This window comes from Vibrio sp. 1-2 (7-a) (genome assembly GCF_013048515.1).
In the GTDB taxonomy this organism is placed as follows: domain Bacteria; phylum Pseudomonadota; class Gammaproteobacteria; order Enterobacterales; family Vibrionaceae; genus Vibrio; species Vibrio diabolicus.
Map to the genome: position 1 here is coordinate 1 of NZ_VHSQ01000012.1, position 99,948 is coordinate 99,948.

Genomic DNA, 99,948 nt, shown 5'->3' on the forward strand with positions numbered 1-99,948 from the left:
CGTTATCGTTCCCCGAAGGTTCAGATAACTCGTTTCCGCTCGACTTGCATGTGTTAGGCCTGCCGCCAGCGTTCAATCTGAGCCATGATCAAACTCTTCAATTTAAGATTTTGTTCGGCTCAATGAAAACTGAACATTACATAACGTAATGTTTGAATTGACTGTGCTGAATCCGAAGATTCAATGGTCACTTCGTATCATTGAAACCTAATTTGAAACCGCTCTTTATTAAGAGAAATTTCTAATTGGATTATCATCAACGAGTGCCCACACAGATTGATAGGTCTATATTGTTAAAGAGCTTGCTTTGCGAGAAGTTTTCTCTCAAAGCGGAGGTGCATTCTAGCGATTTGGTTGTTAGTGTCAAACACTTTTTTCAACTAATTTTTCGTAGAAGCTTTTTACCTCTCCGACCCTGCTGAAGCCTTGTGGCGTCTGCCGTGTCGATGGATGCGCATTATAGGGAGAAGATTTTCTTTGGCAAGACTAAAAATACATTTTTTCTAAAAAAGCATGCCAAGTGGATACTTTCCATCCAACCTCAAAATTACCCCGAAATAACACTCAAGATTTCTACAGCTTACCCACAAAAATCTGTGGATAACTACTCATCACTATCGAAGAAGTAAGAAATGCGTGAACGCGGATTAAGATACTCTTTGATTTTCTCCGGCAATTTAGACGGATGAATCGCGTTAACTATCTTTATATCCTTTGATGCAAGATCAATGATTGGCGCCTGCGTCCTTGGCACTGATGGGTCGTAAACCAATACATTTGGGAATAATAGATGCGATGCATTCACTGAGATAACCAAGCCCACCATATTATTGGAAAGCTGAACCACAGTGCCTGGAGGAAACACGCCCATAAACTTAATCAGGATATTCAGGTTTTCTTCTTTATATAGGTGTTTACAGTTCTTATATAAATGAGAGAGTGCGGTATAAGGAATTTTTTGCTCTGAGACTATAGGTGTATGACACAAGTTATCAAATGCGTTAGCTACAGCAATAACTTGAGCAAACTCGTTGATCTCATCTCCTTTCAGACCTTTGGGATAGCCAGACCCATCTCTTAGTTCATGGTGCTGTGCAATCACAACTCTTGCAACTTCGGGAAAACCTTCTATTTGGCTCGCAAGATCTACTCCATATTTGGTGTGCAACTTTAAGTAGTTAGTTTCTGGTTCCGTCAGCGGTGCTTGCTTTCTTAATATTGCGGTAGGAATTTTTATTTTCCCGATATCGTGGAATAGCGCTGAGAATGAAAGCTCTTTCAACTGCGCAGCTGAGTACCCCTTAGCACGGCCAATCATCATGGCGATAACAGCAACGTTCAACGAATGGAAATAAATATCTTCAAACTCATTTTTACCGTTCATCAGGTGTAGAGTGACATTATCATCACACATTAACTTCTCGACGATATCTTCAATAAGAAGCTTCGCTTCATCAACGGCAGCTGTTGGACGATTACGAATTTTCGTCATGACCGAGCGCATACGTGCCAGAGAGCGCTCAAACTCTTTTTCGCACTGGATAACGCGTCGACGATACGCACTTAACTTTTCTATGCGGTTTTGTTTTTCTTGCCAAAGTTTTTGAGTTTCATAATCTAGCGACGCTTCATTCGTTACTCTATCAGCTTGTATCTGGTCGACTGGAAGTGGTGCGGCATCACTTTGCTCTGGATTAAAGTAAACGAACTTTACACCGAGGTGACGGATCATCTCGACTTGTTCTTGATCTTTAATCTTAAAACTATTGAGTAGAAAAGGGTGATCGTTCCACTTTAGCGGAAGACGGATATGTAATCCGGGTTGAATACGATCGACCGTAAGTTTAATGGCTGCCACTTATTCACTACTGATTTACGTTGCCTAAGAGAGTTAGAATACTAGTAAATTTTGTGAATAAATTCATCAGTAAGTATCAAAACATCAGATGGTCATTTCTAATTACTCATTTAATGAGCAAAAGCAAGCTACTTTAAGGTTCGATCTGCTTTGCGTATTTTAAGCTGAGCCTCGAACGTTGGCTTATCTATTATTTCTTGACCTTTGACTAATCCCATTAATGTTTGTACCGCTACACGGGCCATATCACTGATAGGAAAGTGCACTGCCGACACTGTAGGATAAAGGCTTTCACAAAGGTCGACACTGTCAAAGCTAGTTAAAGAGATTTGCTCCGGTACTGAAATATTGTGCTCGTGTAAGTACTGCATTGCACCGACCGTCATTTCCTCACTGCAAGAAAAGACTGCAGTAACTTCAGGGTGTCGTTGTAAAATTGCAGCCATTGCATCATAACCACTTTGCCGACCATAATTCCCTTCTTCACACCAGCTTTCGTCAATATCGATACCTGCGTCCTTCATCGCGTCAACGTACCCAAGCTTTCTTAATAAACTATTATGACGTTGGGATGGACCGGTAATACAGGCGATTTTTCTATGACCACCAGCTAAAAGATGCTCGACGGCAATACGGCTTGCATAATGATGATTAAAAGTAACGCAACGCTCTTCTATTCCTTCAACATAGCGATCCAGAAGAACGAAAGGCGTAGGCTGTTTTGCTAATTCACGTAAATCATCATCTGACAAATAACGACTATGGAGGACATAGCCATCACAACGCAGATCATTAAAACGCTGAATGGCTTCCTTTTCACCTTCTGCAGAATGATGTCCTTGAGCGGTAATCAGAAACTTTTTATGAATATCCAGCTCAGTCTGAACCTGCTCCATCATCTCTCCAAAGAAGCCCCCCGTATAGTAAGTCACCAATAAGCCAACCATATTACTGGATGAGGTTGCGAGTGAACGAGCAATCGCACTCGGGCGATAATTCAGTTGCGCCATAGCTTGCTCTACTTTTTTTCGAGTTTCTTCGCGAAACTTCCCCTCTCCATTAATGATTCGAGAAACGGTAGAGCGATTTACACCGGCGAGTTCGGCGACATCTTTAATCCTTGCCATAATGCTATTGGGTCCAACTGCAATTGTTATTGAATATCCGTTTGTGTAGAACGGCTGCCAGCAATTCGTAAGGTGCTTATAGGGGGCGAAGCTGGCAGCCTTTAATCATACACCGACCATTTGATTGGTAGAAACGAGCTCAGAGTAATCCGTGACAGCTATACCATGTTGAGCTAACTGTTCTTTTAAAATGGGAGAGGTTAGAACTTGTAACTCTAGCTCTCGCTGAAGTGCATAACCACTCTTTAAAATCAGCGCTTGATCGGCCTCTGCCGGGTGGCACATCACCTCAACCAAATCATAGTCTGTCTTTAGACTCAATAAATGCGCCATCAAACCATCCAAACTTACTTTTTGATCGTAAAACTCATCAGTAAAGACATACCTTGTTGTCATCGATTCTTGACACAAGCCAGTGCCCCGCAGTGGCACTCGGTATTCACTCGCTACCTCTTTAATAACGGGCAAAATTTGAGGGTGAGTATGCGCGTGATGATGGCTATCTAAGTGGCTTAGCTCTAACCCAAGCGATAAAAAATGTTCCACCTGAGCTTTTGCTTCGTCATAAATGACCTGAGTTTCGAAGTCCTGCTTACCCCACAGTTCGTCGTATTTGATAAAATGCGCTCGACCGTTGGTCAAATTAGGGTGCCCAGTTAGAGGCACTCCCGCTGTAAACCTAAGATGAACACCAATTCTCAAGTCTGGATTATGGCGAGCCAACTCTAAAGCATGCTTCTCAGCATCCATACCGACCATCATGGTGGTTGAATGAACAACACCTTGCTGATGAGCTTTTACGATGCCGTTATTTACACCTCTCGTTAAACCAAAATCATCAGCATTAAAAATGACTTTCATTGGCGCCCTTCCTTAGTACTACAACGTCGTTAGTTTAAATTGAGGTAAATACGGAGCGTTCACCGCTAGGATATCATCCAGAATTGACTTGGCACGACCAATGTCTGGCACCAATGGGTTGTTGGTTAATGCCATGAGCGCTTTGTCATAATTACCTTCAACAGCAGCGTCTATTGTCAACTGTTCATATGCTTTGACTTGATAGAGTAATCCTTTGATATTGTTTGACAGCTCACCAACCGCAAGAGGTTTCGCGCCCCAACTACCAATCACCGCGCTACACTCAATCACAGCATCGTCGGGGAGGCCGTTAATCGCTCCGTTATTTAAGACGTTAACAACATGAATACTATTACGATTGTTATAAATTGAATCAACCAAGTTTAGTGATGCATCTGAGTAATAAGCCCCACCCCGCTCTTCTAACTCTTTCGGCTTATGATCGAGATTAGGATCTTGATAGAGCTTGAATAGCGCATTTTCTGTTTCCATTACCTGCTCAGCACGAGTGCCCTTTTCACCCGCGCTTTGTTTCTCTTCAGCGAGCATAGCATCGGTTTGATAGAAATAACGATGGTAAGGACATGGTATCGCCCCCAGCGCTTTTAAAAATGCGGGATCCCACGGTTCTTCCCAGATGTTCTTCATGCTGAAGTTAGCACCATCACCGACTTTCTCTAATACTGTTTGAGTAATATCTTCTCCATTGAGCCATGCTTTGTGCACCCAAACGAGATGGTTTAATCCGGCAAACTCAAGTTGTAGCTCTTTTGGCTCGCACTCCATCATTTCTGCGATCATCATTTCCATCGAAACCGGCACATTACATAAACCAATACTCTTTACTTTGGTGTACTTACTGACGGCTTCAGAGACCAAACCCGCAGGGTTGGTGAAGTTGAGCATCCATGCATTGGGTGCCAACTCTTCAATATCTTTACATATATCAAGAATAACCGGGATGGTTCGCAGTGCTTTAGCAAACCCACCTGGGCCTGTTGTTTCTTGACCGATGACGTCGTATTTAATTGGAATTCGCTCGTCATTAGCACGAGCAGCAAGGCCACCCACACGGAACTGCGTCATCACAAAGTCCGCATCTTTTATCGCAGCACGACGATCAAAGTCTGCTTTTATCTCAATCTTTGCACCTGCTTTATCAACCATTCGCTGCGCTAGACCTTTGATAATCTCAAGCTTCTCAGCTCCTGACTCAATGTCCACAAAATGAATCTTCTTAACGGGTAAATATTCTAAGCGCTTAATAACCCCTTCAACCAGTTCAGGGGTATAGCTACTACCACCGCCAATAATGGCAAGTTTGATCGCCTCTCTAGACATTTTTCTCCCCTTATTTGTTCGAGATTTTTTTGTTCAGTGCAACGATTTCTACAGCCATTTCTTGAGCCAAAATCGTGGTCATTAAGTGATCTTGAGCATGTACCATCACTAACGTCATCGGGACTTTCCCTTCCCCCTGATCTTCCTCAATCAACTGAGTCTGAATTAAGTGGGCTTTGTTAATGCACTCTCTTGCTTGAGAGAGCTTCTCCTCAGCCGCATCAAAATCTTGTTCTCTAGATAAACGCAACGCCTCGTAGCTCAAACTTCTGGCTTCGCCAGCATTACAGATGATCTCCATCACAACCAATTCTTGTTCCATCATTTTCTCTCCGAAAATCGGGCCGCGGTAATTGCGGCCCATTAAGCACCGTTAAGCAGTAACACCTTCACCTGAAGGTTGCGTCTCATCCTTAGTTTCTTTCGTCGTTGGTAGTTCTTGCTCCAACATTTGCTTCTCAAACATTTTGAAGAATGGGAAGTAGATAATTAGATCAAGAATCAATAAACCAATGACGAGCAATACTGGAGCAAAGGTCCAACCGCTACCCCACGAAGCACCTATCAGTGCTGGTGTTGTCCAAGGCGTTGTAGCGACCCCCATACCCACAAAGCCGACATGCACAGCAAAGTACGCTATCGTAGCGTTGATGACTGGAGCGAAGACGAACGGGATAAACAAGGTCGGGTTCATCACAACTGGGCTACCGAAGATCACAGGTTCATTGATTTGGAAGAAGCCAGGCACCGCACTCATTCGACCAATACTCTTAAGGTGAACAGAACGGCTAAATGACATCAGCATAACAAGAGCAAGTGTTGCACCAGAGCCACCGATAAAGATGTAAAAATCCCAGAAAGGCTGAGTAAATACGTTTGGAATCGGTTCACCTGCAACAAAGGCTTCGATGTTGGCACCAATGTTGGTCAAGAAAATTGGAGAAAGCAGCCCCACAACAATTGCAGCACCATGGATACCCGCAAACCAAAGTAGTTGGCAAAGCAATAGAGCGCCAATAATGGCAGGCAATGAGTTAGACGCACTAATTAAAGGCTTAAAGACTGCCATGACCGCATCTGGAATCAGCATGTCGTACTGGGTTTGCACGAAAAGGCTAAGTGGGTATAAGGTAATGAATATCGCTAAGACTGGTAACAGCACTTCAAATGATCGTGCAATCGCCGGTGGAACTTGCTCTGGCATGCGAATCGTAATGTTGTGCTTTTTCATAAAACGGTAGAGCTCTACCGAGAAGAATGCACACATCACTGCGGTGAAGATCCCGGTTCCTCCCATGTGTGACATAGACAACGCGCCATCTTTAGCAGGGGCCGCGATGAGTAAAAAAGACATCAGCGACAATACAGCACTCGTGATCCCATCCATCTTGTAAGCCTTAGCTAAGCTATAAGCAACGCCGAGCGAAACAAAAATGGTCATGATCCCCATCGACATGTTGTAGGGCATCATTATGGTATCAAAATGTGTGGTGGCGAAATCGAGCCAAATTCGACCAAAAGTAAAGGTCGTGTCTTCGGCAAATGGTGGGAATGCAAAAATCAAAATGAAACTACCGACAATAATAAACGGCATTGCAACTATAAAACCGTCTCTCATTGCTCGAACATGGGGCTGATTCCCCACTTTTGCTGCTATAGGGGCTATATGCTTTTCGACTGCGCCTATAATTGCGTCATAAAGCTTCATAGAATCCATCCTTATTTTAGGCAAAAGAATCCCACATCAAATATTTATATTTGATGTACAGTTATCTTTTTTAAATTTAAAACTATGGTTTAGTTAATTAATTCTAATGCTTGCTCTAGTACTTCTTCTCCCTTCATCATTCCATAATGCTGAGGAGAAATCGCATCAATGTTTTTACCATGCTCTTGCGCCGTTTTTCTTAGCTCTTCTAGCTGAAAACGTACTTGAGGCCCGAGAAGACAAACATCGTACTCTTTAATTGCATCTTCAAATGCATTCACTGACATCGCATCAATTTTGCACTCAATTCCTTTATTTTCAGCAGCTTGCTCCATTTTTTTAACAAGCATACTGGTTGACATCCCTGCGCTACAGCATAAAAGGATCTTTTTCATAGCCTTACTCCCGTTGTGTAAATTTCAACCTGCAAAAACTGTAGCAAAAATAACCAAGACAAAAAAGCGCAACCGGTTGCATTATTCGTGAACACAATCCCAATTTAGAAAATACGACCTGTTTTTTAGTAATTATTTAGGTCTAGGATAAAAGTCAGGAAATAAATTAAGACACTACATTAGGTTTCAAATTATCAATATATTACTACTGACAACGTCGTTATTAATTTCTAAAAAGGAATAGAGAATGAAATTTAATAAATTGGCTATTGCAACGCTTGCAAGTGCCGCACTATCACAATACTCATTTGCTCAAACCGACTCTAAAGGCACCATTTATCTAACGTTTGATGATGGACCAATCAATGCATCTATTGACGTTATTCAAGTACTTAACCAAGAAGATATCAAAGCGACGTTTTACTTTAATGCTTGGCACTTAGACGGAATTGGTGATGAGAATGAAGACCGTTCGCTAGAAGCCTTAAAGCTCGCATTAGACACTGGTCATATTGTCGCGAACCATAGTTACGATCATATGGTTCATAACTGCGTTGATGAGTTTGGACCTAATAGCGCAGCAGAATGTAATGCTACCGGCGACCACCAGCTTAACTCGTACCAAGATCCTGTTTACGATGCCTCAATGTTTACAGAAAACTTATCTGTTTTAGAAAAGTATCTGCCTAACATTACAAGCTACCCGAATTATAAGGCAACAGAGTTTGCTAGACTGCCCTACACCAACGGCTGGCGCGTGACTAAAGACTTCAAAGCAGATGGATTATGTGCAACGTCTGATGACTTTAAACCTTGGGAACCAGGCTACGTTTGTAATATCAACGACCCATCAAACAGTGTGAAAGCCTCAATTGCGGTACAAAACATTCTGGCTAATAAAGGCTATCAAACACATGGTTGGGATGTGGATTGGGCACCTGAAAACTGGGGGATAGCAATGCCAGCCAACAGTCTAACAGAGGCAGAACCTTTCCTAGGTTACGTAGATGCAGCATTGAACAACTGTGCTCCTACCACCATCAACCCTATCAATTCAAAAGCACAAGAGTTTCCATGTGGTACACCACTCCACGCAGACAAGGTCATTATTCTAACGCATGAGTTTTTGTTTGAAGACGGTAAGCGAGGAATGGGCGCAACCAAGAATTTACCTAAATTAGCGGAATTTATCCGACTAGCAAAACAAGCTGGCTATGTATTCGATACGATGGATAACTACACACCAAACTGGCAAGTTGGTCATAGCTACAACGCTGGCGACTACGTCCTACATTTAGGCACCGTTTACCAAGCAGTGACCAGCCATAACGCACAGCAGGACTGGGCACCTTCCCCAACCTCTAGCCTTTGGACCAATGCTGATCCGGCAACAAATTGGGAAGTGAATGTTTCATATAAAGAGGGAGATGCTGTGACGTACTCTGGCAAACGTTATCTCGTCAACGTGCCACACGTATCTCAAGCCGATTGGACACCTGACTCACAGAACACCTTGTTCACAGCTCTATAAGCAGTTCCCTACTATTATCATGTAGTAGCTTGCGCGAGGGATTACCTCGCGCTTTTTTACTTTTCTAAAAATAAAAATGGAAAGCAGTAAAGAGTGGACTGACTGGGCCTGGCATTCCTGACGCCACGCTGGATTTGAATTCACAAACCCTAGATACAACAAAGCCCCGACTTTCGTCGAGGCTTTATCATATGAATTATGGTACCGGTGGGCGGACTTGAACCGCCACGCCCGAAGGCAACGGATTTTGAATCCGTCGTGTATACCAATTTCACCACACCGGCATCTTTGGGCTATTGCCCTTTGATGGTTGGCATTATACGGAAGCTTTTGACCTGCGCAAGCAGAAATACCTTAAATAACTATCGTTTGCTGATAATTTCGCCACAAAGTGTGACAAAGCTGTACTGATAAGAAACGTACACTCCATTTCCTACTACTGTTCCAGGTGGAAATGAGTATACGTAACTCTTTTTAAATTCTATTCACTGTAATATCAGAAACATAACCATTCCCGATGCTCGACAAAGCCGTATGGAGCATCTCGGCAGCATCTTCCGCTTGCATGAAGTGACTCGTGTCCATCATGTTGCCGCTTGTTTTCCAGAATTCCGTATCCATTCCACCAGGATAAACCGCGATAATTTTCATTGGCTTTCCTTTTAACTCCAAACGAACCGACTCGATTAATCCTTTGACAGCCCACTTCACAGCACAATACGTAGACTCTTGCGCTTTAGGCTGTTGCGCAGCAGTAGACATAACCATGACCACTTTTATCGGTTGATCTTTGTAACGCTTTACTAACTCTCTTAATACATGAATGGCGGAATTCAGGTTATTATCAATCAGTTTTTGAATCTCTTCCGGCTCCTGCTCTTCCAGTTCGCCAAAATAACCACTTCCTGCACTATGAATGACCATTTCAGGCGGCTGTTTCATCCCATCAAATAGGTGTTTCACATCTTGATGCAGTGAGAGGTTGCAAGCTTGATAGCCAACGTTATGAGAGAGTTGTTTTGCTAGTGCGGATAGTTTTTCTGTGTTTCTTCCTATGATATACGTCTCTTTGTCTTCCGCATCATAACGCTTTGTCAGCTCTGCCCCTAAACCGCTACTTGCACCTGTAATTACAATCATGGCTACCTCTTATCAATCACATACTTTTAATGCATCTATCAATTAAGGTAACAGAATCTTGGTAATTCACACCTCAAGAACACCATTCTTTGAAGCAAGCGGCTTTCTTACTCTCATGATGCATGAAATACCAAGTAGAACGAGGAAGATTTAACCTATGCTTAAGCAAGAATAACTTTCTGAATTTTCTATCGACTTTCGAGTAAGAACTGAATAGGAGCATGCGAATGACTGGGTCAAAATGGCAATGGTTACTGAAGCAAATGACGCGCAAATTGTGGGTTCGCACATCACTTTATGCCTTACTTGCTGTCGCCACCGCCCTAATATCCATTGTTTTAAACCAGTTCATTACTCTGCCTCCTGCAATCAACGTCAGTAAGGATTTGCTTAACAACATATTAAATATCCTCGCGACTTCCATGCTTGCGGTGACCACATTCTCGCTTAATATAATGGTCTCAGCGTACAGTGCCGCTAGTGCAGGGGTAACGCCGCGAGCGACAAAACTGTTGATGGAAGACAGCACAACACAAAATGCTTTGGCGACCTTTCTTGGCTCTTTTCTATTTAGTTTGGTAGGCATTATCGCGCTAGGCATTGGCGCCTATCATCAACAAGCACAAATTTACCTATTCATCGTTACCATCGCCGTGATCGTGATGATCATACTCACCTTGCTACGTTGGATTCAGCACCTTTCCGTACTAGGGAGAGTCAGTGAAACTACCTCCTACGTGGAACAAGCTTTGTTAGATGCGATAAGAAAACGTGGTCGGGAACGCTGGCTAGGCGCTCACCCATGGAGCCATCCAGAACATAAACCCAGAGGAAGCAAGCCTATTTTCAGCCAAGAAATTGGCTACTTACAGCATGTTGATATGCATCATCTCGATAGTATTGCTGAAGCAAACCAATGCACCATCTATCTTGAACGACAACCAGGAAGTTTTGTGTATGTGAGTCAACCATTGGCTTGGGTTTGTGGAGCGTTGCCAGACGAAAACGAAATAACTGCGGCCTTCACGATTCGAACGGAGCGTTCCTATGATCAAGATCCTCGTTTTGGATTAGTCGTCATGGCGGAGATCGCCTCACGAGCTCTCTCCCCCGCCGTGAATGATAACGGTACCGCGATTGATGTTCTTGGGCGTTCTGTACGAGCGCTTTCATTATGGGGAGAGTTACTCAGCGAGCCGCCTACCAAAACTCGATACCCTAGGCTATTTGTGCCCGCATTAAGCTGCCAGGATTTGTTTGATGATGTCTTTTTGCCAATCGCGCACGATGGTGCAGCGCAACTCCAAATACAGATTCGCCTACAAAAAGCCTTGCTGGCTCTTTCTAGTATGCACCCCAAGTTGTTTTTATCACCTGCAACCAAGCTATCAGAAAAAGCTTTAGAGCTCTCCTTGAGCCAGCATTATACCGAAGATGAGAAACACCAACTCTCTCATCTGTCTAATCTAGTTACAGACCAAAAAGCTAATGGTTAGGCAAGTAAAATTCAGTTGAAATAGGTTACCGAAAGGCCTTGTACATCATGGTATATATTCATAACACACAGCAGAAAAGTCACTTCGTTTATGCATAATTAAAGACTCTGTGCGTTAGGTCTCTTTTCTCTTGGTGAGGGAATCTATATTCTGACGCACAATTTTTAAGGTAAGTGATGGAATAATGACAACGTCTACAACTCTTCCACCTGCTGGTCTCTTTCGTCGACTTGCAGCGTTGATTTACGACACATTGATTATTATCGCAATTGAAATGATGGCCGCAGGTATTGTTATGGCCGTTGTATTTGCACTAAATGCAGCAGGGCTGTTGAGCTACGGCGAGTACGCAGATGCCGCTGATATGCTCGGAAAGCACCCTGTATTAAGCCCTCTATTTACACTGTATCTTGCGGTTGTATGGATTTACTTCTTTGTCTTCTTCTGGACGCGAGCAGGGCAAACACTTGGGATGCGCGCTTGGAAACTTCGAGTTCGCAATGCCAAAGACGGTGCGCCGATTACAGTCACTCAAGCCCTGATTCGCATTGCAACATCTGGCTTTGGTTTGGCAAACCTGACTGTACCGATTGATCCAAAGAAACGTGGGTTCCACGACATTTGGGCAAAAACAGAGGTTGTTGTGTTGCCTAAGGCAAACTAACTTATCCGGGAATACAAAAAAGGAAGGCATAATGCCTTCCTTTTACATTTAGTCCGATGAAACATGGTTTATTCGGTGATACTTCAGCTACAGCTTTCTTCTCAGCAGCGCAATCGCAATCGCTAAGAACACTAGGCTCGGGGCCAATGCACCAAACACAGGGGATATGCCATACACCAAGCTTAATGGGCCAAAGAACTCACTGGATATATAAAAAGTAAACCCGGCAACCACGCCCGACAATACCCTTGCCCCCATGGTCACACTTCTGAGTGGACCGAAAACAAACGATAGCGCCATCAACATCATCACGGCAATTGAAAGCGGCTGTGTCAACTTACGCCAAAACGCCAATTCATAGCGAGACGCATCTTGCTCAGATGCTTTCAGATAGGTCACGTAATCATACAAACCGCTCAGTGATAACTCTTCAGGCTTTACCGTCACCACAGCTAGCTTATCTGGAGCCAATGACGTATGCCATTCCATCTGTTCGATGTCTTGCTTCGAAATCACGTTTTCATTTTTCATATCCGTGATTTGTACGTCGCGCATCAACCAATTGTTATCTTGTTGATAGTCGACCTCTTCAGCAAAGATAACCTTTTGTAGATTCTTATCATCATCAAAACGCCACATATTTAAAGCATAAAGCTTGTCGTCTTCGACTTTACCTATAAAGATAAAGTCGTTTGCGTCACGAGCCCAAACTCCAGAACGAACTGAGACAATACTACCTCCAGATATCGCAAAGGATCGTAGGTCACGAGCCATCTTTTGTGCTTCTGGAGCGCCCCATTGCCCTAACGTCATAACGATAAGCATAAGTGGCACCGCCGTTTTGAGCACGGATAACCCGATATCCAACTTTGAGAAACCAGCAGCTTGCATCACCACCAGCTCAGAGCTTGACGCCAACATACCCAAACCAATAAGGGCACCGAGTAGTGCTGCCATTGGGAAGAACATTTCGATATCACGCGGCACACTGAGCAATACAAAGTACAACGCATGAGTGAGGTCATACACGCCTCGCCCTACTTTACGTAGCTGTTCTACATATTTAATGATGCCCGATAAGCCAACAAACGTCGCTAAAACCAAGGCAGTGGTAGAGATGATGGTTCTACCGATGTAAAGGTCTAAGATTTTGAACACAGCTTACGCGAGCCTCTTCTTACGGAATTTGTCTTTTATTCGTCGAGCAGCAACGCTGTCCATCATATTGGCCATGATTGCGACAATCAGTAACATCGCATTAATTGGCCACATGCCGATTGCCGCCGGAATGTCACCATCTTCTAATGCAGATTTTGTTGCACTAATCGCCAGGAAATACGCTAGATAAATAAGAATCGCGGGCCCCATTTTGGCAAATCGTCCCTGACGCGGATTCACCGCCGACAAAGGAATAACCAGCATCGTTAAGAGTGGAATACACACAAATAACGAAATTCGCCATTGCAGCTCTGCTTGCGCTTCTGGGTCTGGGTGTCCGATCAAATCAACCGTTGGGTACGCTTCCCAATCTCGCCCTTTCTTTTTGACCTCACGCTGGCCGATAACGCCTTCGTATTCATCGAATTTTGTGATCATATATTCAACGCGAGTCGGCACACCTTCATAACGCGTGCCTTCTTTCATGGTGATGACCTGACGGCCGTCCGACAGTTCTTTTACTTCACCAGAGGACGAGAACATCACACTCGGCAATACTGAATCTCTCGGGCGCATCTGCGCGACAAAAACGTTGCTCAATGTATTGTCTTTAATGTCATCGATGAACACAACCGATGAACCATCTGGCGTGCCTTGGAATTGCCCTTTTTTTAGCAAGTCAACGCTGTTTTCTGCCGCCACTTGTTCATAAAGTTGCTCTACACGGTCTTGAGACCACGGCGATAACCACAATGCATTAAAAGCCGCCACAGCAGAAGTAATCAGCGCTAAGTACAAGGCCGCTTGTACCAAGAATTTGTTACCAATACCTGTCGCGTTCATCACGACAATTTCGCTCTCTGCATACAGACGACCAAATGTGATCAATATGCCGATATACAGACTTAAAGGCAGCATTAATAGACCCATTGCTGGCATATTCAAACCAACAATCGAGAAAATCAATCCAGCAGGAATATCCCCATCAGAAGCATCAGCAAGAACACTTATGAATTTCTGGCTTACAAACACCAAAAAAAGTACGAAAAAAATCGCAAATTGGCTCTTGAGTGTTTCGCGGATCAAATATCTAACAATAATCACGCTGAAATTACCTATACAAAACTTGTTTTTTTGGTCGAATCACTATAGTTTCCCGTTGAACCATTTATTTTTTTAAAAATTATAAACTAGATGTTAGTCGCTTAATCAGCTCTGCATGTAAGCCTGGAGCTAAAATTCAACAAGTAAGCGATCATTATCTAACATTTAGAGCAATTTGTCTTCAGGATGTAGGAGTACGCATGGAGTTCAGTGTAAAAAGTGGCAGTCCAGAGAAACAACGTAGCGCATGTATCGTTGTTGGTGTGTTTGAACCACGTCGCCTTTCTCCAGTAGCCGAACAACTTGATAAAATCAGTGACGGTTACATCAGTTCACTACTTCGCCGTGGTGATCTAGAGGGTAAACCTGGTCAGATGCTGCTACTGCATCAAGTACCAGGTGTTTTGTCAGAGCGCGTTTTGCTTGTCGGTTGCGGCAAAGAGCGTGAACTTGGCGAGCGCCAGTACAAGGAAATCATTCAAAAGACGATCAGCACACTTAACGAGACAGGCTCAATGGAAGCTGTATGTTTCCTAACTGAACTGCATGTTAAGGGTCGCGACACATACTGGAAAGTACGCCAGGCTGTAGAAGCTACTAAAGATGGTCTATACACATTTAATCAATTCAAGAGCGTTAAACCTGAAACTCGCCGCCCACTGCGCAAGCTTGTTTTCAATGTCCCAACGCGTCGTGAATTAAACTTGGGTGAAAAAGCAATCACTCATGGTCTAGCTATCGCATCTGGTGTCAAAGCCTCAAAAGACCTTGGCAACATGCCACCAAACGTAGCTAACCCAGCTTACCTCGCTTCTCAAGCTCGTCGTCTGGCGGACGATTACGAAACCGTAACCACCAAAATCATTGGTGAGCAAGAGATGGAAAAACTGGGTATGACCTCTTACCTAGCAGTAGGCCGTGGTTCTAAAAACGAATCTATGATGTCTATCATCGAGTACAAAGGTAACCCTGACTCAGATGCAAAACCGATTGTGCTAGTAGGTAAAGGTCTAACCTTCGATTCAGGCGGTATCTCTCTAAAACCGGGCGAAGGTATGGATGAGATGAAGTACGACATGTGTGGTGCGGCATCGGTATTCGGTACAATGAAAGCGCTAGCGAAGCTAAACCTACCAATTAACGTTATTGGTGTTCTAGCAGGCTGTGAAAACATGCCAGGCAGCAACGCTTACCGTCCAGGTGATATCCTAACGACAATGTCTGGTCAAACTGTAGAAGTTCTGAACACGGATGCGGAAGGTCGTCTTGTTCTTTGTGACGCACTGACTTACGTAGAGCGTTTCGAACCAGACTGCGTGGTTGACGTTGCAACGCTAACCGGCGCTTGTGTTATCGCACTAGGTCACCACATCAGTGGCGTTATCTCTAACCACAACCCTCTTTCTCATGAGCTAGTTAACGCTTCAGAGCAAGCAAGTGACCGTGCATGGCGTCTACCAATGGCAGATGAGTACCACGAGCAGTTGAAAAGCCCGTTTGCGGATATGGCAAACATTGGTGGCCGTCCTGCTGGTACCATCACTGCGGGTTGCTTCTTGTCTAAGTTTGCTAAAAAGTACAACTGGGCTCACGTCGATATCGCAGGTACCGCGTGGAAATCAGGCGCAGCGAAAGGCTCAACGGGCCGTCCTGTCTCAATGCTTGTCCAATTCCTTTTGAACCGCAGCGGCCAAGAGACAGAAGAGTAATTTCTGAACAACATCTAAAAGGGCCGCAAGGCCCTTTTTTATTATCCTAATTTTCTAAAATGAAAGTGGGACTTAAGATGGTCTTAGGAAGAGACCCAAGGCAAGTGAGAGAATGATGCAAACTGCAACCTTCTACATCATTAACGAAGAGAGCCCGCAAGCAACGGTGGCTGGCTTTGAAAAGTACATTGTGTTTTTGGCGCAGCACTTTGCCCGCCAAGGCGCTAAAGTGTATTTAAACTGCCAAGACAAACCACACGCCGAGCAGCTCGCTGAAGCCTTTTGGCAAGTTGATGCAGACAAGTTCATGGCACATAACCTAGTAGGCGAGGGACCGAAATACGCCACCAATATTGAGATCGGCCATAACGGTGTAAAGCCGTCTTGGAATCGTCAATTGGTAATTAATTTGGCGGAAAATGAGACAACCTTTGCGAACAAGTTTGCTCAAGTGGTAGACTTCGTGCCCTGCGAAGAAAAAGCTAAACAACTCGCAAGAGAAAGATATAAAATTTACCGTCAAGCAGGTTACCAGCTGCAAACGATCGAAATTCAATATCCTTAACGGTCAATCCTTATAGTTAAGGCGATCTTGTTAAGATCCCTCACTTATAAAGATTGACTAAGATTCAACCATCAACGTATCCATTAAAAGAGCGCTATGGAAAAGACATACAACCCAACTTCAATCGAACAAGCTCTGTATCAGACTTGGGAAGAGAAAGGCTACTTTAAGCCACACGGTGACACTACTAAAGAATCATACAGCATCATGATCCCGCCACCGAACGTCACTGGTAGCCTACACATGGGCCACGCGTTCCAAGATACGATCATGGATACGCTTATCCGTTGTGAACGTATGAAGGGTAAAAACACCCTTTGGCAAGTAGGTACTGACCACGCTGGTATCGCAACTCAGATGGTTGTTGAGCGTAAGATCGCTGCAGAAGAAGGCAAAACAAAACACGATTACGGTCGTGAAGCTTTCATCGACAAAATCTGGGAATGGAAAGGCGAATCTGGTGGCACTATCACTAAACAGCTTCGTCGTCTTGGCGCATCAGTAGACTGGGACCGTGAGCGCTTTACGATGGACGATGGTCTATCTAACGCCGTTCAAGAAGTGTTCGTACGTCTATACGAAGACGATCTAATCTACCGCGGTAAGCGTCTAGTTAACTGGGATCCAAAGCTACACACAGCGATTTCAGATCTAGAAGTAGAGAACAAAGACACTAAAGGCCACATGTGGCACTTCCGCTACCCACTAGCAGATGGTGCTAAAACAGCGGATGGCAAAGACTACATCGTTGTTGCAACGACTCGTCCAGAGACCATGCTAGGCGATACGGGTGTTGCAGTTAACCCAGAAGATCCACGTTACAAAGATCTTATCGGTAAAGAAATCATCCTTCCTATCGTTGATCGTCGCATCCCAATCGTGGGCGATGAGCACGCAGATATGGAAAAAGGTACTGGCTGTGTGAAAATCACACCTGCGCACGACTTCAACGACTACGAAGTTGGTAAGCGCCACCAGCTACCAATGATCAACATTCTGACTTTCGACGCGAACATCCGCGACGCAGCAGAAGTATTCAACACTAACGGCGAAGCAAGCGACGCTTACAGCACTGAGCTACCAGCTAAATACCACGGTATGGAACGTTTTGCCGCTCGTAAAGCTATCGTTGCTGAATTCGACGAGCTAGGTCTACTTGAAGAAGTAAAAGATCACGATCTACAAGTTCCTTACGGCGACCGTGGTGGCGTGGTTATCGAACCAATGCTAACTGACCAATGGTACGTACGTACTGCGCCTCTAGCGAAAACAGCAGTTGAAGCAGTAGAAAACGGCGACATCCAATTCGTTCCTAAGCAATACGAAAACATGTACTTCTCTTGGATGCGTGACGTTCAAGACTGGTGTATCTCTCGTCAGCTATGGTGGGGTCACCGCATCCCAGCTTGGTACGACAACCAAGGTAATGTTTACGTAGGTCGCACTGAAGAAGAAGTTCGCAAGAACAACAACCTAGAGTCAGTCATTGAGCTTCACCAAGACGAAGACGTACTGGATACATGGTTCTCTTCTGCACTATGGACGTTCGGTACTCAAGGTTGGCCAGAGCAAACTGACGATCTGAAAGTATTCCACCCTTCAGACGTTCTAGTAACTGGTTTCGACATCATTTTCTTCTGGGTTGCGCGCATGATCATGATGACCATGCACTTCGTGAAAGACGAAAATGGCAAACCACAAGTACCATTTAAGACAGTTTACGTTACCGGCCTAATCCGTGACGAAAACGGCGACAAGATGTCGAAGTCGAAAGGTAACGTACTTGACCCAATCGACATGATCGATGGTATCGACCTAGAGTCTCTAGTAGAGAAGCGTTGTGGCAACATGATGCAGCCTCAGCTAGCGAAGAAGATCGAGAAGAACACGCGTAAGACGTTTGAAAACGGTATCGAAGCATACGGTACAGACGCACTGCGTTTCACCCTTGCAGCAATGGCATCAACAGGTCGCGATATCAACTGGGATATGAAGCGTCTTGAAGGTTACCGTAACTTCTGTAACAAACTATGGAACGCAAGCCGTTACGTAATGATGAACACAGAAGAGCAAGATTGTGGTTTTGGTGAAGGTGAGATCGAGTACTCACTAGCAGACAAGTGGATCGAGTCTCAGTTTGAACTCGCAGCGAAAGCGTTCAACAACCATATCGACAACTTCCGTCTAGATATGGCTGCAAACACACTTTACGAATTCATCTGGAACCAATTCTGTGACTGGTACCTAGAGCTAACTAAACCCGTTCTATGGAAAGGTACTGAAGCGCAACAGCGTGGTACTCGCCGTACACTAATCACGGTACTTGAGAAGACGCTACGTCTAGCTCACCCTGTGATTCCTTACATCACAGAAACTATCTGGCAAAGCATCAAGCCACTAGTTGACGGTGTTGAGGGCGAGACAATCATGCTACAAACGCTGCCTCAATTCGACGAAGCAAACTTCAACCAAGAAGCGCTAGATGATATCGAATGGGTGAAGGCGTTCATCACTAGCATCCGCAACCTACGTGCTGAGTACGACATCAACCCGGGCAAGCCTCTAGACGTTATGCTGAAAGCAGCGAATGAGAAAGACGCCTCTCGTCTAGAAGCAAGCAAACAAGTATTGATGTCTCTAGCGAAGCTAGAAGCAGTACGCGTGCTTGAAGCTGGCGAAGAGACCCCTGCGTGTGCAACGGCACTGGTTGGTAAGTCTGAGCTGATGATCCCAATGGCGGGTTTGATCGACAAAGATGCAGAGCTTGCTCGTCTAGATGGCGAAATCAAAAAGACTCATGGCGAAATCAAGCGTATCGAAGGCAAACTAGGTAACGAAGGCTTCGTGGCGAAAGCACCGGAAGCGGTTGTTGCTAAAGAGCGTGAGAAACTTGAAGGCTACAAAGAGACACTAGCTAAGCTAGAAGAGCAAAAAACCACTATCGCGGCGCTGTAATCGTTTGATCAGAAGCGAAATACTTCAAGACTTAGATTTATAAAGCACTAAAAATCAAAAGGTTGGCTATCATGGTCAACCTTTTGTATATCTTTCACCAAAAACCATCATCAATAGCTTTCCCCTATCGCAACAATACTCATCATCCATTAGTATTAATGAGAATTATTATCGATAATAAACTCATCGAAACAAACACGATTGAGTAATTATCATGAAAAAGACACTAACTTTCGCAGCACTGCATTTTACTATCGCATTTAGTGTCGCTTACGTACTCACAGGCGACATTTTAATTGGTAGTTTAATTGCCATGATTGAGCCTTCAGTGAACACCGTAGCCTTCTACTTTCATGAAAAGGCATGGGCAAAAGTCCCAGCACTTAAAGCTCGTCAGTGGATGACCAAATTAAAAACCGCAAGCTTTGCGACCGTGCACTTCAGCGTCGCTTTTACCGTGGTTTACTTACTAACAGGTGATGCATTTGTCGGCGGCGTAATGGCGATGCTAGAGCCGAGTTTGAATACGGTGGCTTACTACTTCCACGAGAAAGTATGGATGCGTAAATCATCAGCAAAAACTCCAGCACCGCAGTTTTGTTTACATCACCACGCTTAAACATGGAGGCTCACTACGTCTCCTAACGAGCCAAATGACATTTATCATTGACAAAGTTGCGCACCGCAATTAATTTGATTGCGGTGCGCAACTTTATTTTTAGAGGTAAGTGATAATGAACGCTCGTCAACTCCGACACTACTCCCGTCAAGCCGTCCGATTGCTTGGTATGCTCGATAAACAATGCGGCGATGTCGCTCTTACCCCGGTACAAGCGCACGCATTAGGTGAAATCCAATTGCAGCCATTGACCATCAACCAACTGGCGCAGCAGCTTAGTGTCGACAAGTCCAATGCAAGCCGCACCATTACTGGTTTGATTAAATTAGGTTTGGTTGAGAGCATCGAAAACCCGAAAGATAAACGAAGCCAACTCGTAGTGCTCACAATTCAAGGACAGCAGGCGTTATCGCAACTAGACCAACAGCAAAACAGATTTTTTGAGCAGTTGCTTACACAACTTGATGACTGTGAGCAAGAACAACTCAAACTTGGTTTAGAGACTTACCTAAAAGGGCTGATAAAAGTATGTCAGGCAGAGGAATACGTTCTTCGACCTCTTACAAAAGCAGACAACCCGCAAGTGGCAGACGTAATTCGTAAAGTCTCTGCTGAATACGGCTTAACCGCAGACAAAGGTTATGGTGTGGCCGATCCAACGCTTGATGATATGTATTCGGTTTACAATCAATGCGGCGCCGCCTATTGGGTCATTGAACATCGCGGAGAGATCGTTGGTGGCGGTGGCTTTGCCCCTTTAGCTGGTGAGCCAAATGTGTGTGAGCTGCAAAAGATGTACTTCTTACCTCAAACACGAGGACACGGTTTAGCCAAACGCATCGTCGCATTGAGCTTACAACTGGCGAAACAGTTTGGGTATCAGCAGTGCTATTTAGAAACGACCGAATGTCTAAGAGAGGCGGTAGGCTTGTATGAAAAGCTAGGCTTTGAGCATCTCGATGCCCCGCTTGGACAAACAGGGCATGATGCATGTGAAGTCGTAATGCTTAAGGTACTGTAATAAAAAATATTATCAGACGTTAAAGCACAACATGGGTAACGCAAAGCTCCTGGCTCAATGCAACAGTGAAGTTTTGGCGTTGCCCATCCAATTCAACAGACAACTGATAGAGATCATTTGGATCAGGGTCATTAAGATCAGCATACTTTGGCGCTTCAATCTGAAAGAGTGCGCTGGCGTGATCTGCACGAACGTCAATTGGGATATGGTAAGTCATGCCATTAAACTTTACCGCTGCTGACACTAGCCCTGGTGCAAATGTCTGGTAATACAAATCGACCTTAAATTCACACCCGCCACCATGGTGCCAAATCTGCTCGGTTGCCACGCGATCTAAACGCACGTTGCGAATAAACTGCAAGTACGGTTCTTGCCACACGCCCAGTCGCTCATCACTTTTCTTATATTGATGTTCAGAAAGCGGGCACAGTTCTGGCCTATCCTCATCGAATAAAAGATCTTCTTCTTCCTCTAGGAACAATATCTCAAAGCGATTACGCCCCATTTGCATGTATGGGCGAATGTCTTTCTTATACACACTTTGCGAGCCATCACAATCAAACACAGCCACGCCGTTCAAACGTACCTCCGCATGGTAATCAACACCACCCATTACCATTTCCACTGCAGGAAATGCCATCATCGCCTCATCCACTTCAATGTCATGCATCAGGTGCCATTCTTGTTGACGGATCGCTTCCTCCGTCAATTCATCAGGCAGGACTAGACTTAAAGGGGCGGGAAAAGTGATGTCATCCTGTGGAATCGAGAGGTCCGTCAGTGGAGAGACTTGCCATAAACCGGCGAGTGAGAGTTGCATATACACCTTGCGCTAGATCAATTTTCACGCATTATAGGGAGAAATCCCCTATAAACTCAATGTGAATTATTTATCACCTCCACATTCATCTGTTGTTGGATGCTATTTTCAAGGTATAAAAAAACCAGCGTTAAACGCTGGTTTCTCTAAAAGAGGTGAGCTTTGATTACTCGTCGTCTTCATCTTCTTCAGGGTAAAGCGCATCTTCGCCTTCGTAGTACGTACCCCAACCGTCATAGATGATGTCGTATTTTTCTGCCAAGTGAATCAGTTTTTCAACTTGCGCATCAATGGCTTCTGCGTCTAATGCTGATTCCATGGTTGCGTCACAGCAAAGCAACTTGTTGCCATCTTCATCTTCAGTTTCTTCCGCTTCAAGCACTTCAAAACCCATCTTGAATGCTTCAACAACCGCTTTTTCTAGCGTGTCAAAATCTTCTGCAAACAGGTGGTGCTCGATTTCGTATAGCGAATCTGGATCGCTGCCATCTTCTAGCAATGCTGCAATGATATCGCGAGTCTCTTCCTTTTGAATCTCAATTAATTCTTCTACTGATAGATATTCATCTTCGTGAGACATGTTTTGGCTCCAGATTAGTTACTTGATAGAAACACTATACCCGATACTGAGTATGCTGATCCGGTGAAATATGGCATGGATTGCGATGAAAAGCCACAAACAAACATCATACCACCGCGATTCTTATCGGTTATTTGAATATAAATATTAAACCGACCACGCAAAGAAACAAAAAATTAACAAAAAATGGCATTTTTTAATATTCAGAACATCCTAACTGACACTTAATGCGGTTATTTTCTCTTTCTGTGCGTGTTTATGGCGCTTTCTTGAATACACTCACGTGTAAAACGAAGAAGCATAACGAATAAATTCACTTTAATAATGCATAATTTAGAATAAAAATGCACGTTTTATGCACTGTGCGTGTATTCTTTCTCAACGGGAAAATTAGAATAAAAACGCACGCACTCTAATTTTAGTAAAATAGCATTTATATCTAATAATAAATTTAATAAGAATAAAAATAAAAATAAAAAACTCACAAAACCAGAAACACCAGAATATAAACAAAGCTTGATAACTTGCATCTTTCTAGGAAGCTTGTCATAACTAATGGCTGGAAAATTTGTAAGGATACAAAATGAGCAAGCTGTACGTTGGATCAGAAGTTGGTCAACTTCGACGAGTTCTATTAAATCGCCCTGAACGCGCCCTAACCCACTTAACTCCGTCAAACTGTCATGAGTTGCTATTTGACGACGTTCTTGCTGTAGAAGCGGCAGGTGAAGAGCACGATGCATTCGCACGTACGCTGCGCGAGCAAGACGTTGAAGTGCTTCTCCTCCACGATTTACTGGTCGAAACCCTCGCCGTTCCAGAAGCAAAACAGTGGCTGCTAGATACTCAGATTTCTGACTTTCGTTACGGGCCAACCTTTGCGCGAGACCTACGCCAATATTTTTCAGAAATGGATGATGAACACCTTGCCAGCATCTTTTTAGGTGGCTTAGCTTACTCAGAGCTACCGATCTCCTCATCTTCTATGCTGCCAAAAATGAAGCGTCCTCTCGACTTTGTTATTGAGCCACTGCCTAATCACCTCTTTACTCGTGATACCTCATGTTGGGTTTATGGCGGCGTTTCTCTTAACCCGATGATGATGCCTGCACGTCAACGTGAAACAAACCACTTACGTGCGATTTATCGTTGGCACCCAATTTTTGCTGGCCAAGACTTTATCAAATACTTCGGTGATGATGATCTGCATTATGATAATGCGAATGTCGAAGGCGGTGATGTGTTGGTTATTGGTAAAGGTGCAGTTCTGATCGGTATGTCTGAGCGTACGACCGCGCAAGGCGTAGAGAACCTTGCAGCGAGCCTGTTTAAGGCAGGACAAGCGACCGAAGTGATTGCGATTGATCTGCCTAAACACCGTTCATGCATGCATTTAGACACTGTTATGACCCATATGGATGTGGACACGTTCTCTGTTTACCCAGAGATCATGCGCAAAGATCTCGACACATGGCGTTTAACACCAAAAGGCAATGGTGAAATGCATGTTGAAGCATCTCATAACTACCTACATGCGATTGAATCTGCTCTTGGCTTAGATCAGCTGAAAATCATCACCACGGGTGGTGACAGTTATGAAGCTGAGCGCGAACAATGGAATGACGCCAATAACGTTCTTACCGTAAAACCGGGCGTTGTGATTGGTTACGAACGCAATGTATACACCAACGAAAAATACGACAAAGCTGGTATCAAAGTACTGACAGTCCCAGGTAACGAGCTTGGCCGTGGCCGTGGTGGCGCCCGCTGCATGAGCTGTCCGATAGAGCGAGACGATATATAACCAATTCGTCCTTTTACATTAAATGAATAAAAACTAAGGTTGATGTGAATGCATCAACCTTTTTTAGTTTACATGAAAATAATTATTCACAAATAAAGCATTTATATGTTTTAATGCATTCTATTAATTCAATCACACGTACTAAGGGACGAGCTATGGCTTTCAATTTACGTAACCGCAACTTTTTGAAGCTATTGGATTTCTCAACCAAAGAAATCCAGTTCTTGCTCGAACTGTCTGCAGAGCTAAAAAAAGCAAAATATGCAGGAACAGAGCAGAAGACACTTCAAGGTAAAAACATTGCACTCATCTTTGAGAAATCTTCGACTCGTACCCGATGTGCGTTTGAAGTCGCAGCTTTTGATCAAGGCGCTCAAGTCTCTTACATCGGCCCTTCTGGTTCTCAGATTGGCCATAAAGAATCAATGAAAGACACCGCACGCGTACTTGGCCGCATGTATGATGGCATCGAATACCGCGGTTTTGGCCAATCCATTGTTGAAGAGCTTGGCACTTATGCTGGTGTTCCAGTGTGGAATGGTTTGACTGATGAGTTCCACCCTACCCAAATCCTTGCTGACTTCCTGACCATGCAAGAGCATGGCCGTGGTAAACAGCTGCATGAAATGACCTTCGCTTACCTAGGCGATGCACGCAACAATATGGGCAACTCGCTCATGGTGGGTGCTGCTAAAATGGGCATGGATATTCGCCTTGTCGCGCCAAAAGCGTTCTGGCCTGAAGAAGATCTGGTGGCAACTTGCCAAACTATCGCGCAGCAAACTGGTGCAAAAATCACATTAACTGAAAGCGTGGAGGAAGGTGTGAAAGGTTGTGATTTCCTATACACCGACGTTTGGGTGTCTATGGGTGAGTCTGCCGAGGCATGGGATGAACGTGTAGCGTTAATGACACCATATCAAATCAATATGGACGTGATTAAGCAAACGGGTAATCTACATGTGAAATTCATGCACTGCCTTCCTGCTTTCCACAATGATGAAACCACCGTCGGCAAAGAAGTCGCAGAAAAATACGGCATGAAAGGCCTTGAAGTAACAGAAGAGGTATTTGAATCGGAATACTCCATCGTATTCGACGAAGCTGAAAACCGTATGCACACCATCAAAGCCGTGATGGTTGCGACGCTAGGAAGCTAAACCAGCGCGCAAAAACAGCCGCTAAAAACCATGATGTAATCGCTTGCGCTCACGAAAGTTAAGCGTATAATGCACGGCAATTTGTCTGAGGATTAAGAAATGACCAAGCTAATTGCCGACATGAAAACGCGATTTGCTCTAGCTAAGCGACTACGCTTACGTGGTGTTATTTTCGTTAATTCTATTGAATTTTAAAACCTCCCCATTTGGGGAGGTTTTTTTATGTCCAAAATTCCTTTCGGCAATTTGGATGTAGTCATCAATGTTATAGGGAAGAAGATCATGGCGAACTCGCTTTACCAGAAGCACATCATCTCTATTCCAGAGCTTTCACGTGAAGAACTGGAACTTATCGTAGAAACAGCAGGCAGCCTTAAAAAAGCACCTCGACCAGAACTGATTAAAAACAAAGTCGTTGCCAGTTGTTTCTTTGAACCATCAACACGTACTCGCTTGTCGTTTGAAACGGCGATTCAACGCATTGGTGGTGACGTGATTGGCTTTGATAATGATGGTAATACCTCTCTGGCGAAAAAAGGCGAAACACTCGCAGATTCAGTACAGGTCATCTCTTCTTACGTCGATGCCTTTGTGATGCGCCATCCACAAGAAGGCGCCGCTCGCTTGGCCTCTGAATTCTCAAATGGCGTGCCAGTGATCAACGCTGGTGACGGTGCAAACCAACACCCAACTCAAACGCTACTCGACCTATACACCATCGCGGAAACACAAGGGCATCTAGACAACCTGAACGTCGCATTCGTAGGTGACCTAAAATATGGCCGCACGGTGCACTCTCTGACTCAAGCATTAGCGAAGTTTAATAACATCCGCTTCTTCTTTGTTGCACCAGAAGCATTGGCAATGCCAGATTACATCTGCGAAGAGCTAGACGAAGCTGGCATTCAATATAGCCTGCACACGGACATGGAGAGTGTGATTCCTGAACTGGATATTCTGTACATGACGCGCGTACAGAAAGAACGTTTTGACGAATCGGAGTACGCGCACATTAAATCGGCGTATATTTTGACAGCTGCATTACTCGAAGGGGCGCGCGAAAATCTAAAAGTACTCCACCCACTACCACGTGTGGATGAAATCACAACCGATGTTGATAAAACGCCTCATGCTTACTTCTTCCAGCAAGCTCAAAATGGCGTATACGCTCGCCAAGCACTGTTGGCGCTTGTTCTAAACGAAACACTGTAATCGAGGAGAAAACCCATGGCTAAAGAAACTCAATTGCAGGTAGAAGCAATCAAAAATGGCACGGTCATCGACCACATCCCTGCGCAAATCGGCATCAAAGTACTAAGACTGTTCGATATGCACAATTCATCACAGCGCGTTACTATTGGTCTGAACTTGCCATCATCAGCACTCGGTCATAAAGATCTACTGAAAATAGAAAATGTGTTTATTAATGAAGAGCAAGCGAGCAAGTTGGCGCTGTATGCTCCTCACGCGACCGTGAACCAAATCGAAAATTATGAAGTGGTGAAAAAGCTCGCGTTAGAGCTTCCAGAGCGCATCAATGATGTCTTCGAATGCCCAAATTCAAACTGTATTTCTCACAATGAGCCAGTAGAAAGCAGCTTTAGCGTATTCGAAAAGAAACAAGAAATCCGCCTAAAGTGTAAGTACTGCGAGAAAGTGTTCTCACGCGAGATCGTAACCGAACGATAAACACACCGTACGACTAGGCGTGATACGTTTAAAATACCCCGCAATGTCGGGGGTATTTTACTCTTTACCTACCACGGGTTTAGAGGCAAACTGAGAATCTTTATTCCCTACAACTGATGGAAAAATCAAATGACGAAAGTACTTCACACTGAATCTGCACCAGCAGCAATCGGTCCTTACGTTCAAGGCGTAGATCTAGGTAACATGGTTCTTACTTCAGGCCAAATCCCAGTAAACCCAGCGACAGGTGAAGTGTCTGCTGATATCGCAGAGCAAGCTCGTCAGTCTCTAGAAAACGTAAAGGCTGTGGTTGAATCTTCAGGCCTTAAAGTGTCAGATATCGTGAAGCTAACGGTTTTTGTTAAAGACCTAAACGACTTTGGCACGGTGAACGAAGTTTACGGCAAGTTCTTTGATGAGCACGGCGTAGCAAACTACCCTGCACGCTCTTGTGTAGAAGTGGCTCGCCTACCGAAAGATGTTGGTATCGAGATTGAAGCAATCGCGGTTCGAAAATAATTGCACTTGCTGACAAACATAAAAAAACGGGTAGCTCAGGCTACCCGTTTTTTATTGTCTTTTCGTGATGATATCGCAGTAAAACTTAAGCAGCATTACGCTGTTTGACTTCTTCATCTAACGATTCAAGCTTCTCTTTCATCTGTTCACGACAGATATTCGCTAGCTCGCGAATGCCCTCTTTACCATAGCCTTCTGTACTGATTGGAGGTAGCATTTCAACAATCACATGACCATTGTTCCAACGGTTCAGCTTAATTTTATTCGTCGAGCTACATACGATAGGAATGATTGGCACACCTGCACCAATTGCCGCATGAAAAGCACCTGTTTTGAATGGCAGCAAACCACGCCCACGAGAACGCGTGCCTTCTGGGAACATCCACACCGAAACATCACTTTCTTTCATGCTGCTCACTACCTGATCGATAGTACCTTTTGCTTTCGAGCGATTCGCTCTGTCAATCAGAATGTTACCCGTAAGCCAGTAAAGCTGACCAAACAGTGGCATCCAAGCCAAGCTCTTTTTACCTACTGTCACAACTTTCGGAGTCACAGCAGCAGAAACAGTAAACATGTCCCAGTTGTTCTGGTGGTTAGCAATGTAAACATGTTGTCCGCGTGAATACGCATCTTCAGGGATACGCAGCTCTAACTTAATCCCAAATACACGAGACATCTTGGCAAACAAGCGGCCAAAAGTGAAAACGTGCTTAGGGTTTCGGGGGCTTAATAGGCAGTAACCACAACCACCAATAAACATAACAATCGCAAAGATAGCGACAGCAAATACACGTAACAGTGCAATCATTCTTGTTCTCCAGGAACCGGCTTTTGCCAGATACAGCTATTAATTTCTCTCTTTCCATAAAGGATAACTATGGTCATGAGAGTGATATAAAAAAGCCGAAACTCAGGTTTCGGCTCTCTTGATATCCAAGTTACCTGCGGTGCAGTTTAACTTGCCTCGCTCACTCGCTCAATATTTGCGCCAAGTGCAGCCAGTTTATTTTCGATTTTGTCGTAACCGCGGTCGATATGGTAAATACGATCAACGATGGTTTCGCCTTTAGCAATACAGCCCGCAATTACCAAACTAGCCGAAGCTCGTAGGTCGGTTGCCATCACTTGCGCACCGCTGAGTGACTCAACATCACCACAGATAACCGTATTGCCTTCGATCTCAGCTTTAGCGCCCATACGCATGAGTTCTGGTACGTGCATAAAGCGGTTTTCAAAGATAGTCTCTGTGATCACGCCGCCGCCTTTCGCCATCATGTTCAATAGCGTAAATTGAGCTTGCATATCAGTCGGGAAGCCTGGATGCGGCGCTGTACGTACACTCACTGCTTTCAGCTCGCGATCAGTCATATCAACTGAAATCCAATCTTCACCCGTTTCGACAAGCGCGCCAGCTTCTTCTAGCTTGGCTAAAACCGCTTCAAGCAAATGAGCGTTAGTGTTACGACATACTACTTTACCGCCAGATACCGCGGCAGCGACAAGGAATGTTCCCGTCTCAATACGGTCGGCAACCACGTTGTGTTTACAACCACCTAGGCGCTCAACACCTTCAATCGTAATCGTATCTGTGCCTGCACCAGAAATTTTTGCTCCAAGCTTATTTAGGAAATCCGCTGTGTCTACAATTTCAGGTTCACGCGCCGCGTTGTCTAGCGTTGTAGTGCCTTCAGCAAGTGCTGCAGCACACATGATGGTGATCGTCGCGCCTACGCTGACTTTATCCATCACGATGTGCGCACCTTTTAGACGACCATCAACCTCAGCTTTAACGTAACCATCTTCAAGCGTAATCGTTGCGCCAAGCTGCTCTAGGCCAGAAATATGCAGATCAACAGGACGAGCACCGATAGCACAACCGCCAGGTAGAGAAACCTGACCTTGACCAAATCGCGCTACGAGCGGGCCCAAAGCCCAAATAGAAGCACGCATGGTTTTCACCAAATCATACGGTGCGCAGTATTCAGCAATGCTACTTGGATCGACGTGAACAGAACCATTACGGCTTACTTTCGCGCCTAAACGCTTAAGCAGTTCCATGGTTGTATCGATATCACGAAGGTGTGGCACGTTTGCCACTTCTACAGGCTCTTCCGCCAAGATAGACGCAAATAAAATCGGCAGTGCTGCGTTTTTTGCACCGGAAATGGTCACTTCACCAACGAGTGGTTTATCTGACCCAATAACTCGAAACTTTTCCATCAATAAACCTTAAAGCGACATCAGTTTCTTATCACGAGCCCACTCTTCTGGTGTGAACGCTTTAATTGATAATGCGTGAATGTCGTTACGCTGGATGTATTCCATCAGAGGACCATAAATTAACTGCTGCTTCTTAACGCGGCTCATTCCATCGAAACAAGCATCAACAGCAACCACCTCATAGTGGCTACCTTCACCTTTTACATGCACTTCTTGAAGGTTTAGTGCTTCTTCTAATAACTGTTGTACTTTTGCGCTATCCACAATTTACCCCTGATAATTCTGTATGTGTTTGGCCACTAAAGATTCAACATTGCTCAGTTGAAACAAAGTGCGCAGTTGCGCCGGCACGAAACTGAGCATTATATGACAGTTTTGCTTTTTTGCATGCTCTAATAAGTGGATTAACATCACCATTCCTGCAGAGTCGACGCGCTCTATCTCTTTTAACGAGCATTCCAGCTCAGCTTGAGCTGGTTGCCATTGCTGAGCATACGCCCACAATGAGGGCACTGTATCTCTATCAAGTGCCCCTGTTAGCTTAAGAATGTTTTGATCTAATTGCCACTGAGCGGGAGTCTGGGCCATTATTTCTTCGCCTCAAAGCGAATCGGTTCCGCAGCTAATTTCTCTAGATCTTTCGCGACAGATAGAATGCCTTCTTGACGAATTTTGCTATTCCATTCTGACTGTTTGCTAGAGAGTAAACTAATGCCTTCCGCAATCATATCGAATGCTTCCCACTCACCAGATTTGTTGTCTTTACGCAATTTGAACTCTAGCTTGATGTTTGGACGCGGCGTATCGATGATATCAACTTTAATACTGGTGATACGCTTAGAGTCATCAATGCTAGGCTCAGGACCAAATTCAATTTGTTGGTCACTGTATTGCGTTAGCACTTGGGCATAAGAAGCAATTAAGTACGCGCGAAATGCATCGATAAACTCAAGTACGTCTTCACGTTTCGCTCCTTTTAGGTTTGGACCTAGGAGCTTTAACCCAGCATAGCGGTAGTTGACATAAGGCATTAGCTCTTCTTCAACAATCACCTTGAGTAAATCTGGGTCTTGTTTGATTTTCGGTTGCTCGGCTTTTAATCTTTCGAACGTGACTTCAGCCACTTGCTTCATCATCTTATAAGGTTCAGTTTTATCCACTTCTGCTGCACTTGTACCAAACGCGCTAAACACAGCACAAAGTGAAAGTAATAATCTCGCTAACATAGTTATTCCTTACTTGAATCGTCTGAACCACCTACGCTGTAAAGCACTTGACCAATTAAGTCTTCAAGCACGAGCGCTGATTTGGTGTCTTCGATGGTATCGCCATCGACCAGCATGACTTCATCGTCAAAAACAAAGCCTGGTACTAAACCAATGTATTGCTCACCAATCAAGCCAGACGTCAAAATTTGTACGCTCGACGTTTCTGGGAATTGATTGTATTTGCTATTGATCGATAGAGTTACAACAGGTAATAAGTTATCTGGGTTAAGCGAAATATTGCTTACCCGGCCAATCACAACCCCACCCACTTTTACTGGCGAGCGAACTTTTAAACTACCAATATTATCGAACTCAGCTTTGAGGGTGTAAGTATCACCAGAGCCAATGCTTTTTACGTCAGCAACTTGAAAAATCATCACAAGAATCGCGCAAATTCCCGCTAATACAAAGCTGCCAACCCATAATTCAGTTTTACGTGTTTGTTGCATGATTAATTCCCAAACATCAATGCGGTCAGTACAAAGTCTAGTCCTAGTACTGCTAAAGAAGAATGCACAACAGTGCGCGTAGTTGCTCGGCTGATCCCTTCCGAAGTTGGAATAGCATCATAACCGTTAAATAGAGCGACCCAAGTAACCGTAATTGCAAACGCAAAGCACTTGATCATACTGTTACCAATATCCTGTCCTAGTTCAACTGAGGACTGCATCGCTGACCAAAAACTGCCATGGTCAACACCTTTCCAGTCAACACCAACAAGCTGGGCGCCCCAAATACCCACTGCCATGAAAATCATAGCCAGCAATGGCATTGAAATAGCACCGGCCCAAAAACGTGGCGCAATCACTCTTTTCAAAGGATCTACCGCCATCATTTCAAGGCTAGAAAGTTGCTCCGTCGCTTTCATCAAACCTATCTCTGCAGTTAACGCAGAGCCTGCACGACCAGCAAACAGAAGTGCAGTGACAACGGGCCCTAATTCTCGTAGCAATGAGAGCGCCACCATTTGACCCAAACTGCCCTCTGCGCCGTAATCCACCAGCACAACATAACCTTGTAGGCTCAAAACCATACCAATGAACAACCCAGATACGACGATAATCGCCAGAGACTGGACGCCTACGGAATAAAGTTGTTTAACGAGCAGAGGAAAGCTTTTGAGCGGTTGTGGCTTAGTAAACAGTGCCCCAATCAGCATGAAAGTCGCACGACCAAATGCTCCGCAGATGGAGAGCGTTCGTCTACCTAGTGAGGCGACAAAATGCATAAAGTTATCGACCATCAAATAAGTCCTTTTCGATACTTTGAGAAGGGAAGCGAAACGGTACAGGACCATCTGCATCACCTTGTAAGAACTGCTGAACGCGAGGGTCAGGATTCTGATTAAGCTCTTCTGGTGTGCCAAAAGCGATAATTTTGCCATCGGCCATCAGATAAACCCAATCGGCAATACTCATCACTTCAGGCACGTCGTGAGAAACGACTATAGAAGTTAAACCTAACGCTTGATTTAGATTACTAATAAGCTCAACCAAGACACCCATGGTGATTGGGTCTTGTCCGACAAATGGTTCATCGTACATGATTAAATCTGGGTCTAGGGCGATCGCACGCGCCAACGCAGCGCGTCTTGCCATGCCGCCCGATAGCTCGCTCGGCATCAGTTGTGCCGCGCCGCGTAGACCGACGGCTTCAAGCTTAAGCAATACCATGGTACGAATCAGCTCTTCAGATAAATTCGTATGCTCTCGCAATGGGAAGGCGACGTTATCAAAGACATTCAAATCAGTGAATAAAGCTCCTGATTGAAACAACATGCTCATTTTCTTTCGAGCATGGTAGAGTTTTTTACGCGAGAGAGAGGGAATATTGTCGCCATCAAACCAGATCTCTCCTTGCTCGGGATACAACTGACCACCAATTAAACGCAGCAGTGTAGTTTTACCTATTCCCGATGGTCCCATAATGGCCGTCACTTTGCCCTCAGGAACATGCAGATCAATACCATCAAAGATCTTGCGCTCTCCCCGTGAAAAAGTGAGGTTGTTCACGGTGACTAAATCGTTGTTCGACATATCATCTCTTCTACTGTCGGAGCGTTGCAACTCACGGCATCATCAACCAGACACACAACGGAGTTGAATTTCACGTTTAATAAAGTAACGTCGGTACATTTATTAGGCTGCAATCATAAGCACATTGGCTTTGAATTTAAAGCACTGTTCAATTAAATAAAGTCGAGTATATACCTGCAATTTTTTGTGGATTACGATCAAATCAGCGCAAAGTGTTTAAATCCTAGACAAGAATTGCTGATTTAAATGAACGACATTTGCATACATTTTCGTTACTAACCTTTAATTTATTCGTCGTTTATCTTCCATTTTAGGCCGCAAAAGGTCAAAATTAGCGGTTATTCATTTTACTTATTTAATACTTAGGAATTCTCATGCTCGAAGCCGTAGCGTTGCTTATAGTCGGTCTTGTTTTGCTCGTATGGAGTGCAGATAAACTTGTTTTTGGTTCTGCAGCGATAGCCCGCAACGTCGGTATTTCACCTCTTGTCATCGGCATGACAATCCTTGCGATGGGCTCTTCTGCGCCAGAGATGATGGTTTCTGCAACCGCAGCCTGGGACGGAAAAACCGATACTGCAGTGGGTAACGTTTTAGGCTCAAACATCGCGAACATCGCGTTAATCCTTGGTATTACAGCACTCATCAAGCCTCTGTCGATTAGCTCCGCGGTCATCCGCCGGGAACTGCCATTAATGATTGCAGTAACAGTACTCGCCGGTATTCTGCTTTGGAATAGCCATCTCGGTTTTTATGAAGGTGTCTTATTGTTTGTACTCTTTGGGGCATTTTTATTTGCTATGTTGCAGATCAGCCGCAAAGAACAAAAATCAGGTGATGTTTTTCTTGATGACCAAGAGTCAGAGATCCCAGAAGGCGTCAGCAACCCTAAAGCGATCATGTGGGTGGTTATTGGCCTGATACTGCTTCCTTTGGCAGCAAGCATGCTAGTGGATAACGCGGTGATTATTGCAAAGTATTTTGGCATGAGCGATCTTGTCATCGGTCTGACTATCATTGCCATCGGCACTAGTCTACCTGAGCTCGCAGCATCGCTTGCTGGTGTTTTAAAAGGTGAAGACGACATGGCCGTCGGTAACATTATTGGCTCGAATGTGTTTAATATTCTGGCCGTAATGGGCATTCCTGGCATCATTAATCCATCGGTGCTGAGTGAGTACGCGATGGGACGTGACTTCTGGGTCATGTTAGGCGTTTCACTGTTACTTGTCGCGATGTGTTTGGGTAAATCACGCAGTATTAACCGTATTGAAGGTGCAATCTTGTTTGCATGCTTCCTAGGTTATCAAGTGTACTTATTCGCAAACATGGCCGCTTAATTACCACGATAAATAAGTAGAGAACTGATATGTCCAATCAATTTGATTTTCGCGCTGCTGCTAAACAAGTTCTTGATATCGAAGTTGCTGCTCTGCAAGAGCTGGATACCTACTTTGATGATCAATTTGAGAAAGCGTGCGAACTGATCCTTTCCAACAGCGGCAAAGTAGTCGTTATGGGTATTGGCAAGTCAGGCCACATTGGTAACAAGATTGCTGCGACTCTGGCAAGCACGGGGACTTCTGCGTTTTTCGTTCACCCTGGCGAAGCTGCACATGGCGACTTGGGCATGATCAGCCCTGGAGATATTGTGCTCGCAATTTCTAACTCTGGTGAGTCAAACGAAATTCTGTCTCTATTTCCGGTATTAAAACGCCTGAACATCAAGATAATTAGCATGACAGGCAAGCCAGAATCCAATATGGCAAAACTGTCTGACTTGCACCTGCAAATCACGGTACCTCAAGAAGCTTGCCCACTAGGGTTGGCACCGACCAGCAGTACCACGGCCACATTAGTAATGGGAGACGCATTAGCCGTAGCCCTACTTCAAGCGCGTGGTTTTTCTGCCGAAGATTTTGCCCTATCTCATCCAGGTGGCGCGTTAGGGAGAAAACTGCTGCTTAAGTTGTCTGATATTATGCACTTTGGAGAAGCGTTACCTAAAGTTTCTCCAAACGCATTGATTCGCGATGCCCTGCTTGAAATTTCAGAAAAAGGGCTAGGCATGACCGCTATCGTCGATGAGCACGATGCTATGCTTGGTATATTCACCGATGGTGATTTACGTCGCACCTTAGACAAACGCATTGATATTCATACGACCGCGATTGGCGAAGTCATGACGACAAATCCAACCACAGCGCACCCTGATATGCTAGCGGTTGAAGGTTTGAACTTGATGCAGAATAAAAATATTAACGCTCTGATTTTATGTAAAGACGAAAAAATTGTGGGTGCACTGAACATGCACGATTTACTAAAAGCTGGCGTGATGTAATATCAGCACAAACATTTAAATCATTTATTACACAAATAAAGGCAATGGTCAGGGAAGTACTGAGCTAAACGATAGGCCTTCATTATATGAGTTTTACTCGCCTTATTTATTTGCTCTTGATCTTCGTTGTCGCATGGTGCGGTTATTACCTACTGACCCCAAAAGGCAACGACGCAATTCAAGTAGCACCAGATTCTGAACTGCCCATGTTCAGTGGTACTGGACTGGAAAACATCACCTATGGTGAAGATGGTGTCCGCAGTTACATCATCCGCTCCACGAACTTAGACCATTATGCTAAGAGTGGAGATACCATTTTTAATAACCCGACTTTGATGGTTTACCGTGAAGGTAGCGTCATTGAATGGAAGGTGACGGCCACAAGAGCCGTGTTAGATGAAGACCAAGTTTTGACTTTATATGACAAGGTCTTAATGCAAAATCTTCTGCCTGGTGCGAGTTTTGATACCATGGCAACAGACAAGTTAGTCATTAATCTAACCAATCGTGATTTTAAAGCTGATCAACAGGTCATGTTGGTTGGGCCACAATTTGAAACTACTGGAGGCGCAATGCAAGGCAACTTAAAGCAGCATACCGCAACTCTGACAGACGAAGTTCAAGGTCGATATGAAACCGTTACACCTTAGCCTACTGGCACTGGTATTGGCGGCGCCTCAAGCGCTGGCACTTAAGTCGGATACTCAACAACCGGTTTACATTAACTCTGACACCCAACAAGTGGATATGAAGAGTAACCAGGTTATTTTTAAAGGCGATGTATCTCTTAAGCAAGGTAGCATCAATATCGATGCTGATAGAATCGTGGTAACGCGCGATCCTAAAACCGAAGCCATCAAACAGATTCAAGCATTTGGTAAACCTGCCAAGTTTTCTCAACTGATGGACGATGGTAAAACACTGAGTGGTCAAGCTGTGGAGCTGGATTACCGTATTTCTACAGACGAATTGACCATGAAAGGTCAAGCGCAACTGGCACAAGACAACAACACCATTAAAGGTTCTTCGATTCGTTACCAAATTGGTAAACAAAAGCTAGTCGCTGATAGCTCTAAGGAAGAGCGCGTTACGACCATTTTGCAACCCAATCAGATAGAGAACTAATATGGCAGTACTGAGTGCGAAAAACTTGGCGAAAAGCTACAAAAAGCGCAAAGTCGTAACCGATGTTAGCTTGGAAGTTGAATCTGGTCAGATTGTTGGGCTGCTAGGCCCAAACGGCGCAGGTAAAACCACCTCGTTTTATATGATTGTCGGCTTGGTGCCACGAGATGAAGGCACCATCACCATTGATGATAAAGACATCAGTATTCTGCCGATGCACAGTCGTTCGCGTCTCGGGATTGGCTACCTTCCGCAAGAAGCGTCGATTTTCCGTAAGCTGTCGGTGGAAGATAACATCATGGCCGTACTCGAAACTCGTCAAGAAATGACACGTGAAGAGCGCCAAGATAAGCTGGAAGATTTGTTGGAAGAATTCCACATTCAGCACATCAGAACCAGTGCAGGTATGGCACTATCAGGGGGTGAGCGACGCAGAGTGGAGATCGCTCGCGCTTTAGCAGCCAACCCTCAATTCATTTTGTTGGATGAACCTTTCGCTGGTGTTGACCCAATCTCGGTTAATGACATCAAGAAAATCATCGAGCATCTACGCGATCGCGGCCTCGGAGTGTTAATCACTGACCATAACGTGCGTGAAACACTGGACGTATGCGAAAAAGCCTATATCGTAAGCCAAGGGCACCTAATTGCATCGGGAACTCCGGCAGAAGTTCTCAATAATGAACAGGTGAAACAAGTTTATCTCGGCGAACAATTCCGTCTATGATTATATTAGGAACGGTAAGATTCTGAGCATTACAAGGTAAGTAACACTGAATGAAACCTTCATTACAACTCAAGCTAGGTCAACAGTTAGCCATGACGCCACAGTTGCAACAAGCGATTCGCTTACTGCAACTGTCGACACTCGATCTTCAACAGGAAATCCAAGAAGCCTTGGATTCAAACCCATTATTGGAAGTTGAAGAAGGCCAAGATGAGCCTGTAGCAAACGGTGAAGATAAATCAGCGGTCGAGGCTGCTGATAGCAACAGTGCTAACGAACCAGCAGACATTGACGTTCCAGACAGTTCAGACGTAATTGAGAAGTCAGAGATCAGCTCTGAACTTGAAATCGATACCACTTGGGATGACGTCTACAGCGCGAATACCGGTAGCACTGGCTTAGCTCTTGACGATGATATGCCCGTCTACCAAGGCGAAACCACGGAATCATTGCATGACTACCTAATGTGGCAGCTTGACCTGACACCATTCAGTGAAACCGATCGTACGATTGCATTAGCGATTATTGACGCTGTTGACGACTACGGTTACCTAACCCTATCTCCTGAAGAAATTCATGAGAGCTTCGATAACGAAGAGATTGAGTTAGACGAAGTAGAAGCCGTTCGTAAACGTATTCAGCAGTTCGATCCGCTCGGTGTGGCATCACGCAACTTACAAGAGTGCCTACTGCTACAGCTGGCGACTTTCCCAGAAGACACGCCATGGCTTGCTGAAGCCAAAATGATTCTTGCGGATCATATTGATCACCTGGGGAACCGTGATTACAAGCTCGTCATCAAAGAGACGAAGCTGAAAGAAGCCGATCTCCGTGAAGTCCTCAAACTTATCCAGCAGTTAGATCCTCGTCCCGGTAGCCGTATCACACCGGATGATACCGAGTACGTAATTCCAGATGTGTCCGTTTTTAAAGACAACGGCAAATGGACTGTTTCTATCAACCCAGATAGCGTTCCAAAATTAAAAGTTAATCAACAATATGCTCAATTAGGCAAAGGCAATAGCGCGGATAGCCAGTACATCCGCAGCAATTTGCAAGAGGCAAAATGGTTAATTAAGAGCTTAGAGAGTAGAAACGAGACGCTACTCAAAGTTGCAAGATGTATTGTTGAACATCAACAAGATTTCTTCGAGTATGGTGAGGAAGCCATGAAGCCAATGGTACTAAATGATGTAGCCTTGGCAGTGGACATGCATGAATCCACGATTTCTCGTGTAACAACACAAAAATTCATGCATACACCACGTGGCATTTTTGAATTGAAGTACTTCTTCTCTAGCCATGTTAGTACTGACAACGGCGGAGAATGTTCGTCAACAGCAATTCGCGCACTCATTAAAAAACTGGTCGCAGCAGAGAATACTGCTAAGCCATTGAGTGATAGCAAGATTGCTGCTCTTCTGGCTGACCAAGGGATTCAGGTCGCAAGACGTACGATAGCCAAATATCGAGAATCCTTGGGAATTGCCCCTTCAAGTCAGCGTAAACGCCTATTATAAGGCACTAACTGAAAAGGAAAGTCTATGCAAATCAATATTCAAGGCCATCACGTTGATCTTACCGATTCAATGCAAGACTATGTAAATTCTAAGTTTCAGAAGCTCGAAAGGTTCTTCGACCATATCAATCAAGTACATGTTGTACTAAAAGTTGAAAAAATCACTCAAATCGCGGAAGCTACGCTTCATATAAATCAAGGCGAAATCCACGCATCAGCTGATGACGAAAATATGTATGCCGCGATCGATTCGCTGGTAGATAAATTGGTTCGCCAACTCAATAAGCACAAAGAAAAACTAAACAGTCATTAATCATGCAACTGAGCGAAATACTGTCATTGGACTGCACCAAGAGTGCGGTCCACTGCACGAGTAAAAAACGCGCCCTTGAAATGATCAGCCGCATCGTGGCTGATCAAACGGGCCAAGATTCTACCGAACTGTTCGAGTGCATGCTCAACAGAGAGAAAATGGGCAGTACTGGTATCGGAAACGGTATTGCGATCCCACACGCTAGAATGCAATCGAGCGACAAGGCTATTGCTGTCTTGCTGCAATGTGATGAAGCCATTGAATTCGATGCGATTGATAATCGACCTGTCGACCTTCTTTTTGCGCTCCTTGTACCAGAAGAACAGTGCAAAGAGCACCTCAAGACTCTATCCTCTATGGCAGAACGTCTGAGCGATAAGCAAGTATTGAAACTACTGCGCAATGCTCAGAGTGATGAAGAACTTTACGACATCATGATTCACCAATAAGCAGGACGGACATCATGCGACTAATCGTGGTTAGCGGGCACTCAGGTGCCGGTAAGAGTATTGCGCTGCGCGTACTGGAAGACTTAGGTTATTACTGTGTTGATAACCTCCCAGTGAATTTGCTGGACGCATTTGTTCACTCTGTTGCTGACAGCAAGCAGAATGTTGCGGTAAGCATTGATATTCGCAATATCCCTAAAAAGCTAAAAGAACTGACTGGTACACTGGAGCAGTTGAAAACAGAGCTTGATGTGACCGTGCTTTTCTTGGACGCCAATAAGGAAACGCTACTCAAACGCTACAGCGAAACACGCCGAATCCACCCTTTATCTTTAGGTGGCACCTCTCTATCTCTTGACCAAGCCATCGAGCGTGAGAAAGAAATTTTAACGCCACTTAAAGCACATGCCGATCTTGTACTGAACAGCAGCGGACAATCTTTGCATGAGTTGAGTGAAACCGTGCGTATGCGTGTTGAAGGCAGAGATCGCAAAGGGCTTGTTATGGTATTTGAGTCTTTTGGCTTCAAATATGGCCTGCCTTCCGATGCCGATTACGTATTCGACGTTCGCTTCTTGCCCAACCCACATTGGGAACCAGCGTTGCGCCCACTTACGGGTTTGGATGCCCCAATCGCCGCATTTTTGGAGCAGCACCAATCGGTGTTAAGTTTGAAATACCAAATTGAAAACTTTATAGAGAATTGGTTACCTCTGCTCGAGAAGAACAACCGCAGCTATTTGACCGTTGCAATAGGTTGTACCGGAGGTAAACATCGTTCGGTGTACTTAACTCAGCAAATCGGTGAGTACTTCGCCAATAAAGGACACCAAGTGCAAATTCGTCATACCTCACTAGAGAAAAACACTAAGGAGTAGCTGTGGAGTTAAGTCGTAAAGTATTGATTCAAAATCGCCTTGGCTTACATGCTCGCGCAGCCGTCAAACTGGTCGAACTGGCCCAGAGCTTTGAAGCGGTCATCACTATCGACAATGAAGAAGACAAAACCGCCACAGCAGACAGCGTAATGGGTTTATTAATGCTTGAGTCTGCTCAAGGACAGTACGTCACAATCCACGCTGCGGGTGAGCAAGCAGAAGAAGCACTGGATGCCGTTTGCCACTTAATCGAAGATAAATTTGATGAAGGCGAGTAATTTACTCGCTTTTTTATTACCTCTCACTCTCCTTCCCCTCACTGCTCCAAGAAATAAATTTGCTTAGTATCATAAGTTGTTATTAAAAGGCGCCTAGAATTAAGTTATTATTCAACGCATTGTAAATATCAGGAATTGGGAGGAATGAATGGCAGAGCAAATTGAATTCGACCAAGCTCACCAAGCCCTCCAAGAAGTCACAGAAGCGCTAGAAAATGGCCGCTTCGTCCATGTTCGTCGTCAGTTACAGGACATGGAACCTGAGGATATCGCTCACCTTTTAGAAGCCTCTCCACGCAAAAGCCGTGAAGTTCTCTGGCAACTCACCGACCCTGAAGACTACGGTGAAATCCTCGACGAACTGAACGAAGACGTCAAAGATAGTCTCGTATCCAAAATGGCACCAGAAGCGCTTGCAGAAGCGACAGAAGGCATGGATACCGATGACGTGGCTTATGTACTGCGTAGCTTGCCAGACAACCTGTCACGCGAAGTCCTGTCGCAAATGGACTCCTCTGACCGTCTGCGTGTCGAAACCGCCCTGTCCTACCCAGAAGACACTGCAGGTGGGCTGATGAACACCGACGTTATCACGATTCGTGGTGACGTAGATGTGGACGTGGTTTTACGTTATCTGCGTATGAAAGGTGAACTACCAGAAGCAACGGATGCACTTTATGTCATTGATGAAGAAAGCAAACTGATTGGTGAACTACCCATTACTCTGCTGATCACGACCCAGCCTGATGTCAAAATTATCGACATCATGGAAGATGCTGACGAAGCGATCACTGTCGATACCAGTGATTCAGATGTTGCTAGTCTGTTCGAACGTCGTAACTGGGTCTCTGCTCCTGTCGTAGACGAGAACCAGCATCTCGTTGGCCGTATCACTATCGATGATGTAGTTGACGTTATCCGTGAAGATGCCGAACACTCGATGATGAGTATGGCAGGTATGGATGATGATGAAGATACCTTCGCACCCGTTGTAAAATCAGCTCGCAAACGTAGTATCTGGCTTGGGGCTAACGTGTTAGCCGCACTCGCCGCCGCTTCTGTTTCTAACATGTTTGAAGCCACGCTAGACCAGATGGCTGCCATTGCCGTATTGATGACGATTGTTCCTTCCATGGGTGGTGTCGCTGGTAACCAAACCGTCGCACTAGTGATTCGTGGTCTTGCTCTTGGTCATATCGGTGACTCGAACAAACGAGAACTGTTGATGAAAGAAGCCTCGATCGGTTTACTCAACGGCATCATGTGGGCGCTGATTATTGGCGGCATTGTTGTCGCTTGGAAAGGTAACTGGATGCTAGGGGGAATCATTTCCGCAGCGATGCTGACCAACTTATTGGTCGCTGGGGTTGCCGGAGTAACGATTCCAATCCTCTTAAAGAAAATGAACATCGACCCAGCTTTAGCTGGTGGTATGGCGTTAACGACCGTAACGGATGTAATTGGTTTATCAGTATTCTTAGGGCTTGCCACAATACTGATTACCTAGCTGCAAAAACTAAAAAGCCTGATGAACACATCAGGCTTTTTTAATTCTGAATTAGGAAAGCTTACTCACCCGCCACTTTCATCGCATCTAGTAAGATTGAACCCGTTTGAATTTGCGAGCGCGTTTCAACGTCGCTACCTACGGCAACAATCTTATTGAACATGTCCTTCAGATTACCAGCGATGGTAATTTCCGATACTGGGTATTGGATTTCACCGTTCTCAACCCAGAAGCCTGCAGCACCGCGAGAGTAATCACCTGTTACCACGTTCACGCCTTGCCCCATCACTTCTGTCACTAACAAACCAGTGCCGAGCTCTTTGAGCATTTGTTCGAAGTTTTGACCAGTCGATTTTACGTACCAGTTATGGATGCCACCAGCGTGACCTGTCGGCGCCATCTTCATTTTACGTGCGGCATAACTGGTTAACAGATAAGTTGCTAGCACACCGTCAGTAATGATCTCACGGTCTTGAGTATATACGCCTTCGCTATCGAATGGGCTTGACGCCAAACCACGCAATACATGCGGACGTTCTGAGATATTGAACCATTCAGGAAGCACTTGTTTGCCTAGATGGTCAAGTAAGAAAGAAGATTTTCGGTACAGGTTACCACCGCTGATCGCCATAACGAGATGGCCAATCAAGCCAGTTGCAACATCAGCGGCAAACATGATTGGGTATTTACCTGTCTTTAAGCGCTGCGCATCTAAGCGGTTAATCGTATTCTCTGCCGCCTTACGACCCACTGTTTCTGGTGTCCATAAGTCATCGCGATGACGTGCCACAGTGTAGCTGTAATCACGCTCCATTTCGCCATTTTGACCAACGCCAATAACACAACAGCTGGTACTGTGGCGGCTAGACGCATAGCTTGCTAATAAGCCATGGCTGTTACCATACACTTTTACACCGTAGTGGCTATCATAACTCGCGCCATCACTTTGCTTGATTGCACTGTCATAACTTAACGCTTCTTTCTCAGCGGCGATCGCCACATCGGCAGCATAATCGGGATCAGGGGCGTCTGGGTGGAAAAGATCAAGCTCAGGGATCTCTTGCACCATGTATTCTTTGGCTGCGGGCCCTGCAAATGGATCTTCAGATGTGTAATGCGCAATATCCAGCGCCGCAATAACGGTTTGCTCGATAGCAGCTTCACTTAAATCAGACGTGGAAGCACTGCCTTTGCGTTGACCTCGGTAAACGGTAATGCCCAGCGCACCATCGCTGTTGAACTCGACATTTTCTACCTCGCCCATGCGAGTAGATACACTTAAACCAGTGCTTTTGGTAATTGCGACTTCGGCGGCGTCAGATTTTGCCGATGCAAGCTTTAAGGCTCTTGCGACGGCTTGCTCTAGCTCGGTACGTTGCTCAGCAACCTGCTGTTTAATATCCATTGTCTTTCACATCTTGTCTTTGATGAACAATAGGATAACAAGAATTTCGCTTTCTCCCCACGATTCTTGTTAAAATAGTCATAATATTAATCAAAACACAGGCAACTGAAATGGCACGTAAGAATCAAAAAGCGCCATGGGAACCAGAAGAAGAGATCATCTGGGTAAGCAAATCCGAGATGAAGCGAGACATGGAAGAACTGCAAAAGCTAGGTGAGGAGCTTGTCGGCCTCAAACCTGCAGTTCTCGAAAAGTTTCCATTGAGCGAAGACCTGCGAGAAGCAATTGCAGACGCACAACGCTTTAAAAACGAAGCACGTCGTCGCCAATTACAACGTATTGGTAAGTTGATGCGTTATGAAGATCCAGAGCCAATCCAAGCGGCATTGGATAAGATTCGTAACAAGCACTCTCAATTAACGGCGGTATTCCACAAGCTTGAAGCTCTGCGTGATCGCGTGGTGGAAGAAGGCGACAAAGCCATTGATGACGTAATGGAAATGTACCCAGAGGCGGATCGTCAGCGTCTACGCCAATTGGCTCGCCAAGCAGCGAAAGAGAAAAAAGCGGGGAAACCAGCAAAAGCGTACCGCGAAATCTTCCAGATCCTAAAAGGTCTGAACGAAGAAGAGTTTTAATTCGACGATTCGATACCAACGAGCATTTAATTAACGAAAAAAGCAGACATGATGTCTGCTTTTTTTTATCTTTTACTTAAATGTCAGCGTTACACCAAGCGATTAACGCGGTCTCCGCGCTCGAAAGCGTTAATGTTCTCAATCAAGATTTCCGCTAAACGTTGAATCGATGAGTCACTGCCCCATGCAACATGCGGTGTAAGTAGCAAATTGGGTAAATTCATATTGGCAATCAGCGGATTGCTCTCATCAGCTGGTTCTTGTGTAAAAACATCAAAACCAGCCGCAGCGATTTCTCCCTGTTTTAGGGCATCCACCAGCGCGTCCTCATTCACCAAGCCTCCACGCCCCGTATTAATTAGAATGGCGTTGGGCTTCATTTGTTGCAACTCTGCTTGACCAATCAAATTCTGAGTATGATCGTTGAGCGGGCAATGCAAAGTCAGCGCATCGGAGCGTTTTAACACTTCCTCAAACGGCACATAACCAGGTCGACATTCTGCCGCCCCTTTACGCTCAGAAAACAACACGGTCATTCCTAACGCTTGAGCTAGATTCGCCGTCGCTTGCCCCAGCGCCCCACTACCAACAACACCTAACGTGCTACCACCTATATCCCCGATTGGGTGCGTAAAAAAGCAGAACTGCTTATTACGCTGCCATTCGCCAGCGGCAATATCTTGATGGTAACCAAATAAATTTCGGCGTAAAGCAAACAGCATCGCAATCACGTGCTCAGGCACCGAACGCGTCGCGTAACCACGTACATTGGCAACCGCAATATCATGCTTAGCACAGTAGTCCACATCGACGTTATTAAAACCAGTCGCGGCAACCGCGATCATCCGCAATTGTGGTAGTTGCTCTAATATATTTTGGTCAAGCAGGACTTTATTGCTAATCACGATATCTGCATCTGCTAACCTTTCTATTACCTGCTCTGGCGCGGTTAAGTCGTACTCACGCCAGTGGTGCTGAAAGCTAGGTCGTGGGATCTCAATATGTTCTGGGATGGTCGCTCGGTCCAAAAATACGATGGTCGGCAAAGACATAACAACTCCTTGTTCACGGCTGAAAGACAGGATACATCAACCACAGTAACGAAATAGCGAACTAGAAAGAACCGTTGTTGAGTGCAATTGGCATTAAGGGTGTGGCAACGTTTTATAATCAGGCAATGTACGTTCTGGCGAAAAATAGTTAAAGATCGCCGCCTCGGCTCCAGGATAAAAGTCACAAGGTACAAAAATACTACTCAGCTGATCCGTGGCTGGGTGATAAAAACTTAGCTCCGCAGCGTGCAGCTCTAAACGTTCTGAAAACTGATACGCCTCTTCAGTTGCATAAAATTCATCACCCACAATTGCATGACCAATCGCCATCAAATGCACGCGCAACTGATGCGATCGACCAGTAATGGGGAGTAACCGCACAACGGTCGTATGGGTGCCATCTGGATGCACTTCACGCTTCACCACTTGGAATAAAGTTTGAGATGGCTTGCCGTCGTCGAAGCATACTTTTTGTCGCGGACGATTTGGCCAATCACAAATTAATGGAAGGTCAATATTCCCTTCTTGCGGCTCGACATGCCCCCAAACACGTGCGTAATACACCTTGTGGGTGAGACGATATTGGAACTGCTTTTTTAATGCTCGCTCCGAAGGTTTGTTTTTCGCCAGCAGCATCAAACCTGATGTCGACATATCCAAGCGATGCACTACTTGGATTTCTGGATGCACTTCCTTGAGGCGGCTCCACATGCTGTCGTAATGCTCTGCAAGTCGACCAGGAACAGACAGTAACCCAGATGGCTTATTCACTGCCAGAATGTCGTCATCCTCAAAAACGATATCGACCCAAGGATCGGTGGGAGGGGTATATTCAAGCATTGCCATGGGAGATCTCTACAAAATAAAAACGCCGCGATTATATACCCAAATAGCACCCAAATGCAGGGTGCTGAAGAAAAGTTCAAACCAATAAAACAAAGTCAATCCTTTAGCATAAAAACTAAAAATAGCACGTTGTAAATTTAGTTTGACAACAAGACGCATAACTGAATAGAGTGCTAGATGCACACAGCATGATATTCGCAAAGAATACTTAAAATAAATACATCAAAACACAGCATTTAAAAGATATTACCGTTGCGCAGTATAGGGCGAGCGCTCAGCTTGTCATGTACTGCGGTATGTATCTCTTTAGAAAGATACATAAGATAAAAAGGACAATAAGCAATGGACTCCGCCGTTATAGATAAACCCCAATCCAAACTTTCCTTATTTTTTCGTTCGCTAGGCCCCGGCATATTAATGGCATCTGCTGCGGTGGGTGGCTCTCACCTCGTCGCATCAACCAAAGCTGGTGCGATTTATGGCTGGCAACTGGCGGCGCTGATTCTGCTCGTAAACCTGTTTAAATACCCTTTTTTCCGAGCGGGCGTACAGTACACCATGGGGACAGGGCTTACCTTGGTTGAAGGCTACGCGAAATTAGGTCGGCCTTACCTATGGCTATTTCTATTTCTGAGCGTGGTCTCAGCCGTAATCAATACCGCCGCTTTGTTGATGTTTAGCGCTAGCTTGCTGGGCTACTTCATTCCGTTTTCACTATCAATGGCGTCACTAAGTATCATTGTGATTGTCACCTGCCTGATCATATTATTTGCTGGTCATTACAAAGCGCTCGATACGCTATCTAAGGTGATCATGTCGGTGTTAACCATCGCGACTTTACTTGCCGTTTCTATCGCCTTTGGTAACCCTGTTGAGCAAGTGGCCAACTTCGAGCCACCGTCACCTTGGTCGATTGCGGCAATTGGCTTTATCGTCGTAACAATGGGCTGGATGCCAGCACCGATAGAGATCTCCTGTTTAACCTCAGCATGGTTAAAACGCCAATCAAGCCAGCAAGAAGTAACGTATCGCTCTGCTCTATTTGACTTTAATGTCGGTTACATTGGCACGGCTTTTCTTGCCATTATCTTTGTATCATTAGGTTCTTTGATGCTTTATGGATCTGGCGTTGCGCTTGAAAGTTCTGGCGTTGGCTTCTCCCATCAATTGGTTGGCTTATATGCGGCGACGATTGGCGAATGGTCTCGTTACTTGATAGCGGTAATTGCGTTTTTCTGTATCTTTGGCAGCACGATTACCGTTATTGATGGCTACTCGCGCGTTATTTCTGACTCTCAACGTCTACTGCGCTCGCAACCAGACACTAACCCTAAAACCACTTCAGCGATCATGCTGGTGGTCGCCTTATTTGCATTGGGTATTGTGGTTTTCTGGGCTTCTGCGTTATTGCCTATGCTGAACTTTGCGATGATCCTCGCCTTTATGACCACGCCATTCTTTGCTCTGCTAAATTACACATTAGTGAGCAAAACCGAGTTACCTGAGCCCTTGGCTGTTGGACCTAAACTGAAGTGGTTGTCGATTGCAGGCCTGATTTACTTGTTTGGCTTCTTGGCTGTATTTATCTGGTGGAAATGGTTGATGTAAATGAGTTAGCGATGAGTGATTAGTGCATTCCGCATAAAGAAACTAAACCGCAAATAAAGAAAAAGGTCTTCAACTGAAGACCTTTTTTAATGAACAATAAATGCTTACTTAGTTGTGGCTCACCACAATCAAACGTAGCGAGTCGAGCTGCACTTGAGCTTGGTTGATGTAACCAGTGAGCTCCTTAATTTGTGCATCAATGGCTTCAATTTCTTCGTCACGAATATTTGGGTTTACCGCTTTCAGTGCTTGCAAACGCTCAAGTTCTGCATTCAAGCTATGCTGCATATCTTGATGAGCTTGCTTGCGTACTTCCTCAACCTTCGCTTCGATAAGATTGTCCCCCGCTTCGATCAAGCGGTGTACGTCTTTCTGTACCGACGTGACCAACTTGCTGCCTAAGTGACGGTTTACAGGGCTGAGCTGGCGGTTAAAGCTTTCAAATTCCACTTGAGCAGACAAATCATTACCACGCGAGTCCATCATCAAACGGATTGGCGTTTTCGGTAAGAAGCGCGCGATGCCACTGCGTTTTGGTGCTTGCGCATCTACCGCATAAATCAGCTCAAGAAGAATCGTACCTACTGGTAGCGCTTTGTTTTTCAGTAGAGATACCGCAGACGTACCCACTCCTTCACTCATCAGAAGATCGATACCACCTTGGATCATTGGGTGCTCCCAACTGATAAAGTGCATATCTTCACGAGATAAAGCCGTATCACGATCAAACGTGATCGTCGCCCCTTCGTATGGCAGGCCTGGGTAGCTTGGTACCATCATGTGCTCAGATGGGGTCACAATCAGTGCGTTTTCACCTTTGTCGTCTTGGTTCAAGCCAATCGTATCAAAAAGAGAAAGTGCGAAGGTGACCAGATTGGTATCGCCGTCGGTTGATTCAATTTTCTCAACGATTTGTTGTGCTTTTTCCCCGCCATTTGAATGCATTTCTAACAGGCGATCACGGCCTTGCTCCAATTGGGATTTCAGCTCTTTATTCATTTTTGCTGACGCTTCAATGATCTCATCTAGCGTGCTGGTGTCACCAGAAGCAAGGATTTCAATCAGATCATCAGAGTACTTATCGTAAACGGCACGGCCTGTTGGGCAAGTTTCTGCAAAAGCGTTTAAACCTTCATCAAACCAGCGAGCAAGAATGGCTTGCGAGGTACCTTTCAGGTAAGGAATATGAATGTCGATGTCGCGGTTTTGGCCGATACGGTCCAAACGACCGATACGTTGCTCAAGCAAGTCAGGGTTGAACGGCAAGTCAAACATGACTAATTGGTTGGCAAACTGGAAGTTACGACCTTCAGAGCCGATTTCACTACAGATAAGAACCTGTGCACCACCTTCTTCTTGCGCAAAGTAAGCGGCTGCTTTGTCACGCTCAAGAATCGACATACCTTCATGGAAGACGGTCGCACGAATACCTTCACGCTCACGCAGTGCTTGCTCCAATTGCAGAGCCGTACTTGCACGAGAGGCAATCACCAGAATTTTCTCGCTGCGCTTCTCTTTTACCTTTTCAAGTAACCAATTCACGCGCGAGTCAAACTGCCACCAGCTTGCATCATCGCCTTCAAATTCTTGGAAGATCTCTTCTGGGTAAAGGTTCTTCATTGCACGTGCTTCCGAACTCATCTTACCGCCGATCATCCCAGCAACACGCATTGACGTGGTGTATTGCGGTGGAATATCCATTGGCATCAGATGCACGTTACGCGCAGGGAAACCTTTGATAGCCGCACGTGTGTTACGGAACAGAACACGTCCCGTACCGTGACGATCCATCAAGTTGTCGATCAACTCTTGGCGCGCAGACGCTTTCGCTTCTTCGTCAGTCTCACTCTCGATTATGCGGAAAAGTGGTTCTACGTCTTGTTCAGACAACAATTCAGTAATCTGGTTTTTCGCTTCATCAGGCAGTTTTTCACCAGAGAAAAGTGAAGTAATCGCATCCGCTACAGGTGCGTATTGCTCTTCTTCCTCGACAAACGCTTCATAATCGTAGAAACGGTCAGGATCCAGCAAACGCAGACGAGCAAAGTGGCTCTCACGACCAAGCTGTTCTGGCGTTGCCGTCAGTAGCAGTACGCCCGGAGTGCGTTCAGCCAAGCCTTCCACTACTTGGTATTCACGGCTCGGTTTATCTTGGCTCCACTCAAGGTGATGCGCTTCATCGACAACCAGTAGGTCCCATTCGCCTTCCAGTGCTTGTTCAAAACGCTTGCGGCTCTTGCGTAGGAAGTCCAAAGAACACAGCACATATTGCTGAGTATCAAATGGGTTTTCTGCATCCGCAAAAGCTTCGATACAGCGCTCTTCATCAAAGATAGAGAAATGCAGATTGAAACGACGCATCATCTCAACCAGCCATTGATGCTGCAGTGTTTCAGGCACCACAATCAAAATGCGTTCGGCACGACCAGACAGAACTTGTTGGTGGATGATCATGCCCGCTTCGATGGTTTTACCCAAACCCACTTCATCCGCCAGTAATACGCGTGGCGCGTGGCGACGGCCAACTTCGTGCGCGATGTAAAGCTGATGAGGGATCAAACCTGCACGCATACCACATAGGCCACGCATTGGGCTCTTATGCTGCTCAAACTGGTTGGTTAGCGCACGGTAACGCAGAACAAAGTTGTCCATACGGTCGATTTGACCGGCGTACAACTTATCTTGAGGTTTGTTAAAACGAATTTGGTTGCTCAGAAAAATCTCACGCAGAACAACGGCGGTTTCTTGCGTGTCTTCACGAGTACCGAAATAGGTGTATAAGCCTTCATCTTCCAGTACTTCTTCAACTTTTAGAGACCAACCTTCTTGGCAGTCGATGACATCACCAACGTTAAAAGTGACTCGGGTAACAGGTGCATCGTTACGTGCGTAAACTCGGTTTTCCTCTGACGCTGCAAACATCAATGTCACAGTACGAGCATCCATTGCTACAACGGTACCTAAACCTAAATCGCTTTCCGTATCGCTAATCCAGCGCTGCCCCAAAGCAAATGTCATGAATTGACTACCTCGTTATTAGTTCTTGATTCGTGTTTCTTGTTGGTCTACTCATGCCCGTAGGCATGGGTAATAGTTTAGATCTGATTCTGGCTTCTGCTATGCCGATAGCATTCGTCATTCCAGTATGAACTGAGTATTTTTAAGCCAGCTCAACATGATAAATCGGACGTAGCCTATACGCAGAAAAAGGTCGCTAATCTTACTTGAAGCTGTGATTTAGGTCACGCCGAAACCGCATCAAGCGGAAACTTTTTTTCCCAAACTATAAATGCAATCAAATTGTAAAATACTCATGCCAATTATTAAGTTGTAGAACGTAAATATTACGTATACTTCTAGTGAGGGGCGTTTAAAACCATTGCATATGATTTAAGCGCGTTAGTACACGATTAGGATCAACACGGGTTTGCAGTAAGTTGTCTTGCTACTCGGTTGCACACTAACCGACATCAGCCCGACAACCTCTATTGCAAGCAATCAGAGTTAGGCCGCTTCACACCTATTTGAGAACGACCTAACCACTCGCATGCAGAGCCGTATTACGGCAAGGAGACGCTATGGGCGATACCGATCGGAAACTGTTTGTACTTGATACCAACATTCTTCTTCATGAACCCTTTGCCATCTTCTCTTTCCAAGAACACGATGTCGTTATCCCCATGACCGTGTTGGAAGAACTCGACCGAATCAAAGACAGCAAACGCGATGTCGCAAGAGACGCTCGCGTGGCTATTCGCGCTTTGGAAGATTTGTTTAAAGAAGCAACGCCCGATGAAATTTCTGAAGGTATTCCTGTTTCTAAAGACAGCCCCGACCAAGGCACCATTTCCATTTTGGCGGATTTTGAACTGCAGGAAACCGTCAAAGCCTTCGCCGACAAAGCCGGTGACAACCGCATACTCAATGCGGTGCTTTATCTGCAAAACAAACGAGCACCACGTGAAGTGGTACTGATCACGAAAGACATTAACATGCGTCTGCGCGCCAAAGGCGCTGGCGTACGTTTTGTTGAAGACTACCGAACCGATCAACTGATTGACGACATTCAATACCTCACCAAAGGCTTTCAACTGCGTGAGGGGGACTTCTGGAGTGATATTGAGGAAGTAGAAAGTTATGCGCTGGGCGGAAAAACCTATCACAAGCTAAGTCGTGAACCTTTTGAACCAACCTTTATTAACCAATATGTGATTGATGAAGACAGCGACTTTGCTGGCCGCGTGGAAACCATCAATGAAGACAAATTAACGCTACTCGACCTGAGCCGAGAACGCATGATGCACCGTAAGGCTTGGGACATCACACCAAAAAACATATACCAAGGAATGGCGTTGGATGCCTTACTTGACCCGGATATTGACCTAGTGATTTTAACTGGTGCAGCAGGTAGTGGTAAAACGCTATTAGCCATGGCAGCAGCACTGGAGCAAACCATTGAAAAAGGCATGTTCGATAAAATTATCGTGACGCGTAACACGCCAGATATCGGTGAATCCATCGGCTTCCTACCCGGCTCAGAAGAGGAGAAGATGATGCCGTGGTTAGCGGCGGTGACCGATACCTTGGAAGCGCTACATAAACACGATCACTGCACTGAAGGCTCACTGAAGTACATCTGCGATAAAGCCAATATTCAGTTTAAATCGATCAACTTTATGCGTGGCCGTTCGATTCAAAATGCGTTTGTGCTGCTTGATGAGTGTCAAAACCTCACCGCTTCACAAATCAAAACCATCATCACCCGCTGCGGCGAAGGAACCAAAATCGTCTGCTCCGGTAACTTGGCGCAGATTGACTCCCATTACCTCACCCCAGTGACCTCTGGTTTGACCTACATGGTTGAACGCTTCAAGAACTTTGAAGGCAGCGCGAATATTCACCTTAACGGCGTGGTTCGTAGCCGCTTGGCAGAGTTTGCCGAAGAGAACCTGTAGTCGACATCGACTCACAAAAACAAAAGAGCGCTCTAATGAGCGCTCTTTTTAAGTCGGTTAGATGCGGTTACTCAGTACCACCCACCGTCAGTGAATCCAATTTCAAGGTCGGCTGACCAACGCCAACTGGCACACTTTGACCAGCTTTACCACATACGCCAACGCCCTTGTCGATACTTAAGTCGTTACCAACCATCGACACTTGCTGCATAGCTTCGATACCAGAGCCAATCAACGTCGCACCTTTAACAGGGCGCGTAATTTTGCCGTTTTCAATTAAGTACGCTTCCGATGCGGAGAACACAAACTTACCCGAAGTAATGTCCACCTGACCGCCACCAAAGTTTGGCGCATACAACCCTTTCTCTACCGTCGAGATGATTTCTTCTGGCGTATGTTCACCTGGAAGCATGTAGGTGTTGGTCATACGCGGCATCGGCAAATGTGCATACGACTCACGACGACCGTTACCTGTTGGGTTCACACCCATTAACCGCGCGTTTAGCTTGTCTTGCATGTAACCTTTCAGCACACCATTTTCGATAAGCGTGTTGTACTGGCCATTCACTCCTTCATCATCCACATTGAGTGAACCACGAAGGTCTTTTAACGTGCCGTCATCGACGATGGTACACAGTGAAGACGTCACTTGTTGACCCATTTTGCCAGAGAAAACCGAAGATTCCTTACGGTTAAAGTCACCTTCTAGGCCATGACCTACCGCCTCATGTAGCAATACGCCTGGCCAACCTGAGCCCAATACCACTGGCATCATGCCTGCTGGTGCGGCTTCTGCTTCAAGGTTTACCAACGCCATGCGAATCGCTTCGTCTGCATAATGGAAAGCTTGTTTCACACCATTGCTTTCCGTTAAAAAGAAATCGTAACCAAAACGGCCACCGCCACCAGCGCTACCTCGTTCACGTCGTTCACCTTTTTGTGCAAGCACACTAATAGACAAACGCACCAAAGGACGAATATCGCCTGCATAAGTACCGTCTGTTGCCGCAACAAGCATCTGCTCATGCACACCGCTGATGCTGATCGAGACTTCTTTAATCAATGGTTCTTTAGTGCGGATGTAAGCATCTAGAGACTTAAGTAATTCTGTTTTTTGCTGCTTTTCCCACCCAGCTAATGGATTCACAGCGGCGTAGTACGCTTGGTTTTCGGTGCGTTTAAACGCTTGGACTTTACCATTCTGCCCTTGCTGAGCAATACCGCGCGCCGCCATTGCACTCTGCTTCAGGCCTTCAGGCTGGATTTGATCAGAGTAGGCAAAGCCTGTTTTTTCGCCAGTTACGGCGCGGACACCAACACCACAATCAATGTTAAAAGAGCCATCTTTGATGATGCTGTCTTCTAGAACCAGAGACTCGTGCCAGCTGGACTGAAAGTAAATGTCCGCATAATCGATCTGGCGTGTCGCAATGCTGGCAAGCGTGTCAGCAATGTCTTGCTCTGTCAGACCATTTGGGGCAAGGAGTGCCTGTTCTATTTGGTTTGTGCTCATAGTTAGCTCTTTTATTCCCGTCTCAATTCATTTTGAAAGCGACTGTGTTGAGTCAGCGGCATATTCTGCCTTACTTGTTGGCTCTGTGACAAATCTATCTCTGTCACCAATAAGCCTACTTCATCCTGAAGCTGTTTATGAATACGTCCCCAAGGGTCAACGACCATTGAGTGTCCCCATGTTTTTCGTCCACATGGATGCGTTCCAGTTTGTCCGCTCGCCAAAATCCAACATTGTGTCTCAATCGCTCTAGCTCGCAATAATACTTCCCAGTGAGCTTGCCCCGTCACAGCGGTAAACGCAGCAGGCACCACAATGATATCCGCGCCTTCTTGGCGTAATACTTTATAAAGCTCAGGGAAACGAAGATCGTAACAGATGCTCAATCCAACGCTGCCGATATCGGTTTCCGCCACGACTATTTGATTACCCGCCATAAACGTATCCGACTCACGATAACTACCATAACCATCGGCTACGTCGACATCAAACATATGCAATTTGTCATAGTGAGCAATGCATTTACCGTGCGGCGGCAATACAAGCGTTGTGGTCGTGACACCTTTTGCGGTTTGAATGGGCATGCTTCCGACAATCAGTGTTAACTGGTTCTTTCTTGCGATTTCAGAGAGCCGCTGTTGAATCATGCCACTCCCAAGTGGCTCTGCATGTTGATGGTACGCTTCGCGGTTGGCAAACAGCACCGTATTTTCAGGGGTAAGGACAAGCTTGGCACCTTGCTTACTCGCCAAAGCACACTGTTTTTCAATAAAGTCCAGATTCGCAGTGATATCTGGACCCGATGTCATTTGAATAATGCCAACACGTTCCATGTGTTTCCTCCCTATTCCATTTTAGTCGGTGAGTTATTTCGCCTGTTCACGCAGCTTTTCTGGCAGTTTGTATTCACCTTTACTTCGAGAAATTTCTTTTACCGTTGGTGAGTCTAGTGGGCCTTTCACTTCATAATTGACTTGAGTGAAGACCTCAACCACCGGAGAAATCACTGTTGAGATGGCTAAAACATACAACGCGGTTTGTGGCGCTACTGCAAACGCGGTCAGCATTGGTAGGCCTGATGTGATGTCTGGGGTGAACTTAACTTCCGCATCGACCATTCTGCTGTTCATATTGGCGATGCCGCGGATCTGCATTTCCCCTGCTAACGCATCCATCACGATATCGTTGGTGATAAATACGCCATCTTGGATTTTGCCCGTGCCTGTGATCGAGTTAAACGCCATGCCTTTGTCGAATACGTCGGTAAAGTCGAGCTGCATCTTACGGATGATAGAATCCAAACTGAACAAGCCTAACAAGCGTGCCGCACCACTGACTTCACTGATCACGCCTTTACCAAATTCCGTTGAGACATTCCCTTGCAAGGTTTGTGTCTTCATCGACCAAGGCGCGCCGTCCCATTCCATATTGGCGTTGATCTCAAATGGTGCCTGCTGAATACCCGATGTGATACCAAAGCGCTCCATAAGATCAGTGTTGTTATCACCTTTCATTTTCATGGTTAAGTTGGAATGGCTACTCTCTTTTGTCAGATCCCACCAACCGCTCATATCAATGCGGTTTTTGCCGCTGCTAAAGGTGATATTTTTCCACTCCAAACGGTTCTCGCGACGCTGCAAATCAACATTCACCTTCCCCACTTTGTAACCTTGCAACCAAAAATCATCGATGTTCAAAGTTAAGTTTGGCATCTCAGCGTGAAACTGGCGGTCAAAATTGGTAATCAAAGGCGCGTTTTGATCCTCACTGGCAAAGAGCGAACTGCGCTCTTTGGTCATCTCTTCAAACCCTGGAATATACAGGTGCAAGTGCTCCAAAGAGACCGATAAGTCATACGGCTTCAGATAGTTAGCCTTACCTTTAACCTCTTGACTGTCCACATCGAGTTGCCAGCTCAAATTCTTTTTGCTTGCGGAGATGTCCACATCATGAAACTCAATCCCACCAAGCTGCAAGTTTGGCGTTTCAACATCAATCCGTGTCGGCAATGGAATACTCGGCGTCTTCATGCTTGCCAGAACAGATGAGGATTGCTTACCTTCCGAGCCCTGAACCAGCTCTGCCCACTGGTCTAAATTAAGCTCACCGACACGCACTGATGCATCGTGTCCGACAATAGGGCTGATCCTGAAACCACCTTTGCCGACCATTAAATGAGTCGCCGTCAGAACAGGTACGTCGCCAGTTATATCTATCTCGGTTTGATACTTAGCATTTGGGATCTGTAGTCTTGCTGAAATACTTTCTTGGTTGCCGGATGCCTGCAGTTTTGCTTGCCCGGACTCGCCAACTTGTTTCGCTAGCGGATAGGGATATTGACTCGCTAAACGATTTAGCTGCGCCAACACATCAAGTTGATAGGTGAAGCCTACATCATTAAGTTGTAAGTCAATGTCCATTTGCCACGGCGCATGCCCAGAAACAAGCTTTAACCAACGCTCACCAACATAAGGTTTGAGAGGCTCAACGTCCCAATCCCCTAATGTGTTAATCGTCACATTGTAGCCCTGTTCCGCACTCTCACCACGAAAATCGAGGGAGATAGGCTGGGTAAGCAACTCTGCAGACAAACCCGATGTGGTGACCACATCATTATCGAAGTGGATACGCCCTGTGGCTTTCTCCAGCGTCATTGGCGGCGCTTCAATATCGACACGATTTTCTGTTAAATCGGCATAACCCCAAGCACGGGACTCTTTTTCAAAATCAAACGGAATGTTGAGCTGGAACTCAGAGTAAACCGGACCACTCACTTGCAGCGCCGTCAACGCTGCCCCGACCGAGTCCACCAATGGCGTCGCCATCATGTAGTCACGAACTTCATTACCCGGCGCGCTCGCTTTGGCTTCAATCTCAATGTGTCCACCTTCCGCCAACTCAGGAATTCGCCCAGTAATACGCTTGGCATGAACACCATTTAGCGTGGCGGACTTTGAATCCAAATACATGGCATCATTTTCAAACAGCAAGTCCAGCTGCAGATCAGTGATGGTTGGCCACGCCGTATCAAAGCTAAATTTCGCGTCTTTTAAACCGACCCACGCCTGAAACATGCCATTATGATCTTTGTAAGGAAAATCCCCTAACTCGCCATACCACAGCAGCTTAGCCGTATTCACTTTACCGCCTTGAATCGCAGTCGATAGGTAATCCGTTAAGTCTTGTCCGAGTGCCAGAGTCGGCAGGTAACGCCATGTTTCACCTGCGTTATAAAGATCCACCTCAGCATAAAACGATAAAAATGGGCTTTGTTCTTTTGGAAAATCAAGACGGAATGCTCCTAGTACTTGAAGATCTGGTGTCGCTGCCGTCACTTTATCAGACCACAAGCGCCAGCCGCTCTCATCTTGTTGCCAGATAATATCGACTTCACCTTGTTTGATATTCAGCGGAGCTTGAAATACATCACCGTACGGAAATACATCATCAATGACGGTTACTTTCGCTTTTGCCTGATCTAAATCACCAGATACACTGCCCTGTACATGATGGAATCCTGGTAGCAGTTCCCATTGCGTCATCGCAAGCTCATCCAGTTCCGCGGAGTAGCGTAACGTGTCTAAACCACCGTTCATGGACAAGCGAACATCTTCAACTCGGCCTTTCGGTGCTAGTTTGTTAATAAGGTCACTGGTCGACTCTGACTCTGGAGCCAGCTTGATGAGCGGAATGAGTGCTTCAATGTCGAGTTGAGAAAGGTTGAGCGTCCAACCATTCGGTTGCCAATCAAACGCTGCGTCTAATTCCGGCCAAGGGGTGTTGTCGGTTCGGATCCGAAGTGAGTGACCATTTACTTTCCAACCTTGTTTATCTGGTCGAAGATTGAAAATACCTGACTCGATAAACAGCTCATGACGACCGTTTTCATTCCACACCAGCTCAGAAGGTAATAGTTCAACATACGCATCATTCGGTTGGCTGTGTTTCAGCGTCAGCCAAGTGTTTAAGCTGACCTTACCCGACTCAGCACCCGACTCTTCTTGCATGTAAGTGGTTAACCAAGGCGTCACTGAGACATCTTGGGCACTCACGTAAAACTCACCAGACACATCACGCAGCGAACCATGGTCTTTAAAGTTAGCGCTCACTAACAATGAATTCAGACGAACATCGGCAATGTTCACGGTGCCTTCTGCTAAGTGGTGCTTGCCTTGGTTGCTCCAACGGAGCTGCTCGATATCTAAACGGCGAGTCTCACCAGATACCGATTTATACCAAATCCGTGAGTCGGTAATGGTGAAGTCTTCAAACTGACGTAAAAGAAGTGAGTCGAGTTGGTCGATGAGCTTCACTTCGCTCTTGTCCACACTCGGTTCCTGCTCTTGACGACTAGAGGTCGGCAGAATGTCTACGGTGTGAATATCCAGAGCGAGGTTATGGATGGTGAGGTCAGCGACCACCGGTTTGAGTTGCAAAAGAGATTGAATGAGATCGAATTCAATTTGGATTTCTTCAACGGCAAAGCGTGCATCCTGAATATTCGGCAGATTCGCTTCTAAACCGAGTAGCGCGATGGAGGGGTGATTATTGCGCCACGTCCCTGCGACGTTGGCGATAGAAAAGTCAAAACCTGTGTCCTGCTTGACCCAGGTTTTGATCTCATCTTGGAAGTGGTTAAGTTGTGGCAATGTGACGCGCAGTGTGGTTACTAATATGGCCAATAACACCAGTACAGTAACTAAACTCCACGCACAAAAACGCCCAAAACGGTTAACACCAGAATTCACAAATGTTCCAAATTACATCATTACGACGTCAAACTGTTCCTGAATGTACAGGGGCTCAGCCTGAACTCGCACTTGCTTGCCAATAAATACTTCGAGCTCAGCCAATGCATGAGACTCATCACCCAACAGCGCTTCAGCGACAAACGGCGATGCGTACACAACAAAATTATCGGCGTCGTAAGCACGGTTTACACGAGTAATCTCGCGTAATATCTCAAAGCACACGGTTTCAACCGTTTTCACACTGCCACGGCCCTCACAAGTAGGACAGCCAGAACACAAGATATGTTCAATACTTTCTCGTGTGCGCTTACGCGTCATCTCGACTAAGCCGAGCTGAGTAAAGCCGTTGATGTTGGTTTTTACTCGATCTTTAGCCAGTGCGGTTTCCAATGAGGTGAGCACTCGCTGACGGTGCTCTTCAGACGCCATATCGATAAAGTCGATAATGATGATGCCGCCGAGATTGCGCAAACGCAGCTGACGAGCAATAGCTTGCGTTGCCTCAATGTTGGTATTAAAGATGGTCTCTTCAAGATTACGACGACCAACAAATGCACCAGTGTTGATGTCGATAGTTGTCATAGCTTCAGTTTGATCAATGATCAAATAGCCACCCGACTTTAGCTCAACCTTGCGCTCTAAGGAGCGCTGAATTTCATTCTCGGTGTCGTACATGTCAAAGATTGGCTTGTCACCTTCGTAAAGCTCAAGCTTGTCTGTTAGCTCAGGTACATACTCAGAAGTGAATTCTTTCAGGTTTTCATATTCGAGGCGGGAGTCGACCATGATTTTATCGAGCTCTGTGCCGACAAAATCACGCAGAATGCGCTGGGCTAAACCAAGTTCACCGTAAAGCGTTGAACGCGTTTTGTATTTTGAACGACGCTCCATGACTTTTAGCCACAAGCGCTTAAGAAATGCCGCGTCTTGAGAAAGCTCTTTTTCATCTGCGCCTTCCGCGGCGGTACGAATGATAAAACCACCGTGCTCATCACAGTAATGGTTCACCACTTTTTTCAGACGCTCGCGCTCTTTCTCACTCTCAATACGCTGCGAAACACCAACATGGCTGGCACCCGGCATAAAGACAAGATAACGTGAAGGCAATGTGATATCCGTCGTTAAACGCGCGCCTTTCGTGCCGAGCGGATCTTTGACCACTTGTACAACAATGTCTTGTCCCTGACGTACCAGCTCAGAGATATCACGGACTTGAAACTGCTGTTTTTCGTTCTCTGCCACACATTCGGTATGCGGGACAATATCTGACGCATGTAAAAACGCCGCTTTATCTAAACCGATATCGACGAAAGCCGCTTGCATACCTGGCAGTACTCGGCTGACTTTGCCTTTGTATATATTGCCCACAATGCCGCGACGCGATTCGCGCTCGATATGTATTTCTTGTAGTACTCCACCTTCAATCATGGCCACACGAGTTTCACTCGGGGTCACGTTAAGCAGCAATTCTGCACTCATGTGCACACCTCAAAACAATTATAAAAATTCTTGAATTAGCTGATCGGTTTCGAACAAAGGTAAGCCTACTACAGCGTGATAACTGCCTTCGATTCGGGTGACAAATCGCCCTCCGAGTCCCTGAATACCATAACTTCCAGCTTTATCGCATGGCTCTCCTGACTGCCAATATTGTTCGATTTCTTCGTGAGTCAGTGGTTTGAACCACACGTCAGTGGTAACGACCACTGAATGTTGTTGTTCCGATGATACAACGCTCACCGCAGTCATCACTTGATGACGACGACCCGATAAGTCAGTAAGCATACGCTTTGAATCTTCAAAACTTTTGGGTTTTTCTAACACACGGTCATCGCATACTACGACCGTATCAGAGCCCAATACAACGGAATCAGGCTTAGCCAACGCTAAGCCTGCCTGAGCTTTTTCCAAAGAAAGACGCAACACGTAATCTCGTGCTTGCTCATGAGCCTGTTTGGCTTCCTCAATATCAGGCAATACGATCTCAAAATCATAACCCAGTTGAGCAAGCAGCTCTTTTCTTCTCGGAGAACCCGATGCGAGAACGAGAGATAAGCTTTTCTTCACCGCTTTACCTTACGTGCCATGCACGACGAACTCGTCGCATTAATAAAAACATCCATGGCCAAAGTATACAGTTTATTGCCGCCGTCCACAGAGATAATGGATTAAATACTACGTCCTGGTTCAAATATTCCCCACAGAATATCAAAACTTCCAATAACGCAGTAAAAAAGGCAATTAAAATCGACTGTTGCCACAATGCCATGTTACGAATCAACAGGAAATTCAACGCCACCAGATAGATGACAATCGACATCATCATGCCGCGAATTCCAAGCGTTGAGCCGATCAAGATATCCCATAATAAGCCCAGCACTAGCGCGGTTCCAACGTTCACTCGGTGCGGCAGTGCCAACACCCAATAACAAGTGACAAGAAACAACCATGATGGACGTAAAACATCCAACACACCTGGCCACGGAATGGTTTGCAATACCAGCGCAACGAAGAAACTGACACCAATCACCATTCGGCTGCTCACTACATTATTGGCCATCAGTTACCTCTTGTTCTTCTTGCTCTAGCCCTTCATCCACATTGGATCGCAGCACTTTGTGTTGACGATCTTCATTCGGCCAAATCAGCAGTAGGTAACGTAAACGATCAAACTCTACAACTGGCTCAGCCTTGATTGCCGCAAATTCTTGGCGCGTATCATGATCCACATTGGTAACCGTCGCGACTGGGTACCCTTCTGGGTAAATCCCACCTAGGCCGGATGTCACCAATAGATCGCCAACCTGAATATCAGTACTGGTTGGAATGTGCTCCAGTTGGATTTCATCCATTTCACCATTGCCCGACGCGATCACTCGAATATCGTTACGGATCACCTGGACAGGAATCGCATTTTTCGCATCCGTTAGCAACAGAACACGTGCGTTGTGCGCTGCGACAAACGTGACCTGACCAACAATGCCTTTTTCGTTGATCACTGGCTGTCCGACGTACACACCGTCTATTTGTCCTTTATCAATCACCACTTGATGACGATAAGGTGAGGTATCAACCGCCATCACTTCAGTTACGACTTTCTTTTCATCCCTGACAAATGAAGAGCCTAACAATTTGCGTAGACGTTGGTTTTCTTCTTTATATTGATCGAGCAAGATCAGCTCGCTTTTCAGGCGTAGCACTTCTCGCTTTAAGTTGCGATTGCCTTCAACTAATGCCTGACGAGTATTAAAACGTTCAAATACGCCATCGAACATGCTGCGAGGCAAATTGGCTGCGTATTGAATGGGCGCAACCATACTGTTCAATAAGTATCGGACGTTGGAAAACGTATCTAGACGACTATCAGCCAGCATTAAGCTCGCCGACACGATGACAGCAAAAAACAGACGTAATTGCAGAGACGGACCTCTGCCAAAAATCGGTTTCATCTTGTTTTTGACCTGATTGCTTCCATGATTATTGAGCCTTACTTGGCAACCTAAAAATACTTAAATAAATACTTTTAGGTATGGAGCATGTTTGAATTACAGAGAGAGCAGAAATGAAGGTGAAGCCCGACATGAGCTTCACCTAAACCTTTATTCTTCAGAGAACAGATCGCCACCGTGCATGTCGATCATTTCTAGTGCTTTACCGCCACCACGCGCAACACACGTTAGTGGATCTTCCGCGATAACCACAGGGATACCGGTTTCTTCCATTAATAGACGATCGAGATCTTTCAGTAGCGCGCCACCACCAGTCAGAACCATGCCGTTTTCAGAAATGTCTGAAGCAAGCTCTGGTGGACACTGCTCTAGTGCAACCATGACTGCTGAGACGATGCCAGATAGCGGCTCTTGAAGCGCTTCTAGGATCTCGTTTGAGTTCAAGCTAAAGCTGCGTGGCACACCCTCTGCAAGGTTACGACCGCGAACTTCAATCTCTTGAACTTCATCGCCAGGGTAAGCAGAGCCGATTTCGTGTTTGATCTTTTCAGCCGTTGCTTCACCAATTAAGCTGCCGTAGTTACGACGTACGTAGTTGATCACGGCTTCATCAAAGCGATCACCACCGATACGTACAGACGATGAGTAAACCACACCGTTTAGAGAGATAACCGCAACTTCAGTTGTACCACCACCGATATCAACCACCATTGAACCTGTCGGCTCAGACACGCGCAGACCAGCACCAATTGCTGCCGCCATTGGCTCGTCGATTAGGTAAACTTCACGCGCACCAGCACCGAGTGCTGATTCACGAATTGCGCGGCGCTCAACTTGGGTAGAACCGCAAGGAACACAAACAAGAACACGTGGGCTTGGCTTTAGGATGCTGTTGTCATGCACTTGTTTGATAAAGTGCTGAAGCATTTTTTCGGTTACGTAGAAATCAGCGATTACGCCGTCTTTCATTGGGCGGATAGCGGAAATGTTGCCAGGTGTACGACCAAGCATCTGTTTTGCTGCGTGACCGACTGCAGCAACGCTTTTTGCAGAACCTACACGATCTTGACGAATAGCAACTACAGAAGGTTCATCAAGGACAATTCCTTGCCCTTTTACGTAAATTAGAGTGTTGGCTGTACCTAAATCGATAGATAGATCGTTAGAAAACATGCCACGAAGTTTCTTAAACATACTCTTCGCTCATCCTGCAAAAATATAGAAGACAAAAATTGCTCTAAATGTACCAATGCCTCGCTGTCACAGCAAGGTATTGGTACACAAACATGAGCAGAAAGCCTCAATTTCTTGCAGTTTCCTAACTTAAGGCCAAAAACCTAAGTTGTTACTGTCCGGTTAACCCTGGCTCACCACGGTAAATCACGCGATCGTTACCACGATGAATACCAAAGGTTACTACGGATGATGGGTTTTCTTCGGAGCCATCATTGTCCCAATCATATTTGAGCCAAGGTAAGCCATTTTCAGAGTCGTCAAGATCTAACCAAACGCGCGTTTGCTGACGGTATGGTTCAGCTTGAGTTGCAGTTACAGAACGAGAAGAACCAGAAGACACTTCACCACCAGCTCCTAATGTAACCGCTTTAGGATCAGCATCAGTACCTGTTGGCCAGATATGCGTTTCAGCGGCAGTGACACCTTTCACATCGGTTTGATTGTCATCAGGGTTGGCGATAAAGCGGCTACCATTCCAATATTCAACTCGAAGTGGCACATGTAATGTCGTGCCTTGGTTACCACCTACATCATCTAGATCAACACGACCAAAACGGATGTCGGGCTGCCTAACTAAGCGGGAGTTGAAATCTTCGTCAGTAATGTACTCAACAGGGTCAACATTGTTGGTATATATCAAACCTATCTCTGATTTGGCAGTACCAGTCACAGAGTTAAATGGCCCATCAGGGTAGCTATCACCAAGAGCTTTGTTCCAACAAGCACTGCCAATACACTGGCCACTATTACCGACTGAGAAATCTCCGATACTTTTATCAGATTCGTTACTCCAGTCTCCTGCTCCAAAATCAGGCGCATCGAATCGATCTGAGTAATGGTCAATATCGTCTAGGTTGAACTCCGCTTTTGTAACAAAGTCTGCATAGTTCTTAATCGCAGATTTGTTAGCATTCAATGCCTCCACGCTAAACTCGACCCCATCAAAAGGCTGATTCATATAAGCAAAACTTTGTGAACCAGGGTAATTCCAATCGCTGGTGATGACTTGGAAGTATTTAGGATAGAAACGACCAACGGTGACGTCATATTCATCTAATTTCTCTCCCAAATACGTTGCTTTAGTTTTAAGGTTCAAAGAGCCAACTTCATCCCAAACGTATTCAACTGTTTTACCCGCTTTAGCTTCTTCAGAGCTAAAGTCTAAACTTGAACCTTTACTTGGGTCTAAGTTGGCGATATCACCACCCGATGGGTACAAGACAGAAAACTCAGCATCAAGTGGCGCAGCCGTATTTGAATCAGAGAAATAGTTTTGTGTCAGAGGGTATTCACAAACATTGGTAGCATTACCACGTGAGTCGCTATGAACGACTGGTTTGTAAGTCACATTAAAGCTTTCAGCAGAGGCAATAAAGCCATCGCCAGTAGCTTGTGTCGCAGGGTTAGTTTTTCCACCATTTTTAGCCACAATATTACATGCGGCAATTTTCCAAGGTCGCGATTGAACAGTAAATGAACCAGTGAGAACCGTTTCCAAAGATTGCGAGCTATCGTCACCTGTAGGAGCAATTGGACAATCACTAGAGTAGTTTGGATCACAAGTAAACTTAGTGTCAGTTAACGTAACAGTATAAACCCCAGATTCCATGACTTTAAACGGGCCAGAAGTGACACCTTTACTACCATCAGAAAACGTAGGCGCATAAGTAAATAAACTTTCTTCCTTACGTCTAGCAGCTGGAATCACAATATCCCACTTGACAATTGGTGTACCTTGATAGCTTTTAACGACAGTTTGACTATCTTTTTGACAAGCGAGCACCTTAGTCTCTATCTGAGAGTCTTGACCCGCAATAACAAATTGCGGTTGCACGTCAAATTTATAAGGTACAAACCTGAAAGTTGACGTTAACGTCTTTGATGAATCATTATCGAGAGTAACGGTTAACTTGTAGTCTTTATTCAACTCTATTTTGTCGTTATCAGTGACCATTACAGATAGCTTAAGCTTTCCTAAATTAGATGAGCTCTTGCTAGTAATAAAGTGCGGATAGCTACCAGACCCGACGTTGTCAACAACTTGAACAGACAAACCCCTTTCATTTGGTCCGACTCCAACAGTCACGCCCGTACTTTCCGGTTGAATGCCATTTTTCGTTTCAATGATAAAACTAGGCTGATCTTCACCACATGTCAGGGCATATTGTTTTGTTGGTGTAACGGTTAGTTCATAGCTTGTGGGAGGGTCAATACACTCCGTTGCGGCTTGAATTTTCGCAGTAGATGTCAGTTGAACAGATCTTGCAGAAACAGAGCCATAAACAGTCGCATCCCCACTCATTTCAACATGCTTTTCGCTGTATAATAGTCCGACAAACTGCGCATCGCCATTGAGGTCAACATACGTTCTATCACCAGACTTGGTAATATTATGGACATTAACTCGAAGTTCCGCGTCTGCAAGTACTGGCAACAGCGGATTTGCCCAGCTCGTAATCTCGATACCAAAGTAGCCTCGGTTATTCACTGCCAAGCTTCTTGTATCAATCGTAACTGAGTTCCCCGATTGAACGATGACGTTTCCGCCTTCCCAAACGTCAATTTTACCAATCTTATAACGACCAGATTTAATAATAACAGTCCCGCCGACAGACAAACTCTCATATGTTTGATTATCATCATCAAGGATTAATGTATCACCAGCCAAAACTGTTCGACTCTCCGCCAAGTAATTTGGGAAGTTCTCTAAGGCTTCTTGGCCAGTCATCAACCCCTCATCACTCGTACAAGTTTGTTCTGAGCATGCCAATGTACGATCATAAATATGGTCAGGTAAAAAACCTAGAACTCGCTTTCCGTCGACAATTGGAGCCCCTACGATTGACGGATTGCCATATAGGTGTAACTCACCATCCTTATCATCAACAGGAATGTATCCATCTGGTCGCTTCCATGTTTGAACTGGACTATTAAATCCATTACACATTGGGTTGGTGTTTGCTTTCTCAAACATAAACCAGCCCACATCCTCATCCAAGTGACCGCGCTCTCTGTCTTTCTGCATGTCTTCTTCAACGATAAATGCAACAGAGTCCTTCTTAATGTCACAACGGCGCAACCAACCACCGTTATTACCACGTCGGGAGTTTTTATTGGCCACTAAAACAGGTGGGCTAACAAACCCTGCAGTATCAGGGAAAGGCGTGTAAACCTTACATCCCTCATAGATTGGATCGATTACCGGATCTTGTTGATCTAACGTGTATTCAGTCTTACCTTGCCCCAACCAAAAACGTTGCCCGTTGATGTAACCAAAGCCTTCACCAGCAACAAACGCCACGGTCTCATTGTCGTTAAGAACATTGAAGGTTTCGTGACCTTGGTTATTCTTCTTATAAACTTCTGATTTTTCTAAAGCGAGTTTAAAGGAGGCTGTATTTGCATCCCTAGCCATCCCAGTAAACCAGTTATTAGTGCCGTCATTGTTTTTGGTTTGCGGCTGAACTAACACACCTGGTTTCCCATCAAACCCCGTCAAACCATAGTCGTCAAAATCAATAGTGATGCCATTATTCTGCTCATTGATACCTTTTTTATTATTTTTATATTGAGATGCAGCAACGTTGGTCTTGATAGTACCCGCGACAATTTTTGCACCATTATTGAGCTCTAAAACACCGGGCTCGATAACAAAGTAATCAACCTTCGCTAATTCCTTTTGTACCTGAGAACTATTCTTATCTAAAAAGATGACATTTCTATCTGCTTTTTGATGCGGAGGGAACTCCTGCACGATAGTTGCGGAGTTATGTGTCGTGTGAACAATAGATATACTCGATGGATACTCTGTTTTACGAGGGTTCTTGCTAGATAATGTTTTATCGATGGTCGGCATGACAAACACAAGCGGTTTAGGATGGCTTGCGTCATACGTATTTTCAAAGTCGATAGTACAAGTGTACTTACCGCCAATCATATTACAGGTGCTATTGTCAACCGTACCAAACTCAAAATCAGGTGAACGGTTAATTGGACCTCCAGGATTACTGGGATCCACAGTGTTAGAACACTGAATGTTGTCGACATCATCTCCAACATCAACAACCCAATGCTGACCATTATCCAAATTAACGGTTTGGGTTTCTATTAGCTTATAATTCGCCGCACCTTCAAATTTGCGGTAATACTTCAACGTATTTGAGCCAGCCTCATGAGTAATCTTTATGTTGTAATCAACATCATCAATCAGCTGCTGCTCATTGAACAAGTAGTCATAGTTATTGGTATTACTTCTCTTATGACCCGTGTACCAGAGCACATACCCATGACTTCCTTGCTCTAACTTTACAGCTTGGTATTCATCATCTCCCTCGACATCAAAGCTAACTGTAAAGCTATTTTGACCTTTAACTGAGCACTGTGAAGCATACACAAAACTCGGCAGCATGAGCATGAGTGCTAATAAAGCATTTAGCGTTTTCATTATTATTTACTCCCTAACCCAAATCTCTTGTTGTCGCTGTACTTGTGCAACCCCGGAACCACAAACTGCTGTGGCTTGCACTCTAAAAAGAGATTCAGCTTCAGAGGTACCTGCATTAAAGGTACCAATGTTTGAACATGTCATAGCACGTAATTGACAACTAGTGCCTTGTGTAACATTTGGTGTAGCACCACTTACCGTATTGGCACAAAAATCGGCCACATCTGGAGTAGTGTCGTTTAAAGGATAAAGCTGAGTTAGTGCCCACTCATTGGCAGATTGCGCAATAAACCAAGCTTTCATTCCTAAGAATTCTCTGGTTAACGTGCTTTGGTTTGACCAACTCACCTTCATTAAAGATGCGGCTAGATAGCCCATCACAATAATGACGAACAGTACGACGATCAGGACATTACCTTGCTGAGCTTTTTTATGGGACATTGAGCACCTGTACGTCTTGTTGGTAAACACTACGCTCCCCATTTTGAGTGAACTCTAAATTGATATGCACGATACCGCCACGTTGAAGTGTTGGCTCGAGGTAATGCATATCGCTAGCGGAAGTATCTACACTGTCCGCGACCGTAATTCCATTGCGCGTGATTTGCTTGTTCTCGAAGCAGTAACGTACTTCAGACTTATCTTGATAGATATAATGACGACTCGAAATAGAAGAGCCACCAATCGTACCGGCTGCCCCACTGACAACAAAGACATCACCAGTTTTAGCTAGACCACCAATATCTATACTTTGCGAAGAAGCAGGTTGCAGATCTTCGTAACGGCTTGGATTAATAACCATCCAAGCGTCAGCGGGCATTGGGTTTAACGTAACGTCATTGCCCAATAAGAATTCTAAATCGTTATTTGTCAGTGTGTAGAACCCTGAATACTCAATAGGTACAAACTCTAAACACTTCGTCGTGTCATCAGGCTCATGAAAACTATTCGGTACCGCATGGCGAATTTCTCGAGACATCTTCTCCAACACAAACTGGGCTTGAGTTTGCATACGTTGTCGGTCAACTGTATGTACATAACCTTTCATACCAAGCTGAACATAACCCGCAATACCCAGCATGATAAAACTCCCGATCACAATGGTGACGATCATTTCCATTAAGGTAAAACCACGAGCTTTCATCAGTAGTTCCCTCTTATGGCAGTAAGTGTTAATGGCTGAGTGTTGCTTGCAAAAATAGTAATAGTGATTTTTTTATAGTTAGTGATGCCTGTCGTTTTTGCCGAAGATAAGTTGTCGTACGCAACTCCGACCTCAACACGGAAATTGCGATATTTATCTTCACCGCTCTTCCCTAATACATCAACAATACTCCCACGCTTCGCACCTTGGCACTGACCTACCGTCGTCGGTGTACTCCAACAACCAATGTAATCATCCACGTCATTAAAAGTACTTGGATTATTGGAAATTTCGCCATATTTTGTATCAACACCCAATGTTGCCGAACAACCGTTAGAGGGATTACCTGGATGAGGGTTAAGACTAGGTTCCCCACAACGAACAACCCCACCATCAAAATCGCTCCACTGGTCAAAGCCACGCGCCAATATTTGCGACATAAAACCCTGTCCTAAGGCTGCTGCACGCATTTGATAATGAGGCATTGCTGAATCATGAATTTGAGGAACTAAAAAAGACGTAAATGCTACCATCGCAATCCCCATAAGAATGATGGCAATGATCATCTCAATAAGCGTCATACCAATGTGCTTTCTCATGAGCAGGCTCCCTCTGAAACATAACCCTGAGGGTTAATCAATACTCGGCACTGGCTTTGACCGGTTTTATCTTGAATAAGAATAGAAATACCAGCAGAAGAAACATTAAGAGGATTACCCAACAGATCAAATTCGATGGGACTAGAGGCACCATCAATAATAGAAAACTGAGCTGAGTTATCGACGACGACATCGCTTCGAGCATCTCGTACATTACTAACTAGATTGCACGCTGCACTAGAACCTATACAAGTGCTCGTAATTGATAGACAAAAGTTGGTGTAGCTAGAGTCCTCTCCAACGTTATAGCTACTGGGTAGACATCTTTCAGGATAAGACTTGTTTGGGATATTGATATTCGACTGCATACGATTCACTTGAACTTGGCGAATCACAGAAATTGCTTGTTCTTGAAGTGCAAATGCAGACACACTGCCTTTACCCATAAAACGGCTGGCAGCAAAAAGGGAAAGAATGGAAAGGAGGACGATCACTAGGATCAGCTCCATTAATGTAAACCCTAATGTAGAGCTGCGAACTTTCATAACCCAACCTTAGGCTTAGAACAAGCGAGATAAGTATACGATGAAATTATGAGAATAATGATAGATTTATAACTTTTCGATTCAAAGTGTGAACAGATGAACAAATAACCAATGTCTAGTTGTTTTGCCCCTTTGAACGACCAATTTCTTCTTCAATTCGATCGTAAGTTTCTTTATTGCTCAGCGTTTCAGAAACGTGCTCGGCGGTCTGCTTAGTTTGCTCCCACTTTGCTTCGTAAGTTTCTGGTTCAAAGCTGATAAATCTTGGTAATACCACATAACCGAACACACCCAAGATAACCAGCACAACGACAAACTCTATTGCACTAAGACCTGATGATTTACGCATATGAAACATTCCGAGATTAATCAAAGCAAAGAGATAAAGGCCAGACTAGCTGACCTTTATCTTCAAAGAATTAGTCTTTACATGAACCAACAACTTCAGCTTTAGCAGCGTCATCACCATCAGCTTGAGTGTAAGTTACGTAACACTTAGTATAGCCATCGTAACCATATGTGATTGATGTACCGTTGCCACCACTGATCACTTTCCAATCATCTGCCAATCCTTCAACAACTAAAGATAAAGCTGTAGAAGTTGCTTTAGGATAACCATATGCAATAGCTAGATCGTTCTTTGATTTAATTGTCAGCGCTGCAGAAGATAGAGCTTCTTTACCATCAATTGCCGCTTTACCGTAAGTAATGCCAGCTGCACCAGCCATCGCGCCTTTCAGACCTTCAAGAGCTGAGTTACGAGCATCGTCCTGTAGGTTAAGGAAACGTGGTGCTGCAGTGACCGCTAGAATACCTAGGATTACAATTACCACTACCAATTCGATAAGGGTGAAACCACCTTGTCTTTTCATTGTTTACTCTCTCTATGTAAGCATGCAGTACAACTGCAAAGTTTCGTTTAGGTCACGCGACCATTTTGGATATTGTCAAAACGGTTTGGGGCAGCAACGTTCACTAAAACTGACCGTGAAGTGGATACTGTATCTACCGCTTGAGCAGAATGACGATTCGCCATTATTCAGTTCACGCTGCAATGAGAAAAACACATTATTGTTTACCCTCTATTACAGCGTCTTACTTATGGTAATGATTGCATTATACCGACTTTCATTACCAATTATAGTGATTAGGTGTCAAAAAATTCACTCCGCCGACATTCCGACGTCTATTTTCAGCTGATTAGCTGTTGAAATAACTACAATCGACTGACCATTTTCATAAGTATAGTGGCAGACATAATGATCAGTTTTGATGGCTCCACTGATATCTATTAACTTATTGGTCATTATTTTACGTTGTGGATAATGCACTGCTAACCAATAACCACAATCTAAAACACCTTGTTGAGTAAAGGGAGATACTAGCCCGCCCTCAGTCATGGTGAGATTAAAACCATCCATCAGCATATGTTTTGGCTCGCCTTGTACTAACCAAGCTTGACGATAACGCTGAACACTATCTTGCATCCAAACTCTCGCCAACTTCGCTCCAGTCACCTGCGCCTGCTCGGTAACAGGACGTAATTTGGCAGCCAAGCCAACAGCAATGATGGTAGCAATTACCCCCAAAACGATTAGCGTCGCCCGACTTTGATTTTCAACCACCTATTAGCCGCCTTTGATGATGTCTAGCATTCCCCACATTGGCAGGAAGATACCCAGTGCCAGCACCATGACCATGCCTGCGACAATCACCAAAAGTAGCGGTTCTATTCTTGCAGTCAGTGTTTTTAGATCGTAATCAACTTCTCTATCGTAAAAATCCGACACTTCTAGCAGCAGCTCATCAATACGACCGGTTTCTTCCCCTACTGCAATCATCTGAATCACCAAAGGGGTAAAGATTTTACTGTTGATGGCAGTCACTGAGATGGTGCTACCCGCTTCAATCGCGGATTTCATCTCAAGAATTCGATTTTCTAAAAAGCGGTTCCCCAGGGCTTCCCCGGCTAAAGCTAAAGACTGGTTAAGTGGAACGCCTGACTTAAGCATCAACGAGAAGGTTCTGGCAAAACGGGAAAGCTGCGCGCGATTAACGATATCGCCCACAATTGGAAGCCGAAGCCGAAACTTATCGAACTTTTCCCGACCATCAGCCGTCGCCACCCAGGCTCTGAAAACCGCAAACGCGCCAATCATTGCCACAATCAACAACACCCAATAATTAACAAAGAAATTAGAAGTAGCGATCAAAATACGCGTCGGCAGTGGTAACTCAACACCAAAGCGCGTAAACATCGATGCAAACTCAGGGATCACCAAGATATTCAATATAAACATGGCGATAGTGATAAAGATAATGACAAACGTCGGATAACGCATCGCCGCTTTGATGCGTTTACGAGTCTCGAGTTCCTGCTCGTAGTAATTCGCCAGTTGCAATAGTGCTTGATCGAGTCGACCCGTATTCTCACCTACGTTGATCATAGAAACGAACAGTGGGCTGAATACTTTGCTGTGTTGCTGCATCGCAGAAGACAAACCTCGGCCATTACTCAGTTCAGAAACGACATCTTCCAGTGCCTCTTTGAGCTGTTTGTTTTCACAATTTTGCAGCAGGCCACGCATAGAACGCAGCAACGGTACGCCCGCTTTAGTTAAGCTAAACAACTGGCGAGAGAAAAGAATGATCACTTCCAATGGAATGGCTGGCACAAATAGCTTAGACAAGCTCATTTGGCTTTTTGCCGACTCTTTCTCTAACCGCACATTGAGCGGGATGATCCCTTTGTTCATCAACGCTTCCGCTGCAGCTTCTGAGTTCACTGCCTCGATTTTGCCGTTAGTGGATGAGCCGTCTAGCGTGCGGCCTTGATAACGAAAAGTTGGCATTCACTTACCTATATGAAAATGGGATCAGTCTTACCAGAAGCGTCACCTTCACCTAGGGTCATCACTTCATCCAAGCTGACGGTGCCTTGCAGCGCCAGTTCCATCGCCGAAGCAAGCAGCGGCTTATAGTTTTCTGAGCGACGCGCGGCTTGGGCAAAGCCAACCGCATCATTGGCGCGCAGTTTATCCATCATTTCTTGCTCCAGTTCGAGCATTTCAAACACACCGATTCGGCCTCGATAGCCAGTCAAGTTACAGTTTTGACAGCCTGCACCTTTATAAAAAGTGGTGCCCACTTGGTTTGGAAAACGCCCAGCTAACCACTGTTGGCGTGAATCGTCTAGATGGTCTTCTGTTTTGCAATCTGGACAAACACGGCGAACAAGACGCTGCGCCACCACAGCTCTGACCGCACTGGCAACCAAGTAACCCGGTGCGCCCATATCGATCATGCGTAACGCACTGTCGACAGCATCATTGGTGTGAAGAGTGCTCAATACTAAGTGACCCGTTAGTGCAGCTCGTAGACCAATTTCTACCGTCTCTTGGTCACGCATCTCACCAACAAGAATGATGTCTGGGTCTTGACGCAAGAAGGTTCGAAGCACACGCGAGAAAGTCAGATCGATCTTACTGTTTACCTGTACCTGAGTGATGCGAGGCAGGCGATATTCAACCGGGTCCTCTGCTGTAATGATCTTTTTCCCAGGTTCGTTGAGCTCACTTAATGCGCCGTAAAGCGTGGTGGTTTTACCTGAACCTGTCGGCCCCGTCACCAAGATCATGCCGTGCGGACGAGCCAACTGTCGACGTAAACGAGCAAGCAAATCTGGCGGCAAACCTGACTCTTCTAATGGACGCAAACCAGCAGACTGGTTAAGCAGACGCATTACCACGGACTCCCCGTATTGCGTTGGTAGCGTCGACATACGAATATCGATTGATTGACCACGCACTTTGATATTGAATCGGCCATCTTGTGGCAAGCGCTTCTCAGAGATGTCTAGGTGCGCCATCAACTTCAATCGAAGAACCAAAGCCGATGCGATATTCACTTCATTCAGGATGGTTTCATGCAGTACACCATCAATACGCTGACGTAAGCGCAATATCTGATCGTCTGGCTCAATATGAATATCCGATGCCCCGACTTGTACCGCATCTTCAAACATGGAATTAACCAGCTTTACAACGGTAACTTCCTCACTGTCGGTTCCATCAATACCGTAATCGAAGCTTTGCTCGTCTTTATGCTCTTCATGCAACTGTTCCGCGAAAGAAGCGATCTCTTTAGTGCGGCGATAATAGCGGTCAAAGCTTGAAATGAGTTGGCGCTCTGAAGCCACAATGAACTCAAGGTTGTATTCACCTAGCAAATTCATCAGTGACTCTTGGATGAACAAATCTGCAGGGTCACTCATAGCAACGCGCAACGTGTCCCCATTTCGAGCAACGACCATCGCACGTAAGCGACGTGCGTGTACCTCAGGTAGAATCTGTACCGCTTCCGCATCCACAGGTGCGCGACCAAGATCGATCAGTGGCAAACCAAGTTGTTGGGACAAGAAGTCCAACATTTGCTTCTCAGTAATAAAGCCGAGATCAATTAACGCATCACCCAGCTTCTGCCCGGTACTACGTTGTGCGTTTAGTGCTTGCTGGATTTGTTCTTCAGAGACGATGCCTTCTTCAACCAGAAGATCGCCTAAGCGTTTTCTCAACTGAATTTTCATTGTGCATTCTCCAGCTGTTTCAAGATGCTCAAACGGTCGCGGATAAACGCTTGCGATTGATTCGAAATGCCAACTTTACCCAGAGCTTGGTTGTAAGAGTTGATCGCGGCGGTAAACGTCAGCGCGCGCTCTTGTTGAATAGCTAAACCTAGCCACCAGCGCGCATTTTCCGGCTCACGCTGAGTAAGGAGTTGATAACTCTCAAGCGCAATATCATTCTGCTTGTGTTTTTGTGCCAATGCCGCACGCATCGCCAAGTAATCTCGACTTGGCATTGGAGGCAAATGCACAAGCGGACTCAGCGCGGCTTCAGGTTGATTGGCTTTCACTAGCAACTTAGACAAAGCCAAGCGAAGTACTTGGTTGTTCGTGTCAAGGTTGATGCCTTCTTGGATAATCTCATACGCTTTACGCGTGTCGCCTTTGCCAAAGTACAACGCCGATAATTTTTGACGCGTGTCTGCATTCATTGGCTCATAACGTAACGCCTCAGCATAAGCCGACAACGCCGTTTGCATATCGTTAGCATCCAGTGCTTTTTCCGCTCGGCTAACCGCTTTAAGAGATAACTGGCGGTGCGTAAGCTCAACCTGCTCAATACGCATTGAACTGCTTTCTGCTGTTGTGCGGGTTACGTGATTAGATTGCTCATCGCTTGGCATCGTTGCCACTTGCGCGAGTAGCACTGCATCTTCAGAGACCGTATTTACCTCCGCTCTTGGCGTGAACCTATCAGTCTCTGGCATATGAAGCAGTTGAGCTGCCGGTTGTGTCACTGGCTTCGTGTAAACCACATGGGCTGTCTCGGGCGTCATTTTACTCGTTGGCGAATGAGTACGCTCTGATGATGTGATTGACGAAGCATTCACTGACGACAATAGCATGGTTTCTGTTTGAGCAGATGAAAGCTCGCCTGAAGGGATAGGACCGCGAGAGACCGCCCAGCCGCCCACCGCAAGGCTTAACGAGAAACCGGCAACGAGCCAAAGCCAAGGTTTACTGCGTGAAACGTTGGGAATGTCCGCACGAGTAAGCTCTGACGGTGATGTTTTTTCAGCGAGTTCTGATAATGCTTTATTGATGGCACTCAAGGTTGACTCCATCCCCAAAATACGGGTGTTTTAAACTTAGGTTTACGGGCATCAAACGTATCGTGCATAGCTGCGTAAACGTGATGATTTTTTAATAGTGTGCAACGATCATTAAATGCCGCAAGCAACGACTTGTGGCTAATTTGGTTGATCAAACGTGGAATCCCCATGGATGAACGCCAAATCGCTTTTTTCTGCTCAATAGAAAAAATGTGCGCTCCATTGCCTGCCTTGTCTAAACGATTATTGATGTAAGCCACGCCTTCATCGATAGAAAGAGGACGCAGCTGACAACTAAACGTAATACGTTGACGAAACTGCCTTAGCTCGTGGCTGGCTAACCGCTCATCCAACTCAGGTTGTCCGAATAATACCAGTTGAATGAGTTTATCTTGTTCCGTTTCTAGGTTACCGAACAGACGCAATGTTTCTAAAGCTTGTGGAGAAAGAGCTTGCGCTTCATCGACGATCAAGACGGTTTTCTTTCCCGCAGAATGCACTTGAATCAGGTGTTCTTGAATGAGAGAAACAATACGTAGCGGGTCATCGTTCTCGATGCCTAACTCTCTGGCGACAGCAAACTGCAACTGCTCTCCATTCAAAACTGGATTGGGTAAGTAAATCAGCTCGACTTCAGATTCAATCTGCTCAATTAACTTACGACACACCATGGTTTTTCCGGTGCCAACTTCTCCCGTCACCTTAATCACTCCTTCTCCCATTTGCACAGCGGCTAAAATGGTTTGGATCGCCTCATAGTGAGGGACTAACCCCAAGAACATTTCTGTGTTTGGGGTTAACGAAAAAGGCTGAACTCGAAATCCAAAATGTGACAAGTACATACTCGAATCACAAACTCATTGAAAAACGGAACCTTTCCCCGCGCTTATTGCGCATCTGGGAACCACTCTTGCAGCAGATCACGAGAGCGCTCTAGCTCTTTCTGCCAAGAGTTCACACCAACTACGGTCGGTTTTAGCAAGATGACCAATTCTGTTTTCTCAGTCACGTTATTTACGTTGCGGAACAAATGCCCCAATGCGGGCACATCGCCCAAGAACGGGACTTTAGAAACAAGCTCACGATTTTGCTGTTTCATCAAACCGCCGATAACCACAACATCACCATCTTTAGCACGAATAACCGAGTCTGATTCACGAATAGAGCTTTTCGCCAATGGCAATTGGATGTTTTGGAACTCACCGCCCAAGTTCAATTGCTTCACTTCTTCCGAGACTTCAATAACCGCAGGGTGAACATGCAGGAACACATTGCCTTTGTTATCAATTTGCGGAGTCACATCGAGGGAAATACCGGAGAAGAATGGTGTTAATTCCACTTCTGGAACGGCATTTGAGTTTTCACCGTTGCCTGCATTGCTCGATAGCTCGGTGACAAAGTACTCATCGGTACCCACTTTGATGACTGACTTTTGGTTGTTGGCAGCGGTAATACGAGGGCTCGAAAGAACGTTCAAGTCACCTTGTGTAGACATAAAACTCAACACAGCATTGAAGTTGCCATCAGAGATAGTCACGTTGGTTTGGCCGCCCAATAGCGTGCCAATCGCATCCAACGGTGGTAATGCCGACGCAGGGCGGTTCACGACGACACTACCCGAGTTACCAATTGACGCCGATAAGTTCGACCAGTTGATGCCTTGTTGGTAGCCATCATTCAACGTCACTTCTAGAATTTTAGCTTCAAGAATGACCTGACGCTGCATGCGCTCCTGCGATACACCCAAGAACTCACGGACTTCTCGAATATCATCTGGAAACGCTCGAACCGTAATCACTCCTGCTTGAGGTGTTACGACAACGCTTTGTCCTTTGCCTGAACCAATTAGATTCGCAACGGCTTGCTGCAGCATCGGCCAGAAGTCACTTTCAGTGATGGTTTCGATGCGCGTACCGCCCGTAGAAGTCGTCGAGCTATCGCCGTTGTTACTTCCATTGTCAGAGTCGGATGAGTCAGAACTGTCTGAGCTACCGCCAGAATTAGACGTACCAGCCGAGGTCACTGAGCCCGTGACAATGCTCGTCAATGATCGACCAGAGCGTTTGAACTGGAGGTAATCAACAGGAATGGTTACCGTACGCATACCAGCAGGGTAGATTTGAATAACTTTGCCAGACTTCACCACATCATAGCCATACATGTTCTGTACAACGCTCAGGACTTCATCCAACGTAACATCTGACAAGTTGACGGTGATATTACCTTGTACCGCTGGATGAATCGCCACGCTGTACTCAGTGCCTTTGACTAGCGAGGCAAAAAAGCTTCGTGCATCGACCGCATTCGCTTGAATACGGAAACGCTTCGAGGTGCCTTGCTCTGAAGCAACATTCGAGTCTAAGTTAGGCATCAGGTCCGCTTCGACAGAAGAAGGAATTTCTTCTAACGTGCGGCTGTTCGCTTGATTGATAGATTCATTGAGCGCTTCTTTGACTTCCACTGGGTCACGATGACCCATTGAACATCCCATTAAAGAAGCAATCGTTATTCCTACAACTAATTTGCGCATATCTGATCAGGCTCTGGTTATTATTTTTTTACGTTTAAACCAAAAAGCTCTAGGTCCCACTGACGGTTACCACGCTTTAAAGTTACAAATTCACTATTAATGCTCGCGACGCGATAACCCTTAAATAGCTCGCCTTTTTCAACAAGCTTGTTATCCATAATCGCGACACAAGCAGTACTTGGCTTACACACAATACTGTTGAGCGTAGGCAGTCGGTACTGTTTTGCTTTTGGTTTCGCTGACGTTTCAACCGCAGGCTTTTCCCAGCCAAGTGGTGCCGTTGGATCTTGGTTCGCCCAAGCGGTTCCTGCAGCAGCCATGACAAGCAATGAGATGATGAGTTTTTTAACCACCAATAAACTCCTCTCGAGATCCTAGTGTGTAGACTTCCAACACAAGCTTCGCTTTCGGGTACTCTTCGACTTTGTAACTAAAGCTGCGCCAATAATAACTGGCAGGAAGACTCTCCAACTTATTTAGATAATTGGCAATAGAAAAGTAGTCGCCAGTCAGCTCCATACGTACAGGGTGCACGTAGTAACCAGAGTATTGCGATGCTTCTTTATCTTCCGTAATTGGCTCAGATGGCAAAGTTTGCAAAGACAAAAGGTGAATGCCACTTTGCTGCTCTAATACATTTTCCAGCAGCTCAGCCATTTGCGAAGGTGTAATAAGGTGTTCGATGATCTCCGCTAGCTGCATCGAAAGGTGCTGACTTTCTGTTAGCAGGTTAGATATCGCGCGATCAATCTCAGCGTTTGGATCTTTCTTCAGCTGCGCTTGAATACGTAGCGTGTCGATTTCAATCTTTTGATTGGCTTGCTTTAAATTGCTTAGTTGCCTCTCATTACTGATGATCTCGTTAAGCTTTGGTTCCAGTACCAGCGTAAAAAGCAACATGATCACGACAACTAAACCACACAGCGCGATAAGCACTTTTTCACGCGCGCTCATTTCGCCAAAGCGCTCTTCTAATGAGATCCAGAATTCGTTCATTTCTCTTTATCCTCGCGCGTTTTTAGTTCAAACGTCACAATATCCTTATCATTTCGGCCAATTTTGACGTCGTCAAATGTCCGGCCAACCAAGCTAATCTCAGTTTTAAATTGGTTAACCCAACTTGGTACTGAGCTCGGCTTTTTCGCCAGTCCCTTCAGATCTAAGGTATGGTTATTGATTCGAATTTCGGACAAAGAAATTTCTTGGTTTCCTAGCTTAGCTAATGATTGCATCACGCCAGAGTAACCCGTGCGCTGCGAGTCATCGTATTTCCCGACGGCTTTAAGCGAGTCTCGCTTCGCCTTGACTTCACGCTCTAAGCGGGCTTTAGCTGCCAGCTTATTATTGTCGGGTTGATGCTTACGTAGCTTGACTTGATAGCGTTCAAGCTCTGACTTCATGATATCGCCTTTGCTTTTTACAATAGCAATTTCATCTTCTAAACCGCTGCTCTGCCAAGTCACATAGCCGTAAGAGAGTAGAATAGCCGCAGCCGCGACCCCCCAAGATAACGCGATATTTTTTAGTGTCAGGAGCTCTTTTTTCGGCTTTAAGTAATCAGGGTATAAGTTAACGCGTCGAATATTAGAAGCCGCGCCGGCATCTGCTAAAACGTGCCCTGACAACTCATGTTCTGGTGGTAATAACGGAGAAACTTTAGTGCTTAAACGGTAGTTCAGAGACTGAACAAGCTCACTCTCATCCTCTTCATCACAACACACTTTCAATTGATGCAGCTGCACATGGCGCAACTGAGAAGAAAGATAATCAATCGAACGTTGCAGTTCTAACGAGAGGCTATCCATCTGTAACTCGCTAGAAGGAACCCCCGTTAACGGTGGCGTCACACTGCGAATCGAACGATGGAACGCGATAGTATTTTCGACAAAAGCGCTAATACGGAAGTGACCACGCACACTGCGTTGTAATAATAGGAAGTTACCTAGCTCACCTGCGGTCTCTCCCCAAATGTCGTCTTCAGGAAGAATAGCTTCTAATGGCAACTGGGCGCGACTGGCCAGTAACACGATCTTATCCAACATTTTTCGTGATAAGACGTAAGCTTGCACTTTGGTTGAATTGGGTAGCTCTACCGCATCGGCAATGATGTCAATGGCACGCTCAGAGATCAGTTCTTTCAACAAAAACGGTAATGCTGCAGGCCATTCTTGGCGCGGCATGACAGGTTTGTCGATTTGATACATCTGATAATAGTTATGAGAAAGGACAACCGTTAGAGAATCATACGCACTCGCAGCAACGCTCAATGCTTGCTCTACGGCTTTCTCCCAATTGGATTCAGAAATATCAAATTGGTATGGGCGGCCACTTTTTATTGAAGATGATAAATAAACGGCGTCTGGCTGAATAACCAAAAAGCAGGAACGACCACCACCAGATGATCGTTTGAGCTTGTCGAGTAGTACTTTGAAATCCATGATTATTATCTTTATTTTTTACGCCAGCGATTTCGTCTTCCCAATTTCACTTGGGATTCTGATTGAGAACTTGGCAATGCTTGTGGACGAGGAAGAAACTGCTGCTCTGCAGAAAAGTAGCGCCCTTGCCCACCATAAACCCCGAGCTCAATTAACGTGTTGAGCTCGTTTTGATTCTCAATTCCCACTGCTATGATTTTAGTTTTACTGTTTGCCGCCGCACCTAGCATGCTGCGGACAAATAGCTGGTTCTCATGTCGCTGGTCGATTTTGGCTACTAAACTGCGATGAAGTTTAAGGTAACGAATATCCACTTCTTTTAAATAGTGAGTGCTGACGATGGTTCGTCCAGCCTGCCCAACCATTAAGTGGCACCCTAAACCGGCCAGCACTTTAGCGACTGGTCGCATAAAGTCTAAGTGTCTTACAAATTGTGCTTCAACAAACTCAAAACTGAGACACTTTCTCTGTTCACGTGACAACTGTAAGAGCTCATCACGAAACCATTTAAAGTACTCTCGGTTAGAAAAAGGCGTTACATTCAAATTGAGCGCATACTCTTTCGAGTTATCAAAATTATCCTTAAAGTCTCTTAAGAATTTATTAATAACTGACTTATCCATTTGCGCTTCATAACCAACCTGTCTGATCGCAGAAATAAACCGAGACGCTTTAACAATGCCATTCTCAGGATCGCGAATCCGACATGTTAACTCTTCATATAATGATTTTTTATGCGTCGCGTCACTTATTGGGTGCACGGATTGTGCGTAGAGTATCACACTTTCTGGTGTAAGTGCTGTGTCAAATAACGTTCTCCACCTCACACTTCCGCGAGCTTCTTCATCGTGGTTCCATTTTTTGAAGCGACTCCAATTATTGTTATTTTGTAGTTGCGCACTACGCAAAGCTGTCTCTGCTTCATCGATGATTTGGCTGTGTCGCTCCCCCTCTTTATAAGTAGTGATGCCTATATGACACCAGTTGTCTTGGTCTAGTGGCTCTGGCGGAATTAATTTTTCTAACTGGCGAATGCATTGTGATGCCAAATTAGCCACATCTTTGGCACTTTGATGCGGCAGAAATAACGCAAAATCAGCATCGTAATAACGAGAAAATACAACATCAGGATATCGCTGAACTAAGTTGGATAATAAACTCCCAACTTCAACAATAAACTCATCCGTAATTTGCTTATCTTGCTCTTCTTCAACCAACTTCCAATCTTGAATGCGCACCAGCAACACGGCACCGCGAGCCCCACTTTCTAGCAACGCCGATTCCAGTTTGCTATCAAACAGCACTCGATTGGCGGTACCTGTTAACTTATCAAGGAAGGTTTGAGTTCGAATAAAGGTATCAAATCGGCTTCGCTCTTGACGCGCATCTTGTAACTCTTCAATTAATACATCGAGCGCTTCACTGGCAGTATAAGGCCATTCTTTTTTGTCACCTTTTGCATACTGCTCTACCCGACCAGCAAGGATCATCCTGCCTCGCTCTTCGAGCATTTCAGAGCCTTCTAATTGCTCCTTAAGCCACGCAACACCGCGCATTAAACAGAAGATGATCAGGATAACGGCAAGCGTGATCGACCAAAGCGCCTGCATTGAGTAGCTGTAACCTAAGTAAGGCGGGATCGCTTTAAAATGAATCGAGTAATCTTGATTGTGAGTCAGTTGGTATTCTGTCTCAAACAAGACTGACGCTTCCATTTGATGAGAAGTATCTTTGAAGCGATAAACAACCGCATTGTTGGTCGACAATGTCATTTCGACAATATTGGAAGCCTGCAACATTTTCGGCATCCAGCGCTGCATAGAATAAGCAGCGTCAGGATCTTCCATCTCCTTGTCGACCACCTCTACGATCCCTTCTAAATAATGGGTGAGATATTCCTGCCCAAGACGTTTAAAAGAGAGGGTGCCACCGACAAACAAGATAAACATGGCGCAGATGACGATCATGGTGACAAAAGCCACCAGCCGTGTGCTTAACTTAAGAGTTGGGGTATACCTCATGAATACCAAATTCCTTTTTTATTCATCATATACCTTATTGAAATATTTATACTTGATAAGAGTTCATCAAACAATCGGATTCGTCTGATAGTGAGAGGCTGGAGCATAAAGAACATCACACTCATTGATAAGTTTTATTGTTACGCCTAACCTTGCTGAGATAAGCCTTTGAGATCATTAGATAGCGACAATAAAAAAGACCGCGATATTCGCGGCCTTTTCGATTCAAGCATAAGCAGAATTTAGAACGGGATATCGTCGTCAAAATCCATTGGTGGCTCATTGTACTGCTGCTGTGGTTGCTGCGGAGCCTGCTGTTGTTGCTGTTGCTGTTGCTGAGGCGCATTGTACTGCTGCTGAGCTGGTTGTTGAGGCTGACCCCATCCACCTTGCTGCTGCTGTTGACCGCCCATTGGTGCGCCGCCACCTTGACCACGACCGCCAAGCATTTGCATCACGCCGTTGAAGCCTTGAACAACGACTTCAGTTGAGTAGCGATCTTGACCGCTTTGGTCTTGCCATTTACGAGTTTGCAGTTGGCCTTCAATGTATACTTGAGAACCTTTACGCAAGTACTCACCTGCTACTTCCGCAAGTTTGCCGAACAACACAACACGGTGCCATTCCGTTTTTTCGCGCTGTTCGCCAGTCGCTTTATCACGCCATGAATCAGAAGTCGCAATAGTAATGTTTGCTACTGCACCGCCGTTCGGCATGTAACGAATTTCAGGGTCGTTACCTAGATTCCCCACCAAAATAACTTTGTTAATTCCACGGCTGGCCATGATGTGCTCCGTTTCACTCTGGATATATAAAATTTTAGCGCATTAGAATAGCACGCTTTAATGTTTTGATTAAAGTCTAATACCATTGTGATCTAATGAGTCACCTACTAGAACCCAAATCGTAGAACCCAAATCGCATTTCAACTTACGCATGTAGCATTTTTGATTCGCTTTGCAGACATCGTTTCGTGAAGCTTTGAATTCGAACGCATTTATTCAGAAAAGCTATGGTTATAACCTCTCTTTAATGCCAACTTATGGCCTTTATTGAACGCTGGGAGATTTGAACACGTGAGAAAGTCGGCTTACGCAAGAAAGCTATTTCTGATCAGTATGGAAGATAATGCGGAAAAAAAGGTGGCGGCACTCGAAAAGTACATTGATATGAGCATCCCGGTAATTTCGACCGAAGCACTCATGGAAGCTAAGCCACAGCATCGTAATAAAATCCTACTGATCGACTTCAGTGAACATAAATCACTCGTTCAATCGATCAAAAACTTACCGCTGGTATGGAAGAACTTTGAAACCGTTGTGTTCAATGTCCCTAAAAGGCTGACCACGGATGAGCTTCTTTCATTTGGTCAATTAAAGGGGCTGTTCTATTCCGAAGATACGCTAGAGCAAATTGGAGAAGGATTAAAAGGCATTGTTAACGGTCAGAACTGGCTGCCGCGTAATGTAACCAGTCAACTTTTACACTATTACCGTAACGTCATTAATACTCATACTGCCCCAGCCACGGTAGACCTAACCATTCGCGAGCTGCAAGTACTGCGTTGCTTGCAAGCTGGCGCATCGAACAGCCAAATGGCCGAGGAATTATTTGTCAGTGAATTCACCATCAAATCGCACTTGTATCAGATATTCAAAAAGCTATCAGTGAAGAATCGCGTTCAAGCAATCGCTTGGGCAGATCAAAACTTAATGTCATGATGCGATGCCGCGACTCTAATGACTGAAATGACGAGTCGCTCATCTTTTTTCCGCACTGAGTCTCACACTTTTTCCTACTTTATTCATGATTCATTGACGCCTCTCGTGTTAAAGTTATGCGCAGATTCTTGATAATAACGAGATAGGATATTCCCCCAATGATTAAAAAATGTCTGTTCCCTGCCGCAGGCTATGGCACTCGCTTCTTACCGGCAACGAAATCTATGCCAAAAGAGATGATGCCAGTCGTGAATAAACCGCTTATTGAATACGGCGTTGAAGAAGCAATTCAAGCTGGTATGAACGGCATGTGTATTGTGACGGGTCGTGGCAAACACTCTATCATGGACCACTTTGATAAGAACTACGAACTGGAACACCAGATTAGCGGTACCAATAAAGAAGAGCTATTGGTAGATATCCGTGAAATCATTGAATCTGCCAACTTCACTTACATCCGTCAACGCGAGATGAAAGGCTTAGGCCACGCGATTCTGACCGGGCGTGAACTGGTGGGTGACGAACCATTTGCCGTCGTTCTTGCTGATGACCTTTGTGTCAACGAAGAAGAAGGCGTGCTAGCTCAAATGGTGGCGCTATTTAAACAGTTCCGTTGTTCTATCGTTGCCGTACAAGAAGTCCCAGAAGATGAGACTCACAAATACGGCGTTATCTCTGGTGAAATGATCAAAGATGACATCTACCGCGTAGACGACATGGTAGAAAAACCTGAGAAAGGCACGGCGCCAAGCAACCTTGCGATCATTGGTCGCTACATTCTGACCCCTGATATTTTCGAACTGATTGAAAACACAGAGCCAGGTAAAGGTGGTGAAATTCAAATCACTGACGCGCTGCTTAAACAAGCAAAAGCGGGCTGTGTCTTGGCTTACAAATTTAAAGGCAAACGCTTTGACTGTGGTAGTGTTGAAGGTTACATCGAAGCAACCAACTACTGTTTTGAAAACCTTTATCTAAAAGATGAAAAAGCCTCTGAGTTAGGTAAACACGCAACACAAAAAGCGGTATAAAGCATCGTCGTAGTACGAAATTATTGTTTCTAAAGCCCGGCATTATGTTGGGCTTTTATTTTTACTGTTTTTTTATCCAGTAATTTTCTTTGCACATTTCTCACACTATGTAATACTTGCCCCACTTGGTTATACATAGAGCAAAAACGATGGATAAAATAGAAGTTCGCGGTGCCCGAACCCATAACCTCAAAGACATTAATCTTACAATCCCTCGCGATAAACTGATTGTCATTACTGGACTAAGTGGCTCCGGTAAATCCTCTCTCGCTTTCGATACATTGTATGCAGAAGGCCAACGACGCTACGTAGAGTCTCTCTCTGCCTACGCTCGTCAGTTTTTGTCTCTGATGGAAAAACCCGATGTCGACCATATTGAAGGGTTATCACCCGCGATTTCTATTGAACAGAAGTCTACTTCTCATAACCCGCGTTCAACCGTCGGTACAATTACCGAAGTCTACGACTACTTGCGTCTGTTGTATGCTCGTGTAGGCGAACCACGCTGTCCAACGCACCATGCCCCTCTTGCCGCACAAACCATCAGTCAAATGGTGGACAAAGTTCTGGAGATGCCAGAAGGCAGCAAAATGATGCTGTTGGCCCCTATTGTCAAAGAGCGTAAAGGTGAGCATGTTAAAACGCTTGAGAACCTGGCGGCTCAGGGCTTTATTCGTGCGCGTATTGATGGAGAAACTTGCGATCTTTCAGATCCTCCAACGCTAGAGCTACATAAAAAGCACACCATTGAAGTCGTGGTAGACCGCTTTAAAGTTCGTCCCGATCTGCAACAGCGCTTAGCGGAATCTTTCGAGACCACGCTCGAGTTATCAGGCGGAATTGCGGTTGTCGCGCCAATGGATGGAGACGGTGAAGAGATTATTTTCTCCGCCAACTTCGCTTGTCCACAATGCGGTTACAGCATGCAAGAGTTGGAGCCGCGACTTTTCTCATTCAACAACCCTGCTGGTGCGTGTGGCACTTGTGATGGTTTGGGTGTGCAGCAATACTTCGATCCAAGCCGAGTAATTCAAGATGATTCATTAAGCTTGGCACAAGGTGCGATTCGCGGTTGGGATCAAAAGAACTACTACTACTTCCAAATGCTCACCTCATTGGCCGATCATTATGGTTTCGATCTCCATGCCCCTTTTAATTCTCTGCCAAAGAAAACGCAAGATGTCATTCTAAAGGGCTCTGGCCGCACTGAGATTGAGTTTAAATACATCAACGATCGTGGCGATATTCGTGTTAAACGCCATCCATTCGAAGGTATTCTGAATACCCTCGAACGTCGTTATCGTGATACAGAATCCAACTCTGTCCGTGAAGAGCTTGCGAAATACATCTCCACTAAATCTTGTTCAAGCTGTGGTGGTACTCGTCTGCGCCTTGAAGCACGTAACGTGTTTATTGCTGATACGACACTACCTGAGATTGTTGAACTCAGCATTGCTGATGCATTGGAATTCTTCCATTCCTTGAAACTGGAGGGTCAACGCGCCCAAATCGCTGAAAAAGTGATGAAGGAAATCAACGATCGCCTGCAGTTCTTGGTTAACGTTGGCCTGAACTATCTGAACCTGTCTCGCAGCGCCGAAACGCTCTCTGGTGGTGAAGCTCAACGTATTCGCTTAGCCAGCCAAATTGGTGCGGGTCTTGTTGGTGTGATGTATGTTCTGGACGAACCGTCGATTGGTCTCCACCAGCGAGATAATGAACGCTTATTAAAAACGCTCACTCATTTGCGCGATTTGGGGAATACCGTACTCGTGGTAGAACACGATGAAGATGCTATTCGCTGTGCGGATCATGTCATAGATATCGGTCCTGGCGCTGGCGTACACGGTGGTCATGTTGTCGCGGAAGGCACCATGGAAGAGATAATCGCAAATCAGAATTCTCTGACAGGTCAGTACTTAAGTGGCGTTAAAGAAATCGCAGTACCGAAAGATCGCACGCCGCGTGATCCGAAAAAAACGGTTGAGCTCTTAGGCGCAACAGGTAATAACCTTAAGAACGTTAATCTTTCAATTCCTGTTGGGTTATTCAGCTGTATTACAGGGGTATCTGGTTCAGGTAAATCAACGCTGATTAATGATACTTTCTTTAAAATTGCCCACACCCAACTCAACGGAGCAACAACGGCTCAGCCTTCACCTTATAAGTCGATTAGAGGTTTAGAGCACTTCGATAAAGTTATCGATATCGATCAAAGCCCAATTGGTCGTACACCTCGCTCCAACCCTGCTACTTATACGGGGATCTTTACCCCAATCCGTGAGCTGTTTGCAGGCACACAAGAGTCGCGTTCTCGCGGTTACAAGCCGGGCCGTTTTAGCTTTAACGTACGCGGTGGTCGTTGTGAGGCCTGTCAGGGTGATGGTGTCATTAAAGTTGAAATGCATTTCCTACCAGATGTTTATGTGCCATGTGATGTATGTAAAGGTAAGCGCTACAACCGTGAAACACTTGAAGTACGTTACAAAGGCAAAACCATTGATGAAGTGCTAGAAATGACGGTCGAAGACGCCCGAACGTTCTTTGAACCCGTACCTGCTATAGCACGTAAGCTACAGACTCTAATGGATGTTGGCTTGTCTTACATTCGCCTAGGTCAAGCCGCAACGACACTCTCCGGTGGTGAAGCACAGCGTGTGAAACTGGCGCGAGAGCTATCCAAGCGCGATACAGGAAAAACCTTGTACATTCTGGATGAACCAACAACCGGCCTGCACTTCCATGATATCCAGCAGTTGCTCACCGTGCTGCACAGACTTCGTGATCACGGAAATACTGTCGTGGTGATCGAGCATAACCTAGATGTCATTAAGACTGCGGACTGGATTATCGATCTAGGACCTGAAGGGGGACAGGGTGGCGGCGAGATAATCGCTCAAGGCACACCGGAAGATGTGTCGCAAATCGAGGGTTCGCACACAGCTCACTTCCTTAAGCCTATGTTGAAGTAGAAAAAACAGGTAAAGTACCGAGACCAGCAAGTGCTGGTCTTTTTTCATTCAAAACAACGCAATAACTATGGCTACTATACATGTAAGTGGAACAAAGCTTTCTCCCGAAAAAGTACAGGTTCCCCTCAATCGCAAGTTTCTCATTGCCTTGGCAACACTATTTGTGTTGGCAATGCACTTTTTCATGCCCAACCCCGGCGGTTCAGGGCTTTCACTTTCCTTCAATGCGACAACTTGGATTGCTTTTAGCTTTGCATTAGGCATTGGGTGCTACCAACTCGCGAGTAATCGAGCGCTACGTTACTCAAAATTAACCATCGGCTTGTTCATTAGTGCTCTTATCATGACGGTGCCCCTTCTGTACCCAAATGCGAATAGCAGTTTGGCAGCCAACAAGCTCATTGGTCTGTGGTGTGGTGTCCTGTTTTTTATTGTCTTACAACAATTTCATTTCAGTAATAAACATCGCCAACGCTTGTTATGGTTCATTGTCCTTGCGGTTGTTATCGAAGCCATTTTTGGTCTGACACAATATCTGTATCTCAAACCAGGCAATCCGTTTGGTTACGACACGGTGGCCAATCGTCCTTATGGTATTTTCCAACAGCCTAATGTAATGGCCAGTTTTCTTGCGACAGGATTGGTGATTGCCAGCTATTTACTTGCACGTCAGCCTTACAAATACGACCGTAAGTTAAGCGATGTTTATCTTCTCTATGCCGTGCCAGTTTTAACCTTACCATTGATTGTGGCGTTGGCTTCACGCACTGGTTGGTTAGCCTCGGTCATCGCCGTTTTGTTGGTCATCCCATACATGTATCGCTTTGCAACCAAAGGGCGCTTTATCCGCTGGGTTACGTCGCTTGTCACTGGGCTCGCACTCTCAATTGTTGTCATGTATCTTGCCTTTCCTGATGGAAGTGGGTTAGCCGCAGAAAAAGTAAACATGGAGTCTCCTCGAGCGTATACTTTTCCGCAAACATTAGACATGGTGATTGAAAAGCCTTTTACTGGCTATGGATATGGCAAGTTTGAGTCTGAGTACATGCTGTATACGGCTCGTCAACACGCCCTAAATGAGAATTACCCAGCTGGTTTGCCAGCCATGGATCATCCGCATAACGAGCTGCTGTACTGGGGAGTAGAAGGTGGCTTACTGCCAATACTCGGCATCTTCTTAGCGATGGCACTGGTACTGTATCGAATCTATCAAGCCAAACGCGGAACTCGTCTTGCGTTGCTGGCCTTGTTTATACCTATCGTATTGCACTCACAACTGGAATACCCTTTCTACCACTCTCTCGTGCATTGGTTGATCTTCGTTATCCTGCTGTACTGGGTAGATCAGCGCGTCTCTCGTTATCGACAAGTCGGCTTTAGTAATGTGACCAAAAGCTTGCTGCGAGTCTTTAGTTTGGTACTTCCCGTTGCGTTTACGTTTTACATGGTAAGCGCATTACATACGAACTATGTATTGACGAAGTTTGAGACCACTAGACCAACTAACCCTGATATTCTGAATCAAGTCAGTAACCCTGTAGTTTGGAAAGACAGGTTTGATTGGGATGTCTATAGCACGTTTTTAAACCTTGGGCTGTACCAACAAGACGCAACCTTGATTCAGCCTTATATCGATTGGTCGCTAAAAATCATCAAAGATAAGCCTCGCCCTGCATTTTATAATAATTTGATTTTGGCCTACCAAGGCTTAGATGACTCAAGTAAAGCGGAGCAAATTAGAGCTGAAGCACAGTTTTTGTTCCCTAAGATTGATTTCAGTGGCGTCAATTACCAACCACCGTCTCAAGCAATCTCTGCCTCACCAGCACCCACTTCAAGAGCTGAGTAATAAGTACAAAAAAGCGAAGGGATGACCTTCGCTTTTCTTTATCTCATTGCGGTATAGTTTTATTCAGTGAGTGACTCTTCTAATGCTTTTAAGCACAGCGCAACGTTTTCAGATCGAGCGCCGTAACCCATTAAGCCAATACGCCACGCTTTACCGGCTAATGCCCCAAGGCCTGCTCCAATTTCTAGGTTATAGGTTTCTAGCAAGTGAGCACGAACTTTTGCTTCATCAATTCCTTCAGGCACGTAAATCGCGTTTAATTGCGGCAAACGATGGGCTTCGTCCACAACAAATTCAAAGCATAACTTTTGTAGGCCATTTTTGAGTTTTTCATGCATTAGTTGGTGACGAGCCCAAGCGTTTTCTAATCCTTCATTTTTCAGTATCAATAAAGCTTCATGAAGCGCATACAAGCTATTAACTGGCGCCGTATGATGGTAACTACGCTTGCCTTCTCCACTCCAATACCCCAAAACTAAACTCTGATCGAGGAACCAACTCTGTACTGGTGTTGTTCTTGCTTGAATCTTTTCAATCGCGGCAGGAGAAAACGTCACGGGTGAGAGCCCTGGTACACATGACAAACATTTTTGACTGCCAGAGTAAACCGCATCCAGTTGCCATTCATCCACTTTTAACGGCACACCACCAAGTGACGTCACCGCATCAACAATAGATAATGCATTATGCTGCTTCGCCAGCTTGCCCAATGCTTGAGCATCACTGACTGCACCAGTTGAAGTTTCGGCATGCACAAAAGCAAGAATTTTTGTATCTGGGTGCTGTTCGAGTGCTTGCTCGACTTTATCAATGGAAACAGGCGTCCCCCATTCATCATCGACGATAACAACTTCACCACCAGCACGGACGACATTTTCGCGCATGCGTTCACCAAATACACCGTTACGGCAGACGATCACTTTGTCGCCTTTCTCGATCAAGTTTACAAAGCAGGTTTCCATCCCTGCACTACCAGGCGCTGAAACCGCAATAGTGAACTCATTGTCAGTTTGAAAGGCATACTTCAATAGCTGCTTGAGCTCATCCATCATACCGATAAAAAGAGGATCAAGGTGACCTACAGTAGGACGGCTTAGTGCTTGTAACACTTGAGGATAAATATCAGAAGGACCAGGTCCCATTAAAATACGGTGAGGTGGAATAAAGCTTTGGATCGACATGTCAGCTCCTTGATTATCTTTTATCCTGAGCATTCTAAAAGTTCTATTCAATAACATGGCTCAGGTGTAGGGTTCTTCACCCTAATAGATTTTTCCTCTATCAGCAATTAGCCGTAAGTATGGAGGTCAAACCAGTGTCACAAAATCGTTAATAAAAAACACCATAAAGGTTGAAATATTGATTGACATTAAGGCCTCAAAACCGTTCAATGTTTGAGCTTTATGTAGAAGAGGAGCGCTACCCAGGTAGATGATTTGTGGAACCGCAATTCCAACACCAATCATTGAGGGGGAGTAGTGCCGAGGTAAGTCAAAGTTGCAGGGTTTGACTTGTCGGTTGAATTGGGCTGAATCCCATCAACTGTCATCAGCGCAGTCTGATGAAGGGCTTCTGAGGGTAAATTTTTCAAATAGCATTCTAAATACCTCTCTTTTTGCTCTGTTCCTTTTCTCACTAAACATTGGATGTACAATTTTTTAGGAAGTCGTGGGAGAACGCAGTGAGCGCATTTAACGTAGCTAAATTCGGTGGAACCAGTGTTGCCAACTTTGAGGCAATGAGTCGTTGTGCCACCATTATCGAAAACAATCCAAATACTCGCTTGGTCGTGAGCAGCGCTTGCTCTGGCGTCACCAACCTATTGGTAGAACTCGCCAACGGTGTTCAGGATCAAACGCACCGTACTGAGCTGCTGCAAAATCTGGCCAACATTCATGACGCCATTTTAACTCAGCTCGAAGACAGCACGAAAACTGCTGCCGAGGTGTATGGCATATTAGATACCGTAACCAGCCTGGCCGAGGCTGCATCTATCCAAGCTAGTGCGAAGTTAACCGATCATTTGGTCGCATGTGGTGAACTCATGTCGACGCATATTCTAACTCAGTTAATGTGTGAGCGAGGCATTCAAGCTGTGCGCTTTGATATCCGCGATGTGCTGCGTACTGATGACAACTTTGGTCGCGCGGAGCCAAACATTGAAGCAATTTCGACGCTTGCGCAAGATAAACTCATACCACTTTGCCAACAATCCGTTGTTGTTACTCAAGGCTTCATAGGATCTGACGAAGCCGGTAATACAACAACACTAGGTCGAGGAGGCAGCGATTATAGCGCCGCCTTAATTGCTGAGAGCGTCAAAGCGGCAGGGTTAGAAATCTGGACTGATGTTCCGGGCATCTACACAACAGACCCGCGAATTGCGCCAAAAGCCTCACCAATTCCCGAGATCAGCTTTAGTGAAGCTTCAGAAATGGCTAACTTTGGCGCTAAAATCCTTCACCCTTCTACGCTAGTACCCGCATTGCGCCACGACATTCCGGTATTTGTAGGGTCATCGAAAGAGCCAGAAAAAGGGGGAACTTGGATTCGCCACCAAGTCGAAAGCTCACCGTTGTTCCGTGCGCTAGCTTTGCGTTGTAACCAAACCATGGTAACGCTACGCAGCGCCAACATGTTCCACGCATACGGCTTCTTAGCAAAGGTCTTTGAGATCCTTGCAAAGCATAAGATCTCGGTCGATTTAATCACGACATCTGAAATCAGTGTATCGTTAACACTTGATCAAACCGATACATCCGGCGGCGCGCCGCAGCTGCCGCAAGCTGTACGAGAAGAGTTAGAAGAGTTATGTAAGGTAGAAGTTGAACATGACCTATGCCTCGTTGCTCTCATTGGTAACAACATGAGTGAGAGTAAAGGCTACGCGAAACAGGTTTTTGGCACGCTAGAAGACTTTAACCTACGCATGATTTGTTATGGTGCTAGCCCTCACAACTTATGCTTCTTGCTCCATGAGTCGGTATCGAAACAAGCCATACAAAAACTTCACACCGAGTTGTTTGAGAAGTAAGTTCAACTCAATAAAACAAAGGGCTGCGTATCTGCAGCCCTTTGTTGTGTCAATAGTTGTTACGTTTGAACGAGGTAAACATCAATTTAACCGTTAATGTTTGGCCCTAACCATTTTTCAGCCTCGATCCTATCCCACCCCTTACGATCAGCGTAGCTCTCTAGCTGATCTTCTTGGATCTGTGCGATCGCAAAGTAACGTGAGTCAGGATGAGAGAAATACCAACCAGAGACTGACGCGCCCGGATACATTGCATAGCTGGAGGTTAGAGTCATGCCAATATTCTCTTCCACATTAAGTAGCTCCCAAAGCGGTCCTTTTTCAGTATGCTCAGGGCATGCTGGATAACCCGGCGCAGGGCGAATACCTTGGTATTTTTCACGAATGAGATCATTGTTAGATAAATCTTCATCCGCAGCATAACCCCAAATTTCTTTACGGACACGCTCATGCAAATACTCAGCAAACGCTTCGGCTAGGCGATCCGCCACCGCTTGAATCATAATTGCGTTGTAATCATCTCCCTGTGCTTTGTATTCATCAGCAAGCTCTCGCTCACCAATACCACCAGTGACAGCAAATGCCCCTATCCAATCATGTTTACCCGACTCTTTAGGTGCGATGTAGTCAGACAAACAATAGTTGAACCCTTTTGGTTTCTCAGTCTGTTGACGCAAGTTACGCAGTACTTTCACAACGTCGGTACGAGTTTCATCAGCATAAACTTCAATGTCGTCCCCCACGCTCGCAGCAGGGAATAAGCCACACATTCCACGCGCTTTTAACAGGCCTTCTCGCTCAACTCGGTCAAGTAACTCGTTGGCATCTTCGAATAAACGTTTTGCTTCTTCACCGACTTCTTCATGTTGGAAAATTGTTGGATACTTACCCACAAGTGACCAAGTCATAAAGAATGGTGTCCAATCGATGTATTGACGTAATATAGCCACATCAAAATCATCGAAGATATGAATACCAGGCTTAACAGGCACTGGAGGGGTGTAAGCTTCCCAATCGATCGCAACTTTATTCGCTCGAGCCGCTTCTAATGTAACTGGTTTGGTTCTCGGTTTCTTTCGATGATGTTGATCACGTACTCGTTCGTAATCAGCTTCAAGTTTTTCAACAAATTCAGGGCGACGTTCATCTGACAATAGAGAAGTACATACGCCCACTGCACGTGAGGCGTTATTCACGTAAACAACTGGATGCTTGTAATTTTGCTCAATCTTAACTGCTGTATGGGCTTTTGACGTTGTTGCGCCACCGATGAGAAGAGGTAAGTTAAAGTCGAGACGCTCCATCTCTTTTGCAACATGCACCATTTCGTCTAATGAAGGCGTGATCAACCCTGACAAACCAATAATATCGACGTTCTCTTTTTGCGCTACTTTTAAGATCTTTTCGCAAGGAACCATGACACCAAGATCGATAATTTCGTAGTTATTGCATTGCAATACAACGCCTACGATATTTTTCCCGATATCATGTACATCACCTTTTACCGTCGCTAACAAGATCTTACCGTTTGTTTGTCCCACCTGCTTTTCTGCATTGATGTAGGGCTCGAGATGCGCTACCGCTTGCTTCATCACTCGGGCAGATTTTACGACCTGAGGAAGGAACATTTTACCTTCACCAAACAAGTCTCCGACGACGTTCATCCCATCCATGAGTGGGCCTTCAATCACCTCTAATGGCTTTGAAGCATTGACACGTGCCTCTTCGGTATCATCAACGATAAACTCGGTTATTCCTTTCACTAACGCGTGTTCTAAACGCTTTTCAACAGGCCAAGTTCTCCACTCAAGTGCAGAGGCATCCTCCTCTTTACCTACCCCTTTGCCTGCGTATTCCGCCGCGATATCTAACAACCTCTCAGTGGCATCATCGCGACGGTTAAGAACGACATCTTCCACAGCCTCACGCAGCGTTTCAGGCACGTTATCGTAGATTTCTAACTGACCCGCATTCACGATCCCCATATCCATACCATTTTTAAAACAGTGATAGAGGAACACCGCGTGAATCGCTTCACGCACATAGTTATTCCCTCGAAAAGAGAACGAGACGTTAGAAACCCCACCCGAGATCATCGCGTGCGGTAAATCACGTTTGATATCGCCAACGGCTTCAATGAAATCCACCGCGTAGTTATTATGCTCCTCGATACCCGTAGCAATGGCAAAAATGTTTGGGTCAAAGATGATGTCTTCTGGTGGAAAGCCCACTTCATCAGCGAGAATTCGGTAAGCGTTGGTACAAATTTCTACTTTGCGCTCACGTGTATCTGCTTGCCCAATCTCATCAAACGCCATCACAATAACAGCCGCACCGTAACGGCGAATCAACTTAGCTTGTTCAACGAATTTCTCTTTACCTTCTTTGAGAGAGATCGAGTTAACAATGCCTTTGCCTTGGATGCACTTAAGACCGGCTTCAATAACCTCCCACTTGGAAGAGTCGACCATGATTGGTACTTTTGAGATTTCAGGTTCTGACGCACAAAGGTTTAAAAATCGAACCATACAAGCTTGTGCATCCAACATGCCTTCATCCATGTTGATATCGATAATTTGAGCGCCATTTTCAACTTGTTGACGAGCCACATCGAGCGCTTCATCGTACAGCTCTTCTTTAATCAAGCGTTTAAAACGCGCAGAACCGGTTACATTAGTACGCTCACCGACATTGATAAATAAAGAGTCTTTATCAATCGCGAGCGGCTCTAAGCCAGACAAGCGACAAGCAACGGGAAGATCAGGCAATTGACGAGGGGCGATATTTTCAACCGCGAGTGCCATTTGGCGAATGTGCTCAGGAGTTGTACCACAACACCCACCAATTAAGTTTAAAAAGCCACTTTGAGCCCACTCTTTAACATGCTTAGCCATATCTTCTGGCGACAAATCGTATTCGCCGAATGCATTCGGAAGCCCAGCATTTGGGTGAGCGGAAACAAAAGATTCTGATATACGTGAGAGCTCTTCAACATAAGGACGAAGCTCATCTGGGCCCAGCGCGCAGTTCAAACCAAACGAAATCGGTTTAACATGACGTAATGAGTTGTAAAACGCTTCTGTGGTTTGACCGGATAATGTCCGACCAGAAGCATCGGTAATAGTCCCCGAGATCATCACAGGTAACTCAATACCCATCTCTTCAAACACACTTTCAACAGCAAATGAACAAGCCTTAGCGTTAAGAGTATCGAAGATGGTCTCGATAAGAATAAGGTCAGAACCACCTTTAATCAGCGCTCGAGTCGATTCAGAGTAAGCCTCAACTAACTCGTCGAAAGAAACATTTCGATATCCGGGGTCATTTACATCAGGAGAAATAGAACAAGTGCGGTTCGTCGGCCCTAAAACCCCTGCGACATAACGCGGTTTATCGGGTGTTTTTGCGGTCCATTCGTCTGCAACTTCACGTGCAAGCTTGGCAGCAGCAAAGTTAATTTCCTCACTTAGGCTTTCCATCTCGTAGTCAGCCATCGCAATGGTTGTTGCGTTAAACGTGTTGGTTTCGAGAATATCTGCACCCGCTTCTAAATATGCAGCGTGAATTTCCTTGATAAGTTGAGGCTGACTTAGAACCAACAGGTCGTTGTTACCTTTTAGATCACAATGCCAATCCGCAAAGCGCGTTCCTCGATAGTCTTGCTCTTCAAGTTTGTATCCCTGAATCATGGTTCCCATACCACCATCAATCAAAAGAATACGTTGCTTCAATTGAGCTTCAATCTGTTGTCTTACGTTACTTCCCACAGTACAGCCTCATTCCTTTAGTTATCTTTCCATCCTATCACACAAACTTCAGGAGTCTAGACGTCTAAACGTGGAATTAATGATTATTTTATCTCCTTCTTAACTTACAAAATAATCGCGAAAAAATGTTTGCTATTTAAGCAGCATCAGTCGAGAATCCCATTCATAAAATGTTACAAATAGAGAGCTCTATGTCGGTCTATCATACTTTATGTTTTCTATCCGCAGCTGCAATGCTAATTGCTTTTGTAAACAGCAAGATAGGAAAGATGCAAACCACCATTGCGATTACCGCAGGTTCAATGGTGCTTTCACTTCTAATCTTAATTGCAGGTCAAAACAACTGGTTCCACCTCACCGAAATTGCGACAGAAACGGTCACAAGGATCAACTTTGAAGATTTCTTGCTCAAGGGTATTCTTGGCTTCTTACTATTTGCGGGTGGATTAGGCATCAAACTCCCGAACCTTAAAGATCAAAAATGGGAAATTACCGTTTTGGCTCTCGGAGCCACCCTATTTTCCACTTTCTTTATCGGGTTGGCGCTCTACGGATTCTGTCAGTTAATTGGCATCCAATTTGATTTGGTCTACTGCTTACTATTTGGTGCTCTAATATCGCCAACTGACCCAATCGCTGTATTGGCTATAGTTAAAAAGCTCGATGCTCCCAAACGTATCTCCACCCAGATTGAAGGAGAGTCGCTCTTCAATGACGGCTTCGGTTTGGTTATCTTTGTCACTCTATTTACGATTGCATTTGGTACTGAGGCACCAACTGTAGGTAGTGTCACCTTGCTCTTCATCCAAGAAGCTATCGGTGGTATCACTTATGGTTTCGTCCTCGGTTTGCTATTCCACTACTTAATCAGTGCCACCGATGATCACTCAATGGAGTTATTACTTACTATTGGTGTCCCAACGGCAGGTTACGCATTTGCTGAATACATCCATGTATCAGGCCCACTCGCGATGGTTGTATCTGGTATTATGATTGGCAACTGGACACGCTTTATTGGCTTTTCAAAAGAGAGTGAAGACCACCTTGACCACTTTTGGGAGCTCGTCGATGAGTTCTTGAATGGCGTGTTATTCCTACTGATCGGTATGTCGATGCTGCTATTTGAATTCCACAAAGAAGACTGGATCATGATGGCTATCTCAGTCCCTCTTGTGCTGGCAGCGCGCTATTTAAGCGTATTTCTCTCGTACATTGGCTTTAAGCGTTACAGAAAATATAACCCGTGGTCAGTACGTATTTTGACATGGGGCGGCTTACGCGGGGGCCTTGCATTAGCAATGGCACTTTCCATTCCATCTGGTATTTGGGTGATTCAAGATAAGTTAATCGATGTAAAAGAGATTATTCTTGTAATGACCTACTCCGTCGTTGTTTTCTCTATCCTCATTCAAGGCTCAACAATCACCCCAATGATTGAAAAAGCAAAAGATGAAGAGAAGAAAATGGAAGAGAACAACCAAGCAATAACCACTCCAGAGCATACGGAGCCAGTGGACTCTTAAAGGCACGTAACTTAATAGATGAAAAAGCAGCTATCTAGCTGCTTTTTTCATATCTAATCTTCGGACTCCCCTTCAAGAACAAAACGCTTGTTACTCTTTGATATACAGTTAAATATCCGAATAATCGTCACGCTACGGTTTCATACATACTAACTATTGCCGATAGATAGTATCCATAGAGGGAGTCTTTTAGTTTAAGCATTTTCATCATCACTTCCTTTGGCAATACAGGCTCCCTGTAAACACCACAGCTAAACTTCCACAACACTTAACAATGAGCGACTTTGTATTTATATAGAGAAAGAAGCATTGAGGATGATTGCGAATCACTATCCAAACGGACTAGCCCCCCACCAAACTAAGGTCTGAGCTGGCACTCAGATTGCTCAAAAAAGCCTTAACAGAAGTTTAGAGTCCTCATACTTGATCTCAGCGACACTGAACTTATATTCAAAGTTGTTCTGTTTTCGAGATAGAAACAAAGCGACACCTCGAACAACTAGGTTCATAGCTAGATATTTCTAATATGTTATAGAGGAATCTTTGGTAAGCATGTGCTGGTACTCAAAGCTAGAGCTCGAGACTGGCATCAACTCGTCATGGCAGGGCTTAGAAAGCATCGCGAGAGAGGAGCCTGCCTCTCGATGCAAAATTTCAATATGGAAATGGGGTTAAGGGAAGTCGGATAACCAAAACGAAAAAAGCCCCAGTCT

General features: G+C 45.2%; 86 protein-coding genes, 1 tRNA gene, 1 rRNA gene and 1 riboswitch. Of the genes, 34 read left to right on the forward strand and 54 right to left on the reverse strand.

What is annotated here, in order from left to right:
* The 8 genes from FKN08_RS19870 to FKN08_RS19905 form a co-directional block, all read right to left on the reverse strand.
* Window positions 1–104: ribosomal RNA gene (locus FKN08_RS19870) — 16S ribosomal RNA — on the reverse strand; the annotation flags it as partial.
* A 500-nt stretch (window positions 105–604) separates the two neighbouring features.
* Window positions 605–1,858 carry an HD-GYP domain-containing protein gene (locus tag FKN08_RS19875; RefSeq protein WP_170892764.1) on the reverse strand — a complete coding sequence of 418 codons (1,254 nt, stop codon included), beginning with the start codon at window positions 1,856–1,858 and terminating at the stop codon, window positions 605–607.
* A gap of 128 nt (window positions 1,859–1,986) precedes the next feature.
* A complete protein-coding gene (locus tag FKN08_RS19880) occupies window positions 1,987–2,985 on the reverse strand; it encodes a LacI family DNA-binding transcriptional regulator (RefSeq protein ID WP_170892765.1) in 999 nt (332 codons plus the stop codon).
* Window positions 2,986–3,090: 105 nt separating this feature from the next.
* Entirely contained in the window at window positions 3,091–3,846 is a 756-nt protein-coding gene (gene chbG / locus FKN08_RS19885; RefSeq protein WP_134648085.1) for a chitin disaccharide deacetylase, read from the reverse strand.
* 18 nt (window positions 3,847–3,864) lie between these two features.
* The gene (locus FKN08_RS19890) at window positions 3,865–5,187 is read right to left on the reverse strand and encodes a 6-phospho-beta-glucosidase (RefSeq protein WP_005397437.1); all 1,323 of its coding nucleotides are present in this window, start codon (window positions 5,185–5,187) and stop codon (window positions 3,865–3,867) included.
* Window positions 5,188–5,197: 10 nt separating this feature from the next.
* Entirely contained in the window at window positions 5,198–5,509 is a 312-nt protein-coding gene (locus FKN08_RS19895) for a PTS lactose/cellobiose transporter subunit IIA (protein ID WP_031780628.1), read from the reverse strand.
* Between the two features lie 51 nt (window positions 5,510–5,560).
* Window positions 5,561–6,895, reverse strand: a complete 1,335-nt coding sequence (locus FKN08_RS19900; protein ID WP_167713413.1) for a PTS sugar transporter subunit IIC — start codon at window positions 6,893–6,895, stop codon at window positions 5,561–5,563.
* 89 nt (window positions 6,896–6,984) lie between these two features.
* Entirely contained in the window at window positions 6,985–7,290 is a 306-nt protein-coding gene (locus FKN08_RS19905) for a PTS sugar transporter subunit IIB (protein ID WP_025767645.1), read from the reverse strand.
* 247 nt (window positions 7,291–7,537) lie between these two features.
* Between FKN08_RS19905 and FKN08_RS19910 the strand changes: the two genes are divergently transcribed.
* Window positions 7,538–8,821, forward strand: coding sequence for a carbohydrate-binding protein (locus FKN08_RS19910; RefSeq protein WP_170892766.1), 1,284 nt, complete (start codon window positions 7,538–7,540; stop codon window positions 8,819–8,821).
* 199 nt (window positions 8,822–9,020) lie between these two features.
* Here the strand turns inward: FKN08_RS19910 and FKN08_RS19915 are convergent.
* Window positions 9,021–9,105 (reverse strand) — tRNA-Leu (locus FKN08_RS19915).
* 190 nt (window positions 9,106–9,295) lie between these two features.
* The gene (locus tag FKN08_RS19920) at window positions 9,296–9,961 is read right to left on the reverse strand and encodes an SDR family NAD(P)-dependent oxidoreductase (RefSeq protein WP_145533556.1); all 666 of its coding nucleotides are present in this window, start codon (window positions 9,959–9,961) and stop codon (window positions 9,296–9,298) included.
* Between the two features lie 227 nt (window positions 9,962–10,188).
* Between FKN08_RS19920 and FKN08_RS19925 the strand changes: the two genes are divergently transcribed.
* Window positions 10,189–11,457 carry a DUF2254 domain-containing protein gene (locus tag FKN08_RS19925; protein ID WP_005397451.1) on the forward strand — a complete coding sequence of 423 codons (1,269 nt, stop codon included), beginning with the start codon at window positions 10,189–10,191 and terminating at the stop codon, window positions 11,455–11,457.
* 184 nt (window positions 11,458–11,641) lie between these two features.
* Window positions 11,642–12,121, forward strand: a complete 480-nt coding sequence (locus FKN08_RS19930) for an RDD family protein (RefSeq protein WP_005397453.1) — start codon at window positions 11,642–11,644, stop codon at window positions 12,119–12,121.
* Between the two features lie 87 nt (window positions 12,122–12,208).
* On the opposite strand, the gene lptG is transcribed toward FKN08_RS19930, so the two are convergent.
* Together lptG and lptF are read right to left on the reverse strand one after the other, a co-directional pair.
* Complete coding sequence (lptG, locus tag FKN08_RS19935) at window positions 12,209–13,279, reverse strand: LPS export ABC transporter permease LptG (RefSeq protein ID WP_005397455.1); 1,071 nt, start codon at window positions 13,277–13,279, stop codon at window positions 12,209–12,211.
* 3 nt (window positions 13,280–13,282) lie between these two features.
* Window positions 13,283–14,383 (reverse strand): LPS export ABC transporter permease LptF, encoded by a 1,101-nt coding sequence (gene lptF, locus FKN08_RS19940; RefSeq protein WP_006742363.1) that lies wholly within the window; start codon window positions 14,381–14,383, stop codon window positions 13,283–13,285.
* Between the two features lie 200 nt (window positions 14,384–14,583).
* On the opposite strand from lptF, the gene pepA reads away from it, so the two are divergent.
* The 5 genes from pepA to FKN08_RS19965 all read left to right on the forward strand — a co-directional run bounded on the left by pepA (window position 14,584) and on the right by FKN08_RS19965 (window position 21,252).
* Window positions 14,584–16,092, forward strand: a complete 1,509-nt coding sequence (gene pepA, locus FKN08_RS19945) for a leucyl aminopeptidase (protein ID WP_005397459.1) — start codon at window positions 14,584–14,586, stop codon at window positions 16,090–16,092.
* 115 nt (window positions 16,093–16,207) lie between these two features.
* Window positions 16,208–16,657, forward strand: a complete 450-nt coding sequence (locus tag FKN08_RS19950) for a DNA polymerase III subunit chi (protein WP_170892796.1) — start codon at window positions 16,208–16,210, stop codon at window positions 16,655–16,657.
* A gap of 96 nt (window positions 16,658–16,753) precedes the next feature.
* The gene (locus FKN08_RS19955) at window positions 16,754–19,612 is read left to right on the forward strand and encodes a valine--tRNA ligase (RefSeq protein ID WP_104970977.1); all 2,859 of its coding nucleotides are present in this window, start codon (window positions 16,754–16,756) and stop codon (window positions 19,610–19,612) included.
* Window positions 19,613–19,826: 214 nt separating this feature from the next.
* On the forward strand, window positions 19,827–20,231 hold the full coding sequence (locus FKN08_RS19960; protein WP_005397464.1) for a DUF2061 domain-containing protein: 405 nt from the start codon (window positions 19,827–19,829) through the stop codon (window positions 20,229–20,231).
* A 115-nt stretch (window positions 20,232–20,346) separates the two neighbouring features.
* Window positions 20,347–21,252 (forward strand): bifunctional helix-turn-helix transcriptional regulator/GNAT family N-acetyltransferase, encoded by a 906-nt coding sequence (locus tag FKN08_RS19965; RefSeq protein ID WP_170892767.1) that lies wholly within the window; start codon window positions 20,347–20,349, stop codon window positions 21,250–21,252.
* Between the two features lie 19 nt (window positions 21,253–21,271).
* Here the strand turns inward: FKN08_RS19965 and FKN08_RS19970 are convergent, their stop codons facing one another.
* Entirely contained in the window at window positions 21,272–22,072 is an 801-nt protein-coding gene (locus tag FKN08_RS19970) for a hypothetical protein (protein ID WP_170892768.1), read from the reverse strand.
* Between the two features lie 166 nt (window positions 22,073–22,238).
* Window positions 22,239–22,652, reverse strand: a complete 414-nt coding sequence (gene rraB, locus FKN08_RS19975) for a ribonuclease E inhibitor RraB (RefSeq protein ID WP_005381081.1) — start codon at window positions 22,650–22,652, stop codon at window positions 22,239–22,241.
* 583 nt (window positions 22,653–23,235) lie between these two features.
* Here rraB and arcA point away from each other — a divergent pair.
* From arcA to FKN08_RS20005, 6 genes are all read left to right on the forward strand, one after another.
* Window positions 23,236–24,456, forward strand: a complete 1,221-nt coding sequence (gene arcA / locus FKN08_RS19980) for an arginine deiminase (protein WP_170892769.1) — start codon at window positions 23,236–23,238, stop codon at window positions 24,454–24,456.
* A 155-nt stretch (window positions 24,457–24,611) separates the two neighbouring features.
* Complete coding sequence (argF, locus tag FKN08_RS19985) at window positions 24,612–25,616, forward strand: ornithine carbamoyltransferase (protein WP_170892770.1); 1,005 nt, start codon at window positions 24,612–24,614, stop codon at window positions 25,614–25,616.
* Between the two features lie 99 nt (window positions 25,617–25,715).
* Window positions 25,716–25,811 (forward strand): hypothetical protein, encoded by a 96-nt coding sequence (locus FKN08_RS19990; RefSeq protein ID WP_031780631.1) that lies wholly within the window; start codon window positions 25,716–25,718, stop codon window positions 25,809–25,811.
* Between the two features lie 87 nt (window positions 25,812–25,898).
* Window positions 25,899–26,828 carry an aspartate carbamoyltransferase gene (gene pyrB, locus FKN08_RS19995; RefSeq protein WP_170892797.1) on the forward strand — a complete coding sequence of 310 codons (930 nt, stop codon included), beginning with the start codon at window positions 25,899–25,901 and terminating at the stop codon, window positions 26,826–26,828.
* A gap of 15 nt (window positions 26,829–26,843) precedes the next feature.
* Window positions 26,844–27,305: an aspartate carbamoyltransferase regulatory subunit gene (gene pyrI / locus FKN08_RS20000; protein ID WP_005381086.1), complete on the forward strand. Its 462-nt coding sequence runs from the start codon at window positions 26,844–26,846 to the stop codon at window positions 27,303–27,305.
* Between the two features lie 129 nt (window positions 27,306–27,434).
* The gene (locus tag FKN08_RS20005; RefSeq protein ID WP_005381087.1) at window positions 27,435–27,824 is read left to right on the forward strand and encodes a RidA family protein; all 390 of its coding nucleotides are present in this window, start codon (window positions 27,435–27,437) and stop codon (window positions 27,822–27,824) included.
* 85 nt (window positions 27,825–27,909) lie between these two features.
* Here the strand turns inward: FKN08_RS20005 and FKN08_RS20010 are convergent, their stop codons facing one another.
* The 8 genes from FKN08_RS20010 to mlaF form a co-directional block, all read right to left on the reverse strand.
* Complete coding sequence (locus tag FKN08_RS20010) at window positions 27,910–28,635, reverse strand: 1-acylglycerol-3-phosphate O-acyltransferase (protein ID WP_005381088.1); 726 nt, start codon at window positions 28,633–28,635, stop codon at window positions 27,910–27,912.
* A gap of 146 nt (window positions 28,636–28,781) precedes the next feature.
* Entirely contained in the window at window positions 28,782–30,047 is a 1,266-nt protein-coding gene (murA, locus tag FKN08_RS20015) for a UDP-N-acetylglucosamine 1-carboxyvinyltransferase (protein WP_170892771.1), read from the reverse strand.
* 9 nt (window positions 30,048–30,056) lie between these two features.
* Window positions 30,057–30,311, reverse strand: coding sequence for a BolA family iron metabolism protein IbaG (gene ibaG / locus FKN08_RS20020; RefSeq protein WP_005396230.1), 255 nt, complete (start codon window positions 30,309–30,311; stop codon window positions 30,057–30,059).
* 3 nt (window positions 30,312–30,314) lie between these two features.
* On the reverse strand, window positions 30,315–30,635 hold the full coding sequence (locus tag FKN08_RS20025; protein ID WP_005396231.1) for a lipid asymmetry maintenance protein MlaB: 321 nt from the start codon (window positions 30,633–30,635) through the stop codon (window positions 30,315–30,317).
* A complete protein-coding gene (gene mlaC / locus FKN08_RS20030; protein WP_170892772.1) occupies window positions 30,635–31,273 on the reverse strand; it encodes a phospholipid-binding protein MlaC in 639 nt (212 codons plus the stop codon). Before mlaC ends, FKN08_RS20025 begins: the two co-directional genes overlap by 1 nt.
* Window positions 31,274–31,275: 2 nt before the next feature.
* On the reverse strand, window positions 31,276–31,764 hold the full coding sequence (mlaD, locus tag FKN08_RS20035) for an outer membrane lipid asymmetry maintenance protein MlaD (RefSeq protein WP_012841383.1): 489 nt from the start codon (window positions 31,762–31,764) through the stop codon (window positions 31,276–31,278).
* A gap of 2 nt (window positions 31,765–31,766) precedes the next feature.
* The gene (mlaE, locus tag FKN08_RS20040; RefSeq protein ID WP_005396234.1) at window positions 31,767–32,558 is read right to left on the reverse strand and encodes a lipid asymmetry maintenance ABC transporter permease subunit MlaE; all 792 of its coding nucleotides are present in this window, start codon (window positions 32,556–32,558) and stop codon (window positions 31,767–31,769) included.
* A complete protein-coding gene (gene mlaF / locus FKN08_RS20045) occupies window positions 32,548–33,351 on the reverse strand; it encodes a phospholipid ABC transporter ATP-binding protein MlaF (protein WP_005396235.1) in 804 nt (267 codons plus the stop codon). Before mlaF ends, mlaE begins: the two co-directional genes overlap by 11 nt.
* A gap of 374 nt (window positions 33,352–33,725) precedes the next feature.
* Between mlaF and FKN08_RS20050 the strand changes: the two genes are divergently transcribed.
* From FKN08_RS20050 to mgtE, 11 genes are all read left to right on the forward strand, one after another.
* Window positions 33,726–34,691 carry a calcium/sodium antiporter gene (locus FKN08_RS20050; protein ID WP_005396236.1) on the forward strand — a complete coding sequence of 322 codons (966 nt, stop codon included), beginning with the start codon at window positions 33,726–33,728 and terminating at the stop codon, window positions 34,689–34,691.
* 29 nt (window positions 34,692–34,720) lie between these two features.
* Entirely contained in the window at window positions 34,721–35,692 is a 972-nt protein-coding gene (gene kdsD, locus FKN08_RS20055) for an arabinose-5-phosphate isomerase KdsD (protein WP_005396237.1), read from the forward strand.
* Between the two features lie 86 nt (window positions 35,693–35,778).
* A complete protein-coding gene (gene lptC / locus FKN08_RS20060) occupies window positions 35,779–36,342 on the forward strand; it encodes an LPS export ABC transporter periplasmic protein LptC (protein ID WP_005396238.1) in 564 nt (187 codons plus the stop codon).
* Window positions 36,323–36,817 carry a lipopolysaccharide transport periplasmic protein LptA gene (lptA, locus tag FKN08_RS20065; protein WP_005396239.1) on the forward strand — a complete coding sequence of 165 codons (495 nt, stop codon included), beginning with the start codon at window positions 36,323–36,325 and terminating at the stop codon, window positions 36,815–36,817. Before lptC ends, lptA begins: the two co-directional genes overlap by 20 nt.
* Before the next feature lies 1 nt (window position 36,818).
* Window positions 36,819–37,544 (forward strand): LPS export ABC transporter ATP-binding protein, encoded by a 726-nt coding sequence (gene lptB / locus FKN08_RS20070; protein WP_005396240.1) that lies wholly within the window; start codon window positions 36,819–36,821, stop codon window positions 37,542–37,544.
* A gap of 50 nt (window positions 37,545–37,594) precedes the next feature.
* On the forward strand, window positions 37,595–39,064 hold the full coding sequence (locus FKN08_RS20075) for an RNA polymerase factor sigma-54 (protein WP_006742354.1): 1,470 nt from the start codon (window positions 37,595–37,597) through the stop codon (window positions 39,062–39,064).
* 24 nt (window positions 39,065–39,088) lie between these two features.
* Window positions 39,089–39,376, forward strand: a complete 288-nt coding sequence (gene hpf / locus FKN08_RS20080) for a ribosome hibernation promoting factor (RefSeq protein ID WP_005381114.1) — start codon at window positions 39,089–39,091, stop codon at window positions 39,374–39,376.
* Window positions 39,377–39,378: 2 nt separating this feature from the next.
* A complete protein-coding gene (gene ptsN, locus FKN08_RS20085; protein WP_005381116.1) occupies window positions 39,379–39,825 on the forward strand; it encodes a PTS IIA-like nitrogen regulatory protein PtsN in 447 nt (148 codons plus the stop codon).
* A gap of 14 nt (window positions 39,826–39,839) precedes the next feature.
* Window positions 39,840–40,703, forward strand: coding sequence for an RNase adapter RapZ (gene rapZ / locus FKN08_RS20090; protein ID WP_006742353.1), 864 nt, complete (start codon window positions 39,840–39,842; stop codon window positions 40,701–40,703).
* A 2-nt stretch (window positions 40,704–40,705) separates the two neighbouring features.
* On the forward strand, window positions 40,706–40,981 hold the full coding sequence (locus FKN08_RS20095) for an HPr family phosphocarrier protein (protein ID WP_005396244.1): 276 nt from the start codon (window positions 40,706–40,708) through the stop codon (window positions 40,979–40,981).
* A gap of 148 nt (window positions 40,982–41,129) precedes the next feature.
* On the forward strand, window positions 41,130–42,488 hold the full coding sequence (gene mgtE, locus FKN08_RS20100) for a magnesium transporter (protein WP_005396251.1): 1,359 nt from the start codon (window positions 41,130–41,132) through the stop codon (window positions 42,486–42,488).
* 61 nt (window positions 42,489–42,549) lie between these two features.
* Here the strand turns inward: mgtE and pmbA are convergent, their stop codons facing one another.
* Complete coding sequence (pmbA, locus tag FKN08_RS20105) at window positions 42,550–43,893, reverse strand: metalloprotease PmbA (RefSeq protein WP_005396252.1); 1,344 nt, start codon at window positions 43,891–43,893, stop codon at window positions 42,550–42,552.
* A 110-nt stretch (window positions 43,894–44,003) separates the two neighbouring features.
* Between pmbA and yjgA the strand changes: the two genes are divergently transcribed.
* Window positions 44,004–44,531, forward strand: coding sequence for a ribosome biogenesis factor YjgA (gene yjgA / locus FKN08_RS20110; protein ID WP_005396253.1), 528 nt, complete (start codon window positions 44,004–44,006; stop codon window positions 44,529–44,531).
* 89 nt (window positions 44,532–44,620) lie between these two features.
* On the opposite strand, the gene FKN08_RS20115 is transcribed toward yjgA, so the two are convergent.
* Both FKN08_RS20115 and FKN08_RS20120 read right to left on the reverse strand, forming a co-directional pair.
* Window positions 44,621–45,583: a D-2-hydroxyacid dehydrogenase gene (locus FKN08_RS20115; RefSeq protein WP_170892773.1), complete on the reverse strand. Its 963-nt coding sequence runs from the start codon at window positions 45,581–45,583 to the stop codon at window positions 44,621–44,623.
* A 93-nt stretch (window positions 45,584–45,676) separates the two neighbouring features.
* Complete coding sequence (locus FKN08_RS20120; protein ID WP_085344289.1) at window positions 45,677–46,429, reverse strand: pseudouridine synthase; 753 nt, start codon at window positions 46,427–46,429, stop codon at window positions 45,677–45,679.
* A 342-nt stretch (window positions 46,430–46,771) separates the two neighbouring features.
* Between FKN08_RS20120 and FKN08_RS20125 the strand changes: the two genes are divergently transcribed.
* Window positions 46,772–48,037, forward strand: a complete 1,266-nt coding sequence (locus tag FKN08_RS20125; protein ID WP_170892774.1) for a divalent metal cation transporter — start codon at window positions 46,772–46,774, stop codon at window positions 48,035–48,037.
* 108 nt (window positions 48,038–48,145) lie between these two features.
* Here FKN08_RS20125 and rapA read toward each other — a convergent pair whose 3' ends face one another.
* Window positions 48,146–51,055, reverse strand: a complete 2,910-nt coding sequence (gene rapA / locus FKN08_RS20130; RefSeq protein WP_047009148.1) for an RNA polymerase-associated protein RapA — start codon at window positions 51,053–51,055, stop codon at window positions 48,146–48,148.
* A 560-nt stretch (window positions 51,056–51,615) separates the two neighbouring features.
* On the opposite strand from rapA, the gene FKN08_RS20135 reads away from it, so the two are divergent.
* Entirely contained in the window at window positions 51,616–52,992 is a 1,377-nt protein-coding gene (locus FKN08_RS20135; RefSeq protein ID WP_006742346.1) for a PhoH family protein, read from the forward strand.
* A 67-nt stretch (window positions 52,993–53,059) separates the two neighbouring features.
* On the opposite strand, the gene tldD is transcribed toward FKN08_RS20135, so the two are convergent.
* The 26 genes from tldD to FKN08_RS20265 all read right to left on the reverse strand — a co-directional run bounded on the left by tldD (window position 53,060) and on the right by FKN08_RS20265 (window position 84,123).
* The gene (gene tldD / locus FKN08_RS20140; RefSeq protein WP_170892775.1) at window positions 53,060–54,505 is read right to left on the reverse strand and encodes a metalloprotease TldD; all 1,446 of its coding nucleotides are present in this window, start codon (window positions 54,503–54,505) and stop codon (window positions 53,060–53,062) included.
* 11 nt (window positions 54,506–54,516) lie between these two features.
* The gene (locus FKN08_RS20145) at window positions 54,517–55,338 is read right to left on the reverse strand and encodes a carbon-nitrogen hydrolase family protein (protein WP_170892776.1); all 822 of its coding nucleotides are present in this window, start codon (window positions 55,336–55,338) and stop codon (window positions 54,517–54,519) included.
* Window positions 55,339–55,371: 33 nt separating this feature from the next.
* Window positions 55,372–59,253: a YhdP family protein gene (locus FKN08_RS20150; RefSeq protein ID WP_170892777.1), complete on the reverse strand. Its 3,882-nt coding sequence runs from the start codon at window positions 59,251–59,253 to the stop codon at window positions 55,372–55,374.
* A 12-nt stretch (window positions 59,254–59,265) separates the two neighbouring features.
* The gene (rng, locus tag FKN08_RS20155) at window positions 59,266–60,735 is read right to left on the reverse strand and encodes a ribonuclease G (protein ID WP_005381138.1); all 1,470 of its coding nucleotides are present in this window, start codon (window positions 60,733–60,735) and stop codon (window positions 59,266–59,268) included.
* A gap of 18 nt (window positions 60,736–60,753) precedes the next feature.
* Window positions 60,754–61,323 carry a Maf family protein gene (locus FKN08_RS20160; protein WP_005381139.1) on the reverse strand — a complete coding sequence of 190 codons (570 nt, stop codon included), beginning with the start codon at window positions 61,321–61,323 and terminating at the stop codon, window positions 60,754–60,756.
* Window positions 61,324–61,327: 4 nt separating this feature from the next.
* Entirely contained in the window at window positions 61,328–61,816 is a 489-nt protein-coding gene (gene mreD / locus FKN08_RS20165) for a rod shape-determining protein MreD (RefSeq protein WP_012841380.1), read from the reverse strand.
* Window positions 61,806–62,705, reverse strand: a complete 900-nt coding sequence (gene mreC / locus FKN08_RS20170) for a rod shape-determining protein MreC (RefSeq protein WP_170892778.1) — start codon at window positions 62,703–62,705, stop codon at window positions 61,806–61,808. The genes mreD and mreC overlap by 11 nt, the downstream gene beginning before the upstream one ends.
* A 150-nt stretch (window positions 62,706–62,855) precedes the next feature.
* Window positions 62,856–63,899, reverse strand: a complete 1,044-nt coding sequence (locus FKN08_RS20175; RefSeq protein WP_005381144.1) for a rod shape-determining protein — start codon at window positions 63,897–63,899, stop codon at window positions 62,856–62,858.
* Window positions 63,900–64,050: 151 nt separating this feature from the next.
* The gene (locus FKN08_RS20180; protein WP_170892779.1) at window positions 64,051–68,385 is read right to left on the reverse strand and encodes a DUF6701 domain-containing protein; all 4,335 of its coding nucleotides are present in this window, start codon (window positions 68,383–68,385) and stop codon (window positions 64,051–64,053) included.
* Window positions 68,386–68,391: 6 nt separating this feature from the next.
* Window positions 68,392–68,826, reverse strand: coding sequence for an MSHA biogenesis protein MshP (locus FKN08_RS20185; RefSeq protein WP_170892780.1), 435 nt, complete (start codon window positions 68,824–68,826; stop codon window positions 68,392–68,394).
* Window positions 68,816–69,529: a prepilin-type N-terminal cleavage/methylation domain-containing protein gene (locus FKN08_RS20190; protein ID WP_170892781.1), complete on the reverse strand. Its 714-nt coding sequence runs from the start codon at window positions 69,527–69,529 to the stop codon at window positions 68,816–68,818. Before FKN08_RS20190 ends, FKN08_RS20185 begins: the two co-directional genes overlap by 11 nt.
* On the reverse strand, window positions 69,529–70,128 hold the full coding sequence (locus tag FKN08_RS20195; protein ID WP_170892782.1) for a type II secretion system protein: 600 nt from the start codon (window positions 70,126–70,128) through the stop codon (window positions 69,529–69,531). Before FKN08_RS20195 ends, FKN08_RS20190 begins: the two co-directional genes overlap by 1 nt.
* Window positions 70,125–70,673, reverse strand: coding sequence for a type II secretion system protein (locus FKN08_RS20200; RefSeq protein ID WP_170892783.1), 549 nt, complete (start codon window positions 70,671–70,673; stop codon window positions 70,125–70,127). Before FKN08_RS20200 ends, FKN08_RS20195 begins: the two co-directional genes overlap by 4 nt.
* Window positions 70,674–70,788: 115 nt before the next feature.
* On the reverse strand, window positions 70,789–71,022 hold the full coding sequence (locus FKN08_RS20205) for a type II secretion system protein (protein WP_170892784.1): 234 nt from the start codon (window positions 71,020–71,022) through the stop codon (window positions 70,789–70,791).
* A gap of 70 nt (window positions 71,023–71,092) precedes the next feature.
* On the reverse strand, window positions 71,093–71,545 hold the full coding sequence (locus FKN08_RS20210; RefSeq protein ID WP_170892785.1) for a type II secretion system protein: 453 nt from the start codon (window positions 71,543–71,545) through the stop codon (window positions 71,093–71,095).
* A 291-nt stretch (window positions 71,546–71,836) separates the two neighbouring features.
* Window positions 71,837–72,298 carry an MSHA biogenesis protein MshF gene (locus tag FKN08_RS20215; protein WP_170892786.1) on the reverse strand — a complete coding sequence of 154 codons (462 nt, stop codon included), beginning with the start codon at window positions 72,296–72,298 and terminating at the stop codon, window positions 71,837–71,839.
* Between the two features lie 3 nt (window positions 72,299–72,301).
* Window positions 72,302–73,525, reverse strand: coding sequence for a type II secretion system F family protein (locus tag FKN08_RS20220; RefSeq protein WP_048626840.1), 1,224 nt, complete (start codon window positions 73,523–73,525; stop codon window positions 72,302–72,304).
* Between the two features lie 8 nt (window positions 73,526–73,533).
* Window positions 73,534–75,258 carry a GspE/PulE family protein gene (locus FKN08_RS20225; RefSeq protein WP_074191841.1) on the reverse strand — a complete coding sequence of 575 codons (1,725 nt, stop codon included), beginning with the start codon at window positions 75,256–75,258 and terminating at the stop codon, window positions 73,534–73,536.
* The gene (locus tag FKN08_RS20230; protein WP_170892787.1) at window positions 75,255–76,349 is read right to left on the reverse strand and encodes a tetratricopeptide repeat protein; all 1,095 of its coding nucleotides are present in this window, start codon (window positions 76,347–76,349) and stop codon (window positions 75,255–75,257) included. Before FKN08_RS20230 ends, FKN08_RS20225 begins: the two co-directional genes overlap by 4 nt.
* Entirely contained in the window at window positions 76,346–77,191 is an 846-nt protein-coding gene (locus FKN08_RS20235) for an AAA family ATPase (RefSeq protein ID WP_046873590.1), read from the reverse strand. Before FKN08_RS20235 ends, FKN08_RS20230 begins: the two co-directional genes overlap by 4 nt.
* Before the next feature lie 44 nt (window positions 77,192–77,235).
* The gene (gene mshL / locus FKN08_RS20240; RefSeq protein ID WP_170892788.1) at window positions 77,236–78,879 is read right to left on the reverse strand and encodes a pilus (MSHA type) biogenesis protein MshL; all 1,644 of its coding nucleotides are present in this window, start codon (window positions 78,877–78,879) and stop codon (window positions 77,236–77,238) included.
* Window positions 78,880–78,899: 20 nt separating this feature from the next.
* The gene (locus tag FKN08_RS20245) at window positions 78,900–79,232 is read right to left on the reverse strand and encodes a hypothetical protein (RefSeq protein ID WP_046873588.1); all 333 of its coding nucleotides are present in this window, start codon (window positions 79,230–79,232) and stop codon (window positions 78,900–78,902) included.
* Window positions 79,225–79,875 (reverse strand): type II secretion system protein GspM, encoded by a 651-nt coding sequence (gene gspM / locus FKN08_RS20250; RefSeq protein WP_054868338.1) that lies wholly within the window; start codon window positions 79,873–79,875, stop codon window positions 79,225–79,227. Before gspM ends, FKN08_RS20245 begins: the two co-directional genes overlap by 8 nt.
* Window positions 79,872–81,317, reverse strand: a complete 1,446-nt coding sequence (locus FKN08_RS20255) for an MSHA biogenesis protein MshI (protein ID WP_170892789.1) — start codon at window positions 81,315–81,317, stop codon at window positions 79,872–79,874. The genes gspM and FKN08_RS20255 overlap by 4 nt, the downstream gene beginning before the upstream one ends.
* A gap of 11 nt (window positions 81,318–81,328) precedes the next feature.
* The gene (csrD, locus tag FKN08_RS20260) at window positions 81,329–83,338 is read right to left on the reverse strand and encodes an RNase E specificity factor CsrD (protein WP_170892790.1); all 2,010 of its coding nucleotides are present in this window, start codon (window positions 83,336–83,338) and stop codon (window positions 81,329–81,331) included.
* Between the two features lie 242 nt (window positions 83,339–83,580).
* Window positions 83,581–84,123: a single-stranded DNA-binding protein gene (locus tag FKN08_RS20265; RefSeq protein WP_164666951.1), complete on the reverse strand. Its 543-nt coding sequence runs from the start codon at window positions 84,121–84,123 to the stop codon at window positions 83,581–83,583.
* A 291-nt stretch (window positions 84,124–84,414) separates the two neighbouring features.
* Between FKN08_RS20265 and FKN08_RS20270 the strand changes: the two genes are divergently transcribed.
* From FKN08_RS20270 to FKN08_RS20285, 4 genes are all read left to right on the forward strand, one after another.
* Window positions 84,415–85,059, forward strand: a complete 645-nt coding sequence (locus FKN08_RS20270; protein ID WP_065645062.1) for a LuxR C-terminal-related transcriptional regulator — start codon at window positions 84,415–84,417, stop codon at window positions 85,057–85,059.
* A gap of 158 nt (window positions 85,060–85,217) precedes the next feature.
* Complete coding sequence (galU, locus tag FKN08_RS20275) at window positions 85,218–86,090, forward strand: UTP--glucose-1-phosphate uridylyltransferase GalU (RefSeq protein WP_005397418.1); 873 nt, start codon at window positions 85,218–85,220, stop codon at window positions 86,088–86,090.
* Between the two features lie 149 nt (window positions 86,091–86,239).
* Window positions 86,240–89,062, forward strand: a complete 2,823-nt coding sequence (gene uvrA / locus FKN08_RS20280; protein ID WP_170892791.1) for an excinuclease ABC subunit UvrA — start codon at window positions 86,240–86,242, stop codon at window positions 89,060–89,062.
* A 67-nt stretch (window positions 89,063–89,129) separates the two neighbouring features.
* Window positions 89,130–90,911: a PglL family O-oligosaccharyltransferase gene (locus FKN08_RS20285; protein ID WP_170892792.1), complete on the forward strand. Its 1,782-nt coding sequence runs from the start codon at window positions 89,130–89,132 to the stop codon at window positions 90,909–90,911.
* A 59-nt stretch (window positions 90,912–90,970) separates the two neighbouring features.
* Here FKN08_RS20285 and FKN08_RS20290 read toward each other — a convergent pair whose 3' ends face one another.
* Window positions 90,971–92,092 (reverse strand): alanine--glyoxylate aminotransferase family protein, encoded by a 1,122-nt coding sequence (locus FKN08_RS20290; RefSeq protein WP_170892793.1) that lies wholly within the window; start codon window positions 92,090–92,092, stop codon window positions 90,971–90,973.
* A gap of 220 nt (window positions 92,093–92,312) precedes the next feature.
* A riboswitch (Lysine riboswitch) is annotated at window positions 92,313–92,491 on the forward strand.
* Window positions 92,492–92,592: 101 nt separating this feature from the next.
* Here FKN08_RS20290 and lysC point away from each other — a divergent pair.
* Window positions 92,593–93,945: a lysine-sensitive aspartokinase 3 gene (gene lysC / locus FKN08_RS20295; protein ID WP_012841364.1), complete on the forward strand. Its 1,353-nt coding sequence runs from the start codon at window positions 92,593–92,595 to the stop codon at window positions 93,943–93,945.
* Window positions 93,946–94,031: 86 nt separating this feature from the next.
* Here the strand turns inward: lysC and metH are convergent, their stop codons facing one another.
* Window positions 94,032–97,712, reverse strand: a complete 3,681-nt coding sequence (gene metH / locus FKN08_RS20300; RefSeq protein ID WP_170892794.1) for a methionine synthase — start codon at window positions 97,710–97,712, stop codon at window positions 94,032–94,034.
* Between the two features lie 191 nt (window positions 97,713–97,903).
* On the opposite strand from metH, the gene FKN08_RS20305 reads away from it, so the two are divergent.
* Window positions 97,904–99,235, forward strand: a complete 1,332-nt coding sequence (locus FKN08_RS20305; protein ID WP_170892795.1) for a sodium:proton antiporter — start codon at window positions 97,904–97,906, stop codon at window positions 99,233–99,235.
* Window positions 99,236–99,948 lie beyond the last annotated feature (713 nt).

What these genes read in the sequence shown, in the direction of transcription:
- FKN08_RS19880 (WP_170892765.1), bottom strand. Translation starts at nt 2,985, where the DNA reads ATGGCAAGGATTAAAGATGTCGCCGAACTCGCCGGTGTAAATCGCTCT.
- chbG (WP_134648085.1), bottom strand. Translation starts at nt 3,846, where the DNA reads ATGAAAGTCATTTTTAATGCTGATGATTTTGGTTTAACGAGAGGTGTA.
- FKN08_RS19890 (WP_005397437.1), bottom strand. Translation starts at nt 5,187, where the DNA reads ATGTCTAGAGAGGCGATCAAACTTGCCATTATTGGCGGTGGTAGTAGC.
- FKN08_RS19895 (WP_031780628.1), bottom strand. Translation starts at nt 5,509, where the DNA reads ATGGAACAAGAATTGGTTGTGATGGAGATCATCTGTAATGCTGGCGAA.
- FKN08_RS19900 (WP_167713413.1), bottom strand. Translation starts at nt 6,895, where the DNA reads ATGAAGCTTTATGACGCAATTATAGGCGCAGTCGAAAAGCATATAGCC.
- FKN08_RS19905 (WP_025767645.1), bottom strand. Translation starts at nt 7,290, where the DNA reads ATGAAAAAGATCCTTTTATGCTGTAGCGCAGGGATGTCAACCAGTATG.
- FKN08_RS19910 (WP_170892766.1), top strand. Translation starts at nt 7,538, where the DNA reads ATGAAATTTAATAAATTGGCTATTGCAACGCTTGCAAGTGCCGCACTA.
- FKN08_RS19920 (WP_145533556.1), bottom strand. Translation starts at nt 9,961, where the DNA reads ATGATTGTAATTACAGGTGCAAGTAGCGGTTTAGGGGCAGAGCTGACA.
- FKN08_RS19925 (WP_005397451.1), top strand. Translation starts at nt 10,189, where the DNA reads ATGACTGGGTCAAAATGGCAATGGTTACTGAAGCAAATGACGCGCAAA.
- FKN08_RS19930 (WP_005397453.1), top strand. Translation starts at nt 11,642, where the DNA reads ATGACAACGTCTACAACTCTTCCACCTGCTGGTCTCTTTCGTCGACTT.
- pepA (WP_005397459.1), top strand. Translation starts at nt 14,584, where the DNA reads ATGGAGTTCAGTGTAAAAAGTGGCAGTCCAGAGAAACAACGTAGCGCA.
- FKN08_RS19950 (WP_170892796.1), top strand. Translation starts at nt 16,208, where the DNA reads ATGCAAACTGCAACCTTCTACATCATTAACGAAGAGAGCCCGCAAGCA.
- FKN08_RS19955 (WP_104970977.1), top strand. Translation starts at nt 16,754, where the DNA reads ATGGAAAAGACATACAACCCAACTTCAATCGAACAAGCTCTGTATCAG.
- FKN08_RS19960 (WP_005397464.1), top strand. Translation starts at nt 19,827, where the DNA reads ATGAAAAAGACACTAACTTTCGCAGCACTGCATTTTACTATCGCATTT.
- FKN08_RS19965 (WP_170892767.1), top strand. Translation starts at nt 20,347, where the DNA reads ATGAACGCTCGTCAACTCCGACACTACTCCCGTCAAGCCGTCCGATTG.
- FKN08_RS19970 (WP_170892768.1), bottom strand. Translation starts at nt 22,072, where the DNA reads ATGCAACTCTCACTCGCCGGTTTATGGCAAGTCTCTCCACTGACGGAC.
- rraB (WP_005381081.1), bottom strand. Translation starts at nt 22,652, where the DNA reads ATGTCTCACGAAGATGAATATCTATCAGTAGAAGAATTAATTGAGATT.
- arcA (WP_170892769.1), top strand. Translation starts at nt 23,236, where the DNA reads ATGAGCAAGCTGTACGTTGGATCAGAAGTTGGTCAACTTCGACGAGTT.
- argF (WP_170892770.1), top strand. Translation starts at nt 24,612, where the DNA reads ATGGCTTTCAATTTACGTAACCGCAACTTTTTGAAGCTATTGGATTTC.
- FKN08_RS19990 (WP_031780631.1), top strand. Translation starts at nt 25,716, where the DNA reads ATGACCAAGCTAATTGCCGACATGAAAACGCGATTTGCTCTAGCTAAG.
- pyrB (WP_170892797.1), top strand. Translation starts at nt 25,899, where the DNA reads ATGGCGAACTCGCTTTACCAGAAGCACATCATCTCTATTCCAGAGCTT.
- pyrI (WP_005381086.1), top strand. Translation starts at nt 26,844, where the DNA reads ATGGCTAAAGAAACTCAATTGCAGGTAGAAGCAATCAAAAATGGCACG.
- FKN08_RS20005 (WP_005381087.1), top strand. Translation starts at nt 27,435, where the DNA reads ATGACGAAAGTACTTCACACTGAATCTGCACCAGCAGCAATCGGTCCT.
- FKN08_RS20010 (WP_005381088.1), bottom strand. Translation starts at nt 28,635, where the DNA reads ATGATTGCACTGTTACGTGTATTTGCTGTCGCTATCTTTGCGATTGTT.
- murA (WP_170892771.1), bottom strand. Translation starts at nt 30,047, where the DNA reads ATGGAAAAGTTTCGAGTTATTGGGTCAGATAAACCACTCGTTGGTGAA.
- FKN08_RS20025 (WP_005396231.1), bottom strand. Translation starts at nt 30,635, where the DNA reads ATGGCCCAGACTCCCGCTCAGTGGCAATTAGATCAAAACATTCTTAAG.
- mlaC (WP_170892772.1), bottom strand. Translation starts at nt 31,273, where the DNA reads ATGTTAGCGAGATTATTACTTTCACTTTGTGCTGTGTTTAGCGCGTTT.
- mlaD (WP_012841383.1), bottom strand. Translation starts at nt 31,764, where the DNA reads ATGCAACAAACACGTAAAACTGAATTATGGGTTGGCAGCTTTGTATTA.
- mlaE (WP_005396234.1), bottom strand. Translation starts at nt 32,558, where the DNA reads ATGGTCGATAACTTTATGCATTTTGTCGCCTCACTAGGTAGACGAACG.
- mlaF (WP_005396235.1), bottom strand. Translation starts at nt 33,351, where the DNA reads ATGTCGAACAACGATTTAGTCACCGTGAACAACCTCACTTTTTCACGG.
- FKN08_RS20050 (WP_005396236.1), top strand. Translation starts at nt 33,726, where the DNA reads ATGCTCGAAGCCGTAGCGTTGCTTATAGTCGGTCTTGTTTTGCTCGTA.
- kdsD (WP_005396237.1), top strand. Translation starts at nt 34,721, where the DNA reads ATGTCCAATCAATTTGATTTTCGCGCTGCTGCTAAACAAGTTCTTGAT.
- lptC (WP_005396238.1), top strand. Translation starts at nt 35,779, where the DNA reads ATGAGTTTTACTCGCCTTATTTATTTGCTCTTGATCTTCGTTGTCGCA.
- lptA (WP_005396239.1), top strand. Translation starts at nt 36,323, where the DNA reads ATGAAACCGTTACACCTTAGCCTACTGGCACTGGTATTGGCGGCGCCT.
- lptB (WP_005396240.1), top strand. Translation starts at nt 36,819, where the DNA reads ATGGCAGTACTGAGTGCGAAAAACTTGGCGAAAAGCTACAAAAAGCGC.
- FKN08_RS20075 (WP_006742354.1), top strand. Translation starts at nt 37,595, where the DNA reads ATGAAACCTTCATTACAACTCAAGCTAGGTCAACAGTTAGCCATGACG.
- hpf (WP_005381114.1), top strand. Translation starts at nt 39,089, where the DNA reads ATGCAAATCAATATTCAAGGCCATCACGTTGATCTTACCGATTCAATG.
- ptsN (WP_005381116.1), top strand. Translation starts at nt 39,379, where the DNA reads ATGCAACTGAGCGAAATACTGTCATTGGACTGCACCAAGAGTGCGGTC.
- rapZ (WP_006742353.1), top strand. Translation starts at nt 39,840, where the DNA reads ATGCGACTAATCGTGGTTAGCGGGCACTCAGGTGCCGGTAAGAGTATT.
- mgtE (WP_005396251.1), top strand. Translation starts at nt 41,130, where the DNA reads ATGGCAGAGCAAATTGAATTCGACCAAGCTCACCAAGCCCTCCAAGAA.
- pmbA (WP_005396252.1), bottom strand. Translation starts at nt 43,893, where the DNA reads ATGGATATTAAACAGCAGGTTGCTGAGCAACGTACCGAGCTAGAGCAA.
- yjgA (WP_005396253.1), top strand. Translation starts at nt 44,004, where the DNA reads ATGGCACGTAAGAATCAAAAAGCGCCATGGGAACCAGAAGAAGAGATC.
- FKN08_RS20115 (WP_170892773.1), bottom strand. Translation starts at nt 45,583, where the DNA reads ATGTCTTTGCCGACCATCGTATTTTTGGACCGAGCGACCATCCCAGAA.
- FKN08_RS20120 (WP_085344289.1), bottom strand. Translation starts at nt 46,429, where the DNA reads ATGGCAATGCTTGAATATACCCCTCCCACCGATCCTTGGGTCGATATC.
- FKN08_RS20125 (WP_170892774.1), top strand. Translation starts at nt 46,772, where the DNA reads ATGGACTCCGCCGTTATAGATAAACCCCAATCCAAACTTTCCTTATTT.
- rapA (WP_047009148.1), bottom strand. Translation starts at nt 51,055, where the DNA reads ATGACATTTGCTTTGGGGCAGCGCTGGATTAGCGATACGGAAAGCGAT.
- FKN08_RS20135 (WP_006742346.1), top strand. Translation starts at nt 51,616, where the DNA reads ATGGGCGATACCGATCGGAAACTGTTTGTACTTGATACCAACATTCTT.
- tldD (WP_170892775.1), bottom strand. Translation starts at nt 54,505, where the DNA reads ATGAGCACAAACCAAATAGAACAGGCACTCCTTGCCCCAAATGGTCTG.
- FKN08_RS20145 (WP_170892776.1), bottom strand. Translation starts at nt 55,338, where the DNA reads ATGGAACGTGTTGGCATTATTCAAATGACATCGGGTCCAGATATCACT.
- rng (WP_005381138.1), bottom strand. Translation starts at nt 60,735, where the DNA reads ATGAGTGCAGAATTGCTGCTTAACGTGACCCCGAGTGAAACTCGTGTG.
- mreD (WP_012841380.1), bottom strand. Translation starts at nt 61,816, where the DNA reads ATGGCCAATAATGTAGTGAGCAGCCGAATGGTGATTGGTGTCAGTTTC.
- mreC (WP_170892778.1), bottom strand. Translation starts at nt 62,705, where the DNA reads ATGAAACCGATTTTTGGCAGAGGTCCGTCTCTGCAATTACGTCTGTTT.
- FKN08_RS20175 (WP_005381144.1), bottom strand. Translation starts at nt 63,899, where the DNA reads ATGTTTAAGAAACTTCGTGGCATGTTTTCTAACGATCTATCTATCGAT.
- FKN08_RS20180 (WP_170892779.1), bottom strand. Translation starts at nt 68,385, where the DNA reads ATGAAAACGCTAAATGCTTTATTAGCACTCATGCTCATGCTGCCGAGT.
- FKN08_RS20185 (WP_170892780.1), bottom strand. Translation starts at nt 68,826, where the DNA reads ATGTCCCATAAAAAAGCTCAGCAAGGTAATGTCCTGATCGTCGTACTG.
- FKN08_RS20190 (WP_170892781.1), bottom strand. Translation starts at nt 69,529, where the DNA reads ATGAAAGCTCGTGGTTTTACCTTAATGGAAATGATCGTCACCATTGTG.
- FKN08_RS20195 (WP_170892782.1), bottom strand. Translation starts at nt 70,128, where the DNA reads ATGAGAAAGCACATTGGTATGACGCTTATTGAGATGATCATTGCCATC.
- FKN08_RS20200 (WP_170892783.1), bottom strand. Translation starts at nt 70,673, where the DNA reads ATGAAAGTTCGCAGCTCTACATTAGGGTTTACATTAATGGAGCTGATC.
- FKN08_RS20205 (WP_170892784.1), bottom strand. Translation starts at nt 71,022, where the DNA reads ATGCGTAAATCATCAGGTCTTAGTGCAATAGAGTTTGTCGTTGTGCTG.
- FKN08_RS20210 (WP_170892785.1), bottom strand. Translation starts at nt 71,545, where the DNA reads ATGAAAAGACAAGGTGGTTTCACCCTTATCGAATTGGTAGTGGTAATT.
- FKN08_RS20220 (WP_048626840.1), bottom strand. Translation starts at nt 73,525, where the DNA reads ATGCCAACTTTTCGTTATCAAGGCCGCACGCTAGACGGCTCATCCACT.
- FKN08_RS20225 (WP_074191841.1), bottom strand. Translation starts at nt 75,258, where the DNA reads ATGAAAATTCAGTTGAGAAAACGCTTAGGCGATCTTCTGGTTGAAGAA.
- FKN08_RS20235 (WP_046873590.1), bottom strand. Translation starts at nt 77,191, where the DNA reads ATGTACTTGTCACATTTTGGATTTCGAGTTCAGCCTTTTTCGTTAACC.
- mshL (WP_170892788.1), bottom strand. Translation starts at nt 78,879, where the DNA reads ATGCGCAAATTAGTTGTAGGAATAACGATTGCTTCTTTAATGGGATGT.
- gspM (WP_054868338.1), bottom strand. Translation starts at nt 79,875, where the DNA reads ATGAACGAATTCTGGATCTCATTAGAAGAGCGCTTTGGCGAAATGAGC.
- FKN08_RS20255 (WP_170892789.1), bottom strand. Translation starts at nt 81,317, where the DNA reads ATGGATTTCAAAGTACTACTCGACAAGCTCAAACGATCATCTGGTGGT.
- csrD (WP_170892790.1), bottom strand. Translation starts at nt 83,338, where the DNA reads ATGAGGTATACCCCAACTCTTAAGTTAAGCACACGGCTGGTGGCTTTT.
- FKN08_RS20265 (WP_164666951.1), bottom strand. Translation starts at nt 84,123, where the DNA reads ATGGCCAGCCGTGGAATTAACAAAGTTATTTTGGTGGGGAATCTAGGT.
- galU (WP_005397418.1), top strand. Translation starts at nt 85,218, where the DNA reads ATGATTAAAAAATGTCTGTTCCCTGCCGCAGGCTATGGCACTCGCTTC.
- uvrA (WP_170892791.1), top strand. Translation starts at nt 86,240, where the DNA reads ATGGATAAAATAGAAGTTCGCGGTGCCCGAACCCATAACCTCAAAGAC.
- FKN08_RS20285 (WP_170892792.1), top strand. Translation starts at nt 89,130, where the DNA reads ATGGCTACTATACATGTAAGTGGAACAAAGCTTTCTCCCGAAAAAGTA.
- FKN08_RS20290 (WP_170892793.1), bottom strand. Translation starts at nt 92,092, where the DNA reads ATGTCGATCCAAAGCTTTATTCCACCTCACCGTATTTTAATGGGACCT.
- FKN08_RS20305 (WP_170892795.1), top strand. Translation starts at nt 97,904, where the DNA reads ATGTCGGTCTATCATACTTTATGTTTTCTATCCGCAGCTGCAATGCTA.